This window comes from Chitinophaga ginsengisegetis (assembly GCF_900168065.1).
Lineage (GTDB): Bacteria > Bacteroidota > Bacteroidia > Chitinophagales > Chitinophagaceae > Chitinophaga > Chitinophaga ginsengisegetis.
This window is the reverse complement of sequence record NZ_FUZZ01000003.1, coordinates 1-115,343: the sequence shown is the minus strand read 5'-3', so window position 1 is coordinate 115,343 and position 115,343 is coordinate 1. Positions and strand designations below refer to the sequence as shown.

Annotated in this window: 78 protein-coding genes (1 of these 78 running past the window's edge); 49 read left to right on the top strand and 29 right to left on the bottom strand. The window is 47.3% G+C overall.

What is annotated here, in order from left to right; all coding sequences use genetic code 11:
- The 3 genes from B5Z18_RS19010 to B5Z18_RS32940 all read left to right on the top strand — a co-directional run.
- On the top strand, positions 1 to 1,029 hold the 3' portion of the coding sequence (locus tag B5Z18_RS19010) for an efflux RND transporter permease subunit (protein WP_079471083.1). It extends 2,532 nt beyond the left edge of the window; 1,029 of the gene's 3,561 nt are visible here — the last part of the coding sequence; its start codon lies beyond the left edge, outside the window; the stop codon is at positions 1,027 to 1,029.
- Between the two features lie 389 nt (positions 1,030 to 1,418).
- Positions 1,419 to 2,687 carry a kynureninase gene (kynU, locus tag B5Z18_RS19005; protein WP_079471082.1) on the top strand — a complete coding sequence of 423 codons (1,269 nt, stop codon included), beginning with the start codon at positions 1,419 to 1,421 and terminating at the stop codon, positions 2,685 to 2,687.
- 9 nt (positions 2,688 to 2,696) lie between these two features.
- Complete coding sequence (locus B5Z18_RS32940; protein WP_262488116.1) at positions 2,697 to 4,103, top strand: 2'-5' RNA ligase family protein; 1,407 nt, start codon at positions 2,697 to 2,699, stop codon at positions 4,101 to 4,103.
- Between the two features lie 104 nt (positions 4,104 to 4,207).
- On the opposite strand, the gene B5Z18_RS18990 is transcribed toward B5Z18_RS32940, so the two are convergent.
- The 3 genes from B5Z18_RS18990 to B5Z18_RS18980 form a co-directional block, all read right to left on the bottom strand.
- Positions 4,208 to 4,954 carry a head GIN domain-containing protein gene (locus tag B5Z18_RS18990; protein ID WP_159454359.1) on the bottom strand — a complete coding sequence of 249 codons (747 nt, stop codon included), beginning with the start codon at positions 4,952 to 4,954 and terminating at the stop codon, positions 4,208 to 4,210.
- A gap of 184 nt (positions 4,955 to 5,138) precedes the next feature.
- Positions 5,139 to 5,456, bottom strand: a complete 318-nt coding sequence (locus B5Z18_RS18985) for a carboxypeptidase-like regulatory domain-containing protein (RefSeq protein WP_079471080.1) — start codon at positions 5,454 to 5,456, stop codon at positions 5,139 to 5,141.
- 261 nt (positions 5,457 to 5,717) lie between these two features.
- Positions 5,718 to 6,458, bottom strand: coding sequence for a Bax inhibitor-1/YccA family protein (locus B5Z18_RS18980; RefSeq protein ID WP_079471079.1), 741 nt, complete (start codon positions 6,456 to 6,458; stop codon positions 5,718 to 5,720).
- Between the two features lie 281 nt (positions 6,459 to 6,739).
- Between B5Z18_RS18980 and B5Z18_RS18975 the strand changes: the two genes are divergently transcribed.
- Positions 6,740 to 8,590: a 2-oxoacid:acceptor oxidoreductase subunit alpha gene (locus tag B5Z18_RS18975; RefSeq protein WP_079471078.1), complete on the top strand. Its 1,851-nt coding sequence runs from the start codon at positions 6,740 to 6,742 to the stop codon at positions 8,588 to 8,590.
- Positions 8,591 to 8,730: 140 nt separating this feature from the next.
- Positions 8,731 to 9,318, top strand: a complete 588-nt coding sequence (locus B5Z18_RS18970) for a DUF6134 family protein (protein WP_143313645.1) — start codon at positions 8,731 to 8,733, stop codon at positions 9,316 to 9,318.
- A gap of 58 nt (positions 9,319 to 9,376) precedes the next feature.
- Here the strand turns inward: B5Z18_RS18970 and B5Z18_RS18965 are convergent, their stop codons facing one another.
- The 8 genes from B5Z18_RS18965 to gldA form a co-directional block, all read right to left on the bottom strand.
- On the bottom strand, positions 9,377 to 10,567 hold the full coding sequence (locus B5Z18_RS18965) for a Gfo/Idh/MocA family protein (RefSeq protein ID WP_079471076.1): 1,191 nt from the start codon (positions 10,565 to 10,567) through the stop codon (positions 9,377 to 9,379).
- A gap of 20 nt (positions 10,568 to 10,587) precedes the next feature.
- Positions 10,588 to 11,805 carry a nucleoside permease gene (locus tag B5Z18_RS18960; protein ID WP_079471075.1) on the bottom strand — a complete coding sequence of 406 codons (1,218 nt, stop codon included), beginning with the start codon at positions 11,803 to 11,805 and terminating at the stop codon, positions 10,588 to 10,590.
- Positions 11,806 to 11,909: 104 nt separating this feature from the next.
- Positions 11,910 to 12,638 carry a YqjF family protein gene (locus B5Z18_RS18955; protein ID WP_079471074.1) on the bottom strand — a complete coding sequence of 243 codons (729 nt, stop codon included), beginning with the start codon at positions 12,636 to 12,638 and terminating at the stop codon, positions 11,910 to 11,912.
- A gap of 1 nt (position 12,639) precedes the next feature.
- Complete coding sequence (nth, locus tag B5Z18_RS18950) at positions 12,640 to 13,287, bottom strand: endonuclease III (protein ID WP_079471073.1); 648 nt, start codon at positions 13,285 to 13,287, stop codon at positions 12,640 to 12,642.
- A gap of 39 nt (positions 13,288 to 13,326) precedes the next feature.
- Entirely contained in the window at positions 13,327 to 13,545 is a 219-nt protein-coding gene (locus B5Z18_RS18945; protein WP_079471072.1) for a hypothetical protein, read from the bottom strand.
- 110 nt (positions 13,546 to 13,655) lie between these two features.
- Entirely contained in the window at positions 13,656 to 13,967 is a 312-nt protein-coding gene (locus B5Z18_RS18940) for an FtsB family cell division protein (RefSeq protein ID WP_079471071.1), read from the bottom strand.
- A gap of 87 nt (positions 13,968 to 14,054) precedes the next feature.
- Positions 14,055 to 15,344 (bottom strand): phosphopyruvate hydratase, encoded by a 1,290-nt coding sequence (gene eno / locus B5Z18_RS18935; protein ID WP_079471070.1) that lies wholly within the window; start codon positions 15,342 to 15,344, stop codon positions 14,055 to 14,057.
- A 96-nt stretch (positions 15,345 to 15,440) separates the two neighbouring features.
- Positions 15,441 to 16,367, bottom strand: a complete 927-nt coding sequence (gldA, locus tag B5Z18_RS18930) for a gliding motility-associated ABC transporter ATP-binding subunit GldA (RefSeq protein ID WP_079471069.1) — start codon at positions 16,365 to 16,367, stop codon at positions 15,441 to 15,443.
- A gap of 292 nt (positions 16,368 to 16,659) precedes the next feature.
- Between gldA and B5Z18_RS18925 the strand changes: the two genes are divergently transcribed.
- Both B5Z18_RS18925 and bcp read left to right on the top strand, forming a co-directional pair.
- Positions 16,660 to 18,351 carry a M23 family metallopeptidase gene (locus B5Z18_RS18925; protein WP_079471068.1) on the top strand — a complete coding sequence of 564 codons (1,692 nt, stop codon included), beginning with the start codon at positions 16,660 to 16,662 and terminating at the stop codon, positions 18,349 to 18,351.
- Positions 18,352 to 18,382: 31 nt separating this feature from the next.
- On the top strand, positions 18,383 to 18,844 hold the full coding sequence (gene bcp / locus B5Z18_RS18920) for a thioredoxin-dependent thiol peroxidase (RefSeq protein WP_079471067.1): 462 nt from the start codon (positions 18,383 to 18,385) through the stop codon (positions 18,842 to 18,844).
- 70 nt (positions 18,845 to 18,914) lie between these two features.
- On the opposite strand, the gene B5Z18_RS18915 is transcribed toward bcp, so the two are convergent.
- Positions 18,915 to 20,465, bottom strand: a complete 1,551-nt coding sequence (locus tag B5Z18_RS18915; protein WP_079471066.1) for an SUMF1/EgtB/PvdO family nonheme iron enzyme — start codon at positions 20,463 to 20,465, stop codon at positions 18,915 to 18,917.
- Positions 20,466 to 20,618: 153 nt separating this feature from the next.
- Between B5Z18_RS18915 and porU the strand changes: the two genes are divergently transcribed.
- The 8 genes from porU (at position 20,619) to B5Z18_RS18875 (ending at position 31,993) form a co-directional block, all read left to right on the top strand.
- On the top strand, positions 20,619 to 24,023 hold the full coding sequence (gene porU, locus B5Z18_RS18910) for a type IX secretion system sortase PorU (RefSeq protein WP_079471065.1): 3,405 nt from the start codon (positions 20,619 to 20,621) through the stop codon (positions 24,021 to 24,023).
- Between the two features lie 104 nt (positions 24,024 to 24,127).
- The gene (gene porV, locus B5Z18_RS18905; protein ID WP_079471064.1) at positions 24,128 to 25,297 is read left to right on the top strand and encodes a type IX secretion system outer membrane channel protein PorV; all 1,170 of its coding nucleotides are present in this window, start codon (positions 24,128 to 24,130) and stop codon (positions 25,295 to 25,297) included.
- 138 nt (positions 25,298 to 25,435) lie between these two features.
- Positions 25,436 to 25,924, top strand: coding sequence for a 2-C-methyl-D-erythritol 2,4-cyclodiphosphate synthase (ispF, locus tag B5Z18_RS18900; protein WP_079471063.1), 489 nt, complete (start codon positions 25,436 to 25,438; stop codon positions 25,922 to 25,924).
- 37 nt (positions 25,925 to 25,961) lie between these two features.
- Positions 25,962 to 26,405 carry a dUTP diphosphatase gene (dut, locus tag B5Z18_RS18895; RefSeq protein WP_079471062.1) on the top strand — a complete coding sequence of 148 codons (444 nt, stop codon included), beginning with the start codon at positions 25,962 to 25,964 and terminating at the stop codon, positions 26,403 to 26,405.
- A gap of 3 nt (positions 26,406 to 26,408) precedes the next feature.
- Positions 26,409 to 28,145 (top strand): tetratricopeptide repeat protein, encoded by a 1,737-nt coding sequence (locus B5Z18_RS18890; protein WP_079471061.1) that lies wholly within the window; start codon positions 26,409 to 26,411, stop codon positions 28,143 to 28,145.
- A gap of 24 nt (positions 28,146 to 28,169) precedes the next feature.
- Positions 28,170 to 29,006 (top strand): lipoprotein insertase outer membrane protein LolB1, encoded by an 837-nt coding sequence (locus B5Z18_RS18885; protein ID WP_079471060.1) that lies wholly within the window; start codon positions 28,170 to 28,172, stop codon positions 29,004 to 29,006.
- A 90-nt stretch (positions 29,007 to 29,096) separates the two neighbouring features.
- A complete protein-coding gene (locus B5Z18_RS18880) occupies positions 29,097 to 30,530 on the top strand; it encodes a murein hydrolase activator EnvC family protein (RefSeq protein WP_159454358.1) in 1,434 nt (477 codons plus the stop codon).
- 113 nt (positions 30,531 to 30,643) lie between these two features.
- Positions 30,644 to 31,993, top strand: coding sequence for a murein hydrolase activator EnvC family protein (locus B5Z18_RS18875; RefSeq protein ID WP_079471058.1), 1,350 nt, complete (start codon positions 30,644 to 30,646; stop codon positions 31,991 to 31,993).
- On the opposite strand, the gene bshA is transcribed toward B5Z18_RS18875, so the two are convergent.
- Entirely contained in the window at positions 31,990 to 33,129 is a 1,140-nt protein-coding gene (gene bshA, locus B5Z18_RS18870; RefSeq protein WP_079471057.1) for an N-acetyl-alpha-D-glucosaminyl L-malate synthase BshA, read from the bottom strand. The genes B5Z18_RS18875 and bshA overlap by 4 nt on opposite strands.
- A gap of 180 nt (positions 33,130 to 33,309) precedes the next feature.
- Here bshA and B5Z18_RS18865 point away from each other — a divergent pair, with 180 nt between their 5' ends.
- Together B5Z18_RS18865 and B5Z18_RS18860 are read left to right on the top strand one after the other, a co-directional pair.
- Positions 33,310 to 34,683: a M20/M25/M40 family metallo-hydrolase gene (locus B5Z18_RS18865; protein WP_079471056.1), complete on the top strand. Its 1,374-nt coding sequence runs from the start codon at positions 33,310 to 33,312 to the stop codon at positions 34,681 to 34,683.
- A gap of 23 nt (positions 34,684 to 34,706) precedes the next feature.
- A complete protein-coding gene (locus B5Z18_RS18860; protein WP_079471055.1) occupies positions 34,707 to 35,096 on the top strand; it encodes a hypothetical protein in 390 nt (129 codons plus the stop codon).
- A 40-nt stretch (positions 35,097 to 35,136) separates the two neighbouring features.
- On the opposite strand, the gene B5Z18_RS18855 is transcribed toward B5Z18_RS18860, so the two are convergent.
- The 5 genes from B5Z18_RS18855 to B5Z18_RS18835 form a co-directional block, all read right to left on the bottom strand.
- Positions 35,137 to 35,850 (bottom strand): SAM-dependent methyltransferase, encoded by a 714-nt coding sequence (locus tag B5Z18_RS18855; RefSeq protein ID WP_079471054.1) that lies wholly within the window; start codon positions 35,848 to 35,850, stop codon positions 35,137 to 35,139.
- On the bottom strand, positions 35,850 to 36,614 hold the full coding sequence (locus B5Z18_RS18850; protein WP_079471053.1) for an EI24 domain-containing protein: 765 nt from the start codon (positions 36,612 to 36,614) through the stop codon (positions 35,850 to 35,852). The genes B5Z18_RS18855 and B5Z18_RS18850 overlap by 1 nt, the downstream gene beginning before the upstream one ends.
- Before the next feature lie 180 nt (positions 36,615 to 36,794).
- Positions 36,795 to 37,808, bottom strand: a complete 1,014-nt coding sequence (locus tag B5Z18_RS18845; RefSeq protein WP_079471052.1) for a PorP/SprF family type IX secretion system membrane protein — start codon at positions 37,806 to 37,808, stop codon at positions 36,795 to 36,797.
- Between the two features lie 169 nt (positions 37,809 to 37,977).
- Entirely contained in the window at positions 37,978 to 38,631 is a 654-nt protein-coding gene (upp, locus tag B5Z18_RS18840) for a uracil phosphoribosyltransferase (protein ID WP_079471051.1), read from the bottom strand.
- A 43-nt stretch (positions 38,632 to 38,674) separates the two neighbouring features.
- Positions 38,675 to 40,591 carry a vWA domain-containing protein gene (locus tag B5Z18_RS18835; RefSeq protein WP_079471050.1) on the bottom strand — a complete coding sequence of 639 codons (1,917 nt, stop codon included), beginning with the start codon at positions 40,589 to 40,591 and terminating at the stop codon, positions 38,675 to 38,677.
- A 101-nt stretch (positions 40,592 to 40,692) separates the two neighbouring features.
- On the opposite strand from B5Z18_RS18835, the gene B5Z18_RS18830 reads away from it, so the two are divergent.
- Positions 40,693 to 41,784: an anhydro-N-acetylmuramic acid kinase gene (locus tag B5Z18_RS18830; protein ID WP_079471049.1), complete on the top strand. Its 1,092-nt coding sequence runs from the start codon at positions 40,693 to 40,695 to the stop codon at positions 41,782 to 41,784.
- Between the two features lie 56 nt (positions 41,785 to 41,840).
- Here the strand turns inward: B5Z18_RS18830 and ade are convergent, their stop codons facing one another.
- A complete protein-coding gene (ade, locus tag B5Z18_RS18825; RefSeq protein WP_079471048.1) occupies positions 41,841 to 43,481 on the bottom strand; it encodes an adenine deaminase in 1,641 nt (546 codons plus the stop codon).
- A 108-nt stretch (positions 43,482 to 43,589) separates the two neighbouring features.
- Between ade and B5Z18_RS18820 the strand changes: the two genes are divergently transcribed.
- Entirely contained in the window at positions 43,590 to 44,312 is a 723-nt protein-coding gene (locus B5Z18_RS18820; protein ID WP_143313644.1) for a LolA family protein, read from the top strand.
- Between the two features lie 62 nt (positions 44,313 to 44,374).
- Here B5Z18_RS18820 and B5Z18_RS18815 read toward each other — a convergent pair whose 3' ends face one another.
- Positions 44,375 to 45,379 carry a helix-turn-helix transcriptional regulator gene (locus B5Z18_RS18815; RefSeq protein WP_079471046.1) on the bottom strand — a complete coding sequence of 335 codons (1,005 nt, stop codon included), beginning with the start codon at positions 45,377 to 45,379 and terminating at the stop codon, positions 44,375 to 44,377.
- Between the two features lie 139 nt (positions 45,380 to 45,518).
- Here B5Z18_RS18815 and B5Z18_RS18810 point away from each other — a divergent pair, with 139 nt between their 5' ends.
- The 7 genes from B5Z18_RS18810 to B5Z18_RS18780 all read left to right on the top strand — a co-directional run bounded on the left by B5Z18_RS18810 (position 45,519) and on the right by B5Z18_RS18780 (position 56,238).
- A complete protein-coding gene (locus B5Z18_RS18810; protein ID WP_079471045.1) occupies positions 45,519 to 46,145 on the top strand; it encodes a hypothetical protein in 627 nt (208 codons plus the stop codon).
- 377 nt (positions 46,146 to 46,522) lie between these two features.
- Positions 46,523 to 47,158, top strand: coding sequence for a peroxiredoxin (locus tag B5Z18_RS18805; RefSeq protein ID WP_079471044.1), 636 nt, complete (start codon positions 46,523 to 46,525; stop codon positions 47,156 to 47,158).
- 217 nt (positions 47,159 to 47,375) lie between these two features.
- Entirely contained in the window at positions 47,376 to 47,978 is a 603-nt protein-coding gene (locus B5Z18_RS18800; protein ID WP_079471043.1) for an RNA polymerase sigma-70 factor, read from the top strand.
- A gap of 396 nt (positions 47,979 to 48,374) precedes the next feature.
- Complete coding sequence (locus tag B5Z18_RS18795) at positions 48,375 to 49,373, top strand: FecR family protein (RefSeq protein WP_079471042.1); 999 nt, start codon at positions 48,375 to 48,377, stop codon at positions 49,371 to 49,373.
- Positions 49,374 to 49,573: 200 nt separating this feature from the next.
- Positions 49,574 to 52,930: a SusC/RagA family TonB-linked outer membrane protein gene (locus B5Z18_RS18790; protein ID WP_235015962.1), complete on the top strand. Its 3,357-nt coding sequence runs from the start codon at positions 49,574 to 49,576 to the stop codon at positions 52,928 to 52,930.
- A 20-nt stretch (positions 52,931 to 52,950) separates the two neighbouring features.
- Positions 52,951 to 54,495, top strand: a complete 1,545-nt coding sequence (locus B5Z18_RS18785) for a RagB/SusD family nutrient uptake outer membrane protein (RefSeq protein WP_079471040.1) — start codon at positions 52,951 to 52,953, stop codon at positions 54,493 to 54,495.
- A gap of 21 nt (positions 54,496 to 54,516) precedes the next feature.
- Positions 54,517 to 56,238 (top strand): metallophosphoesterase, encoded by a 1,722-nt coding sequence (locus B5Z18_RS18780; protein ID WP_143313643.1) that lies wholly within the window; start codon positions 54,517 to 54,519, stop codon positions 56,236 to 56,238.
- A 39-nt stretch (positions 56,239 to 56,277) separates the two neighbouring features.
- Here the strand turns inward: B5Z18_RS18780 and B5Z18_RS18775 are convergent, their stop codons facing one another.
- The 4 genes from B5Z18_RS18775 to B5Z18_RS18760 all read right to left on the bottom strand — a co-directional run bounded on the left by B5Z18_RS18775 (position 56,278) and on the right by B5Z18_RS18760 (position 61,849).
- A complete protein-coding gene (locus tag B5Z18_RS18775) occupies positions 56,278 to 57,021 on the bottom strand; it encodes an RluA family pseudouridine synthase (protein WP_079471038.1) in 744 nt (247 codons plus the stop codon).
- Positions 57,022 to 57,036: 15 nt separating this feature from the next.
- On the bottom strand, positions 57,037 to 58,668 hold the full coding sequence (locus B5Z18_RS32825; protein WP_235015961.1) for a pseudouridine synthase: 1,632 nt from the start codon (positions 58,666 to 58,668) through the stop codon (positions 57,037 to 57,039).
- Positions 58,669 to 58,725: 57 nt separating this feature from the next.
- Complete coding sequence (gene rlmN / locus B5Z18_RS18765; RefSeq protein ID WP_079471037.1) at positions 58,726 to 59,769, bottom strand: dual-specificity RNA methyltransferase RlmN; 1,044 nt, start codon at positions 59,767 to 59,769, stop codon at positions 58,726 to 58,728.
- A 148-nt stretch (positions 59,770 to 59,917) separates the two neighbouring features.
- The gene (locus tag B5Z18_RS18760) at positions 59,918 to 61,849 is read right to left on the bottom strand and encodes a M23 family metallopeptidase (protein WP_079471036.1); all 1,932 of its coding nucleotides are present in this window, start codon (positions 61,847 to 61,849) and stop codon (positions 59,918 to 59,920) included.
- 200 nt (positions 61,850 to 62,049) lie between these two features.
- Between B5Z18_RS18760 and B5Z18_RS18755 the strand changes: the two genes are divergently transcribed.
- Complete coding sequence (locus B5Z18_RS18755) at positions 62,050 to 63,249, top strand: thiolase family protein (protein WP_079471750.1); 1,200 nt, start codon at positions 62,050 to 62,052, stop codon at positions 63,247 to 63,249.
- A gap of 80 nt (positions 63,250 to 63,329) precedes the next feature.
- Here B5Z18_RS18755 and B5Z18_RS18750 read toward each other — a convergent pair whose 3' ends face one another.
- Positions 63,330 to 63,911 carry an RNA polymerase sigma factor gene (locus tag B5Z18_RS18750; RefSeq protein ID WP_235015960.1) on the bottom strand — a complete coding sequence of 194 codons (582 nt, stop codon included), beginning with the start codon at positions 63,909 to 63,911 and terminating at the stop codon, positions 63,330 to 63,332.
- A 286-nt stretch (positions 63,912 to 64,197) separates the two neighbouring features.
- On the opposite strand from B5Z18_RS18750, the gene uvrA reads away from it, so the two are divergent.
- On the top strand, positions 64,198 to 67,017 hold the full coding sequence (gene uvrA / locus B5Z18_RS18745; RefSeq protein ID WP_200817305.1) for an excinuclease ABC subunit UvrA: 2,820 nt from the start codon (positions 64,198 to 64,200) through the stop codon (positions 67,015 to 67,017).
- Positions 67,018 to 67,096: 79 nt separating this feature from the next.
- On the opposite strand, the gene B5Z18_RS18740 is transcribed toward uvrA, so the two are convergent.
- A complete protein-coding gene (locus B5Z18_RS18740; RefSeq protein WP_079471035.1) occupies positions 67,097 to 67,537 on the bottom strand; it encodes a DUF4293 domain-containing protein in 441 nt (146 codons plus the stop codon).
- A 145-nt stretch (positions 67,538 to 67,682) separates the two neighbouring features.
- Between B5Z18_RS18740 and B5Z18_RS33080 the strand changes: the two genes are divergently transcribed.
- The 12 genes from B5Z18_RS33080 (at position 67,683) to B5Z18_RS18680 (ending at position 88,174) form a co-directional block, all read left to right on the top strand.
- On the top strand, positions 67,683 to 69,998 hold the full coding sequence (locus B5Z18_RS33080) for an NADP-dependent malic enzyme (RefSeq protein WP_079471034.1): 2,316 nt from the start codon (positions 67,683 to 67,685) through the stop codon (positions 69,996 to 69,998).
- Between the two features lie 209 nt (positions 69,999 to 70,207).
- Positions 70,208 to 71,239, top strand: a complete 1,032-nt coding sequence (locus B5Z18_RS18730) for a hypothetical protein (protein ID WP_079471033.1) — start codon at positions 70,208 to 70,210, stop codon at positions 71,237 to 71,239.
- Positions 71,240 to 71,301: 62 nt separating this feature from the next.
- Positions 71,302 to 72,045 carry an MlaE family ABC transporter permease gene (locus tag B5Z18_RS18725; RefSeq protein ID WP_079471032.1) on the top strand — a complete coding sequence of 248 codons (744 nt, stop codon included), beginning with the start codon at positions 71,302 to 71,304 and terminating at the stop codon, positions 72,043 to 72,045.
- A 2-nt stretch (positions 72,046 to 72,047) separates the two neighbouring features.
- The gene (locus tag B5Z18_RS18720; protein WP_079471031.1) at positions 72,048 to 72,863 is read left to right on the top strand and encodes an ABC transporter ATP-binding protein; all 816 of its coding nucleotides are present in this window, start codon (positions 72,048 to 72,050) and stop codon (positions 72,861 to 72,863) included.
- A 218-nt stretch (positions 72,864 to 73,081) separates the two neighbouring features.
- A complete protein-coding gene (sucD, locus tag B5Z18_RS18715; protein ID WP_079471030.1) occupies positions 73,082 to 73,969 on the top strand; it encodes a succinate--CoA ligase subunit alpha in 888 nt (295 codons plus the stop codon).
- Positions 73,970 to 74,114: 145 nt separating this feature from the next.
- Positions 74,115 to 80,138 (top strand): alpha-2-macroglobulin family protein, encoded by a 6,024-nt coding sequence (locus B5Z18_RS18710; RefSeq protein ID WP_079471029.1) that lies wholly within the window; start codon positions 74,115 to 74,117, stop codon positions 80,136 to 80,138.
- A 74-nt stretch (positions 80,139 to 80,212) separates the two neighbouring features.
- Complete coding sequence (locus B5Z18_RS18705) at positions 80,213 to 81,247, top strand: NAD(P)/FAD-dependent oxidoreductase (RefSeq protein ID WP_159454357.1); 1,035 nt, start codon at positions 80,213 to 80,215, stop codon at positions 81,245 to 81,247.
- A gap of 144 nt (positions 81,248 to 81,391) precedes the next feature.
- Entirely contained in the window at positions 81,392 to 83,143 is a 1,752-nt protein-coding gene (gene aspS / locus B5Z18_RS18700; RefSeq protein WP_079471027.1) for an aspartate--tRNA ligase, read from the top strand.
- A gap of 305 nt (positions 83,144 to 83,448) precedes the next feature.
- A complete protein-coding gene (locus tag B5Z18_RS18695; protein ID WP_159454356.1) occupies positions 83,449 to 84,024 on the top strand; it encodes a glucosaminidase domain-containing protein in 576 nt (191 codons plus the stop codon).
- 20 nt (positions 84,025 to 84,044) lie between these two features.
- On the top strand, positions 84,045 to 85,445 hold the full coding sequence (locus B5Z18_RS18690) for an SGNH/GDSL hydrolase family protein (RefSeq protein WP_079471025.1): 1,401 nt from the start codon (positions 84,045 to 84,047) through the stop codon (positions 85,443 to 85,445).
- The gene (locus B5Z18_RS18685) at positions 85,417 to 86,703 is read left to right on the top strand and encodes a GDSL-type esterase/lipase family protein (RefSeq protein ID WP_079471024.1); all 1,287 of its coding nucleotides are present in this window, start codon (positions 85,417 to 85,419) and stop codon (positions 86,701 to 86,703) included. Before B5Z18_RS18690 ends, B5Z18_RS18685 begins: the two co-directional genes overlap by 29 nt.
- Complete coding sequence (locus tag B5Z18_RS18680; RefSeq protein ID WP_079471023.1) at positions 86,690 to 88,174, top strand: MBOAT family O-acyltransferase; 1,485 nt, start codon at positions 86,690 to 86,692, stop codon at positions 88,172 to 88,174. Before B5Z18_RS18685 ends, B5Z18_RS18680 begins: the two co-directional genes overlap by 14 nt.
- Before the next feature lie 6 nt (positions 88,175 to 88,180).
- Here B5Z18_RS18680 and B5Z18_RS18675 read toward each other — a convergent pair whose 3' ends face one another.
- Positions 88,181 to 89,101: a helix-turn-helix transcriptional regulator gene (locus B5Z18_RS18675; protein WP_079471022.1), complete on the bottom strand. Its 921-nt coding sequence runs from the start codon at positions 89,099 to 89,101 to the stop codon at positions 88,181 to 88,183.
- 253 nt (positions 89,102 to 89,354) lie between these two features.
- Here B5Z18_RS18675 and B5Z18_RS18670 point away from each other — a divergent pair, with 253 nt between their 5' ends.
- Entirely contained in the window at positions 89,355 to 90,602 is a 1,248-nt protein-coding gene (locus B5Z18_RS18670; protein WP_235015959.1) for a porin, read from the top strand.
- Positions 90,603 to 90,607: 5 nt separating this feature from the next.
- Here the strand turns inward: B5Z18_RS18670 and B5Z18_RS18665 are convergent, their stop codons facing one another.
- Positions 90,608 to 91,657: a sensor histidine kinase gene (locus B5Z18_RS18665; protein WP_168771500.1), complete on the bottom strand. Its 1,050-nt coding sequence runs from the start codon at positions 91,655 to 91,657 to the stop codon at positions 90,608 to 90,610.
- A gap of 174 nt (positions 91,658 to 91,831) precedes the next feature.
- Positions 91,832 to 92,515 (bottom strand): response regulator transcription factor, encoded by a 684-nt coding sequence (locus B5Z18_RS18660; RefSeq protein WP_079471020.1) that lies wholly within the window; start codon positions 92,513 to 92,515, stop codon positions 91,832 to 91,834.
- A 379-nt stretch (positions 92,516 to 92,894) separates the two neighbouring features.
- On the opposite strand from B5Z18_RS18660, the gene B5Z18_RS18655 reads away from it, so the two are divergent.
- The 8 genes from B5Z18_RS18655 to B5Z18_RS32330 all read left to right on the top strand — a co-directional run.
- A complete protein-coding gene (locus B5Z18_RS18655; protein WP_133256264.1) occupies positions 92,895 to 95,093 on the top strand; it encodes a hypothetical protein in 2,199 nt (732 codons plus the stop codon).
- Between the two features lie 135 nt (positions 95,094 to 95,228).
- Positions 95,229 to 96,989 (top strand): ABC transporter ATP-binding protein, encoded by a 1,761-nt coding sequence (locus B5Z18_RS18650; protein ID WP_079471018.1) that lies wholly within the window; start codon positions 95,229 to 95,231, stop codon positions 96,987 to 96,989.
- A gap of 233 nt (positions 96,990 to 97,222) precedes the next feature.
- Positions 97,223 to 98,371: a F0F1 ATP synthase subunit A gene (gene atpB, locus B5Z18_RS18645; RefSeq protein WP_235015958.1), complete on the top strand. Its 1,149-nt coding sequence runs from the start codon at positions 97,223 to 97,225 to the stop codon at positions 98,369 to 98,371.
- A 94-nt stretch (positions 98,372 to 98,465) separates the two neighbouring features.
- Positions 98,466 to 98,723 (top strand): ATP synthase F0 subunit C, encoded by a 258-nt coding sequence (atpE, locus tag B5Z18_RS18640; RefSeq protein ID WP_079471016.1) that lies wholly within the window; start codon positions 98,466 to 98,468, stop codon positions 98,721 to 98,723.
- A 126-nt stretch (positions 98,724 to 98,849) separates the two neighbouring features.
- Entirely contained in the window at positions 98,850 to 99,344 is a 495-nt protein-coding gene (atpF, locus tag B5Z18_RS18635) for a F0F1 ATP synthase subunit B (RefSeq protein WP_079471015.1), read from the top strand.
- Positions 99,345 to 99,399: 55 nt separating this feature from the next.
- Positions 99,400 to 99,960 (top strand): ATP synthase F1 subunit delta, encoded by a 561-nt coding sequence (gene atpH, locus B5Z18_RS18630; protein WP_079471014.1) that lies wholly within the window; start codon positions 99,400 to 99,402, stop codon positions 99,958 to 99,960.
- Positions 99,961 to 100,042: 82 nt separating this feature from the next.
- Positions 100,043 to 101,620, top strand: coding sequence for a F0F1 ATP synthase subunit alpha (gene atpA, locus B5Z18_RS18625; RefSeq protein WP_079471013.1), 1,578 nt, complete (start codon positions 100,043 to 100,045; stop codon positions 101,618 to 101,620).
- A 443-nt stretch (positions 101,621 to 102,063) separates the two neighbouring features.
- Positions 102,064 to 115,343, top strand: a 13,280-nt coding sequence (locus B5Z18_RS32330; RefSeq protein ID WP_159454355.1) for an Ig-like domain-containing protein, incomplete at its 3' end; no start/stop codon positions are given.

The following is a 115,343-nucleotide window of genomic DNA, read 5'->3' as shown; positions in this document are numbered from 1 at the left end:
AACCTGGTATACCGCGACATGAATATGGGCGGGGCAATACGCCAGGTGCCGTTGTCGGCGGTAGCGGATATTCATTATTCCAATACTTATGCGGGTATTAAGCGTATCGACCAGAAACGCGTAATTACCCTGTATTCCAACATCTTAACCGGTGCAAATGCGAATGAAGTGGTGCAGCATATTGAAACATCCCTGAAGGACTTTACCCATCCGAATTCTGTGACTATTAAGATGACCGGTGAACAGGAAGACCAGCAGGAAACCATGAACTTCCTGATGATGGCGATGCTGGGTGCATTTGGGCTGATCCTGATGATTATGGTGACCCAGTTTAACTCCATCGGCCGCCCGATGATCATCTTTATGGAGATCCTGTTCAGTATTATAGGCGTGTTCCTGGGCTTCTCCATCTTTAAAATGGATATTTCCATTGTAATGACGGGCGTGGGTATTATGGCCCTGGCGGGTATTGTGGTACGTAATGGTATTGTACTGGTAGAGTTCACCGATTTGTTGATCCAGCAGAAGATGCCGGTATATGAAGCGGTGGTGGAAGCGGGTCGTACCCGTATGACGCCGGTAATATTAACGGCTATTGCTGCTATTTTGGGTCTTATCCCGCTGGCAGTGGGCTTTAACATCGACTTTGCCGCGTTGTTCAGTGAGTTTAAGCCGCATATCTTCTTTGGTGGGGATAACGTGGCGTTCTGGGGCCCGCTGGCCTGGACAATGGTGTACGGGTTGATTTTTGCGACCTTCCTGACCCTGGTACTGGTGCCGGTGATGTACGCGATGAACAAGCGTTCCATTGACGTGCTGGATAGGTTTAACATGCCACGGTGGCTGAAGTACGTGCCTTTCCTGGTGCTGATCATCAAAGCGGTGTTCATGAAACGGGATGAGGTGAGGAAAATGCACGATCCGAAGTACCTGTCGCCAAAACCATATGATTTCTTCCCGGAGCCGGAGATTGCTGAAGAGGAGCCGGTATTGGGGAAGAAGAAAGTGGATGGTATCTCCGTTAATTAAGTTTTTTTTTCAATACAGTGTAACAGTTGTAGGTTAACAGTCTCCGTCCCGATTCTTCGGGACGGATTTTTTTCGTATATTACGGCCGGAAAGACTTTTTTTCTTTCATTAACAAATTTTAACATTTGGAATGAGTGGCATTTGGAAAGCCTTTATTACTTTTGACCCCTCAGACAGTTGTTGACACGTTACTAGCCATATACAGCCTTAGCCTTATATGCCATATGATAAAATAAGAGATAATATATAATAAGAGACACCTGTTTTGAACAGTTAGGGCATTTAGCCTGTAATAATCAGTAAGTAGAGAAATAAGATAATCAGCACAGCTTTCTTGACAATAGCAGCACCGCCATTAAAAGAATACTAAGGCGAAAGATTGGAAGACCATGGAGTATGTAGCATCATTAGCGTTTGCTAAGGAGAAGGACCAACAGGATCCCTTAAACAAATTCAGAGACCAGTTTTATTTTCCACAACGTAACGGAAAGGATGCTATTTATTTATGTGGCAACTCGCTCGGATTGCAGTCGAAAAATGTGAAATCGGCGATAGAACAGGAGTTGGCGGATTGGCAACAATGTGCGGTAGAGGGGTATTGGGAGGCTAAGAACCCATGGTTATATTATCAGCAGTATTGCAGTAAGCCTTTAACGGCGATTTTGGGTGCAAGTCAGCAGGAGCTGACGGTGATGAATACGCTGACGGTGAATCTGCATTTGATGATGCTTAGTTTTTACCGGCCAAACAAACAGCGGTTTAAAGTGTTAATGGAAGCAGGGGCTTTTCCGAGCGATCAGTACGCAGTTGAAACCCAGGTAAAGTTCCACGGCTACGATCCGGAAAGTGCCATCATAGAAGTTTCCCCGCGACCCGGAGAACATTTGATAAGATTGGAAGATATTTTAGAGATTATTAACACAGAAAGTGATAGCTTAGCATTGGTTTTGTTTGGAGGTATAAACTATTATACCGGACAGTTTTTTGATATACCCGCTATAACAGCAGCTGCGCATAAGGCCGGCGCTTACGCAGGTTTCGACCTGGCACACGTAGCAGGAAATATACCGGTAGAATTGCACAATTGGGAAGTAGATTTTGCCGTTTGGTGCTCATATAAGTACCTGAATGGTGGTCCCGGCGCAGTAGGAGGCGCATTTGTGCATGAGAAACACGCCAGCAACCGTAATTTTCTTAGACTGGGTGGCTGGTGGGGCAATGAAGAGAGTGCACGTTTTAAAATGGAAAAAGGGTTTGTGCCTAAAAAAGAAGCTGAAGGATGGCAACAGAGCACCGCTCAGGTGTTTAACATGGTTAGCCTGAAAGCATCCCTGGAATTATTTGAAGCGGCCGGTATCGGCGCTTTACGTATCAAAAGTGAAGGAATGACCAATTATCTTGAATTTCTTTTGCAACAGTTAAAAGGCATAAATTTCCAGATTATAACACCGAAAAATTGTAATGAACGCGGCGCTCAGTTATCTTTGTTGTTCCTAGACAAAGGTAAAGAGATACATCAACGGATGACCGATGCCGGTATAATCGTTGACTGGAGAGAGCCCGGAGTTATCAGGGTATCACCGGCACCCTTATATAACTCCTATCAGGACGTATTTCATTTTTATGAAATCATAGCTAATATTGCTTCAAACGCTTAATTAAGTAAGATGACTTTTGAGAGAAACGAACGCCCCCGCAGGCCTTATTCTTCTGATACCAACAAAGAGAATGATCCCAATAAGGAGAAAGGCGATGACAAACCCAATTTAAATAACGAGCGGGAAGGCGGCAAACCCGACTACAACAGTGGTGGCTCAGAAGGGCGCACTGGTTACAATCGAGAAGGCGGATATCGTCCGCGCACAGACTACAATCGTGATGGCGGCACAGGTGGCGGCTACAACCGTGAAGGCGGAAGTGGTGGTTACAACCGTGATGGCGGCAGTGGTGGTGGCTACAACCGAGATGGTGGTGGCAGCAATTACAACCGTGATGGCGCAGGTGGCGGCTACAACGGTGGTGGTGGATACGATCGCGGCGGAAGCGGCGGTGGTGGCTACAACCGCGGTGGTGGTGGTTACGGCGGCGGCAGTGGCGGCGGTGGATACGATCGCGGCGGCGGTGGCGGAGGCTACGACCGTGGTGGTGGTGGCTACGGCGGCGGTAGTGGCGGTGGTGGATACGATCGCGGCGGAAGCGGCGGTGGTGGATACGACCGTGGCGGTGGCGGCGGTGGTTATAATCGCGGCGGTGGCGGCGGTGGATACGATCGCGGCGGAAGCGGCGGTGGTGGATACGACCGTGGCGGCGGCGGTGGTGGTTACAATCGCGGCGGTGGCGGCGGTGGTTACGATCGCGGCGGTGGCGGCGGTGGTTACAATCGCGGCGGTGGCGGCGGTGGTTACGATCGCGGCGGCGGTGGCGGTGGTTACAATCGCGGCGGTGGCGGCGGCGGTGGATACCGTGGCGGCGGCGCTCCAAGACAAGGTGGAAGACCTCAACGCTTTGAGCCAAAACCAGATAACAAAATATACTTTATCGCACTGCTGCCAACTGCAGAAGTAGGTAAAGAAATTATAAAGATCAAACAGGAATTTGCAGAACAATACGGTCCTATGTACGCACTGAAAGTGCTGCCACATATTACCCTGCAGGTACCTTTCACTGCTGATCCGGCATTGGAAAAAGCTTTCTGTGATGAACTGACGGAATTTGCCAAAACACAGGCGCCTTTCGAAGTTTCCCTGAAAGGCTTCGGTACTTTCCCGAATAAACAGAACCGTGTACTGTTCATCAACGTGGAAAAAAGTGAAACCATGTCTGCTATGCACCGTCAGCTGATCAACTTCCTGCGTAAGGAATTTGGCTTCAGCACCATGCTGGCACGTACAGGATTTACCCCACACGTTACCGTGGCATTTAAAGATCTGGAAGATGATCAGTTCAACAAAGCATGGCCTGAATATGAGAACAAGGAATACGAGGCTACTTTTAAAGTAAACAACCTCTACTTCCTCCGTCACAACGGTAAATCATGGGAAGTGCTGCAGAAATGCAAATTAGGTGGCGCCTGATAAATGCCCATCTTTAAAATAATAAAAGGCCCCTGCAAGTGCAGGGGCCTTTTCATTTTAAACACAGACAGTATAACAGTGTAGGATATACGAAGTTTACATCATTACTGCTTTACTACCTTACCGGAACCCTTTACCTCCGCTACCACTTTCGCTTCACCGGTATAAACAATATTTCCGCTGCCATAGATCCTGGCGTCCAGGTTTTTCCTTACATACACGCCATGCCCGCCGGAACCACGGATAGTAATACTGGCATTTTGTACTTCCAGGTTCATTGCGGCAATGTTGCCGCTGCCATTGATATCACTGCTCAGCGAGCCGGCAAATCCACGCATGTTAATGTTGCCCGAACCGTTGATAGTAGTGTTAAGAGTGGCAGCATCCAGTATAAGCGCCGCATCGGCACTGCCGTTTAGTTCATACTTAAATAAGGAAGTATGTATGGTATCCTGATTATCTAAGGATCCCGAACCATCAAATTTTACCCGTTGAAAAAGAGGATTGTGAACATATACTTTCATGGGCTGATGATGCCGGATATTGACCCCGTTTTTTACCCGGACGAATAAGGTGTTGCTGCGCATGCCTGTTTCTATCACGCCTATAATATTGTCTTCCGCTTTTATTTCCACCTTCGCGTTGTTTTCCTGCAACAGGTGTACCTCAAATGGTCCTGATATGTCCACATCCGTAAAAGGGTCTGTGGTGCGGGTTTCCGTTACCACATTACCGGAGCCCGAAATGTTTTCTTTGGTACAGCCGGATAAAATAATGCTAAAGATGGCAATCATCAGCAGCAGCCATCCAATACTCAAACTTGTATACGTTATAATAAACTGCTTTTTCATAAACATCATTTTAAAAAAGGGGTGCTTAAAGAAATGACGTTTAGAGAAACACTTACCCCTATGGGGTGAAAAAAGATAGTTTTTGGGGGAAGACAGGAAGGCTATAAATGAAAGAAGCCGGCCGTACAGACGTACGGAACCGGCTTTTTGATTAACCCCTATGAAAACAAACTATTGCTCTTGTTTAATGTGCTAATTTAATTTCTCCTAAATCAGTGGATTTTCCATCCTCCACTTTAACATCTGTAACAGTTGCAGGCTTATACGGCGCTTTCGCTCCTACTATAACGGTATACGCACCGGCCTTCGCTGCCTGAAAACTAAATGCGCCATCAGTAACAGGCGATTTTAATGTATCTGTTCCCTGAATGGCCCAGGCTTCAGTAGCCCCATCTGCCGGTGTTACTTTACCTGCTATGGATCCACCATCAACGCCCTTAAATGCGAAGGCTCCAATCGCCACAGCTGCAAGTGCTAACATGCTTACTTTTATCTTCTTCATAGCTTACAATTTTAAACGGTTTAACAATAAAGGTTACATGGTAAGTAAAGGTGTTAGCATTTTTTTTATTACTGTTTTAAGATGTAAAAGAACTTGTTGTTATAGCCCGATTTTGCAATTACGATGCCATACTGTTTTGGAGCCTTGCCATTTAACATATTTTTTGGAAGACATTAACAAAAACAATGGAACATATATTTAAAAAGAAAGGCCGCCACATACGCTGTGGCGGCCTTTCTATGACGTTTGTATCTGTAATACTTATCTTCTGTTTAACTTGCTCATGAGGCGCAGTATTTCCAGGTATAACCATACCAGTGTCACCATCAGACCAAAGGAGGCATACCACTCAAAATACTTAGGTGCGCCCTGTAAAGCTCCCTGTTCTATCATATCGAAATCCATGATCAGGTTCAGGGCCGCAATAGCTACCACCACCAGGGAAAATATGATTCCAAAGGTACCACTGCTGTGAATCAGCGGCATCTCTATATTAAACATGCGCAATACAATGGCGATCAGGTAAAAGATACCGATACCCAGGGTGGCAGTCATCACAATTGATTTAAAACGCTCCGTTGCCCGGATCACTCCTGTGCGATAGAGGATCAGCATGGCAATGAAAGTACCAAAGGTTAAACCTACGGATTGCATCACAATGCCAGGCCATTTGGTTTCAAACATGGCGGAAATAGCACCCAGGAATAAACCTTCTGCTATCGCGTATGCGGGGGCCAGGTAAGCCGACCATTCTTTTTTGAAAATAATTACCAATGCCAGTATAAATCCACCGATGGCGCCACCAAATGCCAATGGCATTACGCTGCCGCTATTTCTGTAAAATTCTCCCCAGGAAAAAACTGCAGCCGCCATTAACAGCAGGAGCATAAAAGACATTTTGTTAACGGTTCCACGGATGGTCATGGTCTCCCCTGCGATGTGAGGCGCTTTATCAAATACACTTTGCTTCAGTACAGGGTTGTTCGATTGAAAGAGTGCCATAAAGTATAGTTTAAATTTATGGGTTAAAAATACGATTTGATTTGATATCAGGGATAGTTATACCACTGAAAAAGGGCAAAATTAGCATTTCTATAACCATAACTTCCCGTTATCAGCCATAACTATAAGTAATGGGAATGCTTTATTCCGGCAAGAATAGTCTACTAAAGTTGTGTACTTTTGTAATCGGATCGGGAATAATATTGCAGGGCTGTGGGTTCCTACCTCCCGATTACCTAAATTTACATCTTTAAAAAGAATATCTTAAAAAGAATAAATAGATGCCTAATACTTCGATTCAACAGCTGGAGGATGTAGTGATAAAATTTGCAGGCGACAGTGGAGACGGGATGCAGTTAACAGGTACCCAGTTTTCAAACAATACCGCATTATTCGGTAATGACCTGAGCACATTCCCCGATTTTCCGGCGGAGATCCGTGCCCCGATAGGTACATTACCCGGCGTGAGCGGTTTCCAGCTACACTTTTCTTCTAACAGAATATTCACCCCGGGCGACGCCTGCGATGTGCTGGTAGTGATGAACGCGGCAGCATTGAAGGCTAACCTGAAAGGACTTAAAAAAGGCGGCATTATCCTCGCCAATACCGATGGTTTTGATGCTAAAAACCTTCGCCTCGCCAATTACCCGGAAGGCGTAAATCCGCTGGAAGATGGTTCCCTGGCGCCATATCAGCTGCATACAATGGATGTAACCAAAATGACGCGCGAAGCGCTGAAGGATACTACCCTGGGTATGAAAGAGAAAGACCGTGCAAAAAACATGTTTGTGCTGGGATTCCTCTACTGGCTGTACGACCGTAACATGGAAAATACAGAAGTGTTCCTGAAAGAGAAATTCGGCAAAAAACCGGATATCCTGGACAGTAACCTGAAAGTACTGCATGCCGGCTACAACTTTGCTGATACCGTAGAAGCCTTTACCACCCGCTATCGCGTGGAAAAGGCACGGATGGAACCTGGTACTTACCGCAGTATCACCGGTAACACCGCCCTGGCTTATGGCCTGGTGGCAGCATCGCAGAAAGCAAACCTGCCCCTGTTCCTCGGTACTTACCCGATCACACCGGCTTCCGATATCCTGCATGAACTGAGCCGCTTCAAGAATTTTGGTATCCGTACCTTCCAGGCGGAAGACGAAATTGCGGGGATCACCTCCGCCATTGGCGCCTCCTACGGCGGTCATATGGGCGTTACCACTACCTCCGGCCCCGGTATGGCACTGAAAGGTGAAGCAATGGGACTGGCAGTAATGCTGGAAATACCTTTAATGATCGTTGATATTCAGCGTGGTGGCCCTTCTACCGGGTTGCCTACCAAAACGGAACAGTCCGACCTGTTACAGGCATATTATGGCCGTAACGGAGAGTGCCCGATGCCAATTGTTTCTGCATCCACACCGGCAGACTGCTTCGAGGCGGTATTTGAAGCCTTCCGGATCTCTGTAAAGCACATGACCCCGGTTATTTTCCTCAGTGATGGCTATATCGCCAACGGTTCTGAACCGTGGCGCTTCCCTAAAGCTGCCGACCTGCCCGCAATTGAAGTGAAATTCAAGAAGGGACTGGAAGAAGGAGAGGAACAATTCCTGCCCTATCACCGCGATGAAAACCTGGTGCGCCCCTGGGCAGTACCCGGTACACCTGGCCTGGAACACCGGATTGGTGGCCTGGAGAAACAGAACATCACCGGTAACGTGAGCTACGATCCGGAAAACCACCAGCTGATGGTGAAGATCCGCCAGGAAAAGGTAGATAAGATTGCGGATCATATTCCGTTGCAGAAAATAGAACTCGGTCCGGAAAAAGGAAAGATCCTCGTACTGGGCTGGGGCTCCACCTATGGCGCCATCAAAAGCGCTGTGCTGGACCTGCTGGCAGAAGGACATGAAGTAGCGCATGCACATATCCGTTACATCCGTCCTTTCCCTAAAAACCTGGGCGAAATACTGCACAGCTATGATAAAGTGCTGATTCCTGAAATCAATAACGGCCAGCTGATCAAAATTATCCGCGATCAGTTCCTGATTGATGCACAGGGCTATCATAAAATTATGGGCGTACCTATTACCAAAGGTGAACTGATCACAAAGATCAGGGAAATGCTGGCGTAAGCTACTGCCGTATATTATTTTAAAGTACACAATAAAAAATCCTGTCCGTAGTGGCAGGATTTTTTGTATTTTCCTTGATGGGAGGAACACTTACAGCTACTACTTCCCCGGGAAAATATTGTTAGTTTAAGTCAACTATTATGAATAGTCTTTTTAGGTTATTGTTTATCACCTTCACAGTAGCTGTATTGTTTTTACAGGCAAAAGCCCAAACCAATACTTTCGAAGTGCGTATTGCCAATCACGCAGTAGGGACCATTGAAGCTAACCGCAAGCTCGCCGGAAACGCCAAAAGCATCATTATCAAAACACGGATCCAGATCATGTTGTCGAAGATCAACAGCGACATTGCGAATGAATACAGCAATAATGTACTCACCACTGCAAAGGTTTCACGGGTATCCGGTAAATCGGGCGAAGATAAACAGACTACTATCCATCGTAACGGTAAGGAATACACGATAATAGTTAACGGCGCAAAATCAGTAATAGATACGGAAATAGAAGAGTGTGTGGCGGATCTTTATTTTATGGAACCCCGGCAACTGAGCCGTGTGTTTTCTGAAACGCTGGGCCGTTTCCTGCCTGTGAAATCGCTGGGAGGGGGCGTGTATGAGCTTATATTGCCGGAGGGAAAAAAGAATGTATTCAAATATGAAAACGGCATCTTAAAACAGGTAGAGGTAAATCATACACTGGGCAAAGCTTTTTTTGTAAAAATAAGCTAACTGCGAAGGATGTGATTATCCTGATAGCTTACCAGGACAATCACATCTATCATAAAAATTACAATACCTGTTCAATGATCTGACCGCTCACTTTATCTTTCAGGATCAGCTTCTTCGCCCCGAAATGCGTCATCTCTTCTTTTACCAGGTAATATTGGTCGTTGTATTCCGTTAAGGTTTTTGCTTTGGTAAGCCCTTCCTGTCCGCGCCATATTTCCAGTTGCACCGGTTCCCACTGTTTGGTGGCTGCACTCTTATAAGCAGCATCAAGAATAGCGTTCACCACATAGCCGTCGTAAAACGTTTCATTGGCTTCCTTACCGGCTTCCATTGCATCAAACATATTGGTGAACATGTGATTATAACCCAGTTCATTCAGTTCATCGCCTACGGGAAACAGCCAGCCGGAATTGCTTTCAGCTTTCTCTGCCACATAATCAGCGCCTTTGCCGGTAGTAAACATATCAAAGCCGGTACGCAGGAAGCTGTTGAGCCAGATGGTTCCTTCGGTACCCATTACTTCATCGCGCAGATCGAGGCCGCCGCGGAAAGTCCAGCTTACTTCAAACTGGCCGATGGCGCCGTTTTCATATTTCACCAGGCCAATAGCATGATCTTCTGCATCAATAGGTTTTACCTGTGTATCTGCCCAGCACATCACTTCTACCGGTTTAATATCCTTCCCGATAAAGTTGCGGCCAATTTCCACGCAGTGGCAGCCCAGATCCAGGATGCAGCCGCCGCCGGCCTGTTCTTTATCCCAGAACCATTCGCTGTGGGGGCCGGGATGCGTTTCCCTGGACTTGGCCCAGAGAATCCTTCCCAGGGCGCCGTCTTTCACGCTTTGCAGCGCTTTCAGGAATTTGGGAGTGTACACCAGGTCTTCGAGATAACCGTGGAAGATGCCCGCTTTTTCTACTGCTTCCAGCATCCGCTTTGCTTCCTGCGCATTCCGTCCCAGCGGCTTGGTGCAGATCACTGCTTTTTTGTGTTTGCAACAAAGATTAACCGCTGCTTCATGCAGGTTATTGGGAAGAGATACACAAACTACGTCTACTTCCGGACGGGCAATGGCAGCTTCCATTTCCGTGGTTTGAAAAGCAACATCGTAATCTGTGGCGAATTTTTGCGCGCTTTCTTCCCGGCGGGAATATACACTTACAATTTTATCGCGGCTACGCTGCCCCTGCAGGGAATCGGCATAGAACCGCGCAATAAAACCTGAACCAAGCATTGCTATTTTTGCCATAATAATCGTTTTGCCGATGATTAATGTTTAACAACCGTATTCTTATTGCTATCTCTGAAAAACAACATAAACAGTACTAATACTACTGCAGCAATACCCGCAGGAATCAGCCAGATGGTATGCCAGTTGTGGCTGTTGGCGCCTGTTTTATAGGCGTCTACAATAGGCCCGGAGATGATAAAACCAATTAACATTCCCACGCCATAAGTAGCCAGTGTTACAAAACCCTGTGCAGAGCTTTTGAATTCTTCACCGGCAATTTTATCGGTGTAGATCTGCCCGGTTACAAAGAAGAAATCATAACAGATACCGTGTAAGATGATCCCTACAATCAGCATCCAGTAGTTGGCGTCGATGTCGCCGAAAGAGAAGAGGGCGTAGCGTACTACCCAGGCGAGCATACCTAATGCCAGCATCTTTTTCACACCTAACCTGGCGAAGAACAACGGCATTACCAGCATGAACAGGAACTCCGACATCTGTCCCATAGATTGCTTGCCGGCAGCGGCGTTCATGCCTATTTCATTCAGGAATGGATTGGTAAAATTATAGTAAAATGCCAGTGGAATACAGATGGCAATAGACGCCAGGAAGAACAGCAGGTAAGAGCGGTTTTTCAGCATCCGGATGGCATCCAGGCCGAGGATTTCTTTTACAGAGATCTGGGTGCCTTTTTTTGCCGGTGGTGTTTTAGGCAGGGTAAAGCTGAACAATCCCAGCAGGAGGGAAGCGCCTGCAGCCATTTTAAAGGTAAGGTCCAGCGAGTTGGTTTTTTCCCACTGCAGCCACCCGATGAGTAAACCCGCGATGATCCATCCTACGGTGCCGAATACACGGATAAAAGAAAACTCTTTACTTGGGTCGCTCATCTGCCGGAAGGAGATAGAGTTCACCAGTGCCAGCGTGGGCATGTAAAGGATCATATAAACCAGCAACACGGGATAGAAGCTGTCGTAGCTGGTCATGCCCGAGCAGGTCCATAGCAGCGCTGCGCCAGCGAGGTGTATCACCCCGAGGATAACCTGTGCGGAAATAAACCGGTCGGCAATAATGCCTACAATAAAAGGCGCTATCACTGCACCGATAGATTGTGTAAGAAAGGCATAACCCACCTGGGTATCGGTGGCGCCCTGCAGATTTTTTAATACGAATGTTCCTAATGTCACAAACCATGCGCCCCAGATAAAAAATTCCAGGAACATCATAAATGATAGTTGTACCCTAACAGCTGATCTCATAACGACTAATGCTTTATTGATTGAATCTTGATGAACCGCTTAAGATAATAAAATTCCATAATTGCAGCATGAAATTATTGATGGATAACAGAAACTCCTGCGGTTCATAGAGTATTGTTTCTGATCTTTTTACCGGGCATTACCGAAATACCGGAACCGGCCGCCAGTAAAGCACTTTTAGGCGCTTGTTGCAGCATGTTTTCAAACGCGGCGCCGTATAGTATCCGGGTACTGCAATGATAATCAAATCCGGTGACCGGATGAATTTCCCATTGCGGATGAGTTACCTGGTATTCGCCGGTGGTTTGGTGATCAAGCCGGGTATAGCCCCAGTAGTGGTCCGTGATAAATTGTTCCTCACTGCCTGCAACAATAGGCTGACTTGCCTGCAGAGCAGTGGCTGATAAATGATTCCATTCGTTTTTCACTTTCCAGCGGTAGGCCACTTTCAGCGTGGCTTCATCCGGGTTTTCCCAGGAGTGCGTCATGATGTGCGTGGCATACTTTTCCCCGTACAGTGTATTGGCTACAAAGGTGATGAGTGCTTTGGGCACCAGTTCTTTTACAAACACTACCCCGCGTTTCCATTCACCGGCCTGTTTGTACCGCACATAAAAGCGGAGGTTCACTTCCTCAAAAGTGCGGTGGCCGGGAAAGGCCAATCCTTTCACCCGCGTGTCTTGGAAGAGAAAGCCCACGAGGCTTATGTAAGTGGTATTGTTCCAGGTGTCCAGTTCGGTATGAGCCGGTACATAAGCGTTGAGTACAGCGGGATCTGCTTCAAAGTTGATCATCAGCAGGTTTCTCCAGGCGGCGGTGAGGAATGGGCGCATATCAGCTTGCCTTTACCAGTTTTGCATAATACTTACAGGCGGGTCTTAGTCCACATTCGCCGCATTTAGGGCTGCGGGCCACGCAAACGTAGCGGCCATGCAAAATGAGCCAGTGATGGGCGATGTGTACTTTTTCTTCCGGAATATTTTTCAGCAGCTGCAGTTCGGTTTGCAGTGGTGTTTTGGCATTGACGGTGAGTCCTATCCTGGCGGATACCCTGAATACATGTGTATCTACTGCCATGTTGGGTTGCTGATGTACTACGGAAGTGATGACATTGGCTGTTTTACGGCCTACGCCGGGCAGTTTTATCAGTTCCGGTACGGTAGCGGGTATTTCGCCGTTAAAGTCTTGTACCACCATTTGCGCCATCCCGATAAGGTGTTTGGTTTTATTGTTGGGATAGCTGATGCTCCGGATGAGCGGGAACAGGTCGTCGAAAGTGGCGGTGCTGAGGGCATATACGTCCGGGTACTGCGCAAAGATAGCAGGGGTGGTCATGTTCACCCTTTTATCGGTGCATTGTGCAGACAGGATAACGGCTACCAGCAGTTGGTAAGGATTGTCGTAGATGAGTTCCGTTTCGGCATTGGGAGCATGTGTCTCAAAGTATTTGAGAACAAATGCATAACGCTCTTTTTGAGTCATGCCATAAAGATAGGAAAAATGAAAAAAGTATGGTCGTTGTTACTGCTCTTCCGCTTTTTGTTTATTGGCGGCGTAGTCGAAAATCAGCTGGAGGGTGGCCACTCTTGGCGCATAACGTACAGTGTTCAGGGCTGCTTTGGTGTCGTCAAAGCTGGCTTGTTCTTCCCGGGTTAAAGAAAGATCCTCCTGGTGATGTTTGATATCGCTTTTGGTAACAAGACACAGGGTTGAAAGTACAGAAAGTGTAAAATTACTCATGCATTATTATTTTAATACTAATAATAGGTTCTCTTTTATAACGGATTTTGCTCGGAATCTATTGTTAATTTAAGATAAATTTTTAAGATGCACAAGGGGGAAAGGAAGAGCTATTGAGCGGGGGCAGGGGTGATAATGAAAAGGTCTTCATTATCTTTCTTCATATAATATTTTTCGCGGGCAAATTTCTCCAGTTTTTCCGGGCTGGAAAGCAGTTCCTGCTGCTCTTCGCGGGTTTGTTTGATTTCCTGGATAAAGAATTCTTTCTGATTTTCGAGTTTATTCACCTCCGACTGGAACTGGTACTGGTACATGAGGTTGGTTTTGTCCAGGAAGGCGATCCAGATTATAAAGGCAGCAAAAGCTATGAAGAACTTATTCTTCAGGACCTTTGGCACTTTTATAGATTTTAATCCGGACATACAGCAATTTACAAATCATTTTTGGATTTCAGATATCCGGCGGTGAAGTTGCCGGATATCCGAGATCCAAAAGTTTTTCCCGAAGGATTATTTTTTAACACTGATAGAGTTGGTAGGATAGATCGCTACTTCACCCAGTGCTTCTTCGATACGGAGTAACTGGTTGTATTTCGCCATACGGTCGGTACGGGAAGCGGAACCGGTTTTGATCTGACCGCAGTTCAGGGCTACGGCGAGGTCAGCGATGGTAGTATCTTCAGTTTCGCCGGAACGGTGGCTCATGATGGAAGTGTAACCGGCTTTGTGCGCCATGTTCACTGCATCGATGGTTTCTGTTACGGTACCGATCTGGTTTACTTTTACGAGGATGCTGTTAGCGATACCTTTATCGATACCTTCTTTCAGGCGGAGTACGTTGGTTACGAACAAATCGTCGCCTACCAGCTGTACGCGGTTGCCTACTGATTCAGTCAGTTTTTTCCAGCCATCCCAGTCGTCTTCAGCCATCCCATCTTCGATGGAAACGATTGGATATTTATTTACCCATTCAGTCCAGTAAGCCACCATTTCGTCGCTGCTGATTACTTTCTGGGAGCTTTTGTAGAATTTATAGCTCTTGGTAGCGTCATCGTACATTTCGCTGCTGGCGGCATCCAGGGCGATAGCTACCTGGGTACCTGGTTCGTAACCGGCTGCTTTGATGGCTTCCAGTACGGTTTCGATAGCTTCTTCGTTGCTCTGGATTTCAGGAGCAAAGCCGCCTTCGTCACCTACGTTGGTGCTGTATCCTTTCTTTTTCAGTACGGATTTCAGGTGGTGGAAAATTTCCACGCCCCAGCGGAGGCCTTCAGAGAAAGAAGGAGCGCCTACCGGTACGATCATGAATTCCTGGAAGTCGATTTTATTATCCGCATGTGCACCACCATTGATGATGTTCATTAAAGGAATAGGGAGGGTGAAAGCGTTTACACCGCCGAGGTAGCGGTACAGTGGCTGGTTGCTTTCTTCAGCAGCAGCTTTGGCTACCGCCATGCTCACTGCCAGGGTAGCGTTAGCGCCCAGTTTAGCTTTATTAGGAGTACCATCAAGTTGAATCAGCATTTTATCGATACCAGCCTGATCCGTTACTTCCCAGCCAATCAGTTCTTCAGCGATGATATCATTTACATTGCTTACAGCCTGCAGTACGCCTTTGCCCATGTAAACAGCCTTATCATTATCGCGCAGTTCTACTGCTTCGTGTTTACCGGTAGAAGCACCGGATGGAACTGCTGCGCGGCCAAAATGTCCGTCTTCTGTGGTTACATCAACCTCAATTGTAGGATTACCACGGCTGTCGAGGATCTGCCTGGCATGGATTTCTGAAATAATACTCATAATTCGAAAAGTTATTATTGTTAGCTATTTATTTAGCATCTGGCGTTTGCTGCAGCTGTTAGTCCCTCACCACTCTCGGGTTGCCAAAGGCCACAGTTAGTTGCCGGAAGCTTTTGTCAATGTCAGTTCCCGGAATATTGCTTCCAGGCTTTGTGAATTGCTCTGCAAAGAAAGTATGTTCCTGTTATTAATCAAAGCAAATTGTAACAGGTTTTTTCGCACCTCATCTACCTGGCTGGTAAATAACTGCCAGCTGTGGTCTTCCCTGGCCACCACACGGCTTATGCCGGGAATTGCCATCAATTCGGCTTCGCTTACCGGCTCCGCAAAGGTAACCTGTAAATAACCATTCCCACTGTTGTTTTGCTGGATTAACGATAATTTATCGTCTGCAATGATTTTTCCTTTGTTAATGATGATTACCCGGTCGCACAGCGCCTCTACTTCCTGCATAATATGCGTGGAGAGGATCACCGTTTTGTTGGCGCCCAGCTCTTTGATCAGCCGCCTGATATCGGCCAGCTGATTGGGATCCAGCCCGGTAGTGGGCTCGTCCAGGATCAATACTTCCGGATCATGCAGCAGGGCCTGTGCCAGCCCCACCCGCTGTTTATAGCCGTTGGATAACGCGCCGATCTTTTTGTGCCGCTCCGGTTGCAGTCCTGTTAGCTCAATTACCGAGGTAATCCGCTGTGCGCCTGCTTTTCCCAGCTGATGGATGCCCGCCACAAACTCCAGAAACTCCCGGATATACATATCATAGTACAGGGGATTGGATTCAGGCAGATATCCTACCCTTTTCCGTACTTCCAGCGATTGTGAGACAATATCAAAACCACACACACTGGCCTTTCCGCTTGTTGGCGGCAGGAAACCGGTGATCATCTTCATGGTAGTGGATTTCCCTGCGCCGTTGGGCCCCAGGAAACCAGTGATCTCTCCCTTTTTTAACTCAAAGGAAATAGCATCCACTGCCCGTTGTTCGCCGTATACTTTACTGAGTTCTGATACCTGGATAGACATGTATGCTTGCACGTTTTGCGGGAACTAATGTACTTAAAAAAGCGGATTTATGCGGATTTTGTCTTATTCAGGATTACACTGATTTTATTTTTCTGGGAGATGGATAACGGATATACTGACACTCATTTTTAAGCATTTCAACAGGCGTGTTTAATACGTATACGGGCATACGAAAATAAATTGCCGGCCACTGGCATGAACCTTGTTTCCCTATCTCCCGAAAAATAAAATCAGTGTAATCCTGAATAAGACAAAATCCGCATAAATCCGCTTTTCCCTACATTTGCATATTATGAAGAGAGTCATCGGTCTACTTTGTTTGCTTCCGCAACTATTACAGGCGCAATCCATCCCGGTAAAGGACTATCCGCAAGGCTATTTCAGGAACCCGCTGAATGTTCCGATCATACTGGCCGGTAACTTTGGGGAGCTGCGACCCAACCACTTCCATTCAGGAATGGATATTAAAACGCAACAAAAAGAAAATCTGCCGGTACACGCTGCGGCAGATGGTTATGTAAGCCGCATCGGCGTATCGCATACCGGTTTCGGGAATGTACTTTACATTACTCACCCTAATGGCTATACGACGGTTTACGCCCACCTTAACGCCTTTTTTCCTGCCCTGCAGCAGTACGTGAAAAAGCAGCAATACCAGGCCGAAAGCTGGGCCAGCGATCTCACCATCCCCGCCGGCATGTTCCCTGTAAGAAAAGGCGACTTTGTAGCCTGGAGTGGTAACACAGGCGGATCTGCAGGACCACACCTGCACTTTGAAATCAGGAGTACCACAACAGAAAAACCACTGAACCCACTGCTCTTTGGTTTTGATATTGCAGATACCAAAGCCCCGGATGTATACCGCCTGGCGATATACGACCGTGAAAAAAGTATTTATGAACAAAAGCCGCTCGTAGTAGCATTAAAAAAAGTGGGCGGCGAATATGTTACCACCCAGCCGGTGGTTAAAATTAACGCTGCGCAGGCAGGCATCGGCGTAAGCGCTATCGACCGGATGAACACCGGTAATATCTACGGCATTTATGAAGTGACCCTGTTCCAGAATAATGAACCGGATATCGACTTCCAGCTGGACAACATCGGCTACGAGGAAACCCGTTACCTGAATGCACACATCGATTATAAAACAAAAAAAGATGGTGGTCCGTACTACCAGCTGGTGTTTTCCCTGCCCGGCAATAAACTGGATATTTACCACGATCTGAAAGGCGATGGTACCATCCACTTGTCCGACGGTGCCGTGCATAATGTAAAGCTGCTGGTAAAGGATGCATACGGCAATACTTCCACCGTGAAACTGGCCCTGCAACAGTCAGACGTGGACGATGCGCAGAAAGCATGCGCCAACACCATGTACCCCGATTCACGCAATATCTTTGAAAACAACCAGGTGGAATTTTACCTGGATGAAACCGCGCTGTACGACCAGGTGTGTTTCAATTACCTGGAAACAGCGTCTGTAAGCACCAAAGCATATTCCAACGTGTACCACCTGCACAACGCACTGGTGCCCGTACACGATTTCTTTGATGTACGTCTTCGCGCTACCCGGGCTGTTCCGGAAAACCTGCAATCGAAAATAGTGATGGTGAGAGAGGCACAGGGCAGCAACAGCACTTCCGCCACCACGCTGGAAAACGGCTGGTACAAAGGCACTTTCCGCGACTTCGGCAACTTCCACCTGGAAGTGGATACCGTGGCGCCAAAGGTAACGCCACTGGGCGTGAAGCCGGGCGCTGTTCTTTCAAAAGCCGCTAAACTGTCTTTTGCCATGAATGATGCCAGCGGTATCAAAAGCTACCGTGCAGAACTGGATGGTAAATGGCTGCTGTTTTCCCGGAGAGGTAACGTACTTACCTATACGTTTGATGAACATTGTCCGCCGGGAGCGCATATGCTGGTATTGAAAGTAACCGATGTGGCAGGAAATGAAGGCATCTACAGATTATCATTCAAACGTTAAGATATCATTTCAAACAGCTAAAACCGTAAATATGGGAAACTTAAAAGAAGGCGATAAAGCCCCCGTTTTCAAAGGAAAAGATCAGCATGGCAAAACCGTATCCCTGACTGATTTTAAAGGCAAACGGGTAGTGCTGTATTTTTATCCGAAAGATATGACCCCGGGATGTACGGCCCAGGCATGTAACCTGCGGGACAACTATGATACCCTGCTGAAAAAGGGATATGCGGTAGTAGGTGTAAGCACCGACAGCGAGCAGAGTCACCAGAAATTTATAGAGAAATACGAACTGCCTTTTACCTTACTGGCAGATGAAGATAAAAAGATTGTACACCAGTACGGTGTGTATGGCGAAAAGCAGATGATGGGTAAAACGTATGATGGTATTCATCGTACTACTTTCCTCATTGATGAAAGCGGTGTGATTGCACACATCATCAAAAAGCCCGACACCAAAAATCATACAGAAGAGATCCTGGAATTGTGGAAGTAAGAGGATATTAAAAAAGAGAAGGGAGATAGTTGCGAAACTATCTCCCTTCTCTTTTTATATCTGTTGAGTGTTATCTCTTCTGGCGTTGTTTCTTAAACAGGTTACCTGTTTTGAACTTGTTACCTTCAGGGCTACCTACGCGGTCCATCGCGCAGCGGAAGCCAACGGTGTTAGTGGCCATATCTTCCTGCATGTAACGGCGTGTACCTGGTGAAAGCCAGTAAGCACGGTCGTTCCAGCTACCACCTTTAATCACGTGTGATTTATCGTTGATCAGGGTAGTGATACCATAACCATATTCCACCTGTGAAAGGGAGTCACCATCGAGGTAGTTGATCACATCACCTTTCTGGTAGTTAAGACGGTTAGCACTTTCTTCGTCTGTTACATCACGCATTTTCAGGTGACCAAGACTATCTTTTTCGAACTCTTTATTTTCGTTCTGGTAAACAGTCTGGAATTTATTACCACGGAAGTAGTTGAAATCTTCACCATCGATCGGGTTCAGTGGTCTGTAAACGTCCAGTACCCATTCTGCCACGTTACCGGACATGTTATAGATGCCGAATGTGTTAGGGTAGAAGGAGCGGATAGGACCAGGGATAGAAGCACGGTCGTTCAAACCACCGGCCACACCCATGTTATCACCGGAACCGCGCTTGAAGTTGGCCAGGAACTGACCTTGCATGGTACCGCGGCGGATATCACGTAAGCCGCTGGTGTTGGTGCCCCAGGAGTACACCTGTTTGTTCATGATCAGCTCTTCCCCGTGTTTGCCTTCTTTTTTGGAAGGGCCAGGGTTCTGACCTATATAACCCAGTGCGGCATATTCCCATTCTGCTTCTGTCGGGAGACGGTAGTTTGGTAACATGATACCATCTTCAAAGGCAGCATTACGGGGAGTACCGTCGGAATTTTTGAACTGGTCTTTTGCACTCTTCGACATTTTACCAGGCGTACCTTCGTATAAGCCGGCTGTGTAAGACTTGGTGTCAAAGGTGTTGTCGTCTGACTGGTTGCCCACATCTGCTTTGGAGAGGAGACCCTTATCCATCAGCAGTTTTTCGTTCACACGGTTAGAACGCCATTTACAGTAGTCGGTTGCCTGTTTCCAGGTAACACCTACTACGGGATAGTCGTTGTAAGCCGGGTGACGGAAATAGTATTCTACCAGTGGCTCGTTGTAGGCGAGTTCGCTACGCCATACCAGGGTATCCGGCATTGCGTTGCGGTATACATCCGGGAATGATTCCCCGTATACGCGGTTCAGCCAGTAGAGATATTCGCGGTAATGTACGTTGGCTACTTCAGATTCATCGATATAGAAGGAGGAAACCGTAATACGGCGCGGAATATTATTCCAGTCGCCCATTACATCCTGTTCGGTGGCTCCCATAGCGAATGTACCACCCTGTACAAAAACAAGGCCCGGACCAGTTTGCTGGTTCACGTTTTTAGCTACGCTGAAACCGCCCATTTTCTGGTCGTTATAGTTCCAGCCCGTAGCGGAAGAAGCTTCCTTCTTCTTGCCGAAAAGTCCCCCGCCGTCCTTATGACAGGCACTCATGGATAGCATTACGCTGGTACCTACGAGCAATGATAAAGAGGTTAATCTACGCATGCGATACAGCTTTAGTCTAGTATATTTACAGTAAACGCAAATGTACTCTTTTTTATTTTATGGCGAAAAAAATTAATTTGTAATTTGCTGCCAATCGTTCCCGCTGATAAGGGTCTTTCTATATCAACCGGCCGAAAAACTGCGATTAAGGTAATGAAACTCAGTTATATTTTTATAGGTGTATTCCTGCTTTCTTTTTTAGGAAGAGGGGAAATATATGCCCAAAGCAGCCTTCGGCAGTATAAAAAAAATTCTGTGCTGGCAGCAGGCAGCTGGTATAAGATAGGTATCAGCGCTCCCGGGATCTATAAAATAGATGCCGCCTTCCTCCAAAGTATGGAGATCACGGGGCTGCCATCTGCCAGGTTGCGGCTTTTTGGAAGCGGAGGCCAGATGCTGGGGGAGCCTAATGCAGCCCCGCGGTACGACGATTTGCCGGAAGTAGCCCTGCAGGTGGAAGACGGCGGCGACGGGGTGCTGGATGGCAGCGATTATGCTCTTTTTTATGCCCCCGGTCCGCATCGTTGGCTGTATAACAGCAGCACCAAAACCTTTACCCATCAGCAGCACCTGTATGCAGATACCGCCTGGTATTACATCACCACTACCGGAACAGGGCTCCGGGTAACCACCGCAGGCGATGAGCCGGCGGGAGCAGTGCCGGAATATACTTTTGATTATCATGCCTTTTATGAAAGAGACAGCCTGAATTTCCTGAATAGCGGTAAACAATGGTGGGGGCAGGAGTTCAGTAAAGTGGTGGGCTTAACACGCAGCTACCGGTTTAACCTGCCTTCCGCCGCAGCAGGAAAAGTGTGGGTAAGTATGCGGGCTGCCGCACGGAGCAGCACCGGGAGTAACTTCAATGCCACTGTAAATAAAGTGCCGGCAATAACCAATATGTACCTGCTGCCGGTTACCGGTAATATTTTTGAGGGAGTGGCTACCGCTGTCACCGCTACCGGCGGGGCGGATGCCGGTGAGCCGGACCTGGAAATAGGGGTAGAGTTTCTACCTGGAAATATCAACGACAAGGGTTGGCTGGACTACCTGGAAGTGCAGACGCGTTGCGCGCCGGTACTGCCGGCCGCCGGGGTGCTGGATTTCCGCAGTACCCGTTACGCCGGCAGCGGGCACCCCGGCCGTTTTGCGGTGCATAACGCCAACGCGCAAACGTATATCTGGGACGTTACGGATCCGCTGAACCCGGTGGAGATGAAAACAACCCTGCAGGGCGATTCCCTGCTCTTTACCGGCAAAAACGACCGGCTGCATGAATACATCGCTTTCCGCGCCGCTGCCGCAGGCCGGCCGGACTTCGCCGGAACAGTACCTAACCAGGACCTGCATGGCAGCGGTCCGGCAGATATGCTTATTGTTACCACCCGCACGCTCCTGCCACAGGCGGAGCGGCTGGCGGCCATGCACAGGGCGGCTGATCAGCTGTCGGTGCAGGTAACCACCATCGACCAGGTGTACCAGGAGTTTGCATCCGGAACGCCTGATCCCACTGCCCTGCGGGATTATGTAAAAATGTTTTATGACCGGGGGCCCGCGCCCCGCTACCTGTTGTTGTTTGGAGCCGCCTCCTATGATTACCGGCAACGGGTAAAAAATAATACCAACGACATCCCCTCCTGGCAAAGCGAGGCTTCCCTTGACGCTATCCGGTCGTATGTATCCGACGATTACTTTGGCATACTGAAAGATGAAGGAGATATCACAGGAACGGCTAAACCCGATCTGCTGGATATCGGTATTGGCCGCATTCCTGCGCGTAATGAAGCGGAAGCCCGGCTGGCAGTGGATAAGATCCTGCGGTACCGGCAACCTGCTGCATTCGGCGCCTGGCGTAACCAGGTAACGCTACTGGCAGATGATGAAGATGATAACCTGCATTTTGAAGATGCAGAAAAAATGGGCGCCATTCTTTCTGCTGACGCGAAGCTGCTGAATACAGATAAGATCTATGCAGATGCCTATCCGCAGGAAACGGGCAGCTCCGGCGCCATCTACCCGGAAGTAAACAAAGCAATTGCCCGGAAAATTAATAAAGGAACGCTGGTATTGAATTATACCGGTCATGGCAGCAACTCGCGCCTGGCCGCGGAAAATATTATGGATGCGGGTAGTATCAGCGACTGGCATAATGAAAATAAACTCCCGCTGTTTATTACTGCCACCTGCGATTTTGCACCATATGATGATCCGGGTATCACCTCACTGGGGCATAAAGTATTATTGCAGCACACCAGCGGCGCTATTGCACTGATGACCACTACCCGCGCGGTTTTTTCGGCCTCGAACCAATTGATGAACGCCAATTATATGAAGGTGGCGTTCACACCATTAGCGGATGGGCGCATGCCTGCACTCGGAACAGCTGCGATGCTGGCCAAGAACCTTACCTATAGTAGTTCCGGCGATGCGGTGAATAACCGGAAGTTCCAGCTGCTGGGAGATCCGGCGCTCACCCTGGCATTCCCAACTTACCGGGTGATCACGGATTCTATTAACGGCAGGGCTGCCACAGGGCAACCCGATACCGTGAAAGGACTGGGTATGTATACCGTGAAAGGCCATATAGAAGATGCACAGGGCAACCGGGTAACAGCCTACAATGGTGTTTTATATACAACCGTATATGATCAGCCGGCCCTGTTAAAAACCCGTGGTAACGATGTCGGCAGCCAGGTGGCAGGCTATAAGTTGCAGCGCAATGTATTGTTCCAGGGTACACAAACTGTGAATAGTGGCAGATTTTCTTTTACATTTGTGGCCCCCGTGGATATCAGGGAAGGTGATGGTAGAGGGAAAATCAGTTATTATACCAGTAATGAGCAGCTGGATGGTAACGGTTATTTTGATAATTTCACCACCGGAGGGCAGGCATCCCCGCCGGTAGCTGATGTGAATGGGCCGTCGGTAAATGCCTGGCTCGATAGCCGCAGTTTCCGGAGTGGAGATATTACAGGCCCTGATCCCTTGCTGATAGTAGATCTGGCAGATAGCAGCGGTATTAATATTTCGGGGAATAACGGGCTTTACCAGCTCACGGCAATTCTGGATAGTACAGAATATATTGTGTTAAATGATTATTTTGGGGCATCTTTGGATAGCTATAAAAAGGGTAACGTACTTTTCCCGTTAAAGGGATTGTCAACTGGAGAACACCGGATTACAATCAAAGCATGGGATTCCCGGAACAATGGGGCTACTACAACCATTTATTTTAAAGTAGCGGAGCAGGGAATACTGACTATAGATGAAGTAAGGAATTTTCCGAATCCTTTTCATGATGTAACACGGTTTTCCTTTTTGCATAACCGGCAGGGAGAAGAACTGGAACTTACATTACAGGTGTTTACGTTGGGAGGAAGACTGGTAAAAACTATGCGTAGCACAATAATTTCCACAGCCGGCCGTTTTGAGGGCATGCCCTGGGATGGTCGTAATGATTCGGGAGCAAAACTGTCCTCAGGACTGTACGTGTACAGGTTAATAATCAGGACTTCCACAGGTACGAAGATGAAGGGCGGTAAGCTGGTGTTATTATAGCCTATGCAGGAAAATAATTTTTACCATTATCCCAAATAAACCCCTTTCTGTGTTATATTAATAAATAAGATTATTTTTACATCCTTATCAAATACAAAATCTGCATGATCCGAAAGGTAACAATGGGCCTTGTGTTCATTTACGGTACTTTCATAAGTTTACAAACCTCAGCTCAAATGAATTCCGGTGAAAGAGACGGGCGTACAAATGCAATAAATACCGCGGTTCCTTTTCTGAGAATTACACCGGATGCACGCAGTGGAGCTATGGGCGACGTGGGAGTAGCCATATCCCCGGACGCATCTTCCATTTATAACAACCTCTCCAAACTTCCCTTTGCGGAAAAAAATGGCGGTTTGGCAGTTACTTATACTCCCTGGTTAAAAGAACTGGTAAACGACGTTTTTCTGGCTACTGTGTCTGGTTATACCAAGCTGGATGAGCAGCAGGCCATTTCCGGTTCCTTGAGATATTTCTCTCTCGGAACAATCAATTTCACAGATATAACCGGTACGCCTACCGGCGATTTCCGTCCGCGTGAATTTGCACTGGATGCGGGTTATGCCCGTAAACTGTCGGATCATTTTGGTATTGGCTTAACCGCCCGTTATATTTACTCCAACCTGGCAGGCGGACAAAGCAATGGTAGCGTAAGCATTAAGCCGGGCAAAGCCTTTGCTGCCGATTTATCAGGATTTTATACCAAGGATTTTGAGAAAGATGATGGCCTGGTAAACAGGCTGAATATTGGTATGGCTATTACGAATATCGGTACCAAGATTTCTTACACCAGTTCTGCCGCCAATAAAGACTTCCTTCCCACCAACCTGGGTATCGGTACCGCCTATACGGTATCACTGGATGAGGCCAATCAGCTGACCTTTGCACTGGATATCAATAAATTATTGGTACCTACCCCGGATTCTGCCGGATTGTATAAAGAGAAAAGCACACTGGAAGGAATGTTCAGTTCCTTTGGCGACGCTCCTCTCAAGGAAGAAATACAGGAACTGATGTACTCCGTGGGTATGGAATACTGGTACAACCAGCAATTTGCAGTAAGAGCCGGCTATTTCAACGAAAACAAGAACAAAGGAAACCGCAAATATTTTACTGCAGGTATCGGTGTTAAGTACGATATCTTCGGTCTCAATTTCTCTTACCTGGTTCCTTCGGGATCAGGGATACAGCGTAACCCGCTTTCCAATACGCTGCGCTTCACCCTTACTTTCGACCTGGGGTCGAGAGATGAGGAAAGCCGTACAGGATGGTAACACATATTTAGTCGTTTAATTATATAAATGATTGAAGCATTAAATAATTATCTGGTTGAATCCCTCCGCAAAACGGGGGGATTTTTATATTTATTGGCTTACCTTGCGGATTGGCAAAATGATTAAATTATTACAAATATGAGTAGGATACGTATAGGATTGGGAGTAGATTTCCATCAGCTGACAGAAGGACGTGAATTCTGGCTTGGAGGCGTACTGGTACCACATCATAAAGGAGCGCTGGGGCACAGCGATGCCGATGTATTGTTACATGCCATTTGTGATGCGATGCTGGGAGCGCTTTCCCTGGGAGATATCGGGGTGCATTTTCCGGATACCGATAACACTTACAAGAATATCGACAGTAAAATATTATTAGCCCGGTGTGCGCAGCTGATCGGCGAGAAGGGATACCAGGTGGTAAATGTAGACAGCACCCTGTGCCTGGAGGCGCCTAAAATCAAAGCATATGTGCCCGAAATGCAGGCCGTGATTGCCAAAATCCTGCATGTGAGTACAGAAGACGTGTCTGTAAAGGCAACTACTACAGAAAAACTGGGCTTTGTAGGCCGCGAGGAAGGAGTTACAGCGCACGCAGTGGTATTGCTGGAGCATATCACCCAGTAATTCACCATTCATAATTATTTTAAAATATCTTTGTTCAATGGCGGATATCATTGTGAAAATAATCAATAAGTCGGGTAATGAATTACCGGCTTATGCAACGGCAGATGCGGCAGGAATGGACCTCCGCGCACATTTGGAAACAGCAGTTACCCTGCAATCACTGGAAAGGATGCTGATCCCTACCGGTTTATTCATGGAACTGCCGGTTGGCTATGAGGCGCAAATCCGCCCCCGTAGTGGATTGGCTATCAAACAGGGACTTACGCTCCTGAATACGCCTGGCACGATAGATGCAGATTATCGTGGAGAGATTAAGATTATCATGATCAACTTATCCAACGAACCGCAAACCATACAACCTGGCGACCGTATTGCTCAGATGATCATCGCTCCTTTTGTTCAGGCGGTCATAGAACCGGTAACCGTGCTGACAGAAACCGTTAGAGGGGTAGGAGGATTTGGACATACCGGTAAATCCTGATAAATGCGGATATACTTCACCGTTATAGGGCTGGCTGGTATTTTATTAATGGGAGCCTGTAGTGGTGCCAAATCATCAGCATCACGTAAAGACACAACCATTAATAACGCCGCTGTGCTGTCACAGCGGGCGGATAGCCTCTTTTTTGCCGCCCAGCGTTCCAAAATGCTGGGTGACTACCGTACGGCTATCACCCAGTATGCAGACTATCTGCGGCTGAATAAAAATAATCCTACCGTTAATTACGAATTAGCCCGTCTTTTTATAGAAGTACAAAATGCCGGTAATGCGCTCATCTTTGCCCGTCGCGCTGCAGCACTGGACCCGCAGAATCATTGGTTCCAGGTAACCCTCGCAGATGCCTACGCAGTGAATGAAAAATTTGACAGCGCTGCCTATATTTTTGAGGGACTTACCAGCAGATACCCCGATAACGAAGATTATCTTTATAACAAAGGAATTTTACTGGCAAAAGCCAATAAACCCGCCTCCGCACTTGCTGCCTTTGACCAGCTGGAAAAAAAGGTAGGCGTAGTGGAAGAACTCATTTACCAGAAACAGAAACTGCTGCTGAAAATGAGCATGGTGGATGAAGCAGCAACAGAAATAAAAAAACTCATCAACCAGGAGCCGGAGGAAATCAGGTATTATTACCTGCTGGCAGAAATATATGATGCCAACGACCGTGTGCAGGAAGCAGCGCAGATATATCATACCATTCTTACCAAAGATCCTGATAATCCAAGAGCCCTGATTGCACTGGCTTCTTACGCAAAGAAAAATAACGACACCGTTACTTATTGGGCAAATCTTACCAAAGCATTTGCCAATCCAGGTTACAGCATCGATGAAAAAGTAGCGTATGTATATCCGTACCTGCAGATGATGAACATGGATACTACCAAGCTGGAAGAAGGATTGCAGCTTACTTCCCTCATCATTAAAGCCCACCCGTCGGATGCAAAAGCATATGCCCTCCGCGGTGATATGTTTTCACAGGCCGATATGCTGGACAGTGCAGAAGTAAGCTATAAAAAAGCCCTGAGCCTCGATGACAGCCGTTTCTCGGTATGGTATCAGCTGATGTGGATTTATTCCCGCAAAGATGATCCCACTGCGTTACTGGCACTCAGCAACAATGTAACCGGCAAGTTCCCGAAAGAATTTATGGGCTACTACTTTAAAGGGGTAGCCAGTTTTCTTTTGCAACAGTATCCTGCGGCGATCAGTTCGTTGAATACTGCATTGGAAATAGGTAATGGAGAGAAGAAATTCCTGGGAGATATTTATTCCCTGCTGGGAGATTCCTATCATGCTACCGGGCAGCACCGGCAGTCGGACAGCAGCTACGAACGCGCTTTACTGCTCCGTCCGAAAGATGCACTGATCATGAACAATTACAGCTACTATCTTTCGTTAAGAGGGGAGAACCTCGAGAGGGCAGCAGAAATGTCGAAACAATCGCTGGAACTGGAACCGGAAAGTCCAACCTACATGGACACCTACGCCTGGATCCTTTTCCGCCAGGAAAAATTTGCAGAAGCAAAAGAGTGGATCGAGAAAGCGCTGCAATACCCGGAAGCACAGAAAAATCCGAACGTACTGGAGCATTACGGTGATATCCTGTTTAATCTGAAAGAAGTTACAAAAGCGGTGGAATACTGGCAGATGGCTAAAGACAAGGGAGCATCCTCTGTAGACCTGGCCCGAAAGATCGCTGAAAAAAGATATATTCAATAAGCATTTGCTATAAGTCATCGCTCAATGAAGAGAAAAATAGAAGTCACACTTTTAATTATAACTGTTGGTTTGGGAATGATGGCTTGCCGCCATCCTAAAAAGTTGGCCCGTACGTCTTTCCCGGCCGCCGATACCAACAAAGTAACCCTGGGAAAAGATAGTTCCACAAACGAGGAACTGACCCGTTTTACCAGCGAAATGCTGAAAGGTATTCATGCCAATCATATTGAGTTTAATACTTTTTCAGGCAAAATGAAGCTGGCATTTGAAACAGATAAGAAGAGCCATAATAACCTGAATGCTACTTTCCGTATTAAGAAAGACAGCATCATATGGATATCCGTGTCGGCCCCGATTGTAGACGAAGTGATAAGGGCTGTGATTACCCCGGATAGTCTTAAAATGTATAACCGCCTGGATAAACAGTTATTTCTCCGGAGGATGTCGGACGCTGAAGAGTTGCTGAATATCCCCTTCGATTTTAATACCCTTCAGGACATGCTGATCGGTAACCCGGTATATCTTACGGATTCCGTGTACCAGGTAGTGAAAACGCCGGCCATTATTTCTTTCAGCTGCGATCATGCAAAGTTTATCAGTCTCTTTAATGTGTTTGCGGATGACTACGGATTGCAGCAAAGCAAAGTGATGGATAAAGACAGTACCGGTGCTGCGAAACGTTCCTGTGAGCTGACCTATGGCGACTACACAAAAGTAGCCGGCCGCAAATTCCCTACTACACGTCGTATTTACATAGAAGAAAAGAATGTGACGAAAGTTGCACTGGACTTTACACGCTATGATTTTGATGTGCCGCTCACCTTTCCATTCAGCATGCCCGCCAGCTATAAACGTATGTAAAATGTTAATTGAGTAGATGTCGTATTCATTAAACTAATAAACGTTGTATATTTATTTAATTTGCAGTTACTAAATTTAGTCATGTTGTATTTGAAGAAGATTATCCCGTTTATGTTGGTGCTATGGTTAATGCCAGCCATGTTGGTTGCTCAGAATACTGGGCAGCAGCAACAGTCGCGGGAAGAACTGGAGCGAAGAAAGAAGGAGCTGCAAAGGGAAATAGATGAGGCAAACGAACAACTGAAGGAAACCAAGAAATCTACCAAAGAAAGTCTTGGTCAACTCCGTGCATTGCGCGATAAGATTACGCTGCGCAGCCGTTTGATCAACAACATCAACGAGGAGATCAACTTTATTAACGGGGATATCAATACTGCTGCGCGGGATGTTAAAACCCTGCAGAAAGACCTCGATACCCTCAAGGCCCAGTATGCACAGCTGGTGATTTACGCTTATAAAAACCGTTCTTCTTATGATATGCTGAACTTCGTATTTTCTGCAGAGAATTTTAACGATGCAGTAAAACGTTTTCAGTATTTAAAGCAGTACCGTGAGTATCGTCGCCGGCAGGCAGATAACATTGTGTCTACACAGGAGCAGCTGAATCAGAAGATCCAGAACCTGGAGTCGCAGCGGGTAAGGCGTTCTGATGCGCTTAAAACAGAGCAGGAGCAACGCAATACGCTGGAAGTGGATAAGAAAGAGAAAGATGAAGTGCTGAATAAGCTGAAGGGGCGTGAGAAAGAGCTGGTAGCGGATATTAACCAGCGTAAGAAAGATGCCCAGAAAGTACAGCTGGCAATCAGAGCGGTAATCCGCAGGGAAATAGAAGAAGCGCGTCGTAAAGCAATAGAAGAAGAAACGGCCCGCCGTAAAGCAGCGGAAGAAAAACGCCGCCGTGAAGAAGAAGCCCGCAAAGCTGCTGCACTGGCTGCTGCAGAAAGAGCAAAAGCTGCTGCCGCCAATAATAACAATAACAACGTTGCCAACAATACGCCGGCACCGCCACCACCTCCTGTGAAAGCACCGGAGCCCGCACCTGAACCTGAAAAAACAGTAACCCGTACTGAAAACGTGCTGGAAGCAACACCGGAAGCGCTGGCATTGTCGGAGAGCTTTGAAGCCAACAGGGGTAAATTGCCCTGGCCGGTGGATGCAGGTAATATCATTGAGCATTTTGGTATACACCAGCATGCGGTAATGGAACATATACAGGTACCATCAGATGGTATTGTGATTGCCACCAATAAGGGCGGCGCCGTGAAATCTATTTTCGACGGGGAAGTGAAATCGGTAGTGGTAATGCCGGGATCAGGATATGTAATTATTATCCGTCACGGACAATACTTTACTACGTATGTACGTTTGCAAACTACCCGTGTGAAGAAAGGCGATAATGTGAAAACAGGGCAGGTAATTGGTACTGCCAGCACCAACGATATTGAAAATACCGGTGAAGTGGAGCTGCAGATATGGAAAGGCATTACCAAGCAGAATCCTGAACAGTGGATCCGGAGAAGATAATTTAAACATAGCTGAAACTATACGAGATAAAGCTGAAAGCATTTTAAGGGTGCTTTCAGCTTTGCGCTTACTAACCAAATGCATTTTTTTTGAGAAAGTTGATCCCTCTTTTGATGGCTCTGTGGCTACTGCCTGCGCTGTTGTATGCTCAGCGGGGTAGTAAGCAATCGCGCGCGGCACTTGAAAACCGTAAACAGGAGCTATTGAAAGAAATAGAAGAAGCGAACAAATCCCTGCTGCAAACCAGGAAATCCACCCGGCAAAATGTTGCCCTGCAGCGGGAACTACTCCAGAAAATTTCTACCCGCAACGCGCAGATCGTTAGCATTAACAACGAAATCAGTTTAATAGAAGGAGATATCAGCCATACTAACAGCAACGTACAAACGCTGGAGAGAGAAGTGGATTCTCTCAGGGCAAGATATGCACAGCTGGTAGTATACGCTTATAAAACCCGGGATTCGTACGAGGTGCTGAACTTCTTTTTTTCTGCCACCAGCTTTAATGACGCCATCCGCCGGTATCAATACCTGCAGCAATACCGTGAAAACCGGCGCAAGGAAGCAGAAAGCCTGCTATCTACCAAAGCATTGCTGGGAGAGAAGCTGGCAGTGTTGGAGCAACAACGGGCGCAGAAAACGGGTGTATTGAAAACAGAACAACGGCAGCGGACAGATTTGCTGGAGGATAAGAAAGAGACAGATAAAACCATTGCCCAGCTGAAAGACCAGGAGCAGGAATTACAGCAGCGTATCAATAAAAGTAAAGCCGAAGCGCGGCAGGTAGACCAGGCCATCCAGGATGCCATCCGGCGGGAAATAGCTGCGGCGCAGAAGAAGGCGGCCGCACAGGCGCTGGCCCGTAAAAAGGCTGCGGATGCCCGTCGGCGCGAACAGGCAGCTGCCCGCAGAAAAGCCGCTATTGCTGCTGCAAAAAAAGCAGGTAAGAAACCGCCTGCAAAAGTGGAGAAAGAAGAAGCGGAAGAAGACGATGCTCCGGAAGCTAAAACCTCCAGTGAAGATGCGCTGGTAGCCACTCCGGAGGCGCTTTCCCTGTCGCGCGATTTTGAAGCCAACCGTGGCCGCCTGCCCTGGCCGGTAGATGCTGGCCGTGTTACGGGTCATTTCGGCGCTGGCAGGGTTGGTAAAATTGAAGTGGATCACAACGGCACTATCATCGCTACCGCAAGGGGCGCCGCAGTGAAGGCCATTTTCGACGGGGAAGTAATTATGGTATTTATGGTACCGGGCGCAGGGTATATGGTAACCCTGCGCCACGGAAAATATTTTACCAATTATGTGAGATTACTGGATGTTCGTGTCAGCAAAGGAGCTTCTGTAAAACGTGGACAAACACTTGGTGTGGCCGCACCGGGTGCAGGTAGCAATACCGGGGAGATAGAATTACAGATATACCGCAATATGGTGAAACAGAATCCGGAAAAATGGATACGTGCCCGTTAAAGCAACTGCACTTGTTTTTGCAGCACTTCTTCGTATAAAGCTTCGTATTGTGGAATGATATTATCGATATGGAAGCGTTGTGCCTGTTCCCATGCTCCCTGCCGTACCTGCTCCAGTAACTTTTCGTCTTTCAGCAGTTTGATCGCATGGGCAGCCATTCCGTCCACATCGCCTACGTTGCTCATATAACCGGTTTGTCCGGGGATATTGATTTCCGGTAAACCACCTGCATTGGAGGAGATCACAGGCACACGTGCCGCCATTGCTTCCAGCGCTGCAAGACCAAAACTTTCATATTCCGATGGCAGCAGGAACAGATCACTGATAGACATTACATCTTCCAGTTGCTCCTGTTTACCTACAAATCTTACATCATCACAAATACCTAATTCCCGGCAAAGACATTCAATAGCCGGTCTGTCCGGGCCATCGCCTACCAACAGCAGTTTGGCCGGCACTTCTTTGCGTACCTGGGCAAAAATCTTTACCACATCCGGTACCCGCTTTACCTTACGGAAGTTGGATACATGCAGGAGGATCTTTTCACCGTTGGGAGCAATAGCCTGTCTGAAATGAGGCAGTTCCCGGCGGCTGAAGCGCTGGGTATCCACAAAATTGTAGATCACCGTGATATCCTTTTCTATCGGGAACGATTTATAGGTTTCATCCCGCAGGTTCTCGGAAACGGCGGTAATAGCATCTGATTCGTTGATAGAGAAGGTAACCACCGGTTCGTAGGTTTTATCCTTACCCACCAGGGTGATATCTGTACCGTGAAGTGTAGTGATAAAAGGCACTGTTCTGCCATGCTTTTTTACGATCTGTTTGGCCATATAGGCGGTAGATGCGTGTGGAATGGCATAGTGAACGTGCAGCAGGTCCAGTTTCTGATTAATGATAACGTCTACCATAGTACTGCTGAGGGCAGATTCATAAGGTGGAAAATCAAAAAGCGGGTATGTAGGAACCTGAACCTCGTGATAATATATATTAGCGTGAAATGCATTAAGCCTTACCGGCTGTTGATATGTAATAAAGTGGACCATATGGCCTTTGTCGGCCAGGGCTTTCCCCAGCTCTGTGGCCAGCACCCCACTACCACCGTAAGTGGGGTAACATACTATTCCTATGCGCATGAGTTAATTTTTTGCATTCTGCAAAGGTACTAAAAAGCAGAACGATATCGCATAATGCCTGAGGAGAGGGATAAGCGGTAGCCGGGAGGGCTGCCGGGCAAAAGAGTTGGACCACTTGATACCTTTATGCTTTTCTCCTTCAGCTTTTTTAGTAGTTTTAACCATAAATTAACCTGCTGCATGAGAAACTATATAATGCCAATTTTGTTAGCCTGTACCCTGCCGGCCCTGGCGGTGGCACAGGAGAAAGATTCAGTAACATTGAGAAAACTGGCTGATGAGGTATTAACCCACAGCACTGCCTACGAAAACCTGCGGATCCTCACGAAGCAGATAGGCGGCCGTTTGGCCGGGTCCCCGCAAATGGTGAAAGCCGAGCAATGGGGCGTAAAGGCGCTTAAAGCCGCCGGTGCGGATACCGTTTATCTCCAGGAATGTATGGTGCCGCATTGGATAAGGGGCGCCAAGGAAGAAGCCCGTATTATCTCCAAACGCCGCGACTTTATACCGCCGCTGGAAGTACTGGCCCTCGGCAACTCGGTGGGCAGCGGACCGGATGGCGTAAACGCACTGGTACTGGAAGTGGCTTCGTTCGACGATCTCGAAGCCAAAAAGGACCAGGTGAAAGGAAAGATCGTTTTCTATAACTATCATTTCAACCCTACGTTCATAAAAACATTTTACTCCTATGGCGATGCCGTAAAGTATCGTGGCCAGGGCGCCAGCCGGGCCGCCAAATACGGAGCGGTGGCAGTTATTGTAAGGTCCATGACGCATGGCGCCAATAACTTCCCGCATACCGGGGCTATGCAGTACGACAGCGCCTATCCCAAAATTCCGGCGGTGGCCATCGGGCTGGAAGATGCTGACCGTTTGAGCCAACGCTTAAAAGATGATAACAGCGCCAGCGTATTTCTGCGCACCAATTGCGAAATGAAGAAAGACACCATCGGGCATAACGTGATCGCTGAACTGAGAGGCAGCAAATACCCGGATCAGTACATCACTGTTGGCGGGCATCTTGATTCATGGGATGTGGCGGAAGGTGCGCATGATGATGGTACCGGTTGTGTACAGTCCATAGAAGTGCTGCGTGCGTTTAAGGCACTGGGCATGAAGCCAGAGCATACCCTTCGCGTGGTGTTGTTTGCCAATGAAGAAAACGGTACCCGCGGCGGCAAGAAATATGCGGAAGTAGCTAAAACCCGCCAGGAGAAGCACGTTTTTGCCCTGGAAAGCGATGCCGGCGGCTTTACGCCACGCGGCTTCACTACCACAATGGACGCAGCCCACAAAGCGAAAATGAACAGCTGGAAACCACTTTTTGCGCCTTATGGCATTTACGACTTTGACGAACCAGGCGGCGGGGTGGATGTAGGCCAGTTAAATGAGGCAATAGGTACGCCGATGGCTGAACTTTCTCCGGATTCGCAGCGTTATTTTGATATTCATCATGCGGCGAACGATGTGTTTGAAGCGGTGAATAAAAGAGAACTGGAATTGGGTGCGTTTGGTATGGCAGGTTTCATTTATCTTGTAGATCAGAATTTCTGATCATCCATCACTAAAAACTAACTATGGGTCGGTTTGTCTTTATCATTGTATCTGTTATTATACTGGTACTGGGAGGTATTTTCTTCTATAAATACTATTTTGTTTTCGGACAGGGCGTTAAAGCCGGGGAGCTGAATTATTTTGTGCAGAAGGGATACATCTTTAAAACCTATGAAGGCAAAGTGATCCAGTCGGGTTACCGGGGCAAGGTAGCCGGTACTATCCAGTCGAACGAATTTGAATTTTCCGTGAGCAGCGAACGGATTGCACAGCAGCTGATGACGGCCAGCGGAAAGATGGTGGAACTGCACTACAAAGAGTACCTGGGAGCCATTCCATGGAGGGGATACAGCGCATTTATTGTAGACAGTATTATTTCCATCAAGGATCCGGTGAAGTCGGAGCTGCCTTAAAATATAAAGGGGAATTACGAAAGCCGTAATTCCCCTTTTTTTATTCGTTGCCTGCGTACAGCAGGAAGATAGCCGGTCGTTTATGAAGATCGGGTAATTGTTTCTTCCACTCCTTTACCGTTTTGGTTTTAATATATTCTGTAGGAGCAGTGATATCTGCTGCAATACAAATCTGCGTATAGTCTTTACAGTTATCCAGTATATCCTTCAGCAGCTGGTTGTTGCGGTAAGGGGTTTCAATAAACAATTGCGTTTGCTTTTTCTTTTCCGATTCCTGTTCCAGTTCCCGGATCATCTTTGTTCTTTCGGGTGGTTTGATGGGGAGGTACCCCACAAACTGGAAATTCTGTCCGTTCATACCGGAGGCCATGAGGGCCAGCAGCATGGAGTTGGGGCCAATCATCGGGATCACCCTGGCATCAATGCTCTGTGCCAGTTTTACGATGAGGTGGCCGGGATCAGCGATAGCGGGGCATCCGGCTTCGCTGAGAATGCCGATATCTTTTCCTTCGAGTAATAATTTTTTTGCAAGAACCAGGTCGGGCGCCTGGTTTTCATTCATCAGCAGGAGCTGCAGGTTATCTATCACGATGTTTCTGTCCAGCGACTTCAGATACCTGCGGGCTGTTCTTTCATTTTCTACATAAAAAACAGATAATTGCTGCACGATAGCGGTTACATAAGCGGGAATGCTGAATAGGGCGTCGGCGCTCAAAACAGTTGGAACCAGGTACACTTTGCCGGTGGTATTCATTATTTCAGTCTTTTTGTTTGTAAGTCAATGGTAGCTGCAATGACTGCGTAAGAAGGGGCCAGCATCCAGCCCAGTACGGGGATCAGCATGAACAGGTAAAACACCATGCCGTTACCGATAGCCATGCCGCGGTGCTGGCGGATAAAGTCGATGCTCTGCGACATATTTAAACGATGTCTTTCACAGCTATAGTCCATCATGGAGAAGCCATAAAAATAGGATTCAATAAAGAATCCGAGCATCGGGGTAAGCCAGCCGATCACGGGTATAAAAGAGATCAGTAAGAGAATTAGGATGGCGGCGGTTTGATAAACAATATTCCGGCACGACATTTTGATCCCGCGCAGGATATCCTGGCCCAGCTGCGACCAGCTGAACGGGAAGTCTTTATGATCCAGGATGGCTTCTGTCTTCTCAGATAAATAAGAAAACACGGGGGAAGCTACTATCAGGAACAGGTATTTAAAATAGGAAAAGTACCAGAATACAAATACAATCCGGATGGAAAATGCGACGAGGATAAAGAGGAAACTTAGCCAGCTGCTTTCCAGTTCCTGTACCCATTCTGTGATATGCATCAGCCGGGTGAGGTATTCCACAAAGTCGCCGGAGTAGCCCCATACAAAGTAAAATCCTGCAAAAAATAACAGGCAATAGATCACTCCAGGAATCAGTATCCATTTCCATAATTTATGCTGTAGTATGAATTGGTGGGCTTTTCCGTAAGACTGGATCGCCGACAGTACTTCTCTGAATGAAAACAACGCCTGAATATTTTATTGTAACTGAATGTGTGTTTTTCCTGGTTTTATGAAAGAGTAACGAAACTAACGCAAAATTAACAATGATTATCATGATTTTAAATGATTATCCTGATTTAGGAGATCATAAGATGTTATGAACTCCTAAATCAGGATAATTATTATATCACAAAAGCCATTGTCCTAGAAACGTGGACAGAGCGTTTTATATTTATTGTTTTCGTTCCGGGTGTGGATATAGATGAGTGAAATTTCCAGGCCGCCGCGGTAGTTGGAGGCTGGTTTCAGGCTGGATACGTTGGTGTCGTAGGTAAGGCCAATCTGGAAGCCTTTGATTTCAAGGCCCACATAAGGGATAACGGCATCTTTGAGGCGATACCAGCTACCCAGGTAAAAAGTGGTGGGATTATCGTCCATGTCGTTGAGCATGAAGCCATAGGCGCCACCAAAGGTGAATTCAGAAGCAGTGCTTTGTTTCATGTAGAGGATGCTGCCATGAAACCTGTCTTGCCCGTTTACCGGAACTGAACCTCCTCCGTGCACGGTCCAGCGATAGCTGAGCCTGTTCTGGGTAAGGTTCATGAATGATTCGGTAGGTTGGGTAATATGATAATAGGAGGCGCCCATGTAAATATTGGATGCTTCGCCGATTAAGCCGTTGTATAAGATACCGATGTTGGGATCGAAGTAGGATATTTTAGGATTTACCAGTGTTTCATTGCTGGGAATCATTGGGTTATACCCGTTGTTATCGATCTGGTTTTCAAACTGCAGTTTGGTATTGTCTATTCTTTTCTGCACCAGCGTACCCTGTAAGCCAATGGCCAGGGTGTGGTTGCCTTCAGGGTCCAGTCCTTTGTGGTACGCGGTACTGAAGGAAAGGTAGCTGGAGGTGAGCGCACCGCCGCCGCTTCTGTCGTACATCGCCATAAGACCCACGCCCCAGATATCGGTATAGGAAATTACGTTTTTCAAAATGCCAAAATCAATGGCAGCGGTACCTGTTACGAAGGGGGTAGAAATACTCCTCCATTGCGACCGGTAGTTACCGGATAAACGATAATCTCCTGAAAATAAACCTGTAAACGCTGGGTTAAGGGTTAGCGGCGACGCAAAAAACTGCGAGAAGTGCGGGTCCTGCGCCCGCAAAGGATTAAAATAAAGTAATATGGCCAGGAATAGTAAAGCTCTTTTCATATCATTAAGCTTATAGCATAGGGTTTATGCAATACGGGTGAAGGTACATCAATTAAATCATATCTCAAATTAAATTCATGTATAAACGATCCGGCTTAGCAAAAAACAAATAGCAGCTTTGTTCTCTTTAAAGATACAAAACTGCTATCCGTAAAACGATTATTCCAGGTTATTGTTGTAATTTATTTCCGAAAGCCAGGTCGCCGGCATCTCCAAGCCCCGGTACTATATAGCCTTTAGCGGTTAATTCATCATCAATATCGCCGGCCCAGATGGTCAGACTGGCTTTGGTATTGCGTAATACATATTCAATTCCTACAGTACAGGCAATGGCCACTACCAGGTGTATATGACTGGGTTTGCCTATTTCTTCCAGGTGCTCTATGGTTTTCACCAATGAAGAGCCGGTAGCCAGCATAGGGTCGGAAAGGATCAGCACCTGCCCGTCGATAGAAGGAGTGCTTACATATTCCAGGCTGATATCAAAAGAACCGTCGTGATTATGTTTGCGATAGGCAGAAACAAAGGCATGATCTGCCTTATCGAAGTAGTGCAGCAATCCCTGATGCAGTGCCAGTCCTGCGCGTAAGATAGTAGCCAGCACCGGTTGTGATTTCAGCACCCGGCAGGTAGCAATACCCATAGGGGTGGTCACTTCCTTTTCTTCGTAACTCAGTGTTTTACTGATTTCATATGCCGCTACTTCTCCCAGTCGTTCCATATTACGCCGGAAGCGCATACGGTCCTGCTGAACATCTATATTCCTGATCTCGCTTAACCATTCTCCCACCAATGAATTGGTTTCACTTAAATTGATAATCATGAGCTATCCCTTTGAGGCCGCAAATTACCGAAAAATAGTGGAACTACTCTTTGTCCAGCAGCATCGCTTTTTTAACCAGCTGGATGAATTCAGCACGATAGCCTTCTGTATCTGTTCCTTTGGAATTGCCAGCCCAGGATAACACCTGGTCGTAGGTGGCGGTGCCTTTGAAGGCTGAATTGCGCAACAACTGCCCGAAAGCGGCTACAGCAGCGGCCATCCGGAAGTCTTCCGGCGCGGCGGTGATCTCCTGGTTGCTGTAAGGCAACACTTTCTCCATCAATAAACTCTTGTTGGCATCCGGTTGTTTGTACCGCAATTTTACGGTGAGCACTTCGGATTTATTGCCAATCACTTTGCCTTCCTGGTATTTCAGCGGATCAACCCAGTTCACGGCGGTTCCCTTTGTGCCGGCAGGGATAATTTCATACAGGGCAGTAACGGTATGGCCTACGCCCATATCCCCGGCGTCTTTTTTATCATTGTTGAAATCTTCATTGGCAAGCACCCGGTTTTCATAGCCTACTAACCGGTACGACTGCACGAATTGCGGGTTGAATTCTATCTGCAGTTTTACATCTTTTGCTACGGTAAAAAGGGTTCCGCCAAATTCGGTTACAAAGGTTCTGCGGGCTTCTTCAAAGTTATCAATATAGGCATAGTTACCATTGCCTTTATCTGCCAGCAGTTCCAGTTTATTGTCTTTATAATTACCCATACCAAAACCCAGCACAGAAAGAGAGATGCCTCGTTCCCTTTCTTTTTCGATCATGCCGGTAAGTTCTCCATCGCTGGAAACGCCTACGTTGAAATCGCCGTCGGTAGCGAGTATTACGCGGGTATTGCTGTTTTTGGAATACAGTTCACCGGCAATGGTGTAGGCCAGTTGTATGCCTGCACCACCGGCAGTGGAACCGCCGGCCTCTAACTGATCCAGTGCGGCCAGGATCTTTTTCTTATCGCTGCCGCTGGTGGCTGGCAGTACTACGCCTGCTGCACCGGCATATACTACAATGGCTACCTTATCTTCCGCGCGGAGCTGCTCTGTTAAAACCGCAAACGCGCGCTTAACAAGTGGTAACCGGTTTTCACCATACATGGAGCCTGACACATCTATCAGGAAAACAAGGTTGGAAGGAGGAAGTTCCCGGGTATCCACCTGTTTGCTTTTCAGGGCCACGCGTACCAGCTGATGGGCAGTATTCCAGGGGCAAACCGCCATGTCGGTATAAATAGCCACGGGATCTTTTCCTTCGGGGGCTTTGTATTGGTAATCAAAATAATTGATCATCTCTTCTACTCTCACTGCGTCCGCCTCCGGCATCATGCCCTGGTTCAGGAAACGGCGTACGTTACTGTAGGAGGCCCTGTCCACATCAATGCTGAAGGTGCTGAGGGGCTGGTCTGTAGCTGTGTGGAAAATGTTTTCGTTAATCGGACTGTAGTCTTCTGTGTTGTAAACCGGGGAGGGGGCGTAGTTCTTGCTGGTACCCCTGATAGTGCTAACAGAAGCGGTTACACTTCTTCGTTTCTGTACGCCATAGCCCACCACCACTACTTCAGACAGCGCGGAGCTACTAACCCCGGCCACCTTGCCTTGCAGCGCATCGTTGGTATTGCCCTGCATCACATACTGGTTCCTTTTTTTATCGAGTGGCTGCAGTTTGGTAAGCTGTACTGTTATTTTATTCTGCCCGTCTTTCACTGCTACGTTAACCGCCGGGTAGCCGGCAGCGTTTACTTCCAGGATTAGCGCATCTGTGGCGGTTTTCAGGCTGAACTGCCCTTTTTTATCGGTGGCCGTTAATACATCTGTACCTTTTACCCGTACTACCACGTTGGCGAGGGGGCTTTTAAGCAAACTGTCTGTTACAATACCTGTAATAACCCGTACCTGTTGGGCGGAGGCAGTAAATGCCACCAGGCAGCTGAGCAATAGTAAAGAGAGATATTTTTTCATGGCGAAGTAGTTTTTCTACCTGCAGGATGTGCCGGGCGGTCCTGTTTCCATAAATCGTAAAAAAAATATTTTAAAACTACCTTTGCTGAAATTTTTTGTCGATGGTATATAACGTGATTGGCACCATGTCTGGTAGCTCATTAGACGGATTAGATATAGTTTTTGCAGAACTGACCGAGATACGCGGACAATGGACCTATGTTATCAGGGCCTCCGAAAGCCTGCCTTACGAGCCGGAGTGGGTGGAGCAGCTGTCGCAGGCCACTTCCCTGCCGGCAAAGGATTACCTGCTGTTACATACCGCATACGGGCATTACACCGGCCGGCGTATCCTGAATTTCATTGAAAAGAACCAGCTGGATCATAAAATTCATTTTATCGCCTCACATGGTCATACTACTTTTCATATACCCGCGCAGAAAATGACCGCCCAGCTGGGTGATGGTGCAGCCATTGCCGCTGTAACAGGGTTACCCGTTATCAGCGACCTCCGGGCGGTAGATGTGGCGCTGGGCGGACAGGGAGCCCCCATTGTTCCTATCGGAGAAAAGTACCTGTTGCCCGGATACCAGTACTGGCTTAACCTGGGCGGTATCGCCAATATTTCGGCGCAGCTGCCCGAACAGTTTGTGGCGTTTGATATTTGCCCGGCCAACAGGGTATTGAATGCCCTGGCAGCCGCACTGAATAAACCTTATGACGATGGCGGCGCCCTGGCGGCGGGCGGAGTGGCCGACAGCAACCTGCTGGAACAACTGAATCAACTGGATTATTACACCAAACCCTGGCCGAAATCACTGGCCAACGATTTTGGTACCGATACCATATTACCACTGATAGCGCCTTTGCGCATTTCTGTACAGGGCAAGCTCCGCACCTATGTAGAGCATATTGCGGCACAGATCACGCAAGCTGTAAAAGCGCTGAAAGCACAGCTGCCGGAAGGGCCTGGCAAGATGCTGGTAACCGGTGGCGGCGCGTTTAATACTTTCCTGGTGAATACGATCCGGCAACAGCTGGAGCCGCTGGACATTACGGTGGAGGTGCCAGATGAGCAAACCGTTAGTTTCAAGGAGGCGTTGATCATGGCGCTTATCGGAACATTGCGCTGGAGACAGGAAGATAATGTGCTGAGCGGGGTTACCGGGGCTTCCCGCGACTCTATTAACGGTGCGTTGTGGACAACCCATTAACAGATTACTACAATCATAAAAAAAGCAGCGGATGTAACCGCTGCTTTTTTTATGTATTAGTGAGTTGTCGTGAATTGAAAACTATCTCCGTCGAACAGCCCGAGGTCACTCAGTTTTAAATGCGGTATTACCAGCAGCGCCATAAATGATAATGTCATGAAAGGCGATGCCAGCGTGGATCCCAGCTCTTTTGCAGCTTTATCCAGCGCGCTGTACCGGGCTGCTATCGTATATCCGTCGAGGTTACTCATTAGTCCGGCTACGGGTAGTGGCAGTTCCTGCACATTGTTATTCCCCACTGCGCTGATGCCGCCCTGTGCGGCAATCACGCTGTTGATGGCGGCTGCGAGGCTTTCATCGTCAGTGCCCACCGCAATGATATTGTGACTGTCGTGTGCCACAGAAGAAGCAATAGCGCCGTGTTGCAGGCCGAAGCCATGAATAAATGCCACTGCCGGCGGCGCTTTTTTGTAGCGGTTTACTACTACCAGTTTGAGTATATCCTGTTGTGTATTACTTTCTATAGCGCCATTAACAACGGGTAGTACCGCGGTGAGGGCGTTGGTGATCAGTTGTCCATCCATCGCGCCGATTACCTTCACCGTTATTTCTTTTGCATTGCTATCGCTAACGGGTATACGAAAATCGTCAGCCGTTACAGGATCTGCTATAAAATTATTTACGGGAGATGAAGGGATGGAAGGTATCAGCGTGTGTCCGTTTTCCGCGACTTTCACGCCGTTGATATATGTTGCGAGAATGTTAAAGTTTTGCAGGTCATCTATCACAATAAAATCTGCCGGATCATTTACCCGCAGTAAGCCATTATCCAGTTTGTAATGCAGTACCGGGTTAATACAGGCGGCCTTTAACACTTTGAACAGATCAACACCATAGGCCAGGGCGCGCTTCACCAGCAGGTTAATATGGCCTTCCACGAGGTTATCGGGGTGTTTATCGTCGCTGCAAAACATGATATGTGAAGCATGGTCGTGCAGCAGCGGGTACAATGCTTCAAAGTTTTTGGCAGCGCTTCCTTCGCGGATGAGGATATGCATGCCGTATTGCAGTTTATCAAGTGCTTCTTCGATGGTAAAGCATTCGTGATCGGTGCTGATACCGGCGGCAATATATGCGGCGGCGGTTTCGCCCCGGAGGCCGGGAGCGTGGCCATCCACGGGTTTGCCGGCTTTTTGGGCGGCGGCTATTTTAGCGAGTACTTCCGGATCTTTGTGCAGCACGCCGGGGAAGTTCATCATTTCTGTGAGGTACCTGATATCATCTCTCTGAAGTAATGCTTCAATATCGGCCACGGTTACTACTGCCCCGGCGGTTTCAAAAACGGTGGCCGGTACGCAGGATGGGGCGCCGAAGTTAAACCGGAAGGGAACTTTTTTGCCATTTTCGAGCATGTATTCCACGCCTTTTACGCCCATCACATTCGCTATTTCGTGCGGGTCGCTCACGGTGGCGATAGTACCGTGCACAACGGCCAGCCTGGCGAATTCTGAAGGGATGAGCATGGAGCTTTCCACGTGTACATGCGCATCCGTAAAGCCCGGAAGCAGGTAAGTGGTGTATTGATTGTTGTTGCGTTCAATGCGGTTGATATAGCCATCTGTGATATGTATAGTGGCCGGATATATTTCCTGTTGCAGTATATCTACCAGGTTGCCTGAGAGCTGGAATGTATTCATGTTGCAAAGCTAAGGAATAGGTCGTATTTTCAATGCTGGCGTATTTTTTGAAAAGAGATGCCGGAGTTGTTTTAGGATATCTTATTTATCAACGGAAAATTAATTTTTATGATGACAGGAACCAGGTTTTATACGCTGTTAACAGCTTTTCTGATTGCCGGTTATTGCACCAGTGCACAATCTGCCGATGAATTGATAGCAAAGAATATTGTAGCGATGGGAGGTGAGGCGAAGTTGAAAGGAATTAAATCGCAGTATGTAGAGGGAAATATGGAAGTGCAGGGGCAAACCGTTCCCATTAAGCGGTGGGTGAAGCAGGATGAAGCGATGCGGCTGGAGTTTACCGTGAATGGCACCAGCAATGTGCAGGTAGTAACCCGTAATGCAGGCTGGAGCCTGATGCCGGTGATGCAGCAAACAACGCCGCAGGAAATGAACCCGGAAATGCTGAAGCTGATGAAAACCCAGCTGGATGTGAGAGGAGAGTTGTATGACTACAAGAGCAAGGGAAAAAAGATAGAATTATTAGGAAAGGATACCGTGAGCGGGTCGCCGGCGTATAAGCTGAAGATCACTGCTGCGGATGGTACATCGGGTATTGCTTACCTGGATGCCAACACTTACCTGCTGGTGAAGGCTACCAATCATATGAACGTACAAGGACAGGATATGGAGTTGGTAACGTTGTTGTCTGATTATAAGAAAACGCCGGAGGGACTTACTTATCCGGGTGTTACAGAGCAGGACCCGGGTGGGGTTAAAGTTAATATTCTGAAGATAGAAATGAATCAGCCGGTAGCAGATAGTTTGTTTACCAAACCAAATCCTTAAGAAACATTTCCGCTATTGGGCCGGGGGATATATTTCCTGTGGCGCAATAGCGGAATACGGTATTATTTATACAACGCCGCCATGGCTTTGGCTTCCTCAGCCATTTTCTTAGCCAGGTGTGCGGGTTTCAGCACTTTCACCTGGGCGCCATAACTCAGCAGTGTCATGGTCAGTTCCGGGTTAATAACAACGTTGAGGGATATACGGCATTCATCGCTGTTGTCTTCCACTATTTCCTGGGAAGTGTGGATGGGTTGCGACTTAATATATTTCCCCTGTCGTGGTGTAAAGCTCAGCAATACATTTTCCGGATCTCCGTCGTGTACGGTGATGCCTACTGCGTGCTGGAAGTAGCTGGCTTCGTCGAAATTCTTTTCATCAAAATGTTTATTGGTAGGCCATAGTTTCACCACGCGGTCGAGGGCAAAGGTAACTACAGCGCCACCGCGGGTTTTCTGGCTTTTCCCGATGAGGTAAAAGCGGTGCTGGTATTCGCGGAGGTGATAGGGTTCCACCCAGTGTTCCTTAGGCTCATCGCGGTCGAAGCTCTGGTAGGCGATGCGGATCACTTCCAGGTTTTTGATGGCGTCTACTATTTCGGGGATATGTTCTGCGCCCTTGTAGTGGGATGCCCGGGTAAATTTGATGAGTCCTTTATGCTGGAGGGCTTCCCTGTTCATTTTGAGACTGGCAGCAATTTTCAGGATGGCATCTTCAAACTGTTGTACTACCGGGAGGCTCCGGAATTGTTCCAGTATACCAATGGCAATTTCCAGCCCCTGCAGATCTGCTTCTTCTATAGGGGAATTACTGATGGAGAAGCTATCGTCTGAGTAGCGGTAGGTGCCGCTGCTGCGCTCATATACGATAGGCGCCATATAGTTCAGTTCAGGGTCCTGGCGCATATCCTGGATATCTTTCTGGATAGTGCGGGTAGAAATTGCAGTTCCCATCTTGTCCGATACATATTCAATCAGGTTATCCAGGGTAGGTTTGGGTTTCTGCTTACTGCGCAACCGCTCGTCGATCCAGCGGTAGCGCGACACCGCGTCTTTATTCTTTGGCAAAAGATAAAATTTAGATAATAAAAATAAACAATTCCCGCTTTTGCGACGAGGATTAAAAAAATTATCATCAAAAGATCACTACGCAAATCCCTTGCGTGCGGCGCCGATAAATTTGTAGTGTTATTAAAACCTGATGGTTATGAATAAGGTAAATACAACTACAGCAATTACGCAGGTACAGGCCATTTCAATTGGGCAGATCATTATGGATGATTCCAATTACCTGACGCTCTGGGGCCAGGCGCTACTGGATGAGGTGTGGTATCCCTGCGATTTTGTAACTACTTACGAAGTAATGAACATCATGCTGCGTTTCAGCCAGGACAAGCATGATGCGGTGCAGATGACGATTGTGAAAAAGCTGGAAGATATGCGCCGCACGCCGGACATTATTGACCTGGAAGCGGAACTGGGTGGCGCCGTAGTGTTTGATCACCTCGTATTTCACATGAGGAGGCCCTGTTTGCAGCACGACGATAACTGGGAGGCATATGCCGATGAAGAGTGTTATTATATAGAGCGTGTGATCCAGATGCCGGTACCCACCGTGCCTACATTGCCGCCTGCCGCCCGGTACAACTCAAACGACGCCAATGAGAAAATGGAGTATTGCATTCAAATGCTTCATGACGCCTATAACCTGTATCTCGGTTTTATCGAATTAGAATTGGGGGAAGACGCTGCCCGGGTAATGGCCGCCCTGGAAGACGATAACAAGTTCAGTATGGCATATTATGCCTGGCAGCTGTACACCTCAAATACATAAATACTTATAACCATATTTCTATCCGTTGATGAACCCTGATGATCCATTTATGTTAACCCTGAAAGACACAAAGATGAAAAAGAATCCATTTATGTTAGCCCCGGTGTCCATGTATGTTAATTCCCGGACATCTGTTTATGTTAACCCCGGTATCCATTTACGTTAACCGCCAAGCCTTGCATCCATTTATGTTAACCCCTGATACCCATTGGTGTTAGCCCCTGGTATCCGTTTGAATGAACCCCCAATTTCCATTGTTTGTTAGCCCCCAAAACCTTTGCCCCGGAAAAAAAAAGCGCAAAATTCTGAAAAAAATCCCTTAAAGTCTATAAATTTTGTAGGAAAATGCTATTTTTGGTCAATTAAATCGTAGAACTATGAGTTTAAGACTGGGAGATGTTGCTCCTAATTTCAAAGCCAATACCACTTTAGGGGAAATAGATTTTTACGATTACCTCGGCGAAGGTTGGGGTATCTTGTTTTCCCACCCGGCAGATTTTACCCCGGTATGTACTACCGAATTGGGAAAAACGGCTTTATTAAAGGAAGAGTTTGCAAAACGTAATACTAAAGTACTGGCTGTCAGCGTAGATCCATTAGATAAACACCTGAGCTGGATAAATGATATTAACGAAACACAACAGTGTGACGTAACTTTTCCTATTATTGCAGATGAAAACAAAACAGTGGCAAACCTGTATGATATGATTCATCCAAATGCCTCTGAAACATTTACGGTAAGATCCTTGTTTATCATAGGACCGGACAAAAAAGTAAAACTCATCATCACCTACCCGGCCTCTACCGGCAGAAACTTCGTAGAAGTGCTCCGTGTACTGGATTCCCTGCAGCTGACTGCTAAATACAGCGTAGCTACACCAGCCGACTGGAAAGATGGTGAAGACGTAATCGTTACGGCAGCGGTGCCAACAGCAGATATTCCTGCACGTTTTCCGAAAGGCCACAAAATTATCAAGCCTTACCTGAGAACAACACCACAGCCCAACAAATAGTATTTAAAGAGCCGTAAGGCTTTCTTATAAAGATTTTTTAATGGTTGGTTTTTGATTTTTACGAAACGGGGATTTCTCCCCGTTTTTTTTATGCCCCTACTCCTGCCAGATATTATTATTGAGGTAACAGTTTATTAATGCACAGTTAACATCCCACGTAGCAGAAAAACAAACTCTGGTCTCTAGTTTTGCTGAAAAATACATTCAATCCATTTTTATGGAATATCGTTTACTATCAGATAAGCAGCTACTGGAAGAATGTACCAAAAACAATCTCAAAGCATTTAATACTTTATTTGATCGCTATTTTGGAAGATTGTATAACTACGCACTTGGCTATGTGAAGGATGAATACTTTGCAGAAGAAGCCATCATGGACCTGATGATGTGGATATGGGATAAAAGACATACACTACAGATAGAAGGCGAGTTTAAACCATATATCTTCAGAGCAGCCAAAAACGCCACCATCAAGGCGATCCGTAAAAAAGCCGTTTCCATAGCCCCGATAGAATTTATTGAGAATAACCTTTCCTTTGTGGCTACCCCGGCCGACCACCAACTGGACACCAGGGAACTGGAAGCAAAATATCATTTCCATCTTGATTCATTAAGCCCCCAGCGTAAAATTGTATTTCAAATGAGCAGGGAAGGCGATCTCTCCCACGCCGAAATTGCCAACGACCTCAATATTTCTATTAATACCGTTAAGAACCATATTAAATTCTCCCTGAATCATTTCAGAAAGCAGCTCAATAACCATAGCGATACAGTGTTGCCGGCGCTCACAGGATTTCTACTGCTTTTTCTGCATTCATAATATATTAAAAATAATATTTAAGCAGGCGGTTGTCATTACTTCCTGTATACTTCTCCCATACTTCTCTGATACTTCTCGGATACTTAGGAGTCGTGTATGTGTCGTATTCCCCATACAGTTCCTATACAGTCCCTATACTGTTCCCATACACTCCCCATACACTCCCCATACTGTTCCCATACACTCACCATACACTCACCATACACTTCCCATACACTCCCAATACACTTACCCCCCTTTTTTATACCCCATACAGGGTAATTATTTTACATATAATAACACCCCGGTCCCCCGGTAAATTATGTTTCTGTTTTTTCTTCAACATCGGATAGCCCTTCGTCTTCTTTTTTGTCCCTATATGATTAACAGGGACCTTTTATGCTCTGTTAAACCAGCATGTCAAGACAAATAAACCGGGAATTAATTGAGAAATTTTTAGCAGGCAAATGTTCGGCCGAGGAGGAGCGACTGGTAAACCTGTTTCTGAAAGATCCTGCATCAGAAAAATTGTTGGAGGACATCCTGTCTGCAAATGCTGGTAAAGACTGGATCGTATTTGAGAACGACAAATCTGTTCATCCCCGGCAGCAGGAGTTGAAAAAATCCATGCAGGAAAGGATAGGGCATGTGAATATTGCGCGTAGGAGGAGCTTATTACACCTGCGGCATGCTGCCATCTGGATTGGCCTGATCCTGACAGCTATGGGTATTTATACCATCAGTTATTTAAGTAATAAAAGAGGAACACAGGTGGCTTTTGTGGAAAGCAACAACCCAAACGGGCAGCGGTCAAAAATAATTCTTTCTGATAGCAGCGTGGTATACCTGGGCGCAGGCAGCCGTTTGAAATATCCTGAGAATTTTTCCGGAGATACCAGGGATATCTATCTGTATGGAGAAGCTTTTTTTGAAGTAACGAAAGAGAAGCATAAGCCGTTCACCGTTCATACCGGCGATGTGCAAACCAAAGTATTAGGGACTTCTTTTAAAATAGAAGCATTTAAAAATAAACCCTTACTGGTGGAAGTAGCTACCGGGAAAGTAAAGGTGGACCAGGTAGGCACCGATTTTTCCAGATCACTGGCCGTTTTAACGCCAGGGCAAAAAGTGCTGTTTGATCACGGTGAAATTAAAAGAGAAACAGTTGATCCGGAAGAAGTACAGGACCTGAAGGAAGCCCGGTTAACATTCAACAATGCTTCGCTCAATGATATTGCAGAGGTATTGCAGCGGTGGTACAATGTGAAAATCACTTTTAAACAACACACAAAATCAGCGGAAAAAATGACGCTGACACTGGACGCCAGGGTGCCAATAGATAAGATATTGAACGTGCTGGCCGCAGCAGGCCATTTCAGCTACGAAATGAAAAACGGGGAAATCGTTATTCGCTAATCTTAAAATAAACAAACGATATGTATTAAAAAAAAGCTGTCCATCATTGGATAGGGACGCCGCATGTGATGTCGTGAAACTGCACGCCCATAAGAGGCAACAGGATAAAGCGAAAGGAAATTAACAACGATTCCGGCTGACGCCGGCCAACCTTAATACAAAAATTAATGCAAAAAGGATTACATCCCACAACTAAGTTTATGATGAGATGTTCATGTATACTTTTAATCGCGCAACTTACTTTTATTGGCGTACTGCTGGCCGGAAACGCCCGTGGCCAGCAACTGGACAAAGTGATTGCTGTTAAGTTGGATCACGCCGGCGTGAAAGAAAGCCTGTTAACTATTCAGGCAAAGAGCGGAATCAGGTTTGTACTGCCGGAAAAGTTGTTGGCAGGACTCAAACAAAAAATCACTATTGATTCAGACCACTCAACCGTAAAATACCTGATTGAAAAGGTGTTGGAGTCAACCAATCTCGACTATAAGCTGGTAGAAGGCTATGTGGTGATTGATACCAAACCTGTTCCACAAGCGCCCGGTAAATTATCAGGAAGAGTGGTGGACGAAAAAGGCGCGCCTTTGCCCGGCGCAACAATCAGGGCGCTGGAAACCGGCCAGGTTGTTCAAAGTGACGCTAACGGCGATTACACATTCAACCTTAAACCAGGCAACTATACACTTGAAGTAACTTACGTTTCTTTCAGGTCGCAGAAATCGAATAATGTTGTTATAAAAGAAGGAAAAACCACCTCGCTTGATTTTTCCATGCAGCTGGCCGATAACAAACTGACAGAAGTAGTGGTGAGTTATGGTAAGCAGAAAAGCCGCGAAATTACAGGCTCAATTGCAACCGTTGATGCGTCGTCTTTGCAGGACATGCCGGTAACCCAGTTTGCCCAGCAGTTGCAGGGAAAAGTAGCCGGCGTTCAGGTATCCCAAACCAGCGGCCAGCCCGGGCGCGGTATGGGGTTTATTATCCGGGGCGCAGCATCTTTTTACTCAAGCAATCAACCGCTTTTTGTAATTGATGGTAACCCCATTACAGGAAGTATCAATAACATCAATCCTGCAGAAATAGAAAGCTATAGTTTTCTTAAAGACGCATCCGCCACTGCATTGTATGGATCAAGAGCCGCAAACGGTGTAGTACTCATTACCACCAAACATGCAAAGCCAGGCGACGCAAAAATTGAATTCTCCAGCTACTACGGTTTGCAGAAGATCCCTACCGGTAAACTGCCGAAGATGATGACTGCAAGAGAGTTTGCTACCTTCATGAAAGAGCGTGCAGAAGATGGATTGAAGTATGAACCCGGCTATTCCGTTTCTGCCGATTATCACGCCGCTTACGACAACCCGGAGCAGTATGGAGAAGGCACCAACTGGTTTAAATTGCTAACCAGAACGGCGCCTATTCAAAGCTATGACCTCACCGTGCGAACGGCGCGTGAACACTCTTCATCTACCGTAATAGCAGGCTACCAGGAGCAACAAGGTGTATTGATCAATACCGGCACCAAGTTATATTCAATGCGTTTTAACCAGGATTTTACCACCGAAAACAATAAGCTCAAAATAGGTTTCAACCTGGCGCCGAGTTACCGGATGGATCATAACAACAGGTTGAATAGTGACGGTGTGGGCGGATACTTTGAAAGGTTCTTCGAGGCCAGTCCATTGGTAAGTCCTTATAATGCAGATGGTTCCTACACGCGCAACGTTTCTTCTCCAGGTATGGTGGCCTATATCAATCCACTCGCTACTTATGAATTAACCAACGACGATTATAAAACAACCCGCATACTCGGTAACATTTACCTGAACTATGAATTCCTGCCGGGATTAAGCATCAAGGGCAATCTGGCGGCAGATAAAGGCGCTGAAACACGCAAGTATTTCCAGTCGGGTTTGGTTACTGGCACACAGGGACAAACCACGGGAACCAGCTCGGCAGTTGATAACGGCTCATGGACCGCAGAGGGAAACCTGGTGTATAACAGAACCTTCTTTAAAGATCATAATATAGAGGCATTGGTAGGCTACTCGGCGCAGGAATTCAGCACCTATAATAACACACTGACAGGTCTCGGTTTCACCAGTGATGATATTGAATACCTCGGTGCCGCCACCAGTGTTACCGGTAGCAGTGGTGCGGGATCCTATTCATTATTGTCGACCATAGGCCGGGTGAATTATAATTATAAAGGGAAGTATCTTTTGTCTGCAGCACTCAGACGCGATGGCTCCTCAAAATTCGGAGAGAATACACAGTGGGGCAGCTTCCCGTCAGTAGCTGCGGGCTGGATCGTTAGCGATGAATCATTTATGAAGAATGTAAAAGGCGTTAACTTCCTTAAACTACGGGCCAGTTACGGGATCACAGGTAATAACTTCTTCGCCGGTAACTATGATCCACAGGCCACTATCGGCACTTATTACTACAACTTTAATAACGTAATCACCCAGGGACAAACCATCAACCGGCTGCCTAATAAGGATTTGAGATGGGAGCGCAACAAGCAGTTCGACATCGGTCTGGAGCTGGGCGTATTGGATAACCGCCTCACTTTTACCTACGATTATTACCGCAAATTAACGGATGGACTGATTCAGCAACGCTCCATACCTACATCATCCGGGTTTAACCAAATCATTTTTAATGTGGGTGAACTTAAAATGTGGGGACATGAATTTTCTGTGAGTTCTAAAAATCTTACCGGTAGCCTGAAATGGAATACCAGCCTGGCTTTATCGTTCGACAGGAACCTGATTACCAACCTTGTAGATCCCGGTTATATCAGGAGAAATGTAACGGTGAGTTCAGATTATTACCGTCAGCAGGTAGGACATCACCTGGGTGAGTTTTACGGATTTGTTTTTGAAGGATTATATAAAGATGCTGCCGACCTTGCCAACTCTCCCAAGTATTTAAGTACCACTGCCAAGCCAAACGGTAACTCTGATATCGGAACAATCAAGGTGAAGGACATCAACGGTGATGGCGTTATTGATGATGTGAACGACCGCACTTTTATTGGCGATCCTACGCCAACATTTACCGGCGGTATCGTGAACAACTTCAGGTATAAAAATTTTGACCTGAACATTGACATGACCTTTTCTGTTGGCGGAAAAATCCTGAACGCGGCTAAATGGGCGTATCAAACCAACATGGATGGTTCCCGTCTTCCGCTGGCCGCAGCTGCCGATCGCTGGCGCTCAGAAGAAAACCCGGGATCGGGCGTTTATCCGCGTACCAAATCAGGTACCACCGCAATGGGAAGACAGGTAAACAGTCAATGGATAGAAGATGGATCTTATCTCACTGCCAAAAATATAACACTTGGATATACGGTGCCTTTAAGAAACGCGATGATAAAAAACCTGAGGGTCTTTGCATCTATACAACAGGCGTTTGTATTAACGGGCTATTCAGGTATGAATCCGGAAATAAATGTGGGCGGCTCTGATCCTACGTCGGGTGTTGGTGTAGATGAAAATGCCTACCCTATACCAAGAACCTTTTCTCTTGGATTCACCACCACATTTAAATAATCATTTAACGCTGACAAAATATGAAAAAGCTATATACAGTGATGATCCTTTTGTGTGCAGTGACAATATCCTGCAGCAAGGATTTTATCGAACGGTCGCCTGAAGATGCATATACCGACGACGTATTTTATAAAACGGAGCAACAATTCAGATCGGCTGTAGTGGCCGCCTATGCACCTCTCCGGGATGTGCTGGTGAATGATTATTTTACTTCAGAAATGCACTCTGATAACACCATTTATCAGGCTATACCAGGTAACAGGGGTACTTCTATTGTGGAACGTGAAAACATTTCCGACTTTATCAATACCTCTACCAATGCTTATGTAGCGGCCACCTGGCAACATAGTTACACCGGCATCTCGCGTTGTAATATCATTATCGAAAGATTGAAAGGCGCTGATCTTAACAACGAAGTAAAAGCAAACCTCGATGGACAGGCCAAATTTTTAAGGGCGCTCAACTACTTTAAACTCGTGCGTTTATACGGAGGTGTTCCTCTGTTTATAAAAGAAGTGACTACGGCAGATGAGGCATTTAAGGCCCGTGCCACCGAAGCAGAAGTATATGCCCGGATCATTGCGGATGCACAGGATGCTATCGCTGAACTGGCGCCACCAGCAAAGTTCCCGCAAACAGGAGAGGCCACCAAAGGATCAGCGACTATACTACTCGCCGAAGTGTATGCCACGCAGAAAAAATGGGCAGATGCAGAGAAGCTGCTAAACAGTATGCTGACTATGGGCTATGATCTTAATGCAAACTATGCAGATGCCTTTATGCCAGCGAATAAGAATAGTAAGGAATCGGTTTTTGAAATCCAGTTTCTCGGAGGTACATTAACAGGTGCTACGCCCAATGTGTTGTCTTTTCATTTTTTACCAAGAAGTAAAGACACTAAACTGCTAACGGGTATTTCTATTGACAATACCAGCACAGGTGGATGGAATACGCCCAGCAATGATCTGATCAGTGATTTTGAAGCCGGCGACAACCGCCTGGAAGCCTCTGTCGGCATTGCAGAAGGTACCTATGATGCCAGCAACTACTTTAAATATTCAGCCGCAAAAAGCATTATCAATTACGTTCCTGCCACGGGAAAAATTGGTGTGCCGTACATAAAAAAGTATCTGCATGCTCCGCTGGAATCACCCACCGGCTCCGGTGATGATTTCCCTATCTACCGTTTTTCTGATGCATTGCTCTTATTGGCAGAAGCCTTAAATGAACAGGGTAAATCTTCCGATGCACTGACGCCGTTGAACCGGGTAAGGAGAAGAGCAGGGTTGGCCGATTTCACTAATACAGATCCCGCCCAGCTGCGTGCCGCTATTTTTCATGAACGCAGGGTAGAACTGGCATTTGAAAACCATCGCTGGACAGATCTGCTCAGAAGCGGTAAGGCGCTATCTGTGATCAATGCCTTTGGCGTTAAGATCAGGGAACAACTGCCATATCTTTCATCAGATGCGTACGTGATTGATCAGCATCACCTGTTATTTCCCATACCTCAGAATGAGGTGGGACTCAATCCAAAGATCATCCAGAACCCCGGCTACTTTTAATAGTTTTCAAACCAGCATATCATGATGATGAAAAGAGGCTTTTGTATACTGCTACTGTTAACGATGGGTGGCTTTAGCAATGCACAACAAAAAGAAGAAGATGAGTTTTCTATTGCCGTAATTCCGGATACCCAGTATTACACTGCAGAGAAAAATGGTGGAAAGAAAGAAATGTTTACTGCACAAACGGAGTGGATCGTAAAAAATGCGGCAAAGGAGAACATCAGATATGTGATCCATCTGGGAGACATCTCTGAGGACGGTGAAAAATTTCCGCAACAATGGGTCAATGCAGCGGCATCCATGTATCTGCTGGAGAAACCGCAAGCCGGATATCCGCAGGGTATTCCGTATGGCATGGCCGTAGGAAATCACGACCAGACTAAAAGTCAATACCCGCTGAGTGGTAAAACAGATCAGTACAACAAGTATTTCGGCATCGAACATTTTAAGGGTAAAAAATGGTATGGGGGGCACTATGGCGATAATAATGATAGTCACTACGATCTTTTTGAAGCCGGTGGTATTAAATTTATCAGCATCTTTTTAGAGTATGATTCTTATGGGGAAGATATTGAGGGGATGAACAAATGGGCCAGCCAGCTATTGGAGAAATACAGCGACAGGAAGGCGATCCTTGTGAGTCATTCTATCATTCATTTTAATAAAACAACAGGTACTAACAAGAAGGGTTTTCCGAAATTTTCAAAACAGGCGCAACGTGTGTTCGACCGGCTGAAAAGTTACCCTAACGTGATGTTAACCTTATCAGGACATGTGGGCGATAACGGCGAAGGGTATCGTCAGGATGGCTACGCCGGGAATATTATCCGGTCGTTTTTATCCGACTACCAGAGCCGGCCAAATGGTGGTCATGGGTTAATGCGTTTGATGAAGTTTTCGAAATCGAAAGACCTGATCAGTGTACGTACTTTTTCGCCTTACACAGGTGAAGAAGAAAAGGATGCAGATAGCGAGTTTACACTGCCGTGGTTTCATCATACCAACGTAGCCCGTTATCATGATTACGACAATGACCAGCATACCGACATTGCCTTCTTTTCCCGTGGTGTATGGAAGATAGCAGGGCAGCCCGATATAGCGTTTGGAAAAGAAGGAGACATTCCTGCACCGGCGGATTATAACGGTGACGGCAAAACGGAGTTAGCTGTATTCCGGCCTTCCGAAGGTAAATTCTATCTCCAGGGCGGGGAAGTAGTTACACTTGGACAAGCAGGTGATATCCCGGTGTGCGGAGATTACGACGGCGATGGTTTTGCAGAGGTGGCAGTGTACCGCCCAGCTACGCTTACCTGGTATTTTGATGGCCTGGACAGCATCCGGTTCGGACATAAAAATGGTATTCCCGTTCCGGCGGATTATGACGGAGATGGCATGCTGGACGTAGGCGTATTTCGTACGGATAATTCGTTATGGCAAACAAGTTTGGGTAATATTCCGTTGCAGGTAAAGCATATCCCCGGCGACATTCCAGTTCCCGGTGATTACGATGGCGATGGCAGAGCAGAAATGGCAGTGTTTCGTCCTTCCACCGGTGAATGGATCATTGACAGGTTTAAAGAACCGGTAAAGCTTGGGAAAGAAGGAGATATCCCGGTTCCCGGGAATTATTTCAGAGATGGAAAAACTTACCCGGCTGTTTACAGGGATGGTAAGATCTATCTTGAAAACGGTCATACCATAACAGCCAATCAGGGGAAGATAACAGAGCTGGTAAAATAAAATTAAAAGAGCCGTGTACAATACACGGCTCTTTTAATTTTATTCTTCGCCTGCCGGCTGCTTACCACGGTGTTTCCGTAGTTGCGTTAACAGGGCACTCATATCTTTTGGCAGCGGTGCTTCAATCGTATATTCCTTGCCGGAAGGGTCTTTGAAGATCAGCATAGACGCATGCAGGGCCAGCCTGCTGAGTAATGGCCGCTCTTCTTCTGTATGTTTGCCTAACTTGAATTTTTTCTTGATAGAAGATAACAGCACCGGTTGCGCGCTGCCGTAAAATTCATCTACTGCAATGGGGTGTCCCAGGTACTTCATATGCACCCTGATCTGGTGGGTACGACCGGTATGGATCTGCATCCTTACCAGGCTGTAAAGGCCAAATTCTTCCAGTACTTCATAATCTGTAGAGGATGGCTTACCCTTACGGTTAGTCACCATCTTACCCTTTTGTACAGGGTGTTCCATGATCCCTTCACTCACATTGCCCTGCTTAGGTACTGGTTGACCACTTACCAGTCCGAGGTAAAACTTCTTTACATCCCTGCTTTCAAAAAGCTGCGAGAAATATTTATGCGCTGCTTCGTTGCGTGCAAACAGGATAATGCCACTGGTTTCGCGGTCGAGCCGGTGTACCGTGAATATTTCCCCGTAAGCCTTTTTCATGATGGCTATCAGGGAGGTAAGCTCATTATCATGACGGTCGGGCAACGTAAGCATTCCTGAAGGCTTGTTGACTACAACAAAATCAGGCGTTTCGAGTATAATATGTTCTGATAATCGCATTCCGTAAATCGGCAGTTATTTTTTAAAGTGTTTCAGCAGGATTACTTCTTTCTCATTGAGGAAGCGCCACTGCCCACGGTTCAGTGTTTTTTTGGTAAGACCCGCATACATTACGCGGTCCAGTTTTTCCACTGTATATTCCAGGTGTTCAAAGATGCGGCGGACAATGCGGTTTTTACCACTGTGAATTTCAATGCCCACCTGCTTTTTATCTTTCGGATCCACATAACCCAGCGCATCTACCAGGGCCACACCATCTTCCAGGGTTACGCCTGCAATGATTTGCTCGAAGTCGGTTTTAGTCAGTGGTTTATCCAGTTCTACCTGGTAAATCTTTTTGATGTTGTGTTTAGGATGAGCCAGGCGTTGTGCCAGTTCACCATCGTTGGTGAGCAGCAACAGGCCGGAGGTATTACGATCAAGGCGTCCTACAGGGTATACCCTTTCGTTTTCTGCGGCATCCTGGATCAGGTCCATTACTGTTTTGCGGCCTTCCGGATCATCGGTGGTAGTAATGTAGCCTTTGGGTTTATTCAGGAGAATGTATACCAGGTTTTTAGTCGGGGTAATTTTTTTATCCTGCATAGTTACCACATCGCTGCTGGTTACTTTGGTAGCGGGTTCTGTTACCACTTTGCCATTCACGGTTACTTTGCCTTCCTTGATCAGGTCTACTGCTTTTCTGCGGGAGCAAAGACCACAATGGGCCACAAATTTGTTCAGCGGCATTTCACCGGGGCCAAATATGCTTTCTTTGCCTTCGTTCGTATGTTCGTGATCGTTAGCGCCTCTTACTTTTGTGCCTTTTTTTTTATCCTGTTTATCGGCGAAGCGTTCGTTGGTTTTATCAAAGAACTTTTTACGGTTGAAGCCACTTGGTGTTTCTTTTCCGCCTTTTTTCTTTTCTCCGTGGAAGTGAAAAGCGCTGTTGTCGTCCGTTTTCTTAGCGGCGCCTGCACCGTAGGTACGTTTGCGCGGGGCTCTTTCACGGCTTTCTTCTTTATCGAAGCTGCGTACACGTTCCGGACGTTCACCATCTTTTCTGAAAGCGCTGAAAGCGCGTTCGCCATCGGGTTTATCTTTCTTGTCTTTAAAGTCGTTGTCGTTGCTGCGTTTGTGGAAAGGCTTTTCGTCTTTGTCGAAACGTTTACGGGCGCCTGCTTTTTCATCCCGGCCGAAGGAGCGTTTGTCATCGCTTCTGCCGAAAGAGCGTTTATCGTCGCTTTTACCAAAAGAGCGTTTATCATCACTTCTGCCGAAAGAACGTTTTTCTTCGCCTTTTTCGCCAAAGCTGCGTTTGAACGGAGGTTTCTCTTCGCTGCTGCCGGTGCTGCGTTTGCCGCGTTGAGGTTTATCATTTCCAAAGCTATCGGTAGCGGGTCCTTTTTTGCGGGCCGGTCTGCCGTTGCTGTCGAAAGTGCGTTTGCGGAAAGCAGGTTTTTCATCACCGGCGCTTTCGCCACCAAAACGGGGCCTGCGGGATGAGGAGCTGTCGTCAGCGCTGCGGTTATCTTTTGCAGATGCTCTTCCTGGCCTTTCGCCATCAGCGGAGGAGCGGTTGCGGTTGCCTGCTGGTTTGTCGCTTTTACCAAATTTGTTATCCCTTGATGGACCAAACCCTTTTTTAGCAGGTTGTTTTTTCTTCATAAATTATTATTGATTGATGATCATGCGTGCATGACCAATAGGAATATTGTTATAGTATCAGCCTTTATTGGCGAGTTGTCCGCATGCCGCATCGATATCTTTACCACGGCTGCGACGCAATCTTGCATTCACCCGGTTTTTGGCAAGATATTCCATGAACTCTTCTGCTTTTTTGGCGTCCGGTTTCTGGAACCGGGCCATATCAATCGGGTTGTATTCGATGATGTTTACCAGATCAGCGGGAACCTGCCTGTATATTTTAATCAGCTCATCAGCATCTTCTTTTGAGTCGTTAAAATCTTTGAAGAGGATATATTCGAAAGAAATTTCGTTTTCAGTAGCCTTGTAGAAGTAGTTCAGCGCGTCTATCAATTCCTTGAGGTTGTTGGAATCGTTGATAGGCATAATTTCACTGCGTTTCTTGTCATTGGCGGCGTGTAAAGACAGTGCCAGGTTAAAGCGTACTTTATCGTCGCCCAGCTGGCGGATCATTTTGGCCACGCCGGCGGTAGAAACGGTAATACGTTTTGGCGACATGCCCAGTCCGTCGGGGGAAGTGATACGCTCAATGGCCTGTAATACATTCTTGTAGTTAAGCAGGGGTTCGCCCATGCCCATGAACACGATGTTGCTCAGCTTCTTGCCGGATGATTCCAGGGCTTGCTTATTCAGCAGCGCCACTTCATCATAAATTTCATCGTAGTCGAGGTTGCGCTTGCGTTCCATGTAGCCGGTAGCACAAAACTTGCAGCTCAGGCTGCAGCCTACCTGTGAGGATACACAGGCGGTTTGCCGGCTGTCGGTCGGAATCAGCACACCTTCTACCAGGTGATTATCGTGTAAGCGGAAACGGCTTTTGATGGTACCATCATTGCTTTGCTGTACGGTATCCACCTTTACAGCAGGAAGGGAAAAATGCTCCGTTAATTTTTGTCGTAATTCTTTAGAGAGGTTGGTCATTGCCTCAAAACTATCGGCATGCCGCAGCCAAAGCCACTCGTATACCTGTTTTGCACGGAAAGGCTTTTCGCCTATTGACCCGAAATATTCCTGTAAAGCCGGTAAACTTAAATGCCGGATATTTTTATTGTCAGACTTCATTATCATTAATTGAGCAGTTGGCTGCCTTACGGCAGTCGGAAAGTAACGGCAAAGATACGTAATATTGGCGTACTGACAGAATGTCCTTTAAAACTGAATGCCACAGCCGTTTCCAGCTGTGGCATCCGCTTATAAAGGCGTATTCGGCTTATTTCATCCAGATAGCGGCAAAATGGGAGGAATTGTCGTATCCCTGGATCCTGAACAGCCGGTATCCCTGGGCCGTCAGGTCGGTGAACTTAGCCTGGTAGTCGGACGGAGTCATATTCATATACGAATAGTACGCCTTGTTCTTAGGCCACCAGAGCCCACCTACGTTATTCTGGCTCCCGTTTTCCTCGATGTTTACATTCACTGTCATCAAACCTGCTTTATTTAATTCCTCGAACTTCTTTGTAAAGTCGTTGGTATTCATGCCATAATACATGTAAAACCCTCCGGGATTGCTGCTGCCAAATACCCCGGCATGGTAGCGTTTACCACCGGCATAGTATACTACGTGCTCGGTTACGCGCATTTTCTGCTGTTCCACGTAGGTTTTCCATTTGGCGGCGTATACTTCATCTGTGGCATTGTGTACGGCGGCAAAGTTTTCATTGCCTCTTTTCTGCCAGATAGCGGTAAACAATGGATTACCGGCGTTATCGTTGGTAACGGAGATCTGCCGGGGAATATATCCTTTGCCATAATATTCGTCGAAGTACTGCTGGTACTGGGTGCTGTTCATGTTAATGCGGCAATACCAGGCGCCGGGAAGTCCCTGCTGGAAAGAACCGGATGCGAGGTACTGGTTACCGGATTTATGTACGCTCAGCGTTTGCAGTGCCATGCCCATGCCGGTATAGTAGCCCCAGTATTGGGTGATATACTGCACCGGTACATTGTGGAAAGAAGGATAGAAAGGTGCAAAGAAGCGGTTAAATCCGCCGTTGGCGCCTATTTCATAGCAGGAGCTGTTGCTGCTTTCTGAAGTAGCATACACGCCATAGGGATCTACTTCCATCCAGTCGGCGCCAGTACCGGGACTTTTCACCCAGAGCATAAAATGCAGGTGGTTGTTGCCGGTATTGGGATTGGTAGGGGTGCCGTCCTGGTTAAGTCCCCAGCCGGCGCCACCAAAGCCCGTGTTACCAGCCCAGGCAATTTGCTGGCCGGCGTATACATAATCTCCTGCTTTTACTTTCAGCTTTTGGGCGTTGGTACCCCACAGTAATTGTGACGGGTTGGGCAGGTTGGCAAATTTTTTATACTTGGTATCGCGGGCGTCTTTGTCGTTGGGGTCATTCACTTTAATGACTTTTGCGTTCGCCACATCATGATCAAAACCGCCACGGAGGTGGAAGTAGCCGGTGCGATAGGATGTTCCGTCTGCTGCTTTGTGTTCTATGATCACCACATTTCCGAAGAACGGGTCCCACATGGCGGTTACTACTTTTCCGGCGGCGGAAGCGTATACGCCAAAGGTTGGATCGATGCCAGGGCCATAGGCGTCGCTGGTTTTGAGGTAATCCACTGAGCCGTGGCCATTGCCGTTATCATACTTCCAGGCGCCTGCCGGATACACTTTGCTGTTGGTATACGGGAGGAAGAAAGGAACTTTGGGCGACAGGCTGCTGGCAAAGGTGCGTGCATCGTTTTCGTTGCTGAACACCGCTGCGGGAGAGGCGTACATCAGGCTTTTATTGGCTACTTCATCTTTGATGGAATAGCTGCAGCAGCCGATAGTTACGGTCGGAGGCGTGCAATAGAGCGGTGCGTTCACTTTTTTAACGGTGATCACTTTGTCCGGCAGCAACTGGAGGTTATCGATATTGATTTGCCGTGCGGTGGTGTTGTCCGCAGCCAGGTTCCATTTAGGGGCGGCGCGGAGGTTTCTTACGTTTACGGCGCCACGGGGTGTTGCTACCTGCCGGGAAGGTTCCGTGCCTTCCATGATTTTGGCAGTGGGTTTAATGGGTCTGTACAAAAGTTCGGAGAGGTTCGCCTCATTTTCACCCGCGGGTTGTTGGGCTTTCACAATTACAGGTGTAGTGCTGAGCAAACAGATTGCCAGCCACACCACGCTACTTAGGTGTTTCATTTTGGGGTTATTTTTTGATAGAATTAATGACAGCGGCAAAACTAGGCCCGGCAAGGGGAGGAGTCAAGCAACAATTACTGAAAGGCGGGAATCCGGTTATATCTGGCGGTTTTTGCGAATTTCTGTGCAAAAGGGGCGTTATGTTTTATTGGTTGAGTTGGCGGGATGTGTTTTATTTGCATATAAACCAAAACAACCACATGCAAGTTGCATATATTGTAGATGCGGTGCGTACGCCGATAGGCCGTTACGGGGGCGCATTAAGTACCGTCCGCCCGGATGATCTGCTGGCTCATCTGCTGAAGGCGTTGATGGAAAGAAATCCTTCTCTCGATCCTGCTGTAATAGAAGATGTAATTGCCGGCGCTGCCAACCAGGCCGGTGAAGATAACCGGAATGTGGCGCGTATGGCCGCATTGCTGGCTGGTTTGCCGGTAACTGTTGCCGGTAATACTGTAAATCGTTTATGTGCTTCCGGTATGCAGGCGATCATGGATGCCGCCCGTGCAGTGATGTGTGGTGAAGGAGACGTGTACCTGGCCGGTGGCGTGGAAAGCATGACCCGTGCGCCTTTTGTGATGAGTAAATCCGACGGTGCTTTCAGCCGTAAAACTGAGATGTATGATTCCACTATTGGCTGGCGTTTCACCAATAAAAAACTGGCCGATATGTATTATCCTTTTTCTATGGGAGAAACCGCAGAAAATGTAGCGAACCAGTGGAATATTGGCCGGGAGGAGCAGGACCTTTTTGCGTTAAGAAGTCAAACGCTTTACAGGCAAGCCCTGGATGCCGGTAAATGGCAGGATGAAATTATCCCGGTGCCCATCACTCCCAATAAAGAAGAGCAGGTGATTTTTTCTAAAGATGAACATCCGCGCGATACCACACTGGAGAAGCTCGCCGGCTTACGTCCTGCATTTGCAAAAGGCGGCTCGGTTACGGCCGGTAATTCTTCCGGTATCAACGATGGCGCAGCTGCGGTATTAATTGTATCTGAAAAGGCATTGAAGCAGTTTAATCTTCAGCCGCTGGCGCAAATAAAAAGTATGGCTGTAGCGGGAGTAGATCCTTCAATTATGGGGATAGGCCCGGTACCGGCATCAAAGAAGGCCTTGCTGCGCGCGGGCATCACGGCGGACCAGCTGCACCTGGCTGAACTGAATGAAGCGTTTGCGGCACAGTCGCTCGCCTGTATGCGCGACCTGGCATTAAATCCGGATATCGTGAATGTAAATGGGGGCGCTATTGCTATTGGTCACCCGCTGGGGTGTAGTGGTGCGCGGATTACGGCTACGCTGCTGCATGAAATGAAACGAAGGGAAGGAGCTAAATATGGTTTGGCTACCATGTGCGTAGGAGTAGGGCAGGGCGCTGCTATGATATTTGAACGTTTATAAAAACAGGCTTTCCCTAAAATAGCGAGCGGTCGGACATTACATCCGGCCGCTCGTTGCTGGCAAGCAAAAAAAAGGGTTCCTCATAGACAGATTTGTTTCTCCGTCATCATTTTCCGGAGATTGATCAGACCATAACGCATCCGACCTAGTGCGGTATTGATACTCACTTGCGTGAGATCGGCAATTTCTTTAAAGCTTAATTCGGCATAGTGTCGCAGGATAATTACTTCCCGCTGTTCTTCCGGCAGCATGTCCAGCATTCTGCGAACGCGGTCATGACTCTGACGGGTAATGAGCTTTTCTTCTGCACAGCTGTCGCTGAAGCCCAGCACATCAAAGATGTCTTTGTCATCTCCGGTCCTGATCATTGGTGTACGCTTGATCTTCCGGAAATGATCCACACACAGGTTATGCGCAATGCGCATTGCCCAGGGTAAAAACTTTCCCTTTTCAGTATAACGTTCGGCCCTGATGGTGTCAATAATCTTAATGAAGGTGTCCTGGAAAATATCTTCCGCGAGGAATGAATCTTTCACCAGTAACAGGATAGAAGTGAACACCTTATCTTTATGACGGTGAACCAACTCTTCTAATGCGGAAGAATGCCCCTTTTTAAAGAGGGTAATCAACTGCTCATCGCACAATTTGTACATTACTTGCATAAACTTCTACAACTAGGCGGGTTAGTAAATAATTACAGACTTTACAGCCAGTTTGGTTGTTTTAATTAAGTAGAGTTTAAGCGATATTGAACAGTTTTAGTTAATGATGATTTTTGGATTGTCCAGCGAGATAGATCTGGTCCTATGCAAATATAAAAGATTAGTTCAATAAAACAAATAATAAAAAATCGCTTTCAGCGCATAGGTATTAGCTTTTAGCGTATTGCGGACATCTGTAAAAAGCAAGCCGCCGAACTAACATCTTTTCCCTTAAATTTGTTCTGTCATGGCAACAAAAGTAAAGAAACAAACAAGCATAATTGATCCTCAGGAAGTTAGCCCACAGGACCATATTTTCATAAAAGGAGCCAGGGTACATAATCTTAAGAATGTAAGCGTCTCCATTCCCCGCAGTAAGCTGGTAGTTGTTACTGGTGTGTCCGGTTCCGGGAAATCCTCCCTCACTATGGATACGCTGTACGCGGAAGGCCAGCGCAGGTATGCGGAAAGCTTAAGTTCTTATGCCCGTCAGTTCCTGATGCGGATGAACAAACCGGATGTAGACTACATCAAGGGAATTTGTCCCGCGATTGCGATTGAGCAGAAAGTGATTACCCGTACGCCCCGTTCTACCGTGGGATCGATGACGGAAATTTATGACTATCTGCGGTTGCTGTATGGAAGGGTGGGTAAAACCTATTCCCCCATCTCCGGAAAACTGGTAAAAAAACATGAAGTAAGTGATGTGGTGGATTATATCACAAAACTGAAAAATGGCACAAAAGTGTTACTCCTTGCTCCCTTCCGCAGGCATGCCAAAAGAGAGGTAAAAGAAGAACTGAACATCCTGGTGCAGAAAGGCTTTTCCCGTTTATACATGCCCGGTAGTGAAGGCTCCGGACTGGTACGTATAGAAGAACTGCTGGAACAGAAGAAAATAACGGTTCCCGATAATGCATGGGTGCTCATAGATCGTTTGGTAGCAAAGGATTTTGAGGAAGATGATAAACATCGTATAGCCGATAGCGTACAAACCGCCTTTTATGAAAGTGAAGGCGATTGCTACGTGGAAATTGATGGTAAGGAGATGCAGCATTTTGCCAACCGCTTTGAACTGGATGGTATCCAGTTTGAAGAACCGGTACCCAACCTGTTCTCTTTCAATAATCCATATGGCGCATGTCCTACCTGTGAAGGTTTCGGACAGGTGCTGGGCATCGATGCCGACCTGGTGATCCCCGACAAACGGTTAAGCGTATTTGAAGGCGCCGTAGCCCCGTGGCGCGGAGAAAAAATGGGCGAATACAAAGAAGCGCTCATTAAAACCGCGCGCAAATTTGGTTTCCCGGTGCATAAGCCCATCGCAGAACTTACCGATGAACAGGTGAAATTACTCTGGACGGGTAACGAACACTTTTACGGGTTGAACGAGTTCTTTAAAATGGTGGAACAAAACCTGTATAAGGTGCAATACCGCGTGTTACAGGCCCGCTACCGTGGACGCACTGTTTGCCCGGATTGTGGCGGCGGACGTTTACGCAAAGAAGCACTTTATATAAAAGTAGGCGACCGCAGTATTGCCGAACTGGTAGATATGCCGGTGTCTAACCTGAAGGAATGGTTCGACAACCTGCGACTCAATGAGTTTGAACAACAGATCGGAAAGCGTATCCTGCTTGAAATTAATCACCGGATTAAAACCTTACTGGATGTAGGTTTAGGATACCTTACCCTGAACCGTGTGGCCAATACCCTCAGTGGTGGCGAAAGCCAGCGTATTCAGCTTACCCGCACCCTGGGAAGTAACCTCACCAATTCCATGTACATTCTTGATGAGCCCAGCATAGGACTGCATGCGCGGGACACCCACCGCCTGATTGCGGTACTGAAAGAATTGCGCGACCTCGGTAATACCGTGGTGGTAGTGGAACATGATGAGCAGATGATGGAGGAAGCCGACTATATCATCGATATGGGGCCACTGGCAAGTCACCTGGGCGGTGAAGTTATTTTTGAAGGCACCTATCCGCAGATCTTAAAAGATGGTAAAAGCCTTACCGGTAAATATCTCAGCGGCCAGTTTACGATTGATCCGCCGGCGAAAGTGCGTAAATGGAAAAAAGCAATTACCGTTGAAGGCGCCCGTCAGCATAACCTGAAAGACATTACCGTTGATTTTCCTTTACAGGTATTGACCGTGATCAGTGGTGTGAGCGGATCGGGTAAAACCACGCTGGTTAAACAAATCCTGTACCCGGCCCTGATGAAGCTGAAAGGTGAATTTGCAGAAAGGGTAGGAAATCACAAAGCGCTCAAAGGTGCGCTGGACGACGTTACACAGGTGGAAATGATTGACCAGAACCCAATCGGAAAATCGTCGCGTTCCAACCCGGTAACTTATATCAAAGCGTATGATGAGATCAGGGATCTGTATTCCAAACAGCCACTGAGCAAGATGCGCGGCTTCCAGCCAAAACATTTCTCCTTTAACGTTGATGGTGGCCGTTGCGACGCATGTAAAGGCGAAGGGGAAGTGATTGTGGAAATGCAGTTCCTGGCAGATGTACATCTTACCTGCGAAAGCTGCGGTGGTAAACGCTTTAAAGACGAAGTACTCGAAGTAACCTATAAAGGGAAAAATATTTACGAAGTACTGGAAATGGGAGTAGACGAAGCGCTGGACTTTTTCAAAGAAGAAAAGGATGTGTGCAATAAAATACGCCCGTTGAGCAGTGTGGGACTGGGATATGTAAAACTCGGACAAAGCAGTGATACACTGAGTGGTGGCGAGGCACAGCGTGTGAAGCTGGCGTCTTTCCTGGGTAAGGGAAAAGCCCAGGGACACATCCTGTTTATTTTCGATGAACCTACCACCGGCCTGCATTTTCATGATATTAAAAAATTGCTGGACTCCTTCAATGCCCTTATTGAACAGGGACATACCGTACTGGTCATTGAACACAACCTGGATGTGATCAGGAGTGCCGACTGGGTAATTGATCTTGGGCCTGAAGGGGGTGCTGGTGGCGGTAATTTACTGTATGCCGGCGTGCCGGAAGGATTAAAAAAAGTAAAAGAAAGTTATACCGGGAAGTTCCTGAAATAAGGGATATACATCTAAAAAGCCATTGCATTTACATCTGTAAACGCAATGGCTTTTTTATGTAGAGGAACTTGTATCCTGATTATCTTAGTCTGTCCAGTGATTTGATCAGTTTCTCATCTTTATAAATTCCCCTGGCTGCGAGGAATAAAAGTATGATGACAACGATAGGTAAGAAAGATGCAGGCAAATAAGACGCCGAGGTAATGGTAATGCCGCCGGTGTTCAGTTTATTAGCCGTTTGCTGTACCACATAATATTGATATGCCAGCGCTCCGAATCCAAAAAGAATGTTAAATATTGTCAGCCGGAACTGCAGTTTACGTTTCTTAAAAAGGAAAATAGTGACGAGGGCCAGCAGGATAATAATGATGTACAGTACAAACAGGAGATAGTTGCTGGAAGCGTTTACAGATTGTTTTACGCCATTGGAAAGGGTAGCTCTCCACAAATCGAAAGACAGAGCAGCAGCGCCCGCGGCGGCAGCCAATAGCAGATAGAGACTCTGGATGCGTTGTATCATGATATTTACGAATGTTTAACGCTGTAAAAGTAAGTAATTTTAATGGTTAGCAGGCGTAATTATGAGAGGATATCCCACTATTTGGGTGGCTGCCCTTAATTCAATACTTCGTATATTGCACGCCCAATAACAATCTTATATTTATATGGCAAAGAAACTGAATAAGCAGGATGCGTTGGATTATCATGCAAAGGGCAGGCCGGGCAAAATAGAAGTCATACCTACGAAAGACACAAAATCACAATGGGATCTCTCACTCGCATACTCTCCCGGAGTGGCAGAGCCATGCAAAGAAATTTTCAATGATGTAGAAAACGTTTACAAATATACCGCGAAAGGCAACCTGGTGGGCGTTATCAGCAATGGTACCGCTGTATTGGGCTTAGGAGATATTGGCCCTGAAGCCGGTAAACCGGTGATGGAAGGGAAAGCAGTATTGTTTAAAATATTCGCTGATATTGACGTATTTGATATAGAACTGGATGCAAAAGATCCGGATACCTTTGTGGCCGCTGTAAAGGCGCTGGAGCCTACTTTCGGGGGTATCAACCTGGAAGATATCAAAAGTCCGGAGTGCTTTGAAATCGAGGACCGGCTCAGGAAAGAACTGAAAATTCCGATCATGCACGATGACCAGCATGGTACGGCCATCATTTCTTCTGCCGCATTGCTGAATGCACTGGAACTGGTAAAAAAGAAAATAGAGAAAGTAAAAATAGTGGTAAATGGCGCAGGAGCCGCTGCTATGGCTTGTGTAAAGCTGTATGTGGCACTGGGCGCCAAACCGGAAAACTTTATCATGTTTGATAAAGACGGCGTATTGAATAAAGACCGCCAGGATCTTTCCGACAGACATAAACAATTCACTACCAGCACGAAAGTTAAATCACTGGCAGAAGCCATGAAGGGAGCAGATGTGTTCCTGGGCTTATCTGTAGGTAATGTGGTGACAGCCGAAATGATCAAGAGCATGGCTAAAAGCCCGATCGTGTTTGCAATGGCAAACCCCGATCCGGAAATTGCTTATGAAACAGCCATCGCAGCACGCCCGGATATTATCATGGCTACCGGCCGTTCCGATTATCCCAACCAGGTGAACAATGTACTGGGTTTCCCTTACATTTTCCGTGGGGCCCTCGACGTGAGAGCCACACAGATTAACGAGGCCATGAAACTGGCAGCAGTAAGGGCTTTGGCCGATATGGCAAAGTCGCCGGTACCCGATATCGTGAACCTGGCCTATAACGAAAGAAATATTTTCTTCGGACCGAAATATATCATTCCTAAACCATTGGATCCACGCCTGCTCAGCACCGTAGCACCTGCCGTAGCTAAAGCAGCAATGGACAGCGGCGTGGCGCATCACCCCATCACCGACTGGGAAGCATACCGGAATGAACTGAATCACCGCCTCGGACTGGATAATCAGCTCTTCCGGGTGATCGGTACCAAAGCCCGCCGCGATCCGAGGAAAGTTGTGTTTGCGGAAGCAGATAACCTGAAAGTGCTGAAAGCCGCACAGGTAGTGAATGACGAAGGCATCGCCTACCCGATTTTATTGGGTAATGAAGCCCGTATCCGCGAACTGATGCTGGAAAACGCCATCGAAATTGATGATGTGGTGATCATAGATCCGAAGAGTGAAGAGATGAAGGAAATGCGTCACCGCTTTGGAGATCTGTTTTTCCAGAAACGCCAGCGCAAAGGGCTGAACCTCTACGAAGCGCGTAAAATTATGCGCGAACGTAACTACTTTGGCTGTATGATGGTGGAAACCGGGGAGGCGGATGCGCTCATTTCCGGCCTGACCCGTAAGTACCCCGATACCATCCGCCCGGCCCTGCAGGTAATCGGTATGGAAGAAGGCGCGAAACGCGTAGCCGGTATGTATATCATCCAAACCAAACGCGGACCTTTGTTCCTCGCGGATACCACTGTCAACTTCAACCCTACGGCGGAAGAACTGGCGGATATCACCATGATGGTAGCGAAGGAAGTAAAGCATTTTAATATGACGCCGCGCATTGCCATGCTGTCGTATTCCAACTTTGGCAGCAGCCAGACGCCGGAAGCGCAAACCATGAGCAAAGCCCGTGAAATAGTAAAACAACGTGATCCTTCCCTCATTGTAGATGGAGAAATCCAGGCAGCAATGGCTTTCAATAAGGAAATTCTGAAAGATAATTACCCGTTCACGGAGTTACTGGAAGAAGAAGTAAACACCCTCATCTTCCCTAACCTGGCCGCTGGTAATATCGCTTATAACCTGTTGCAGGAAGTGGCCGGATTTGACGCCATCGGTCCTATCCTGTTGGGAATGAAGAAGCCGGTGCATATCCTCCAGCTGGGCAGTACGGTAAGACAAATTGTTAACATGGTGAACATCGCCGTGGTAGACGCCCAGGAGAAATGCTGCAGAGAGCAGAAAGAAGAGAAGGGCAAGAAGAAGAAAAAGAAGTAAATCGCCTTCGGCGATGCGGATTTTGTCTTTCTCAGGATTAAACTGATTTTACTGATTTTGTTTTTCAGATTTTTAAAAGATTTGGGGAGATATAAGCGAATATACCCGCTTATATCTCCCCGAATCTTTTAAAATCAAAAGTGATCAAATCCCTAAATCAGTAAAATCAGTTTAATCCTGAGAAAGACAAAATCCGCTATATTTATCCTATGCAAACTATTTCCCGAAAGAAGATATTTTTTCCGATCAACTCCGCTTTCCGCAATTACCTTAAAATGTATGAGCGGGAAGTGAAGCTGCCTATATCTTACGAGGAGCTGCGGTATTATGATCAGGCAATATCGGTGTACGACAAGGAAGGGAAAGATACTTTGTGGGAAACCGTTTTTTATCCCCAGAGTATGGTAGGATCTATCCACGCAGGGTTAAAGCGGGTGTACTCCATTCTGAAGGCCGGTGGCGACCAAACAGCGGAAGAGCACCTGCATATTGAGCGGATCGACTACTGCACATTTGGGAATTCCCATCCTTTCCGGATTAAGATTGTCAATAATTACAACGAAGTATACGACTATTTTTATATCAAGATTGCCGATGCCTCCCGTATTTACGGCCTGGAACTGGAGCATATTCTATCTCCCTACTGGATGAACTTCCTGATCGATGGTAATACCCTCGTGGAAGAACATATTGCCGGGGTGCCGGGCGATCAGTTTATTCTGCATTACCTGAACAGGCCCGAATTTAACCCGAAACGTATCGCCAAGGAATTTGTAAAGTTCAATGAACGGTGCTTTGTACGGCTGCTGGGCGACATGCGTTCCTATAATTTCATTTTTGATATTACCCCGGATTTTGATGATGTACAGTTCCGTATCCGCGCCATTGATTTTGACCAGCAGTTTTACGAAGGCAGGCGTACTTTATATATGCCGCAGTACTTTAAAGAGAACCGGGTATTTGTGGACCTCGCCATTAAACATCTCAATGCAGAAGTAGTAAAACAGTATCAGCAGGAAGAACGTGCGGTAATTGCCCGTCGTATTAAAGTGCAGCGGCACCGCATTAAAGACCTGCGGGATGTGATCATGACCGACCGCGTTTCTTTCCCCGAAAAGATCCAGCAGCTGGGGGATGAGCTGGCGGAATATTATCATGATGCCGTATTTTCCCGTTGTAAAACGATGGGGGAGATTATTGAGCGTAGCCTGAAGCGTTTGCTGGTGAGTAGTTTACGTTAAGCCCTGCATTAAATCTTAAATTAGGATATGATTGAAAAAATCCTTCCTATCTTTGATCAGTTATGGAGTTCAAATTCTTCTATCATTTCGGAAACTTCCTGCTCATGCTCAAAGGCATGTTTTCCCGCCCGGAAAACATGAAGATGTACTGGAAGCAATTTATGCAGCAATGTGTGGATATCGGCGTAGGGTCGTTTGGGATAGTATTTATTATTTCCCTGTTTATGGGAGGGGTAACTACCTTACAAACGGCGTATCAGCTGGTAAGTCCTATCATTCCAAAAAGTACCATCGCACAGGTGGTAAGAGATACTATTATCCTGGAATTTGCGCCAACGCTTACCTGTATTGTACTGGCGGGCGTAATCGGATCAAAAATAGCCTCAGAACTGGGCAACATGCGGATATCTGAACAAATTGACGCCCTGGAAATTATGGGGATCAATACCAAAGGATACCTGATAGCGCCTAAAATTATGGCCGCAGTGCTGATGATACCGGTACTGGTAGCCATTGCGGGTTTCCTGGGTATCTGGGGTGGCAAGGAAGCAGGTGAGCTTTCGGGCATTATTTCTTCCGAGCAGTTTATGCAGGGGCTCCGGCAGGAGTTCAAGGCATACAACGTATTTTTTGCGATGGCCAAATCCTATACTTTCGGATTTATTATTGCCAGCGTATCTGCTTATTACGGCTATAACGTAACCGGTGGCGCACTGGAAATAGGTAAAGCCAGCACTACTGCCGTAGTGGTAAGCTGCGTGCTGATATTATTCATGGACTACGCATTAACGGCCATATTACTGTAATCATGATTGAACTGCAAGACATAAGAAAGGGTTTTGGGGATAAGGAAATACTGAAGGGCGTATCAACAATAATGGAACCCGGTAAAGTAAATCTCATCATTGGCGCCAGCGGTAGCGGTAAAACCGTGATGATGAAGTGCATTGTAGGACTGATGGGGGTGGACGAAGGTAAAGTACTGTACGATAAACAGGACTTTACCGCGATGGATGAAAAAGAGAAGAAGGTAATACGCCAGGAAATAGGCATGCTGTTCCAGGGTTCCGCTCTGTTCGACAGTATGACCGTTGAACAGAATGTGATGTTTCCCCTGGAAATGTTTGGCAAAGGCACGCTGAAAGAGAAAAAAGCCAGGGTAGCGGAGTGCCTCGAAAGGGTACAGCTGAAAGAAGCCGCTAAAAAGTTCCCCGCTGAAATCAGCGGCGGGATGAAGAAAAGGGTGGGCATTGCCCGCGCTATTGTGCTCAACCCGAAGTATCTTTTCTGCGATGAGCCCAACTCCGGTCTGGACCCGCAAACCTCCCTGCTTATTGATAAGCTCATTACAGAACTCACCCAGGAATATAATATCACAACTGTTATTAACACCCACGATATGAACACCGTAATGGAAAGCGGCGACCATATTGTATATATGTACCAGGGCCAGAAGCAGTGGGAGGGTAGTAATAAAGATATCGTATTCAGCAAGGACCAGAAATTAAACGACTTCATTTTCGCCTCCGAGTTCCTGCGGGAAGCAAAAGAAATGCGGCAGCTGGAATTATTTAAAGACGGAAAGTGGCGGGAGCAGCTGAAAAAGGAACAAGGGGAACAGTAAAGTATATGATTATCAGTAAAAAAGATAATATATAGTATTTAGATCTGTTATTATTGGCACTGCTGGCTTGCGAACACTCCTTATTTATTGCCAATTATTTTCGAAACCAATTGGTAGCTTTATCTTAAAGGCACTAAATTGCAGAATTATGGAAATCGGCTTATTTTTGCCGTCCAGAAGAATCAGACATATAATATTAAACCAATAAAACAAGCGCGATGAGTGTTTTAGTTAATAAGGATAGCAAAGTGATTGTTCAGGGATTTACCGGTACTGAAGGTACTTTCCACGCTACACAGATGATCGAATATGGTACCCAGGTAGTGGGTGGTGTTACACCCGGTAAAGGTGGCAGCACGCACCTGGAACGCCCGGTGTTCAACACGGTAGCCGATGCAGTAAAGGCAACCGGTGCAAATGTTTCTATCATTTTTGTACCTCCTGCATTTGCAGCTGACGCAATCATGGAAGCTACCGAAGCTGGTATTGCTCTGGTGGTATGTATCACAGAAGGTATTCCTGTACAGGATATGATCAAGGCGAAGAATTTCCTGCAGGGTACAACTACCCGCCTCATCGGACCAAACTGCCCTGGCGTTATCACCGCAGATGAAGCTAAAGTAGGTATCATGCCTGGCTTTATCTTCAAAAAAGGTAAGATCGGTATCGTATCCAAATCCGGTACTTTAACCTATGAAGCAGCTGATCAGGTGGTAAAAGCCGGCTTAGGCGTTTCTACCGCCATCGGTATTGGTGGAGATCCTATTATCGGTACCCCTACCAAAGACGCTGTGGAACTGCTGATGAACGATCCTGAAACAGAAGGTATCATCATGATTGGTGAAATTGGTGGCAGCATGGAAGCAGAAGCAGCCCAGTGGATCAAGGCAAACGGTACTAAACCGGTTGTTGGTTTCATCGCCGGCCAAACCGCGCCTCCGGGACGCCGTATGGGTCACGCAGGTGCTATCATTGGTGGTGCTGAAGATACCGCCGCTGCAAAAATGAAGATCATGGCAGAATGTGGTGTTCACGTAGTGGAAAGCCCTGCCAACATTGGTAAAACAATGGCAGAAGTATTAAGCAAAGCAGCAGTCCTGGCATAATTATCTGCCGGTAAAATTATATAAGGTGAAAAGTGAAGGAGATCTATTCCAACACTTTTCACCTTTTTTGTTCCCCTTTATGGAAACCATGCCCGCACCGGCATCCTCAGTAAAAAAAGTAACTTACTGTAAATAACGATCCTATATGCGTTTATTCATTGGAATATTCATTGTTTTAATCTTTAGCAGCAACAAGATGATGGCCCAGTTCAACTACGATAACTCCTGGAAGAAAATTACCACGCTGGAAGAAAAGGGATTGCCTAAATCGGCCCTGGAAGTAGTCAATGACATTTATGCCCACGCTGTAAAGGACAAGGCTACGGCACAACAAATCAAAGCGCTCATCTACCAGATGAAGTACAACGCGGAGATCAACGATAGCAGCACCCTGCTTAATATGCAGAAAATAGACGGAGAAATCACTGCTGCTACCGGCGCACAGAAGGCCATCCTCCAAAGCATCAAAGCCGAAATGCTGTACCGGTATTTTCAGAATAACCGGTACCGGTTTTATAACCGCACCGCCATTGCCGGCGATGAAGGAACGGATGTAAGCACCTGGGGGGCCGACCGGCTGCACCAGGAAATTACTGCCGCCTACCAGGCGTCGCTGTCCAGCCGGGACATGCTTGAAAAAACAAGCCTCACGGCCTTTGAACCTGTTATCGTTAAAGGGACTACCCGGCAACTACGGCCAACCCTGTACGATTTGCTGGCCCACCGCGCCCTGGATTATTTTAAATCGGGAGAAGCCACCATTACCAATCCCACCAACCAGTTTGAACTTAACGACCCTGCCGCCTTTGCGCCTGCCGCTACTTTTGCCGCGCATCACTTCACCAGCACCGATAGTGCTTCCCTGCAATATCAGGCCCTGTTGATCCTGCAGGAACTGATCCGCCTGCATGCCGGCAATAAAGCCGCGTTGCTGGATGTGGATGTGGAAAGAGTTGCCTGGATGAACCAGGTGGCAGTAACGGAAAATAAAGATGCGCTTTACCTCCAGGCGCTCGACCAGATGGCGTTGGCCTACGCCGGTGAAAAAGAAGTGACTTCCGTCATGGCAATGCAGGCTTCTTATTACATGCAGAAAGGAGAGGCTGCTGAGGACGACAAAGGAGATAATATCAGGAAAGCGAAAGCCATTTGCGAAAAAGCAGTAGCACTGGCTCCTAAATCTACCGGAGGTGTGTCCTGCGCTTACATGCTGGACCAGATCAGCGAGCAATTCCTGGAGCTGGCAACAGAAACCGTGAATGTTCCGGAGCTGCCATTCAGAACCCTGGTAAGATATAAGAATCTTAATAAGATCTATCTGCGCGTTTTTAAAGTGGATGAAGCCTTCCTGAAGCTGTTGCGCAAGGCACAGAGTAACTACCGCGACCAGGCCAATACCTACTGGCAGCTGATGTTGTCGCGCTCCACCATAAAATCATGGGAACAGGCCCTGCCCGATCCGCAGGATTATATCACCCATAAAGCAGAAATTAAAATAGACGCCCTGCCTGCCGGCCATTATATGTTGTTATCCAGTGCGGATCCGCAGTTTGCCCTGAAAAACAATCCTATGGCCATGCAAATGACCTGGGTATCCAATATAAGCTATATAGAAAACGGCAACACGTATTATGCCCTGCATCGTACCACTGGTAAACCTTTGGCTGGCATCAACCTGCAATTACTGAGAAATAAGAATAACAATAATACAGAAGAATGGGTACTGGTGGAAAACCTTACCACCGGTAACGATGGCCGCGTAAAGTCTGCTCCACTCAAGCAAAATAATAACCTGCGGCTGCATTGGAAAAATGGACAGGATGAGTTGTATATCGACTCACACAGTTACTATTATACCAACTATGAACGAGAGGAAGAACCAAAGGCACAAACCTTCCTGTTTGCCGACAGGAGCATTTACCGCCCCGGACAAACCATTTATTTTAAAGGGATTGTTTTAAAGAAACGCATCAATGAAACCGGTAGCGATATACTCACTAATTACAAAACCACCTTGTCGTTGTACGACGCCAATGGTGATAAAGCAGACTCAATTAAAGTAACCACCAACGAATTCGGCGCCTATTCCGGGAAATTTATATTGCCGGAAGGCCGCATGAACGGAGGTTACAGCCTGAGAGATGAGGATGGCAACGGATACCTCGCTTTCCAGGTAGAAGAATACAAGCGCCCTAAATTCTATGTGCAGTTTGATACCATAAAAAGCACTTATCGTATAGGAGACACCGTTACTGCCAATGCCAAAGCCCTGGCCTTTGCCGGTAACAATATCGACGGCGCCAAAGTAACCTACCGCGTAGAGCGACAGGTACGTTATCCTTACCCATGGTTATTTTATAAGATAGCCGCGCCGTATGGTTCCTCCCGTGAAATTGTTCATGGAGAAACAACTACCGACGCCAACGGCGCCTTCCGTGTACAGTTTCCCGCACTCAGCGACAAATCTGTAGACCCGGCCACCAAACCGGTATTTACCTACGTAGTACATGCAGATGTAACAGATCTTAACGGCGAAACCCGCAGCGGTGACCAATCCATCAGCGTGGGCTACCAGTCGATGGAAATTGTGGTGAATGCGCCGGACCGCCTGCAACAAGACGATTTTAAGGAGCTGAAGATCTATTCCCGCAACCTGAACGGCGCCTTTGAACCTGCGAACCTTACTGTGCAGATAAAACCGCTCACTCCTAACAAGCGCCTGCTGCGTCCCCGCTATTGGGAAGCGCCTGATCAGTTTGTAATGGACGAAGCCAGTTACGTACAGGCGTTCCCGGTAGATATCTACAAGGCAGAAGACGACCGTAAAAACTGGCCCTGCCAGGCGGCAGTGATCCAGCAAACCATTGCCGGTAACCCGGAAGGAAAAGTAGTGCTGGACACCAAAAAACTGGCCCCGGGATTTTATGAACTGGAGGTAAGTGCGAAAGACAAGAACAACGAATTGGTGGTGCAGAAAACAACTTTCGAGTTGATAGACGTTCATCCGAAAACATTACCGGCTCCGGCATATTTATGGTCGTATCCTTCTTCTGCTGTGGTGTCGCCGGGTAAAACGGCCACCATCCTGCTGGGGTCTTCTGCGGGTAATGTACACCTGATTCAAACAAAGAAAACGGTAGTTGCGCCCGAAGTACTTTCCACATTGGAACTCTCCGGTGTAAAGCAGCTGGAGTTCCCTGTAACAGAAAACGATCGCGGAAATATATCGCTGGCGTATGTGTTTGTAAAAGATAACCGGGTATTTACTGTTGAACCAACGGTAACGGTCATCTGGGACAACAAAGATCTGCAAATAAAGCTGGGCACCCATCGTGATAAATTATTACCGGGAGAAAAGGAAAAGTGGACCGCACAGATATCAGGTTATAAGAATGAAAAAGTAGCCGCTGAGATGCTGGCCTCTATGTATGATGCATCCCTGGATGAATTCATACCACACAAATGGTATCAGCCGGCTATCTATCCTTATGTAAATAATATACTGAGGTTCAACGGCAGGGAGAATTTCAAAATGGATGTATCCACAGGACTGTATGACCACGAGGGGAAAGCGCATCCTACTGAGGAAAAGACTTATGAAATGCTGAACCTGTTCGACTGGAACATGATGGATGGCGCCGGCAGACAACGGATCCTGATAAGGGGGGCTGCAGGCACAAAAAGAATGAAGGCCTCTGCAGCGGTAGGTGGCATAGCAGTGCAGGAAATGGCCCCCGCTCCGGCAGCAGCACTGGCTGACGACAGAATTACTGATACAGCCCCCGCTAACAAAACTGCCGGAGAAAAAGAGCCGGCACACGGAGAGGAACCTACTGCTCCTTCTATCCGTAAAAACTTCCAGGAAACAGCTTTCTTCTTCCCGGATCTCCGCACAGATAAAGACGGCAATATCACCTTTGAGTTTACCGTTCCGGAAGCCCTTACCAAATGGAACTTCCAGGGCCTGGCACATACAAAAGAACTCGCTTTTGGTTATACCAGCACCAGTATTGTTACGCAGAAAGTGCTGATGATCCAGCCCAATACACCCCGGTTTGTACGCGAAGGAGATAAAATGGAATTCACGGCTAAAGTGAGCAACCTGTCCGACTCCCAGCTGATAGGCCAGGCACACCTGGAACTGCTGGATGCCACTACCATGCAACCAGTGGATGGATGGTTCCAGAACATTTTCCCGCTGCAACACTTTACTGCCAAAGCAGGACAAAGTACTGTAGTAACCTTCCCGATCCAGATCCCGCACGGATTCCAGAGTGCGCTCATATACCGGGTTACCGCACAGGCAGGAAACTTCAGCGATGGAGAAGAAAATGCATTGCCGGTGTTAACCAACCGGATGCTGGTGACAGAATCGCTCCCATTACCGGTTCGCGGAGATGGCAAACATGACTTTACCTTCGGTAAATTACTGCACAGCGATTCTTCCCAAACAATTGTACAGCATGGCGTTACTGTGGAGTATACCAGCAACCCTGCCTGGTATGCCGTACAGGCATTGCCTTACCTGATGGAATTCCCGTACGAATGCGCCGAGCAGGTATTTAACCGCTATTATGCCAACGCATTGGCTACACATATTACCAACGCCACACCCGGTTTAAAAGCCATTTTCGATAAATGGAAGATTACTGATACCGCTGCGTTACAAAGCAACCTGGCAAAGAATGAAGAACTGAAATCAGTGTTGCTGCAACAAACACCGTGGGTGCTGGAAGCAAAAAATGAAACACAGCAGAAAAAGAATATCGCCCTGCTCTTTGATCTGCAACGCATGCAGAAGGAAAAAAAATCTTCCTTAAATCAACTGGCGGCGAAACAATTGCCGGATGGCGCTTTCCCCTGGTTTACCGGTATGTGGAAAGACCGCTTCCTCACACAATACATTGTTGCAGGCTTAGGTCATTTGCAGCAGCTTACAACAGAAAAAGATCCGCTGGCTACCGACATGGCGTTGAAGGCCATCGACTATCTCGATAAAGAGCTTGATGCAGATTATTATAAGTTAATCAAAGCAAAAGCTAACCTGAAAGAAGAACAGATCGACCAGATACAGATCCACTACCTGTATGCCCGCAGCTTCTTCGACAAACCCATACCAGCTGCTATGAAGAAGTCGTTTGACTTCTACTACGCACAACAGCAGAAATACTGGACAAAGCAAAGCCGCTATGCACAAGGCATGATTGCGTTATCGCAGTTTAAAAAGAACGACCTGATAACGCCGGCGGCTATATTAAAATCGCTGAAGGAAAATGCCATGAGCAGTAAAGAAATGGGTATGTACTGGAAAGATGTAGCCGGTGGTTACAACTGGTACCAGGCGCCTATTGAAACACAGGCATTGCTGATTGAAGCCTTCCAGGTGGCAGGGAAAGACGCCGATGCAGTGGCGGATATGAAAACCTGGTTGCTGAAAAACAAACAAACCAATAACTGGCATACCACCAAATCTACTGCAGATGCCTGCTATGCTATGCTGCTGCACGGCAGTAACTGGTTGGCCGCTTCTCCGGAAGTAACTATACAACTTGGAAATACTACCGTGAAACCCGCCGCCACAGAAGCAGGTACCGGCTATTTTAAAGAAAGGATAGACGCCAAAGCAGTAAAGCCGGATATGGGCAACATCAGTGTAACGGTGAGCGGCAGCAAAGGACAACCTTCCTGGGGCGCCGTGTACTGGCAGTACTTTGAAGACCTCGATAAAATTACCGCCGCCGCCACACCACTGGTGCTGGAAAAAGAACTGTTCAAAGAAGTGAACAGCGACAAAGGACCGGTGCTTACCAAAATCACCGATGGCAATGAGCTGAAAGTAGGAGATAAGGTGAAGGTGCGGATCGTATTACGCGCCGACAGGCAAATGGAGTACATCCACCTGAAAGACATGCGGGCGGCCTGTTTTGAGCCTGTCAATGTAATCAGCGCCAGCAAATGGCAGGATGGGTTAAGCTACTATGAAAGCACCCGGGATGCCTCCACAGATTTCTTCTTCAGTTATCTGCCCAAGGGAACTTATGTGTTTGAATACTCGTTGTTTGTTACCCACCAGGGTAAATTTTCCAACGGTATCAGCACCGCCCAGTGTATGTATGCGCCGGAGTTTTCGGCACATAGCAGCGGTCTTAATGTAAAAGTAACCGAGTAAATTATTGCCATATAGTTTCAGAAGGGTTGATGGACATCTCCATCAGCCCTTTTTTTATTGCTATTTTTGAGGATATGAGGAAAGCAGATTACCTTATCATAGGGCAGGGAATTGCAGGAACCATGTTAAGCTGGTTCCTGTTACAGGCAGGAAAAAAAGTAATTGTTATCGATGATGCCAAGTCCAACAGCGCTTCCAGGGTGGCTGCAGGGATCATTAACCCGGTATCTGGCCGCAGGTTTGAGCCAGCCTGGATGTATGACACTATTTACCCTTTCGCAAAAACTACCTACAGGGAGTTGTCGGATTTGCTGCAAGTACCGGTTTTTACGGAGCGTGAGCTATGGACAGTTTTTCCTTCGCTGCAGATGCGGGAAGCCTTTCTGAATAAAACTACCGGTAATGAATATACGGAGTTGCCGGCGGCATTGAAATATGAAGCCTTCCTGGATCAGCCTTACGGCGCGGCTGTTGTACATGGCGCTACGGTGAATCTCCGTACCTTATTGCCGGCTTACCGGCAGTATTTACAGGCGCAGGAAGCGCTGCTGGAAATTCACCTGGATGTGGCCGGCCTGGAAATTTCGGAAGAAGGAGTTACCTATAAAGATATTACCGCCAGTAAAATTATTTTCTGCGATGGGGTAGGTACTACCGGGCTTCCTTTTTTTAAGGAGATAAAATTTTTGCCCAATAAAGGAGAAGTATTGCTGGTGAAGATACCAGGGCTGGAAACCGGGGACATTATAAAGAAAGGGATTACGCTGGTGCCGCAGGACAATGGATTGTTCTGGGCGGGGTCTTCTTTCGTGTGGGATTATGAAGATGACCATCCAACGGCAAAACAGCGGGAAGTGCTGGAGAAGAGCCTCGTACAGCTGTTAAAGGCGCCTTATGAAATAGTGGACCAGTTGTCGGCAGTGCGGCCATCGGGAAACGACCGTCGCCCGATAGCCGGTTTTCACCCGGCATTGCCGTCTGTCGGACTATTTAACGGGCTTGGAACAAAAGGCTGCTCGCTGGCGCCTTTTATGGCGGCTCACTTCAGGGATGTGCTGGTTGCTGATGCGCCACTGATGCCGGAAATAGACCTCAGGCGATATTTTTAACATACATCGGGCACAAAATGCCCGATCCAAACCGTATCTTTGCCCCCCTTATGGGTATAAGTGAACAACTGGACAGTGGTCGCCAATTGATGATTACTTGTCCCGTAATTCAACCATAAAACTAACTAAATCAATTATTTACGCATGTATAGGACGCACACTTGCGGGGAATTACGAATGGAACAGGTGGGCCAGGAAGTAACTTTGGCCGGATGGATACAGACAGTAAGAAAGTTTGGCAGTATCAATTTTTTTGATCTGCGAGACCGTTATGGTATTACTCAATTGCTGTTCGGCGAAAGCCTGAATGCAAAACTGGACGCACAGCCGCTGGGCCGTGAATTTGTAATCCAGGTAAAAGGTACTGTAACCGAGCGTTCCAATAAAAATAAAAACATCCCTACTGGTGATATCGAAATCACAGTGAGCGATTTTACCATCCTCAACGCGGCTAAAACACCGCCGTTTACCTTGCAGGATGATACCGACGGAGGAGATGAGCTGCGGATGAAATATCGCTTCCTTGATCTGCGCCGTAATATTGTAAGACAAAACCTGGAACTGCGCTACCAGGTAGGACGTGCTGCACGTAACTACCTGCACACCGCTGGTTTTATGGATATAGAAACGCCTTTCCTGATCAAATCTACCCCGGAAGGCGCCCGCGATTTCGTAGTGCCCAGCCGCATGAACCCCAACGAGTTCTATGCACTGCCACAGTCGCCGCAAACCTTTAAGCAATTGCTGATGGTGAGTGGATACGACCGTTACTACCAGATCGTAAAATGCTTCAGGGATGAGGATCTGCGCGCAGATCGCCAGCCGGAGTTTACACAGATCGACTGTGAAATGAGCTTTGTGGACCAGGAAGACATTCTGAGCACCTTTGAGCATATGCTGAAGCATATCTTCAGGGAAATAAAAGGAATCGAGTTCCCGGATGCTTTCCCACGGATGACCTTCGACGATGCGATGGAATATTATGGTAACGACAAACCGGATATCCGCTTTGAAATGAAGCTGGTAAACCTGAACGATACCGCAAAGAATAAAGGCTTTAAAGTATTTGATGATGCAGAACTGGTAGTGGCTATTGCTGCCAAAGGTTGTGCTGAATACACCCGCAAGCAGCTGGATGAACTGACCGACTGGGTAAAACGTCCGCAGATAGGCATGAGCGGGCTCATCTATGTCAGGTATAACGCAGATGGTACACTGAAGAGCTCTGTGGATAAGTTTTTTGACGAAGAACAGCTGAAGTTATGGGCGCAAAAATGTCAGGCGCAACCCGGAGATCTCATCCTGGTGCTGGCTGGCAAGGAAGAGCGTACCCGTAAAGCTGCCAGCGAACTCCGCCTGGAAATGGGTGAACGCCTCGGTTTACGCAACAAAAACGACTTTAAACCGTTGTGGGTTATAGACTTTCCGTTATTTGAATACGCCGAAGAGGAAAACCGCTGGGTGGCCCGTCACCATCCGTTTACGTCACCAAAGCCAGAGCAGATTGCCCTGATGGATGATCCTTCACAATACGCTAAAATTAAGGCTAACGCCTACGATATAGTTTTAAACGGCACAGAAGTAGGGGGTGGTTCTATCCGTATTTTCCAGCGCGACCTGCAGCAGAAAATGTTTGCAGCCCTGGGAATGAGCAAGGAAGAGGCAGAACATAAATTTGGCTTCCTGTTAGGTGCATTTGAATATGGTGCACCGCCACATGGAGGCATTGCCTTTGGATTTGACCGCCTGTGTTCGCTGTTAGGTGGCAGTGAAAGTATCCGCGACTTTATCGCTTTCCCGAAAAATAATTCCGGACGCGATGTAATGCTGGATGCACCCGCTGCAATAGACCAGGTACAGCTTAACGAATTGAAGATCAGTCTGGTAAAGCAATAGTTCAGTACAGCTGCCACCAGTTAAATGGCAGAAGCTGCTATTGCCGGCATGGTCTTTGCAAAAGAGAATGCTTTTGTCGCTAAAATCCCCTTTGATATGGCAAGGTGCCGCATCAAAGGGGATTGGCACAAATAAGAGGTACAATTTTTTTTAACAAGAGATTAACGGGTTAGATAAGAAAAAGAGGAGAACGTATTGTTTAAATTTTTAAAGTAATATTGCGGTGTGATCATCGTTGATATGTGAGGTAAGAAATGATGCTGAAAACAAAGAAGGAACTATCACCTGTATCAAAAAATACTACCATGAGAATTTCAACATTCTTTAAGAGGACAGTATGGTTATGCGCGGTGTTATTATTGCTAATGCTCAGCAATGTTGGGTTTGCACAACAATCCACAAACAGTTATTTAAAGAAATTTAAACCGGTTTCTGTAGAATTGATGCAGGAAACTGGTATCCCGGCAAGTGTTATCCTGGGGATAGCTATGCTGGAATCAGGCACCGGAACAAGTAGAAATGCAAAGGTGCTGCACAACCACTTCGGGATTGTAGGGAAAAATAACATTTCCAAGGCAAAGCCAGGAGCCCGGTCAGTGTACAAGCAATATGTGTCAGACATGGCTTCCTATGAGCATTTTGTGGAAGTACTGGCACGTAAGAAATGGTTCGGCGAAATGAAGGGAAACCCCGAATTTACGCTGTGGCTCAAAAAAATGAACCATAGCGGTTATTCATCTGCCGGCCATGAATGGATCAAACGAGTGACAAATATTATTAACCGCTATAAATTGTATAAGCTGGACGCAAGTATGGATAGCGTGGCAACGGAATCAGAAAAATGGTTAACCGTAGGCATGCCGGCAGCAGGCGATCAGTGATGTGCAACAGATCATAAACTATGTCCGGCAAAAATAAGTCTGCCTATCCGTTTTATATTATTTTAGGAACTTTAGTTTGTGTAGTAGGGCTTTCACAGCTCAATTACACTTTTTCATACAAAGACTTTCAATTCCGGAAGCTGGATATGTTATCAGACCTGAGAACAAATTCCACTTCCCCGGACGATCAAAAGCTTACTGCAGCCGGCAACGACAGCAGTAAGCTTTCTGGTTTAGATAGCACCCATGCTAATCCAAATGTGCCTAACCCGGATCATACCCACGACTTCATGTCGTATACCGGCATTATGGAATATGCTTCCCCGGTGCCCGGCGATTCCATCGTTGGGATGAAACAATTCCTCACCGCCCTCAAAGAACTGAAAGCCGGTAAGCGCCGCAAAGTAAGGATTGCCTATTTCGGCGACTCCATGATTGAAGGCGACCTGATCACCGGTGATCTGCGCGACAGCTTACAGCATTACTTCGGTGGAGGAGGCGTAGGATTTGTTCCCGTAACCTCTGTGGTAGCCTCTTTCAGAACTACTATCACGCATACTTTTTCTACCGACTGGAAAGATTATCACTATAAGAATTCACCACCATCTAATGTCACCCTGGGTTTATCCGGACATACTTTTTATCCTGGCGGAAACAGCTGGGTGAAGTATTCTCCTGTGAAAAAGCCATTGCTCGATAAATTCAGCGAAGTGTCTGTATTGTACGGTCCTGCTGAAGCCGGCACCATTACTATTAACGATAAAGCCTATACGATTTCAGGCACTGAACCGGTGAACAGGCTGGATCTGCAGCAGGATACCGGCGCCACGTCCGTAACGCTCCGCAATGCTGGCAGCGCCATGCCTTTTTATGGTGTTTGCTTTGAAAACGGGGATGGTGTGTATGTAGATAACTATTCGTTCAGAGGTATTAGCGGCGTGGAACTGGGCCGCTTGTCTGCCAATATGATCCGTCGCATGCAGCAGGAACGGCCTTACGACCTGGTGGTAATGCATTACGGCGCCAATGTGTTGTTCCGTCCGGAACTTACCGACTACAGCTGGTATGAACGCCCGATGAAGAAGGTGATGGACTCACTTCGCCAGGATCTGCCGGCGACTTCATTCCTGATCATTGGTACTGCCGATAAATCTTACAGAAAAGCCGACAAATATATTACTGCACCCGGTGTGGAAGCATTGCTGAAAGTTCAGCACAACCTGGCCGCCAGCCACGGTACAGCCTACTGGAACCTTTTCGCCGCTATGGGCGGAGAAGGCGCTATGGTAAAGTGGGTAGAGGGAGACACTGTGATGGCCAACAAGGACTATACACACTTTAACAGAACGGGAGCAGCCAAAGTAGGATCGCTGCTTTACAAAGCTATTATGAATGAATACAGTCAGGCACAACAACCTTAGCGCGAAATGGGTGGCAGTGCTTTTACTGATACTCAGCGGATTTACAACTTATGCACAACAATCGGCAGATGCCGGCGCTATCCAGCAGGATACTGCCTTGTATCGTGTTTTTTCCTCGCTCTATGAAGCAGATAGTAATGTAATATCCATCCTGCACCTGGGCGACTCACATGTGCAGGCAGGCTATTTCCCACTAACGGTTGCTTCCCTGTTGCAGAACCAGTTTGGTTATGCAGGCAGGGGATTTGTTTTCCCCTACAACCTGGCCGGTACTAACGGCCCGGAAGATTTTAAGTGGAACAGCACCGTAAGATGGGCATCGGAAAGAGTAGTAGATCGTAATAAGTCTGATGTACTGGGGCCCGGTGCAATTGCCATCATTTCCCAGAATGATGCACCTACTTTGTCTTTCGCCGGTAAAACAGACGGTGCGATGGATAATAGCTTCCGTAAAGTAACGCTGCTGTATGACGCCGGAAATACCAACAACACATTAGTAGTGCCGGATGCTACTGTAACGGTAACGCCTGCACCTTTTCCCGGTTCTTCCACCCTGAGCAAAGCAACCCTCGATTTTTTACAAACGTCGCAGTCTTTCCAGGCAAGATGGGAAGGCACCGGTAGCGGTCCTTTCAGGTTTTACGGCGCCATTATGGAAAACAGCCGCAACGGGGTGCTGTACCACAGCGTAGGCATCAACGGCGCCATGTTTCAACACTACAATGAAATCAGCAACATCCTGCTGGCACAAATGGCTGTGCTGAAACCCAAACTGGTCATCATTTCCCTGGGCACCAATGAAGCCTATGGCGGCAGAATGGACCCGCTGGCCTTCAGGGATGAAATAGATAAAACAGTAACGCTCATCCGGGAACAGGATCCTTCCGTAAATATCCTGCTTACCACGCCACCGGATTGTATGCGTGCGGTGCGGAAAGCCACCCGGAAAAAAGTAGGTAAAAAGAAATACAGAACGATATATAGCACTGCGTATTATCCCAATCCGTATATCTCTATGGTAACGCAGCAAATCATGGGATATGCCCGGCAACATGGCATTGCCTGCTGGAATTTTAATGCGGTGAATAAAGCGCAGAAAGGTAGATTTGCAGGAGCATGGGCGCCCGACCATATTCACTTTAATGCAAGAGGATATCAGTTACAGGGACAATTATTATATGAAGCCCTGCAACGTTCTTATACACATTATCTACAGCAAACAAAGAAAAATCCAGTAACCTCCAATGATCGACATTAATAAACTGCTATACGAACTGTCGTACCATGAGTCAGACCCGGTCCTTTTTAACAGTGGGTTCTTCTTTTATTATTTTGCGATATTCCTGATGTGTTACCTGCTGGTAAGCAGGAATAAAACTGCCAGGGTATGGGTGTATACGGTATTCTCCCTCTATTTCTTTTATAAAGCCTGCGGCTATTACGTAGGACTGGTCATACTTTCAGCGATTGTGGATTTTAATTTGTCGAGATGGATCCATGAAAGCCCCGACAAAAAAGTGAAGAAATCCCTGCTGGTACTAAGTATCTTTTTGAATATAGGGCTGCTGTTTTATTTCAAATACACCAACTTCTTTATAGGGATGATCAACGACATCACAGCGGGGCATATTTCCACGCTGAAGCTGATCCTGCCTATTGGTATCTCCTTCTATACTTTCGAAAATCTTAGCTATACCATAGATGTTTACCGGGATGAAATTAAGCCGGTAGATAATTTCATGGATTATCTTTTTTTCCTGTCTTTCTTCCCGAAACTGATGATGGGGCCTATTGTGCGTGCGGCAGATTTTATCCCGCAGATCTCGATGCCTTACCGTCTCAGCTCAGAGGATATTGGCAAGGGGATGTACCTGATAATGGGGGGATTGTTCAAAAAGATTGTGATCTCGGATTTCATTTATCAGAACTTCGTACAATATATTTTTGATGATCCCAGCAAGCATACGGGCCTGGAATGTTTGATGGGCGTGTATGGCTATGCGTTGGTGATTTATTGTGACTTCTCCGGTTATTCTGATATGGCATTGGGTATTGCCCGGTGGACCGGTTTTAAAATTCCGCCTAACTTCGATTCTCCTTACCAGAGTTCTTCCATTACAGAGTTCTGGCGCCGCTGGCATATTTCCCTGTCCAGCTGGCTGAGGGATTACCTGTATATACCGCTGGGCGGTAACCGCAAAGGCAAGGTGCGCCAGTATGTTAACCTGGCGCTGACGATGCTGATTGGTGGCTTCTGGCATGGCGCCAGCTGGAACTTTATTTTCTGGGGAGCGATGCACGGCGGTGCACTGGCGCTCGACAAAGTGCGTATCGACTACCTGAAGAAAAGCAAAACAGTGATCACCGGGTGGAAAGCCAGTTTTCTGAAAGTCCTCGGTGTGCTTATCACATTCCACTTTGTGTGTTTCTGCTGGGTATTCTTCAAGGCATCTACTTTCCACGATGCGTGGTCGCTGATCCACCAGGTGGTATATGACTTCCAGCCAGAAATTGCGCTGGAGCTGTACAACGGCTACACCGCTGTATTCTGGGTGATGATACTTGGCTTCATATTACATTTCCTGCCTTCAAAAGTGGAATTTTCTGTAGAGAAAATACTGGGACGTATCCCGGTAGCAGGTAGCGTAGCCATCATGGTAGCTTTCATTTGGTTGCTGGTGCAGGTAAAAAGCACGCAACCTATGATCCCGATTTACTTCCAGTTCTAACCTGATTTACCGTTTTTGCCACGGGATATAGATTTCAGATTCATTTTCGCCTGTGAGCGAGATGAAGAAATGGTTGCCGCTCATTTTGAAATATCCTGACCGGCAGCTGTTGTTAATGAATTCATACATGGGCAATCCTGCTGCTGCAAAGTTCATGGGCACAGGCAGCTTTTTGTAGTTACCTGCCGGAACACGTTTGGTAAAAAGACTGAATGGTTCCTGAAAGGAGCTCCGTACCTGGTTGTGCGCTTTGTCGTACTCGTTATGCATAGGAATCATAATCCCCACATACATCAGCATCCTTGAATAGTCGGTAACAGGTACAATGTCCAATGTGCCGGTGATAATCATGGCGCCGGGCAGTTCGAGCGACGTTTTAATAGCATACAGCTGCTTCTGGTAATTGCCCAGGTAGTCTACCATTGTTCTCACAGGATCACTGTTCCGTGGAAGGATGTTATAATACAACATGTAATCCTGCAGCTTTATATCCTCGGTCCGGTCCGGGGTGAAAATAACGTGTTGCGGGTCGTCATGTGGATTAGAAGCAATTTTGGTGCGTGCCAGTGTATTCTTTTCGTTTACGAGGTAAAGCCTGTTGCGGAAGCTGATGGGCGCTTCGTGAAAGAATTCCCGGAATGCCTTGTTGAAGCTGGATTGTGTATACCCGCACAATTCACTGATTGTTCCCACACTGTAATCGCTGTGCCGCAGATATCCTGCGCCTGCTTCCAGCCGCCTTATTTTGGTGAAATGGATGTACGACATCCCATACATTTCCGCAAACTTGTGCGAGAAGTTGTCAACAGATTCGCTGATCAGCGCCGCTACTTCCTTCAGTCCGCGATCGCCCTGCGGATCGTCATGAGATAGCGCAATGGCCTGTTGGATTTTCTTCTCCCAATGGTTAAATGTTGATGTTTTCATGGAGGCATATTTTGGAGTATGCCGAATTTAAGGGAAAGTCCGCCGGCAACAGAGGAGCGGGCCGGAACAGGACCGTATTAACGAGCGATTAACGATTTAAGGCCTCCCGCTTTAAACAACTGGGTTAAATAAAGGCTAATTCTATACTTTTGCGCAATAATTTCAGAACCTGATGCGCACTGCCAGAATTTTTCCGATCGTTATTTTGATGTTATGTTTCACGGGAACTGCCCGTGCGCAATTCCTCATGGATATGATAGACACTACCACTGAAATGGGAAAGGGGATGATATCCATGTATATGAAGTACGATGCGCTGCGTTTTAGCGGCTATATCCAGCCCCAATTCCAGATGGCGCAGTCGAGAGGTGCCCAGAGCTACGCGGGGGGAAATTTTCCGGCAGCCTCGGATAATCGCTTTACCCTGCGACGGGGACGTATCCGGGTGGATTATGAGCGCTACAACAAACAGGATATGCCGGTAGTGCAGTTTGCTTTTCAGTTCGACGGAACAGAAAGAGGTGTAAATATCCGCGATTTCTATGGTCGTTTTTTTGAGACGAAATTCAATTTGTTCTCACTGGTGGGAGGGATGTTTGCCCGTCCTTTTGGTTATGAGGTAAACCTTTCGTCGGCAGATCGTGAAACCCCCGAGCGCGGGCGGATGTCACAGATCCTGATGCGAACAGAGCGTGACCTCGGGGCAATGGTATCTTTTGAACCCCGCCGTAAGGATCATCCCCTGCGTTTCCTCAAAATAGATGTGGGGGCTTTCAACGGGCAGGGACTCACGGCCACTACCGACTTCGACAGCCATAAAGATTTTATAGGCCGCATTGCCATAAAGCCACGGAAAATAAAGGGTACAAAAAGCCAGTTATCGGGTGGGGTTTCCGTGTTGTACGGCGGTATGCAGCAGTTTACAAAGCAGATCCGCACCATGGGGACCACCGACGGCAAGCCTGCTTTTATGATAGATTCCTCGGTATCCAATGTTGGGAAAATTGCGCCCCGGCATTATTACGGCGCAGATGTGCAATGGAAGATTTCCAATGGAGAAGGGAAAGGATTTACCCAGTTTAGGGCCGAGTACCTCCGCGGCCGGCAAACAGCTACTGCCTTAACTACCGAAACGCCGGGCGTTATACCGGTGGAGGCCGACGGAAGGCTGCAACCCCTCTATATCCGCAATTTCGACGGGGCTTATCTCTATTATATTCAAAACCTGGGTAGCATAAAACACCAGGCTGTACTCAAATACGACTGGTACGACCCCAATACAAAAGCGAAAGGGAAAGACATCGGCGCTCCCGGCGCAGGACTCACTCCCGCGGATATACGCTATAACACTGTGGGTATTGGCTACCTGTATTATGCAAACGAACACCTGAAGTTCATGGTGTATTATGACTGGGTAACCAACGAAAGCACCGATCTGGATGGTTACAAGGACGACCTGAAAGATAATGTGCTTACCTGCAGGATGCAGTATCGTTTCTGATTACTTTATTCTCTTCCGGATTCCATCGTAAACCCAAACGTACTGCCTATTTCGGGCTTGCTGCGCACGGTAATGGACTGGTCGTGGGCTTCCACAATGTGTTTTACGATAGCGAGTCCGAGGCCGGTACCGCCAATATCGCGGCTGCGCGCCCTGTCGGTACGGTAAAACCGTTCAAATACACGCGGCAGGTGTTCTTCTGCCATGCCGATACCATCGTCGGAAATTTCGATCAGCACTCTTTTTCCATCCATGCTGTAAACGCTGGCAATGGTATGCCCGTCCGGTTTGCCGTATTTGATGGAGTTATCTACCAGGTTAATGAGTACCTGGCGGATCTTTTCTTTATCGGCGTATACCGGCTGCGGTGCTTCGCAGCCTTTCTTGATGCTGAATTTAATGCCTTTGGTATTGGCTTTCAGCGACAGGGTATCAAACACATCTTTGATCAGGTCCTGGATTACGAATACTTCGGCATTAACCGTCATTTCGCCGCTTTCCAGTTTGGATATTTCATCCAGGTCATCGATCAGCCGGCAAAGGCGGTCGATGTTTTTGGTGGCGTTTTTCAGGAACAGCTTATTTACGTTGGGATCTTCCAGCGCGCCATCCAGGAGGGTGTGAATATAGCCCTGAACGGCAAAAATGGGCGTTTTCAGCTCGTGGGAAAGGTTCAGCAGGAACTCTTTACGGAACTCTTCGTTCCGGCGCAGGTTGTCCAGTTCTTCCTTTTTCTGGCTGGCCCATTTTTCCACATCTTCACTTACTTCTTCAATAGTTTTCAGGGGAAGAATATTCTTTTGGAAAAACTCTTCTCTCTTGGACGCTTTCGTTTGGTAAATGAATTTATAGATCAGCTTTATCTTCCTGTAAATAAAATTCTGCAGGGTATAAAGGTACAGGTAATATGATACCAGGAAAGTCAGCACAAAGGCTCCCACTACTACTTTCCAGTTGCCATCTATCACCAGGCTGCCCAGTGCAATAACGGCTGATATCACCAGGGCTGTAAATCCCGCTAACTTCTGAGGGGACAGGTTTTTTGCTTTAAACATACTCCAAAGTGAGTAATTAAGGTAATAATGGGAAATTACTTTAAATTTTTTACTTGACAACAGTAATAGCTTTTGACCGCCGGCATTTGCCTGCCGGAGAACGATGTTTTGGTGGGATTTGAACAGGCTGCCGGCACTGTACTGCCAACAGCCAAAGGCTAACGGGGCGGGTGGCTACATTTCAAATTTATAGCCAACGCCTTTTACAGTAGTGATCAGGTCGATCCCTATTTTCTGGCGTATTTTACGGATGTGTACATCGATGGTGCGGTCGCCCACAATCACTTCAGTACCCCATACCTGGTTAAGGATTTCGTTGCGCAGAAACACACGGCCGGGTTTGGAAGCCAGTAACTGCAGCAGTTCAAATTCTTTTTTCGCCAGGATGATTTCCTGTCCTTTGTACGTCACCGTGAATTTCTCCCGGTCGATGATCAGGTCGCCCAGTGTTACACGGGTTTCCTCTGGTTTGTGCAAACGGCGGAAGAGCGCGTTGATGCGGCTTACCAGCAATTTGGGTTTAATGGGTTTGGCGATGTAGTCATCCGCTCCCATGTTCAGCCCGTCTACTTCAGATTTTTCATCATTGAGCGCAGTTAAAAACAATACCATCGTGTCTTTGAACTCAGGGATCTTCCTGATTTCGCGGCAGGTATCGATCCCGTTCTTGTTCGGCATCATGATATCCAGCATAATCAGATCCGGTCTGAATATTTTTGCTTTCTGGATAGCCTCGCTGCCGTCTTTCGCTGTTACGGTATCGTAACCCGCTGTTTTGAGATTGTAACTGATAATTTCCAGAATATCCAATTCGTCATCTACTACCAGAATTTTTCCTGCAACCGCTTGGTCTATCATAAATTTTGCTTTTAAAAAGACGGGACAAAATTATAAAGCCATCTCCGTGATTAATGGAAAATTAACATTATGAAATTGTTAATTCAATATCAGACTGGTTTTCCGCGTTCCAAGGCAAGGTACGCCAAATAACAATGCTGTATCAATATGCCAATTATTCAACATTCATAGGGAGGTGATTATGATCATACTGAATAACCACCTTCTTTTTCACGATTATTTTGAACCGGTCACAGGCTGCAAACGACAGTTCTAGTTATAGATAGAATAATTAAAATATATTTCCCGCTAAAAAACAAAAGATAGCAACGAAGTGCTGGCAAACTCTGTATTTGGTTGTAAATTTGCTATCTGGTCCTTGCGAAAAGATCACTTTAGTATGAGAAGATTTTTATTAATAATGACGCTGACGGTCCTGGCGGTCAGCCAAATGCAGGCACAAAGCAGCCACCATCCGATTCCAATCAGCAGACAGGGATTTCATGACAACATCGATAAAGAACAGGCCGCTGCCGCCAAGTTTGATGGCAAAGCTGATGACCTCGTAAAAGTATCTGATGACCAGACTATCAACCTGCAGGTAACCAACGCCCTGATCAAGGAGGTAGACGACATGCAGCAGGAGATAGAAGACAACGATTCACTGGATCACCGGCTGAAAGTAAAGTACCTTTCTGCCATCTATGTAACGCTGAAAGATTATAATCAGAAACGTTCGCGCCGTAACATCGACCCGGAAGAAGCGCCCGCTATGATAGCCGCCTTCCGCAATATGATGCATGCGGATATCAAAGGACAAAGCATTTTGCCCTATATCAATAACCTTTCTTACGACGCCTCCGAAAGGATCATCGAATCCTTCCGGGATAACCCCGGCTACAAAGAAGCCAGGGGACAGGTATTCACAAAATATGCTTTCAGCAACCTTGAAACCGTAATGCCCAAACTGGGAGATTATCTCAACTATCCGGGCACCGATTCCATTGTAGCCGCCGTAGCCCGTAAATACCCCAACCAGGTACTTACCTACGCTACCTCCTACACGCCAATGGCCAATGCCATCAAGCGTAACCAGGATCCTATTGTACAACAGATTGTACGCATCGGACAGTCGCCCCAAAGCACCAAGATATTACCTTTTATAGATGAACTCCTGGCCGGCACCACCACTGTTGATAAACTGGAAGCCATTGTAGACAACGACTACCAGTACTTCAAACAAATGGTGAAGTCCACCATCGCGTTGCAGAAACTGAAAGCTGACGGGCAAAATCCATTCGGCCTGAAAGCCATGATGGAAAACATGCAGGCAAAATCGCTGCTGTATATCCGCTCGGTAAACGACCTGCATGAAGAACCCGCCCCGGTGAGGTTCGCCATCGTTAAAAACTTTACGCCGGAAGAACTCTACTACCTGATCATCAACGGCCAGGAAGAACTGTATACCTCCAGCTATACCAATCACAGCAACGCCGGTTTATACGACCAGATGATGCTTCGCATGAAACCTCCGCGTGGCGACAGCTTACTGATGGTGGTGAATTTCGACCGCTTCAAGAAGTTCATCGCAATGGCTGCCGGCTTCAATACCCTGGATCACTTCCTGAAATCTATGGCCCCGGAAAATTCCAACTATCTCATGCAGAAATATGTGCAGAACCTGGAAAAAACCGAAGACCTGGAAGATGCGGTGGACGTAGCGAATTCCTTTGGCAGTATCCGCGACGAGAAACTGCTGGAATTCCTCCGTGTGGAAGTGAAGAAGAACCTGAACTACGTAAAAAAGCATAGTGATAAACGCGGTACGGTTATCTATCAACTGCTCAGCAGCTTGTTTGAAACCGAATCAAAATCAGAAAACGATTCTTCCAAAGCCACCGATATGGCTGCCAAGCTCCAGCTGCCGCCAATCAATTATGTTACCTATAATACGCTGGAAAGCGACAGTGGCAGGGTATACCAGCAGGTATTTTTTTATGGAGATAAAGACGGACAGGAATCTTTCGCCAGCTTCATGACCAATTTCCCTTCGTCCGACTGGAGAGTGAGCAAAAATAAATACTGGGCTACCATCACTTCGCTGAAAGGAAAAGCCACTACCATTTATGCAAACCTGCCCACAGATGAACCTGCGGATAAAGAGGCGATTTCCAAACTGTCTGAATACCTGGATGAAAACGATATCCATCCTACCATTTTCATTCACCGCGGCCACAGTTATCATATCAATACCACACTGGAAAATCTCCAGAGCTCCGCTAAGATAGTAGTGCTGGGCTCCTGTGGCGGTTATCATAACCTGGCTACCGTACTGGAGAAATCACCGGAAGCGCATATCATTTCTTCCAAACAGGTAGGTACCCGTTTTGTAAATGAACCGATCATTCACAGCCTGGAAGACCAGGTACGTTCCGGTAAAAATGTGGACTGGGTGATCATGTGGGCGCAGCTCACGAAGAAATTTGCAGGAGATGCCCGTAACAAGGACCTTTTCAGTGATTATGTACCGCCTCATAAAAACCTCGGCGCCATATTCATTAAAGCTTACAAGCAAATTATGAAAGACGAAAAGAAGTAACGTATTTTATCAGCATATTACAGAAAGGCGCAGGATTCCTGCGCCTTTCTTTTTTGTATATCCCGGGTGGCCTGTAAACCCTCCGGCGTAATTATTTTTTATCGTACGTTTGTTGAGTAGTTTAAACCTGGCACATTGGAAAATCTTGCGGTAAAGAAAGTATTTGATTTCAGTTTATTACGGCGCATATTCTCATTCGCGGCCCCTTACAAACGATCCTTCTACATCTCCATGATATTAACGGTTGTACTGGCCGCTATTTCCCCGTTACGCCCTTACCTGATCCAGGTAACGGTTGATAAATATATAGCCGGTCAGCTGATGCAGATGCTGATCCTGGTTACTGTTGTACAGATAGGGTTGTTATTGCTGGAAACAGTGGTCCGGTTCTATTTTTCCTACCTCACCAACTGGCTGGGACAATCTGTGGTGAAAGACCTGCGCGTAACGGTGTATAAAAAGATTGTACACCTGAACCTGGCATTTTTTGATAAAACCCCTATTGGCACGCTCACTACAAGAACGATCAATGATATTGAAGCGATCAATGATGTGTTTTCCGAAGGGATTATTTCTATTGTGGCGGATCTGCTGATGATCATTGCCATATTGGGGGTGATGTTTATGGAAGACTGGCGCCTGACGCTCATCAGCCTGTCGCCTTTCCCGATACTGATCTTTGCTACCTATATCTTTAAAGAAAGTGTGAATAAATCCTTTTACAGGGTCCGTAATGCGGTGTCGGCGCTCAACGCCTTTGTGCAGGAGCATCTCACGGGGATGGTAGTGGTGCAGGCGTTTACGGCGGAGAAAAGGGAGTTTGCCCGTTTCAAACATATTAACAGGGAGCATCGCAAAGCGAATATTGACGCCATTTTTGCTTATTCCGTTTTCTTCCCGGTAGTGGAAATTATCCTGGCTATTTCCCTGGGATTAATGGTATGGTGGGGCGCCAACAAGGTGCTGAATTACGAAGTAACCCAGGGAGTGATGATCGCGTTTATCATGTACCTCAATATGCTGTTCCGCCCGCTGCGGATGCTGGCGGATAAGTTCAATACGCTGCAGATGGGTATGGTGGCCAGCGAACGGGTATTTAAAGTACTGGACAACCAGGATTATATCCCCGACAGGGGGCGCCAGAGCGCTGAGAAGATGAAAGGCGCTATCACCTTTGATAATGTAAGTTTTGCGTATATAGATGATCGTTATGTGCTGAAAAACATCAGCTTTCATGCAAATCCGGGGGATACGGTGGCGATTGTGGGGCATACCGGTTCCGGTAAAACTACCATCATCAGTATCCTGAACAGGTTATATGAAATTCAGAAAGGTAGTATCCGGATCGATGACATTGAGCTGCCGGCTTACTCGCTGGAATCGTTGCGCAGCAAAATAGGGGTGGTGTTGCAGGATGTATTCCTGTTTGCCGGATCCATTTATGATAACATTACGTTGCACAACAGCAATATCAGCAGGGCGAAGGTGGAAGAGGCTTCCCGGCTGATAGGGATCCATGATTTTATCATGCAGCTGCCTGGCGGGTACGACTACCAGGTGATGGAGCGGGGCAGCACCCTTTCCCTGGGGCAGCGTCAGCTGATCTCCTTTGTGCGGGCGTTGCTGTACGATCCGGCCATCCTCGTGCTGGATGAGGCTACGTCATCTGTGGATACCGAGTCGGAAATGATGATCCAGCAGGCGATTGACAAGCTGATTGCCGACCGTACCGCTATTATTATTGCGCACCGTCTTTCTACCATCAGTAAGGCAGATAAAATTATCGTGCTGGATAAGGGGGAAATTAAGGAGATGGGTACCCACGAGGAGTTGCTGAAGCAGGAAGGGTTTTACTTCAAGCTGCATAGTATGCAGTTTAACGTGAGTAAGGTATAGGAAAATGAATTAAGAAAATATTAATATGAAATACTTTAACGGGCTGTTGATTTCAACAGCCTTTTTTTATGGGAAAAAAACAGTCATTTTTTAGTTACAAGAAGCTGGTTATCAGTATAATTACGATATATCTTACTTTTTTTCCGTAGTCGCTTAATTTTGAAGATAAAAACGAGTATCTTTGCGCAAAATTTCAGAAAACGGTGATTTCTTTCAATTGGTTCAAACATAGAATGGTAGCACTTGTGTTGGTTTTAGGCCTGCACAGTTTTAGTAATTTTTCCTTTGCACAGGAAGTTTCCCACCATGAAACGGCAGCAACTGCCCCTCATGAAGGAGAAGAAGGTAAGGGGGGAGAAGAAGGTGAGCCTAAAAAATTTGATGCTAAGGAAGTAATTCTGGGACACGTAAAGGATGCCCACGACTGGCACCTGTTCAGCATTGGTGAAAAACACGTAACTGTTCCGTTACCGGTGATCATTTACAATCCTGCACGCGGTACCTCCGTATTTTCGTCTTCTAAATTTGAGCATGGTCATGCGGCGTATGATGGTTACCAGCTGGTAAACGCGCACTACCTGCATGAGAAAGGGCTGGATCCGGCCAAATACATGGATGGCAAGGTGATCGCAGTGGATGCCAATGGCAATCCAACCGACGAGCCGATCTATGATTTCTCCATGACCAAGAATATCACTTCCATGATCATTGCTGCGGTATTGCTGGTAATCCTGATGCTGAATGTAGCGAAGGCTTACAGGGTACGTGGTTCCAAGAAAGCCCCTAAAGGTTTCCAGAGCCTGATGGAGCCGGTGATCATTTTCATGCGCGATGAAGTGGTAAAGCCTAATATTCCCGGTAAGCATGCAGAAAGGTATACGCCTTTTATCCTGACGATATTCTTTTTCATTTTGATAAACAACCTGTTGGGTCTGTTGCCTGGTTCTGCCAACGTAACAGGTAACCTGGCGGTAACGGCGGCACTGGCTATCATCAGCTTTATTGCCACTATGTTCAGCACCAACAAACATTTCTGGGGTCACATTTTCAATCCTCCGGTTCCGTTTGGCGTTAAGTTTATCCTGGCGCCGGTAGAGCTGATCGGTGTATTTACCAAGCCGGTTTCACTGATGATCAGGTTATTTGCCAATATCCTGGCAGGTCACATTATCATCCTGAGTATTATATCCCTGGTGTTCATCTTCGGATCTTTAAATAAGGCAGCCGGTTATGGCTTCCTGCCTATCACTGTTCTGTTCAACATTGTAATGATGATGCTGGAATTGCTGGTAGCATTTATCCAGGCGTTCATCTTTGCTAACCTGACAGCCGTATTTATTGGCCAGGCAATGGAAGGTGCACACGATGAGGCACACCACTAAGCATACAGGAATTAGCTTTTAGCCTTTGCCAAAAAGTTAAATACCAACCGCTTTATTAAATCGAAATTTTTTATAATTCAAATACATATTCATTATGGCACTTTTGTCTATTTTATTGCAGGCTGCTGCTGCATCTGGTCTGGCTAAAGCTGGTGGTGCTGTTGGTGCTGGTATCGCGGCTATCGCTGCTGGTATTGGTGTTGGTAACATCGGTAAGAGCGCTCTGGAGTCTATCGCTCGTCAACCAGAAGCTGCTAACGACATCCGTGCGAACATGATCCTGGCTGCTGCGCTGGTTGAGGGTGTTGCTCTCTTCGGTGTAATCGCTGGTCTGTTGGCGGTAGTTCTGTAAGCCAAACTTTTTACTGCATCCGGCGCACAGGGCAATGGATGCAGTAATCTTTTGTTACAGACAAATCATCAAACTACCTGAAATCAGAAAATATCAACATCAAAAAAATAATAAAATTCTAATTATATGGATCTGTTGCAACCCGCGTTAGGCTTGTTTCTTATTTCATTATTCATTTTCATCGTCGTTTTCCTGATTCTGAAAAAATTCGCCTGGACTCCCATCCTCGCTACCCTGAAGGAAAGGGAAGGTTCCATCACTGAATCTATCGCTACTGCAGAAAGAGTAAAGGAAGAAATGGCCCAGATGAAAGCTGAACATGAACATGTGCTGGCGGAAGCTAAAGCTGAAAGAAGCAAGATCCTGAAAGAAGCTAAAGACGCGAAAGATATGATCATCAGCGAAGCCAAAACACAAGCGCAGGCAGAAGCAAAGAAGATCATCAGTGAAGCTTACACCGCTATCGAAAACCAGAAAATGGCTGCGTTAACGGATGTGAAAAACCAGGTAGGTAACCTCGTGATTGAAGTAGCAGAGAAAGTGCTGAGAAGAGAACTGGCTGATAAAACAGCACAGGAAGGTTACGTGAAACAACTGGCAGGAGAAATCAAATTGAACTAAGATATTAGCCATTAGCTCTACAGGCTAACCGCTAAAAGCTAAAAGCTTTTTTAATATGCAGAATCCCCGTTTAGCATCCCGGTATGCAAAATCATTGATAGGACTGGCTCAGGAACTGAACCAGCTGGAAGTGGTGCATACAGACATGCTGTTCTTACAACAGGTGATGAAAAGCAACCCCGATGTGGTGAGTTTGCTTAAAAGCCCTATCATAAAGGCCGATAAAAAGCAGAAGATACTGGCCGCCATACTGGATGGCCGCATCAGTGCTACTACCATTTCCTTTATCAACCTGCTGGTGACCAAAGGCCGTGAAAGCGCACTGGCTGAAATGACCACTGAGTTTACCCGCCAGTACATGGTACTGAAAAACATCAGCCCGGTGAAAATCACTACCGCTGTTGCTTTGGATAATACCACCCTGGATGTGATCAAACAGAAAATTGCCAGCGAAACAACGCAGCAGATCCAGCTGGAAGCAGCGGTGAATGCTGACCTGATCGGCGGTTTCGTACTGGAAGCCAACGACCAGTTGTTCGATGCTTCTATCCTGCGTGATCTGAAAGATATTAAACAACAGTTTAACAAGAACATTTACGTATCTGACTTACGTTAATCTATACAGCAGCCGCTGCGTACACGCAAAGCTGTTGTCGTTATACTAATTTTCTCTAACGACTTTTTTTAAAATCATAATTATGGTTGATATTAAACCTGATGAAATTTCGGCGATTTTACGCCAGCAGTTAAGCAACTTCAATGCTTCTGCCGACCTGGAAGAGGTAGGTACTGTATTACAGGTGGGTGATGGTATTGCCCGCATATACGGATTAGGCAATGTAGGTTATGGTGAACTGGTTGAATTCAGCAATGGCGTAAAAGCAATTGCACTGAACCTGGAAGAAGACAACGTGGGTGTGGTATTGATGGGTCAGTCAGCAGGTATTAAAGAAGGTGATAAAGTACGTCGTACCAAGAAGATCGCTTCCATTAACGTGGGTGAAGGTGTTGTTGGCCGCGTAATCAATACACTGGGTGAGCCTATCGATGGTAAAGGCCCTATCAAAGGTGAACTGTATGAAATGCCGCTGGAGCGTAAAGCACCGGGTGTTCTGTACCGTGAACCAGTAAAAGAACCACTGCAAACAGGTGTAAAAGCAATTGATGCGATGATCCCTGTTGGTCGTGGTCAGCGTGAGCTGGTAATTGGTGACCGTCAAACAGGTAAAACAGCGATCTGTATTGATACGATCATCAACCAGAAAGAATTTTATGATGCAGGTAAACCTGTTTATTGCATATACGTGGCAATTGGCCAGAAAGCATCTACTGTTGCCGGTGTAATGAAAACATTACAGGAAGCAGGCGCTATGGCTTACACTACCATCGTAGCGGCTAATGCTGCTGATCCTGCACCGCTGCAGTTCTACGCTCCGTTTGCCGGCGCTGCAATCGGTGAATTCTTCCGTGACTCAGGTCGTCCTGCACTGATCGTTTATGATGATCTGTCCAAACAGGCGGTTGCTTACCGTGAGGTATCCCTGTTGCTGAAACGTCCTCCTGGCCGTGAAGCATATCCTGGTGACGTATTCTACCTGCATAGCCGTTTACTCGAGCGTGCTGCGAAAATCATCAGCAATGATGCCATCGCAAAACAGATGAACGACTTACCTGAATCTATCAGACACCTGGTAAAAGGTGGTGGTTCCCTGACAGCATTGCCAATCATCGAAACACAGGCGAGTGACGTATCTGCTTACATCCCTACCAACGTAATCTCCATCACCGATGGTCAGATCTTCCTGGAAGGTAACCTGTTCAACGCCGGTATCCGTCCTGCGATCAACGTAGGTATCTCTGTAAGCCGCGTGGGTGGTAACGCACAGATCAAATCCATGAAGAAAGTATCTGGTACCCTGAAACTCGATCAGGCTCAATACCGCGAAATGGAGGCCTTCTCCAAATTCGGTGGTGACCTGGATGCTGCTACCAAAGCAGTTATCGATAAAGGTGCCCGTAACGTGGAAATCCTGAAACAGGCTCAGTTCAGCCCGTACGCCGTAGAAAAACAGGTAGCTATGATTTACCTGGGTACAAACGGTTTGCTGCGTGATGTTCCTGTTAAACAGGTACGTGCTTTTGAAGAAGCCTTCCTGAATGAAATGCAGGTGCGCTTACCGGAAGTACTCGCTGAATTCAAGAAAGGTAACCTGCCTGAAGATGGCATCAAGAAAATGGTTACCCTGGCTAATGAACTGAAGCCAAGATTCGCATAAATAACAGCGTTCATCGCTAAAAATATAAGCACCCTTTGCCGTCAGGCGAAGGGTGTTTTTTTGTGTTGATACCCTTGTGTCTTTTTATATAAGAATGTCATTATATTATTTTTTATAAATCTTTTAAAAAAGAAAATATAATTGGGCTGCATTTTATATGGAGAGGTCGCTATACATTTGCTATTATAGTCCGTATCCAAAATCTAATTCGTCAGGGTTCCTGACAAGTTCATAATCCCCACTAAGAGTACTGTTCATTACCTCGCCACTTAGGAGCAAGTAAACACCAAAATTGAATCCGTGCGCCGTCTGTAAGCAAGTAGTTCGTCTTTTTTTCTTCAGTATTATTTTTTTTGGAAATCGAATACAGTTGCCTGAACCCCGGGTTAATGCGATTAGAAAATGTGTCTGTTCAGCAGTTGCCTGAGATGCAAAATGTTTCTATGAGAAAACTTTTGACCCTTTGTTCCATCGTATTATTCGCCTTATTTCCTACTGTATGTTGCCTGGCAGAAGGCAGTAAGGACATGTATCCTTCAGGCGCCCAGGGAAACAGGGCCTATATGACCAGTTCTTCTACCAATACCAGCGCGCTTATCGGGAACATCATCAATCCCGGAAGAATGTTCGTATATGCGAAAGCGGGAGAGGTGATCTATATCGGGTCCAGCGCACAGGGCATCGGATCGGGCACCACCAGGCTGATAGCGCCTAACGGTGCTGTATATACTACGGGAACTTCCATTACCACAGGACGGATCAACAGCCGGGCAGAAGAACTCGCCGGGCCTGCTGCCCTCACCGCCGGCGGTTACAGCGCTTACAACAGAACCGTATTGGCCGCTGAAGAAGGTATATGGACCGTTGAATTCACCTCACCCAATCCTTCGTCCGCATTAGGCACAGGGTATACTCCTCCCGCTGCAAATGCCAACTGGACAACCGCCAATCAAACCGCGGTAAGTACACTGGCGCTCATCGTGGCCTGGGATATCACCGTAGCCAGTGCCGGGGTACAAAAATCAGGACGTGTATACCTGAACATTTTTACCGGAAACGCCGGTACTGCCAGCTCTGCTTTTTATGGTAAATTTAATGTGCTCACAAAAGATGGCTTTACCTATACCGCTGCCGGTAATGGCATACAACCTTTCCTCTTTGCTTTTTTTGTAAATAACAAAGGCACCCGTGATAAAGCAACAGGTGTGCCTGTATATAAAAGTGTAGACCTTGTCCAGGTTACATCCGCCGGTGGCGCTTACTCCTTTCACAATCCCACTTTACCGGACGACGCCACCAATATTACCCAGAAGATGTTTTATAACCCGCCGGATAATACGCTGCCAACCACGGCTCCGGTTTGGGTGGGCACCGCCGCAGCATCTACCTGGCTGATCAGCACCCCTGTTGTGCCTACTGTTACCGATGTTTCTTTTACCGGAAAAGAAGGCACACCCGGTCAATCCGGCACACCACCCCTGGCCGGTGGTTATATCCGTTTTACCGCTAATCAGAATGGTAATTTCAGAATTTCAATAGATGTAAATAATAACGGAAGTACGAATGATCCGATAGACCGCATCATCACAGGATCATCTGTTTCAGGCGCTAACAGCATTTTATGGGACGGTAAAAACGGACAGGGAGGAGATGTAGCCAATGGCGCCACCGTTAATATATCGGTAGTATTGTTTTCAGGTGAAGTTCACTTCCCGTACATGGATGTGGAAAATAATCCGAATGGTATTGTTATCACACGCACCAATGGCTCCAATGCGCCCGATCCTACCGTTTACTGGAATGATGAACTGCTGGGCGCCGGCGCCGGCGCACCGGTACCGATTAACGCATCTGCCAGTCCGGGAGTTAACAGTAGCACTAACGGTCATAAATATACGAATAGTTATGGCGATAACAGTTTGCTGGATACCTGGGCTTATATTTTCAGTGCACCTATCTCGGCAACGGTAACGGTACGGCAACTTCAGGCAGATCTGCAGGTAGTAAACAACGATCCCAGTGTGGGCGCTATTTGTGTTGGCAGCAGGATTTCGTTTACCACCAGCATAAGGAATAACGGGCCGGATACCGCGCTGGGAGCGAAGTTTAACTTCTCTTTCCCTGCGGCTTTAACGGGTGTTACGGTAACACCCACTATTACCGGCACCGCTACGATTGTATCCGGCGGCGTTATTGGTAATGCATACAGCGCAACGGTGAATATGAACAACGGAGCAGTGATCTCTTATGTTATTTCAGGTACAGTGTCGGCAGTGCCTCCTGGTGGAAACCTGACAACCAAATCGAGCATACTCCGTCCCGCCGACGTAACAGATCCCGATGCCACCAATGCCACCAGCACTTCGCCTACAGATCCAGACGTGGAATGTAACGGTGCGCCATCGGGTACCGGCTGTAATAACATCTTAACGAATTCCATTCCCGTTTCTCCTACTATCGGAAGTAATAATGTGACTGCCGAACAGTCCATTTGTTTTGGCAATACGCCTGCACCTTTAATTGGCACCGCCATTTCCGGAACACCGGTATATTTATGGCAAAGCAGCACTGCCAGTGCTACCGCCGGTTTTACAGCTGTACCTGGCCTATCTAACGGTAAAGACTACACGCCAACAGCTTTGCAGCAAACTACCTGGTTCAGGAGAGTAGTTACAGCAGGAAGTTGCAGTGATACAAGCCTGGCGGTAATGATTAAAGTAAACCCAACGCTTACACCCGGCGTAATCAGCGGCAGCCAGGTGTTTTGCGGAAGTGGTAATCCAGTGGCATTCAGTCAGCCTGTTGCGCCTGACGGTGGAACAGGAACGTATGCTTACCGCTGGCAATCATCAACAGACAGTATCAACTTTACAGATATTTCCGGCGCCACTCAACAGCTATACGATGCGCCGGTGCTGAGCCAAAGTACCTGGTTCCGCAGGGTGGTGAGCAGTGCAGGATCAGGTTGCGCCGATGTGATTACAGATACCGTAGCCGTTAAGATTGATGCCTTGCCTACTGTGGCAAATGGGGGACCTGATCAACAGTTGTGTAACGTAACCGCCACTACGCTGGCGGCTAATGCAGCCACTACCGGTACCGGCTCATGGTTGCAGGTAGCAGGGCCCGCCGCCGTTACATTTGCAGATGCGGCGCTGCCGAATACGGGTATACAAAACCTTACGCCAGGTAATTATGTACTTACCTGGACCATCAGCAATGGCTCCTGCACACCATCTGTAGATACAGTACAGATACACATATATGCGCAGCCGGATGCAGCCAATGCTGGTCCCGATCAAACAAAAAATAACAGCGGCAGCTTTGTGATGAGTGCGAACGCACCGGTAAATGGTACGGGTGTTTGGACACAGATCAGCGGCACTGCCGCGATTGCGGATAATAGTAATCCCAATACCAATGTTACGCTGCAGCCCAATACCAGTGCTACACTCGTTTGGACTATCTCCAACGGAAACTGCGCAGCAGCAAGCGATACGGTGGTATTAACGTATACCCGTCAGGCTGATCTGACCATTACCAAATCTGATGCAGGCAACACTTATAAAACCGGTAGCCCACTTACTTATACCATCACCATCGAAAACCTGGGCCCTTCCAATGTTTCGGGCTTCCAGGTACAGGATCTGCTGCCGGCAAAAATGGAGAACGCTTCCTGGACTTCTGCTGTAAGTGGTGCGGGTGTTAGCTTACGGCCTTCTACCGGCACAGGTACATCTGTGAATCCAACCGGTGATCTGCCGTTTGCGGCAGGTAATAAAATTGTTATTACTGTAACCGGTAATGTAGCAGCTACGGCTATTGGTGGTGATACCATCACCAATACGGCTTCTGTTGTAAGCCCGGCAGATATGCCCGATCCTGTTGCTGCCAATAACACTTCAACAGTTAGTGGTATAGTGCCTAATAACCCACCGGTGGCAGTAACAGATAATTATACCACCACCAGGGATGTACCGGTAAGCGGCAATGTGCTGACTAACGACAGCGATCCCGAAAATCAACCTATTACCGTATCAACTACCTTGATTGAACAGCCGGCTCATGGAACTGTTGTGCAGAATACGGATGGCACCTTTACCTATACTCCACAGGCAGGCTTCGTTGGTGTTGATTTTTACCGGTACCAGGTATGTGATAACCAGGGCGCGTGTGCAACTGGTACGGTAAATATTACTGTGCAGATGGGAATAATAGATCTGAGCATTGCTAAAACTGCTTCCCCGGCTAACGCAACTGCAGGATCGCCGCTTACTTATACGATTACGGTTACCAATAACGGGCCTTCTACTGTATTGGCAGCAGAAACATTTACGGTAACAGATTCTTTACCGGATGGTTTCATTGCCAACAGCTATACCCCGTCTGAGGGCACATATTCAAGCAATAGCGGCAACTGGACAGGAGCGCTGCTGACGCCCGGAAAATCAGTAACGCTCACCATCGCCGGCGAGGTACAGGCGCAATATACAGGTGCCAGCCTGACCAATAGTGTAAAGGCAACGCCGCCTGCCACTACTACAGATCCTACTCCGGCTACTACTACGGTAGTTACCCCAGTGACGAAGTCGGTGGAAGTAAAGGTTACCAAAACAGATAATACTACTACTTATACTGCGGGAACTACTACCACTTACCAGATTAGTATCCTGAACAGCGGACCATCGGATTTAACCGGTGCTACCTTCCAGGACCCGCTCCCAACAGGTATTACTGTTGCCTCCTGGAGCGCCAATAGTTCCGGAGGAGCCCAGGCCAAAGAATCAGGTTCCGGACCCATTAATGAACCGGTGAACCTCCCGGCAGGCAGTGAAATCGTATATACGTTAACGATAGATATACCATCCGGTTACACCGGCCCGCTCACAAATACGGCCACCATTGTTATTCCGTCTGGCTACAACAATATTAATCCGGCCGGCAACAGTGCAACAGATACCGATACACCGGCTCCGCAAACGGATATCGAATTAACGAAAACCGGCCCTGCCAGCGGAACAGCCGGTACTGGTATCAGTTACCAGTTAACGATTGTCAATAACGGTCCTTCCGATGTAGCAGGTGTAGTGATTGCAGATCAGGTACCTGTGCAGATACAAAACCCGGTATGGACAGTTACCACCAATGGCAGTGCTACTGCCAGCGTAACCGGTGGTAATGGCGCCGTTAATTTCACTGCTGGTTTACCTGCAGGTGCGGGCAATACCATCATTGTAAATATCAGCGGTACTATAAATTCCGCTGCTACCGGAAATCTTTCTAATACAGCTACCGCCACGCCTCCGGCAGGCACCCCGGTTTCTTCCAATACAGTAAATACCACGCTGATAAATAGTACTGGTCTTACCCTGGTTAAACAAGGCCCGGCAACAGGTCGTGTAGCGGCTGGTGAGGCTATCAACTATGTGCTGCGGTTGGTGAATGCTGGTCCTTCAGATGCAACAGGTGTAATACTAACGGATGTAGTACCCGCTGCGATCACTGGTACTACCTGGTCGGTTGCGGCCACCGGTACGGCAGCTATTGCCACAGGAGCGGCATCAGGAGGTACGGGCAATAATGTGAGTACAGTGGTGAACATTCCTGCCGGCGCAGGCAATGCTATCATTGTACAAATCAATGGTACCGTGGCATCCGGTGCGCAGGATACACTAACGAATACCGCTACCGCAGCATTGCCGGGTGATACTACAGTTACTGCTGTTAATAAAACGGTGGTAGATAACCAACCCGGACTACAGATAGTAAAGGCTGGTCCCGCAACAGTAGATGCAGGAACAGACATCACGTACACGATTACCGTTACTAACACCGGTCCTTCAGATGCCCTGCAGGCGGTTATTACAGATGAGGTAGGAGCCACACTCCTGACTAATGTGACCTGGACCGCTACCGCCTCCGGCAACGCTGTGATCAATAGCGGGGCTAACGGTAACGGCAATACGTTAACAGTGAACGCTAATATTCCGGCGGGAAATAATAACACCATTACTATTGTAGTACATGGAACGGTGCGTTCCGGCGCAACCGGCAATATCAACAATATTGCGGAGGTAGGTGTAACCGGTCAGCAACCTGTTAATTCCAACGAAATTATTACGAAGATCAATAACACGCCGGGCCTGATACTCACGAAGAGCGGCCCTGCAACCGCAGATGCAGGCAGCACTATCAGCTATCTCCTGCAAATCAATAACAGCGGTCCTTCCGATGCGTTTAAGGCAGCACTGAATGATACACTGCCGGCAGCCATCCAGAACCCGGTGTTAAAAGTAGTAACGAATGGCAGTGCATCTTACTTTACTGCGGATATTAATAACGGCGTATTACAATTGATTGGCGATATTCCTGCGGGCGACAGCAACTACATCCTGGTGTATGTAACAGGTAAAATCAATCCATCTTTCACCGGACAAATTACTAACCGGGCTGTTGTTGGTACCGTGGGTGGTACCCCCGTAACATCAGATCCTGTTGTTACTACCGTAAGCAGTAATCCTGGCATAGCATTATTGAAGAGCGCTCCGGATACCGCAGTGGCAGGGCAAACGGTTACCTATACACTGGTAGCCACCAACAATGGTTTGTCTGATGCTACTAATGTAGCCATCACTGATGTGGTGCCGGCGTCTTTACTAAATACGCAGTGGACCGCTACTACTACGGGAGGCGCTACTATTGTCAGCGGTGCAACCGGCACCGGTAACACGGTAAACGTTACCGGTAATATTCCTGCGGGTGCGGGTGAAACGATCATAATTACGGTGCAGGGTACGCTGGCATCATCCGCTACGGGAAATCTGTCTAATCATTTTACAGCAGTCGTTAACGGCAACACGGTTACATCAGATACGGTACAAACTCATATTATCAGTAAACCAGTGTTGCAGATCACCAAAACCGGTACAACGGATGTTTCCGCCGGCGGTAGGATCCGGTATACTTTACAGGTAGAAAACACTGGTGTGTCCGATGCAACGGGTGTGAATATATCAGACAGCGTAAATGCTATTGTACAGAATATCAGCTGGACATCCGCTACAGGTGGTGGTGCGGCTATTATCACCGGAGCTACCGGTAATGGTAATATAGTGGCCGTAACAGCGAACATTCCTGCCGGTGGTACGGTAACGGTTACTATAGATGGTACTGTTAGTCCTGCTGCTGCGGGAACGCTGCAAAATACAGCCACCGCATCGGTTACCGGTGCCCCAACGGTACACGCAGCAGTAACTACTTTAATCACCAATGATCCTGCGATAGATATCAGCAAAACAGGTCCTGCGCAAATAAAGGCGGGCGAAGAAGTGAGCTACCAGTTGGTGATCACCAACTTTGGTGTGTCTGATGCGCGCGGCATCATCATACAGGATATTGTGCCGGCTGCCATCACCAATGTGAAATGGACAAGCAGTGTTACCGGCAGTGGAAATATTATCAGCGGCGCTACCGGTACTGGCAATAATGTAACATTGGATGCAGATTTGACTGCGGGTACCGCTAATCACATCTTTGTAAATATAACCGGTAAACTGGCGGCCAGTTATACAGGAATCCTTACTAACTCGGCATCTGTAGTGGTGCCGGGTAAAGACACGGCGAGGAGCGACAGCATTATTACCACCGTGATCAATGCACCTGGTATCCAGGTGGTGAAGAGCGCTCCGGACACTATTCCTGCAGGCAGTAACATCACCTTTACGGTCACCGTAACCAATATTGGTCCATCAGATGCGCCGGCCGTTACCATTGCAGACATTGTACCGGCAGCGGTGCAAAATGTAACCTGGTCGGCTGTAACAGCTGGTAACGCATCTGTACAAACAGGCGCCGGCAGCGGAAATAGTATCTCCCTGAACGGAGCTGTTGCCGCGGGCGCGGGCAACAGTATTACACTGACCATTCATGGAACCGTAAACCCGGCAGCTACCGGCGATATTAAGAATACCGCTACGGTTACACCGGCCGGAAATACACCGGTTACTTCTAATGAAACTACTACGCATATAGGTAAACAATCTGCCTTGATTTTAAGCAAGACGGGACCTGCAGAAGTACCTGCCGGCGGAAAGATTGTTTACCAGATCACACTGCATAACAACGGTCCATCGGATGCTGCCGGCTTACAACTGAGAGATACCGTGCCGGTTGCTATTGGTAATGTAACCTGGAGGGCAGTAGCAACAGGAAATGCGGTGATACATGGTAATGCTTTGGACACCGGTAACCTGGTGAACATCTCTGCAGATATTGCAGCCGGTGCTACCAACGGAGTAGTGGTAACGATTGAAGGAACGATTGATCCTGCCTACACGGGAGTACCGTTGCGGAATACGGCGTACGTTACTTCTCCTGATCTGCCAGTAACGGTAACGGATACACTGATTACCAAAGTAACATCGCTTGCGCGTCTCGTGCTGACCAAGAACGGACCGGGAAGTGCATTCAGCGGTGATACTATTACTTATACCATCCGACTGTCTAACGCAGGTCCATCCGATGCGAAGAGCATCAACATCACCGATGTTATTAACCCGGCCATACTTCAACCGGTATGGACCGCAGTTACCAGCGGCACCGGCACTACCGTGAGCAGTAATAACGGCGCCGGGGATGTTCAGCTCACCGCTGATATTCCGGCATCTTCCGGACATGCTGTTGATATAACGGTAACGGGTAAACTGGATCCGGAATTCGCCGGTGCTGAAATCACTAATACCGTTACCGCCGTTGTTCCGGGTGATACGCCGTTTGTTTCCAATGTAACCACAGCAACCAGCCGCAAGGCCAGTTTGCGTGTGGTGAAGAGTGGACCCGCTACCGCAGTAGCCGGTGAAAAAATAAGTTACACCATTACGGTTACCAATGAAGGACCATCCAATATAAGCGGCGCTACTATTTCGGATGTTATTCCAACCAGTATTCTTCAACCAACATGGACTGCTGTTGCCAATGGTGCAGGAAGTTTTGCATCAGCAGGTAGTGGTACCGGAGATGTGACCCTGCAGGCTAATATACCTGCCGGCACGGGTAGTATTGACATCGTGGTAAATGGTACGCTGGACCCTGCTACCGTAAGTGGTAACAGCGTTACTAATACCGTTACAGTAACACCGCCGCCGGGTATGACGAATACCAACCCTGCTACCGCCAGTGTTATCACCAATGTAACGAAGGAAGCGGACATGGTGATTGTGAAATCCGGCCCGGCCAATATAGCAGCAGGACAGGAAATTACCTATAAGCTGTTAGTCACCAACAATGGTATTTCCAATGTAAATGTTGCCACTATCACCGATGTAGTGCCGGGCGTAATCCATATCACCAGTGTAAACGCACTGGCAAGTGGAAATGCAATTGCGGGCAGCCCTGTGCTAACCGGTAACACGGTTAGCCTGAATGCCAGTGTAGATGCAGGTCCGGGTAACAATGTGATGGTTACCATCACCGGTACTGTAGACCCTGCGGCTACCGGTACAATATCCAATACTGCTGTAGTAGGAGTTCCGGCTACCGTGACGGAAACCAATCCTGCCAATAACACCAGCAGTATTCACACCAACATCACTACCGATCTGGGTTTGCAGGTATCTAAATCAGGACCGGCAAGTGTAAATGTAAATGACCAGATCACTTATACTATTGTACTGAGCAACAACGGGCTGTCTGATGCAAATGAAGTATTTGTTACAGATAACATTCCTGCTGCGATTACGGGAGCAACGTGGACTGCAGTGGTAAGTGGAAATGCTTCTATGGTCAACCTCAGCGGCAGTGGCTCCATCAACAATGAAAGAGCATCGATCGGCGGCAGCAACAGCGGTACTATTACCATTACCATCACCGGTAATGTGAGTCCGGCTGCAGCTGGTACCATCACTAACACCGTTACTGCTTCTGCAGGCACCACTAAAGTAAGTACGGTGGTTACTTCCATTAACAATTCTGCTGACCTGAGAATTAATAAAACCGCTCCTGCAATAATAGCCGCAGGTAAGGAAATCACTTATGTGATTACAGTAAATAACGCAGGCCCTGCAAACGTAACAGGGGCCGTGATTACAGACAATGTTCCGGTGGGTATTACCAATGTGCAGTGGATAGCCATAGGCGCCGGTGGCGCTACAGTAGCCACTGGCAATGGTAACGGCAATGCCATTTCATTAACAGGAGATATCCCGGCAAACAGTGGTGTTATTACTATTACAGTAAAAGGCATTGTAGATCCTGCATTCAGCGGGGTACTCAGCAATACAGCTACTGCTACACCACCAACAGGCGTAACAGATCCAACACCGGGTACGGTGACTGTAAATACGCAGGTAACTGCGGTACCAGGATTATCAATCCTTAAATCAGGACCCGCACAAATAGCCGGTGGCGACACCGTAAGGTATACACTCGACATCCGGAATAACGGACCTTCCAGTGCCACCGGTGTAAGCATCAGGGATACTGTTCCTGTTGAATTGAAAAATGTGAAATGGACTGCCATCGCTGTCAATGCCACTATTATCAGTGGAGGAACCGGCACCGGTAATTCCCTGAATATGACGGGCAACATCCCGGTAGGGGGACTCATAAGAGTAACCATTACGGGTAATTCCGATCCTGCATTTACCGGTAATATTATGAACAGGGCAGTAGCTGAAGGTAACGGACAATCAGTTTTAAGTAATGAAGTAAATACACAGATTATTAATCAGCCGGGTATTGGTATCAGTAAATCCGGCCCGGCCACCGTGGCTGCCGGCGCGCAGGTAGCATACACTATCGCTGTAACCAACACCGGCATTTCTACTGCGCAGGGAATTACCGTGAGTGATGTGCTGCCACCTGCATTGAAGAATGCGTTGTGGTCTGCTACCGCCAGTGGCAGCGCCGTTATCAACGGAGGTAACATCAGCAATCAATCCGGCAATGTGAACTTCCAGGCAACTATACCGCCGGGAGCCGCCAATACTATCCTGGTAACGGTAAATGGAACAGCCGATCCTGCTGCTTCCGGTACGCTTGTAAACGTAGCCACGGTAACACCTCTTACAGGCGCTGCACTCACAGATACAGTAACCACGGTGATCACCACCGTTAGTGGTGTCAGGCTGGTGAAAGCAGCACCGGATACTGCAGCAGCAGGCAACGCCATTTCTTATACGGTAGATGTGTATAACGATGGTCCGTCTGATGCAACCAATATCCTGGTAACAGATACGTTGCCGGCTGGTCTGCAAAATGTGCGGTGGTCGGCTACTGCGGCGGGTACAGCTACTATCAGCGGTGGCAACCTGCAACAACAACCAGGTAATGTAAGCTTCACCGCCAGCATTCCGGCGGGCGCTGCGAATGTGATACACGTAGTGATTACCGCTACTATTCCTTCTTCTCAAACAGGGGCATTAAGCAACCAGGCCAATGCACATACCGGCGGAGTGGATTATCCGTCTAACGAAGTAGTAACGCAGGTAACCGGTAAGCCGGGATTACAGCTGATCAAGTCTGGTCCGCCAAAAGCCGCTGCTGGCAGCACTATCAGTTATAGCCTTGTTTTGAGCAACGACGGTCCATCTGATGCATCAAATGTAACAGTAACCGACCTGCTTCCGGCTGAATTGCAAAACCCGGTATGGTCTGCCGTGGCACAGGGCGCCGCCGCTATTAATGGTGGCAATATTACAAACAGAACCGGCAATGTTAGTTTGATAGCTAACGTACCGGCAGGTGCAGGTAATCGTATAGTGATTAACGTAAGTGGTAGTATCGCCGCTTCCTTCTCCGGAAATATTACTAATACCGCTGCTTACACCCTGAATACGGTGACCACAAATACACCACCGGTGATTACAGTAGTGGAGAAACGGGCAACAATAAGAATCAATAAATCAGCACCGGATTCTATGACCGCAGGAGGTATAATTAATTATACGCTGCTGGTAGCCAACGATGGTCCATCTGATGCCGATAGCGTTACTATTACAGATATAGTGCCTGCTGCAGTGCAACAGGTAACGTGGAATGCAGTGGCTACGGGTGGTACGCTGATAGGTGCATCATCCGGTACCGGTAACAATATCAATGTACGCGGAAGCATTCCGGCAGGTGCAGGCAATAATATCCTGGTAACGATTACCGGCACTATCGCACCGGGATTATCAGGTATCGTACAAAACAAGGCGCAGGTAAGTATACGGGGAAATATAGTTTCCGGAGATTCTGTTAATACGCATATCCTCAACAAACCGGGCGTACAATTCACAAAATCCGGTCCGCAGAAAGCCATCGCCGGTAACAACATCAGTTATGTAATAACGCTCGCAAACGATGGCCCATCTGATCTGATCAATGCTGCTGTAACAGATGTAGTGCCGCCGCAAATAACGGATGTAAACTGGACTATTGCCCTGAAAGGCAGTGCCACCCTGGCTCCCGGCACCCCGGTTTCAGGCGTGGGTAACCGGATCTCTTTTAATGCCGGCGTACCGGCAGGTACGGGCAACGGCATACAGGTGACCATCACCGGAAGGGTAAATCCCGATTACGAAGGCAATATCACCAATACTGCTACGGCTACCGATAGCACCGGTAATGAATATACTTCCGTTACCAGTATGACAGTTACCAAAGAAGCAGCTGTTAAACTGGATAAAATAGGACCGGCCACCGTTAAGGCCGGCAGCAGTATCAGCTATGTGATTACCGCCTCCAACCAGGGACCGTCTGATGTAAAAGGATTTGTGATCACCGATGTGGTGCCTGCAGCAGTAACCAACGTAAGCTGGGCAGCCGTGGCCAACGGTAATACACAGATAACCGGACCGGTCACTGGAACGGGTAATAACATACAGCTTCAGGGCGACATCGCCGCAGGCGCGGGTAATGTGATACAGATCACAGTGAATGGCACCATCGCGGCAAACGTAACAACAACTGCAATTACCAACACCGCTACCGGAACTAAAGGAGACGGAACTACTATCACTTCTCCAACCGTAACAACAACCATTCAGCATGCGCCGGGCATTAGTATTTCGAAGGTGGCGCCGCCAACGGTGAATGCCGGAGACAGTTTGCAATATGTGATCACAGTAGGCAATACAGGTCCGTCAGATGCCACCAATGTAAAGATCAGTGATATAGTTCCTGCGGGAGTTACCAATGTGAGCTGGACGGCCACCACGGCCGGAAACGCGCAGATCATTGGCGCAGCTGCAGGTACGGGCAGCCCTGTGAACCTGACAGCAAATATCGCCGCCGGAAACGGTAATACTGTTCAGATCCGCATCATCGGAAAAATTGCGCCGGGCTTCACAGATAGTATTGTGAACACTGCCAGTGCAACAGATGCTGCCGGCAAAACAGTTACATCTAAAGTAACTACACAGGTAATCAGTAAATCAGTATTGAGTATTACCAAAACAGGCAGTGGCCAGGTAAATGCAGGCGATACTATTCGCTATGTGATTACGGCTTCCAATGCAGGACCTTCCAACGCTACCGGCGTGAACATCACCGATATAGTACCGGCAGCTATCAGCCAGGTGACCTGGACTGCCACTGCGGGCGGTACTTCACAGGTCATCAGCGCAGCTACAGGCAGTGGTAATAACATATCAGTAAATGCCAATATCGCTGCGGGTCCGGGCAACAGCATCGTGATAAATATTACCGGTGTGGTGCCTGCAAATGCTACAGTCACTTCACTGTC

Coding starts and splice junctions, on each gene's coding strand:
- B5Z18_RS32825 (WP_235015961.1), bottom strand. CDS start 58,668: ATGAAGAAAAAACAACCTGCTAAAAAAGGGTTTGGTCCATCAAGGGAT.
- B5Z18_RS18915 (WP_079471066.1), bottom strand. CDS start 20,465: ATGCGTAGATTAACCTCTTTATCATTGCTCGTAGGTACCAGCGTAATG.
- B5Z18_RS18820 (WP_143313644.1), top strand. CDS start 43,590: ATGATGACAGGAACCAGGTTTTATACGCTGTTAACAGCTTTTCTGATT.
- upp (WP_079471051.1), bottom strand. CDS start 38,631: ATGATTATCAATTTAAGTGAAACCAATTCATTGGTGGGAGAATGGTTA.
- B5Z18_RS18810 (WP_079471045.1), top strand. CDS start 45,519: ATGAATAAGGTAAATACAACTACAGCAATTACGCAGGTACAGGCCATT.
- kynU (WP_079471082.1), top strand. CDS start 1,419: ATGGAGTATGTAGCATCATTAGCGTTTGCTAAGGAGAAGGACCAACAG.
- B5Z18_RS18795 (WP_079471042.1), top strand. CDS start 48,375: ATGTCAAGACAAATAAACCGGGAATTAATTGAGAAATTTTTAGCAGGC.
- nth (WP_079471073.1), bottom strand. CDS start 13,287: ATGACTCAAAAAGAGCGTTATGCATTTGTTCTCAAATACTTTGAGACA.
- porV (WP_079471064.1), top strand. CDS start 24,128: ATGATCCGAAAGGTAACAATGGGCCTTGTGTTCATTTACGGTACTTTC.
- B5Z18_RS18835 (WP_079471050.1), bottom strand. CDS start 40,591: ATGAAAAAATATCTCTCTTTACTATTGCTCAGCTGCCTGGTGGCATTT.
- B5Z18_RS18805 (WP_079471044.1), top strand. CDS start 46,523: ATGAGTTTAAGACTGGGAGATGTTGCTCCTAATTTCAAAGCCAATACC.
- ispF (WP_079471063.1), top strand. CDS start 25,436: ATGAGTAGGATACGTATAGGATTGGGAGTAGATTTCCATCAGCTGACA.
- aspS (WP_079471027.1), top strand. CDS start 81,392: ATGTATAGGACGCACACTTGCGGGGAATTACGAATGGAACAGGTGGGC.
- B5Z18_RS18885 (WP_079471060.1), top strand. CDS start 28,170: ATGAAGAGAAAAATAGAAGTCACACTTTTAATTATAACTGTTGGTTTG.
- B5Z18_RS18970 (WP_143313645.1), top strand. CDS start 8,731: ATGAATAGTCTTTTTAGGTTATTGTTTATCACCTTCACAGTAGCTGTA.
- B5Z18_RS18940 (WP_079471071.1), bottom strand. CDS start 13,967: ATGTCCGGATTAAAATCTATAAAAGTGCCAAAGGTCCTGAAGAATAAG.
- B5Z18_RS33080 (WP_079471034.1), top strand. CDS start 67,683: ATGGCAAAGAAACTGAATAAGCAGGATGCGTTGGATTATCATGCAAAG.
- B5Z18_RS18890 (WP_079471061.1), top strand. CDS start 26,409: ATGCGGATATACTTCACCGTTATAGGGCTGGCTGGTATTTTATTAATG.
- B5Z18_RS18790 (WP_235015962.1), top strand. CDS start 49,574: ATGATGAGATGTTCATGTATACTTTTAATCGCGCAACTTACTTTTATT.
- B5Z18_RS18675 (WP_079471022.1), bottom strand. CDS start 89,101: ATGAAAACATCAACATTTAACCATTGGGAGAAGAAAATCCAACAGGCC.
- B5Z18_RS18990 (WP_159454359.1), bottom strand. CDS start 4,954: ATGAAAAAGCAGTTTATTATAACGTATACAAGTTTGAGTATTGGATGG.
- B5Z18_RS18710 (WP_079471029.1), top strand. CDS start 74,115: ATGCGTTTATTCATTGGAATATTCATTGTTTTAATCTTTAGCAGCAAC.
- B5Z18_RS18670 (WP_235015959.1), top strand. CDS start 89,355: ATGATAGACACTACCACTGAAATGGGAAAGGGGATGATATCCATGTAT.
- gldA (WP_079471069.1), bottom strand. CDS start 16,367: ATGTCTATCCAGGTATCAGAACTCAGTAAAGTATACGGCGAACAACGG.
- atpE (WP_079471016.1), top strand. CDS start 98,466: ATGGCACTTTTGTCTATTTTATTGCAGGCTGCTGCTGCATCTGGTCTG.
- B5Z18_RS18785 (WP_079471040.1), top strand. CDS start 52,951: ATGAAAAAGCTATATACAGTGATGATCCTTTTGTGTGCAGTGACAATA.
- B5Z18_RS18960 (WP_079471075.1), bottom strand. CDS start 11,805: ATGAGATCAGCTGTTAGGGTACAACTATCATTTATGATGTTCCTGGAA.
- B5Z18_RS18740 (WP_079471035.1), bottom strand. CDS start 67,537: ATGATACAACGCATCCAGAGTCTCTATCTGCTATTGGCTGCCGCCGCG.
- B5Z18_RS18875 (WP_079471058.1), top strand. CDS start 30,644: ATGGCTCTGTGGCTACTGCCTGCGCTGTTGTATGCTCAGCGGGGTAGT.
- B5Z18_RS18830 (WP_079471049.1), top strand. CDS start 40,693: ATGGTATATAACGTGATTGGCACCATGTCTGGTAGCTCATTAGACGGA.
- B5Z18_RS18865 (WP_079471056.1), top strand. CDS start 33,310: ATGAGAAACTATATAATGCCAATTTTGTTAGCCTGTACCCTGCCGGCC.
- B5Z18_RS18945 (WP_079471072.1), bottom strand. CDS start 13,545: ATGAGTAATTTTACACTTTCTGTACTTTCAACCCTGTGTCTTGTTACC.
- atpA (WP_079471013.1), top strand. CDS start 100,043: ATGGTTGATATTAAACCTGATGAAATTTCGGCGATTTTACGCCAGCAG.
- B5Z18_RS18800 (WP_079471043.1), top strand. CDS start 47,376: ATGGAATATCGTTTACTATCAGATAAGCAGCTACTGGAAGAATGTACC.
- bcp (WP_079471067.1), top strand. CDS start 18,383: ATGGGAAACTTAAAAGAAGGCGATAAAGCCCCCGTTTTCAAAGGAAAA.
- B5Z18_RS18760 (WP_079471036.1), bottom strand. CDS start 61,849: ATGAAACACCTAAGTAGCGTGGTGTGGCTGGCAATCTGTTTGCTCAGC.
- B5Z18_RS18845 (WP_079471052.1), bottom strand. CDS start 37,808: ATGAAAAGAGCTTTACTATTCCTGGCCATATTACTTTATTTTAATCCT.
- rlmN (WP_079471037.1), bottom strand. CDS start 59,769: ATGAAGTCTGACAATAAAAATATCCGGCATTTAAGTTTACCGGCTTTA.
- B5Z18_RS18775 (WP_079471038.1), bottom strand. CDS start 57,021: ATGCGATTATCAGAACATATTATACTCGAAACGCCTGATTTTGTTGTA.
- B5Z18_RS18690 (WP_079471025.1), top strand. CDS start 84,045: ATGTCCGGCAAAAATAAGTCTGCCTATCCGTTTTATATTATTTTAGGA.
- B5Z18_RS18755 (WP_079471750.1), top strand. CDS start 62,050: ATGCAAGTTGCATATATTGTAGATGCGGTGCGTACGCCGATAGGCCGT.
- B5Z18_RS18750 (WP_235015960.1), bottom strand. CDS start 63,911: ATGCAAGTAATGTACAAATTGTGCGATGAGCAGTTGATTACCCTCTTT.
- B5Z18_RS18720 (WP_079471031.1), top strand. CDS start 72,048: ATGATTGAACTGCAAGACATAAGAAAGGGTTTTGGGGATAAGGAAATA.
- B5Z18_RS18725 (WP_079471032.1), top strand. CDS start 71,302: ATGGAGTTCAAATTCTTCTATCATTTCGGAAACTTCCTGCTCATGCTC.
- B5Z18_RS18965 (WP_079471076.1), bottom strand. CDS start 10,567: ATGGCAAAAATAGCAATGCTTGGTTCAGGTTTTATTGCGCGGTTCTAT.
- B5Z18_RS18685 (WP_079471024.1), top strand. CDS start 85,417: ATGAATACAGTCAGGCACAACAACCTTAGCGCGAAATGGGTGGCAGTG.
- B5Z18_RS18665 (WP_168771500.1), bottom strand. CDS start 91,657: ATGTTTAAAGCAAAAAACCTGTCCCCTCAGAAGTTAGCGGGATTTACA.
- B5Z18_RS18975 (WP_079471078.1), top strand. CDS start 6,740: ATGCCTAATACTTCGATTCAACAGCTGGAGGATGTAGTGATAAAATTT.
- B5Z18_RS18925 (WP_079471068.1), top strand. CDS start 16,660: ATGAAGAGAGTCATCGGTCTACTTTGTTTGCTTCCGCAACTATTACAG.
- uvrA (WP_200817305.1), top strand. CDS start 64,198: ATGGCAACAAAAGTAAAGAAACAAACAAGCATAATTGATCCTCAGGAA.
- B5Z18_RS18980 (WP_079471079.1), bottom strand. CDS start 6,458: ATGGCACTCTTTCAATCGAACAACCCTGTACTGAAGCAAAGTGTATTT.
- atpF (WP_079471015.1), top strand. CDS start 98,850: ATGGATCTGTTGCAACCCGCGTTAGGCTTGTTTCTTATTTCATTATTC.
- B5Z18_RS18695 (WP_159454356.1), top strand. CDS start 83,449: ATGAGAATTTCAACATTCTTTAAGAGGACAGTATGGTTATGCGCGGTG.
- B5Z18_RS18660 (WP_079471020.1), bottom strand. CDS start 92,515: ATGATAGACCAAGCGGTTGCAGGAAAAATTCTGGTAGTAGATGACGAA.
- B5Z18_RS18705 (WP_159454357.1), top strand. CDS start 80,213: ATGAGGAAAGCAGATTACCTTATCATAGGGCAGGGAATTGCAGGAACC.
- B5Z18_RS18860 (WP_079471055.1), top strand. CDS start 34,707: ATGGGTCGGTTTGTCTTTATCATTGTATCTGTTATTATACTGGTACTG.
- porU (WP_079471065.1), top strand. CDS start 20,619: ATGAAACTCAGTTATATTTTTATAGGTGTATTCCTGCTTTCTTTTTTA.
- ade (WP_079471048.1), bottom strand. CDS start 43,481: ATGAATACATTCCAGCTCTCAGGCAACCTGGTAGATATACTGCAACAG.
- bshA (WP_079471057.1), bottom strand. CDS start 33,129: ATGCGCATAGGAATAGTATGTTACCCCACTTACGGTGGTAGTGGGGTG.
- dut (WP_079471062.1), top strand. CDS start 25,962: ATGGCGGATATCATTGTGAAAATAATCAATAAGTCGGGTAATGAATTA.
- atpB (WP_235015958.1), top strand. CDS start 97,223: ATGGTAGCACTTGTGTTGGTTTTAGGCCTGCACAGTTTTAGTAATTTT.
- B5Z18_RS32940 (WP_262488116.1), top strand. CDS start 2,697: ATGACTTTTGAGAGAAACGAACGCCCCCGCAGGCCTTATTCTTCTGAT.
- B5Z18_RS18730 (WP_079471033.1), top strand. CDS start 70,208: ATGCAAACTATTTCCCGAAAGAAGATATTTTTTCCGATCAACTCCGCT.
- B5Z18_RS18955 (WP_079471074.1), bottom strand. CDS start 12,638: ATGCGCCCATTCCTCACCGCCGCCTGGAGAAACCTGCTGATGATCAAC.
- B5Z18_RS18985 (WP_079471080.1), bottom strand. CDS start 5,456: ATGAAGAAGATAAAAGTAAGCATGTTAGCACTTGCAGCTGTGGCGATT.
- sucD (WP_079471030.1), top strand. CDS start 73,082: ATGAGTGTTTTAGTTAATAAGGATAGCAAAGTGATTGTTCAGGGATTT.
- B5Z18_RS18655 (WP_133256264.1), top strand. CDS start 92,895: ATGAGAAGATTTTTATTAATAATGACGCTGACGGTCCTGGCGGTCAGC.
- B5Z18_RS18780 (WP_143313643.1), top strand. CDS start 54,517: ATGATGATGAAAAGAGGCTTTTGTATACTGCTACTGTTAACGATGGGT.
- B5Z18_RS18680 (WP_079471023.1), top strand. CDS start 86,690: ATGATCGACATTAATAAACTGCTATACGAACTGTCGTACCATGAGTCA.
- eno (WP_079471070.1), bottom strand. CDS start 15,344: ATGAGTATTATTTCAGAAATCCATGCCAGGCAGATCCTCGACAGCCGT.
- B5Z18_RS18855 (WP_079471054.1), bottom strand. CDS start 35,850: ATGAATACCACCGGCAAAGTGTACCTGGTTCCAACTGTTTTGAGCGCC.
- atpH (WP_079471014.1), top strand. CDS start 99,400: ATGCAGAATCCCCGTTTAGCATCCCGGTATGCAAAATCATTGATAGGA.